This window comes from Methylocaldum sp., assembly GCF_035627495.1.
Lineage (GTDB): Bacteria > Pseudomonadota > Gammaproteobacteria > Methylococcales > Methylococcaceae > Methylocaldum.
In genome coordinates this window covers 1-115,343 of sequence record NZ_DASPLO010000210.1, presented here as the reverse complement: position 1 = coordinate 115,343, position 115,343 = coordinate 1, and the positions used below count along the sequence as shown (strand labels likewise).

General features: G+C 54.9%; 106 protein-coding genes (1 of these 106 running past the window's edge). 35 read left to right on the top strand and 71 right to left on the bottom strand.

Annotated elements, in window-relative coordinates; genetic code table 11:
• From VEB01_RS20855 to lnt, 9 genes are all read left to right on the top strand, one after another.
• A protein-coding gene (locus VEB01_RS20855; protein WP_324878875.1) for an FAD-linked oxidase C-terminal domain-containing protein crosses the window boundary here: on the top strand, positions 1-1,461 show its 3' portion. The gene continues 36 nt to the left of window position 1, outside the view; the window shows 1,461 of its 1,497 coding nt (coding positions 37-1,497); its start codon lies beyond the left edge, outside the window; it ends in the stop codon at positions 1,459-1,461.
• A complete protein-coding gene (gene glcE, locus VEB01_RS20850; protein ID WP_324878873.1) occupies positions 1,461-2,522 on the top strand; it encodes a glycolate oxidase subunit GlcE in 1,062 nt (353 codons plus the stop codon). The genes VEB01_RS20855 and glcE overlap by 1 nt, the downstream gene beginning before the upstream one ends.
• Entirely contained in the window at positions 2,522-3,721 is a 1,200-nt protein-coding gene (gene glcF, locus VEB01_RS20845; RefSeq protein WP_324878871.1) for a glycolate oxidase subunit GlcF, read from the top strand. Before glcE ends, glcF begins: the two co-directional genes overlap by 1 nt.
• Before the next feature lie 147 nt (positions 3,722-3,868).
• Positions 3,869-4,408 carry a hypothetical protein gene (locus VEB01_RS20840; protein ID WP_324878869.1) on the top strand — a complete coding sequence of 180 codons (540 nt, stop codon included), beginning with the start codon at positions 3,869-3,871 and terminating at the stop codon, positions 4,406-4,408.
• Positions 4,409-4,563: 155 nt separating this feature from the next.
• Positions 4,564-5,937: a tRNA (N6-isopentenyl adenosine(37)-C2)-methylthiotransferase MiaB gene (gene miaB, locus VEB01_RS20835; RefSeq protein ID WP_324878867.1), complete on the top strand. Its 1,374-nt coding sequence runs from the start codon at positions 4,564-4,566 to the stop codon at positions 5,935-5,937.
• Between the two features lies 1 nt (position 5,938).
• Positions 5,939-6,934 (top strand): PhoH family protein, encoded by a 996-nt coding sequence (locus tag VEB01_RS20830; protein ID WP_324878866.1) that lies wholly within the window; start codon positions 5,939-5,941, stop codon positions 6,932-6,934.
• Complete coding sequence (ybeY, locus tag VEB01_RS20825) at positions 6,921-7,376, top strand: rRNA maturation RNase YbeY (RefSeq protein WP_324878864.1); 456 nt, start codon at positions 6,921-6,923, stop codon at positions 7,374-7,376. Before VEB01_RS20830 ends, ybeY begins: the two co-directional genes overlap by 14 nt.
• Positions 7,373-8,239, top strand: coding sequence for an HlyC/CorC family transporter (locus tag VEB01_RS20820; protein ID WP_324878862.1), 867 nt, complete (start codon positions 7,373-7,375; stop codon positions 8,237-8,239). The genes ybeY and VEB01_RS20820 overlap by 4 nt, the downstream gene beginning before the upstream one ends.
• A 13-nt stretch (positions 8,240-8,252) precedes the next feature.
• A complete protein-coding gene (gene lnt, locus VEB01_RS20815; RefSeq protein ID WP_324878860.1) occupies positions 8,253-9,734 on the top strand; it encodes an apolipoprotein N-acyltransferase in 1,482 nt (493 codons plus the stop codon).
• A gap of 187 nt (positions 9,735-9,921) precedes the next feature.
• Here the strand turns inward: lnt and VEB01_RS20810 are convergent, their stop codons facing one another.
• The 3 genes from VEB01_RS20810 to VEB01_RS20800 are packed head-to-tail and all read right to left on the bottom strand — an operon-like array spanning position 9,922 to position 16,098.
• Positions 9,922-13,833, bottom strand: coding sequence for an EAL domain-containing protein (locus VEB01_RS20810; RefSeq protein WP_324878858.1), 3,912 nt, complete (start codon positions 13,831-13,833; stop codon positions 9,922-9,924).
• Positions 13,811-14,644: a response regulator gene (locus VEB01_RS20805; RefSeq protein WP_324878856.1), complete on the bottom strand. Its 834-nt coding sequence runs from the start codon at positions 14,642-14,644 to the stop codon at positions 13,811-13,813. Before VEB01_RS20805 ends, VEB01_RS20810 begins: the two co-directional genes overlap by 23 nt.
• Positions 14,644-16,098 carry a PAS domain-containing sensor histidine kinase gene (locus tag VEB01_RS20800; RefSeq protein WP_324878854.1) on the bottom strand — a complete coding sequence of 485 codons (1,455 nt, stop codon included), beginning with the start codon at positions 16,096-16,098 and terminating at the stop codon, positions 14,644-14,646. Before VEB01_RS20800 ends, VEB01_RS20805 begins: the two co-directional genes overlap by 1 nt.
• A gap of 266 nt (positions 16,099-16,364) precedes the next feature.
• Here VEB01_RS20800 and VEB01_RS20795 point away from each other — a divergent pair, with 266 nt between their 5' ends.
• The gene (locus tag VEB01_RS20795) at positions 16,365-16,916 is read left to right on the top strand and encodes a DOMON-like domain-containing protein (protein WP_324878853.1); all 552 of its coding nucleotides are present in this window, start codon (positions 16,365-16,367) and stop codon (positions 16,914-16,916) included.
• 22 nt (positions 16,917-16,938) lie between these two features.
• Positions 16,939-18,144, top strand: coding sequence for an exo-beta-N-acetylmuramidase NamZ family protein (locus VEB01_RS20790; RefSeq protein WP_324878852.1), 1,206 nt, complete (start codon positions 16,939-16,941; stop codon positions 18,142-18,144).
• Between the two features lie 24 nt (positions 18,145-18,168).
• Here the strand turns inward: VEB01_RS20790 and fae are convergent, their stop codons facing one another.
• From fae to VEB01_RS20770, 4 genes are all read right to left on the bottom strand, one after another.
• On the bottom strand, positions 18,169-18,705 hold the full coding sequence (gene fae, locus VEB01_RS20785) for a formaldehyde-activating enzyme (RefSeq protein WP_324878850.1): 537 nt from the start codon (positions 18,703-18,705) through the stop codon (positions 18,169-18,171).
• A gap of 394 nt (positions 18,706-19,099) precedes the next feature.
• On the bottom strand, positions 19,100-19,456 hold the full coding sequence (locus tag VEB01_RS20780) for a YdbL family probable chaperone protein (protein WP_324878849.1): 357 nt from the start codon (positions 19,454-19,456) through the stop codon (positions 19,100-19,102).
• Positions 19,457-19,474: 18 nt separating this feature from the next.
• A complete protein-coding gene (locus tag VEB01_RS20775) occupies positions 19,475-19,675 on the bottom strand; it encodes a YnbE family lipoprotein (RefSeq protein WP_324878847.1) in 201 nt (66 codons plus the stop codon).
• 84 nt (positions 19,676-19,759) lie between these two features.
• Positions 19,760-22,285, bottom strand: coding sequence for an intermembrane phospholipid transport YdbH family protein (locus VEB01_RS20770; RefSeq protein WP_324878845.1), 2,526 nt, complete (start codon positions 22,283-22,285; stop codon positions 19,760-19,762).
• Positions 22,286-22,336: 51 nt separating this feature from the next.
• On the opposite strand from VEB01_RS20770, the gene VEB01_RS20765 reads away from it, so the two are divergent.
• Genes VEB01_RS20765 through arfB form a run of 3 tightly spaced genes read left to right on the top strand, consistent with a single transcriptional unit; the run spans position 22,337 to position 23,407 of the window.
• Entirely contained in the window at positions 22,337-22,711 is a 375-nt protein-coding gene (locus tag VEB01_RS20765) for a YajD family HNH nuclease (RefSeq protein WP_324878844.1), read from the top strand.
• Between the two features lie 40 nt (positions 22,712-22,751).
• Positions 22,752-22,958, top strand: a complete 207-nt coding sequence (locus VEB01_RS20760; RefSeq protein ID WP_324878842.1) for a SlyX family protein — start codon at positions 22,752-22,754, stop codon at positions 22,956-22,958.
• Positions 22,959-22,993: 35 nt separating this feature from the next.
• Positions 22,994-23,407 carry an alternative ribosome rescue aminoacyl-tRNA hydrolase ArfB gene (gene arfB / locus VEB01_RS20755; RefSeq protein ID WP_324878840.1) on the top strand — a complete coding sequence of 138 codons (414 nt, stop codon included), beginning with the start codon at positions 22,994-22,996 and terminating at the stop codon, positions 23,405-23,407.
• 27 nt (positions 23,408-23,434) lie between these two features.
• Here the strand turns inward: arfB and VEB01_RS20750 are convergent, their stop codons facing one another.
• Entirely contained in the window at positions 23,435-24,097 is a 663-nt protein-coding gene (locus VEB01_RS20750; RefSeq protein WP_324878838.1) for a YceH family protein, read from the bottom strand.
• Between the two features lie 119 nt (positions 24,098-24,216).
• Here VEB01_RS20750 and VEB01_RS20745 point away from each other — a divergent pair, with 119 nt between their 5' ends.
• Positions 24,217-25,212: a serine/threonine protein kinase gene (locus VEB01_RS20745; protein WP_324878837.1), complete on the top strand. Its 996-nt coding sequence runs from the start codon at positions 24,217-24,219 to the stop codon at positions 25,210-25,212.
• Positions 25,213-25,399: 187 nt separating this feature from the next.
• On the opposite strand, the gene VEB01_RS20740 is transcribed toward VEB01_RS20745, so the two are convergent.
• The 4 genes from VEB01_RS20740 to VEB01_RS20725 all read right to left on the bottom strand — a co-directional run bounded on the left by VEB01_RS20740 (position 25,400) and on the right by VEB01_RS20725 (position 29,219).
• Positions 25,400-25,720, bottom strand: coding sequence for an RNA recognition motif domain-containing protein (locus VEB01_RS20740; RefSeq protein WP_324878835.1), 321 nt, complete (start codon positions 25,718-25,720; stop codon positions 25,400-25,402).
• Between the two features lie 185 nt (positions 25,721-25,905).
• Complete coding sequence (locus tag VEB01_RS20735; RefSeq protein WP_324878833.1) at positions 25,906-26,175, bottom strand: RNA recognition motif domain-containing protein; 270 nt, start codon at positions 26,173-26,175, stop codon at positions 25,906-25,908.
• A gap of 44 nt (positions 26,176-26,219) precedes the next feature.
• Positions 26,220-27,461, bottom strand: coding sequence for a DEAD/DEAH box helicase (locus VEB01_RS20730; protein ID WP_324878832.1), 1,242 nt, complete (start codon positions 27,459-27,461; stop codon positions 26,220-26,222).
• Between the two features lie 456 nt (positions 27,462-27,917).
• On the bottom strand, positions 27,918-29,219 hold the full coding sequence (locus VEB01_RS20725) for a lytic transglycosylase domain-containing protein (RefSeq protein ID WP_324878830.1): 1,302 nt from the start codon (positions 29,217-29,219) through the stop codon (positions 27,918-27,920).
• A gap of 533 nt (positions 29,220-29,752) precedes the next feature.
• Between VEB01_RS20725 and VEB01_RS20720 the strand changes: the two genes are divergently transcribed.
• From VEB01_RS20720 to VEB01_RS20710, 3 genes are all read left to right on the top strand, one after another.
• Entirely contained in the window at positions 29,753-30,247 is a 495-nt protein-coding gene (locus VEB01_RS20720; RefSeq protein ID WP_324878829.1) for a kinetochore Spc7 family protein, read from the top strand.
• Positions 30,231-30,407 carry a hypothetical protein gene (locus VEB01_RS20715; RefSeq protein WP_324878827.1) on the top strand — a complete coding sequence of 59 codons (177 nt, stop codon included), beginning with the start codon at positions 30,231-30,233 and terminating at the stop codon, positions 30,405-30,407. Before VEB01_RS20720 ends, VEB01_RS20715 begins: the two co-directional genes overlap by 17 nt.
• 512 nt (positions 30,408-30,919) lie before the next feature.
• Positions 30,920-31,651, top strand: coding sequence for a S1 family peptidase (locus VEB01_RS20710; RefSeq protein ID WP_324878826.1), 732 nt, complete (start codon positions 30,920-30,922; stop codon positions 31,649-31,651).
• Between the two features lie 238 nt (positions 31,652-31,889).
• Here VEB01_RS20710 and VEB01_RS20705 read toward each other — a convergent pair whose 3' ends face one another.
• The 3 genes from VEB01_RS20705 to VEB01_RS20695 all read right to left on the bottom strand — a co-directional run bounded on the left by VEB01_RS20705 (position 31,890) and on the right by VEB01_RS20695 (position 35,235).
• On the bottom strand, positions 31,890-32,336 hold the full coding sequence (locus VEB01_RS20705) for a hypothetical protein (protein WP_324878824.1): 447 nt from the start codon (positions 32,334-32,336) through the stop codon (positions 31,890-31,892).
• A gap of 313 nt (positions 32,337-32,649) precedes the next feature.
• Complete coding sequence (gene ychF / locus VEB01_RS20700) at positions 32,650-33,741, bottom strand: redox-regulated ATPase YchF (protein ID WP_324878822.1); 1,092 nt, start codon at positions 33,739-33,741, stop codon at positions 32,650-32,652.
• Between the two features lie 27 nt (positions 33,742-33,768).
• The gene (locus tag VEB01_RS20695) at positions 33,769-35,235 is read right to left on the bottom strand and encodes a mannose-1-phosphate guanylyltransferase/mannose-6-phosphate isomerase (protein WP_324878820.1); all 1,467 of its coding nucleotides are present in this window, start codon (positions 35,233-35,235) and stop codon (positions 33,769-33,771) included.
• A 363-nt stretch (positions 35,236-35,598) separates the two neighbouring features.
• On the opposite strand from VEB01_RS20695, the gene VEB01_RS20690 reads away from it, so the two are divergent.
• A complete protein-coding gene (locus VEB01_RS20690) occupies positions 35,599-38,337 on the top strand; it encodes a bifunctional diguanylate cyclase/phosphodiesterase (RefSeq protein ID WP_324878818.1) in 2,739 nt (912 codons plus the stop codon).
• A gap of 1 nt (position 38,338) precedes the next feature.
• On the opposite strand, the gene waaA is transcribed toward VEB01_RS20690, so the two are convergent.
• From waaA to VEB01_RS20615, 15 genes are all read right to left on the bottom strand, one after another.
• Complete coding sequence (gene waaA, locus VEB01_RS20685; protein WP_324878816.1) at positions 38,339-39,637, bottom strand: lipid IV(A) 3-deoxy-D-manno-octulosonic acid transferase; 1,299 nt, start codon at positions 39,635-39,637, stop codon at positions 38,339-38,341.
• A 32-nt stretch (positions 39,638-39,669) separates the two neighbouring features.
• Positions 39,670-40,116 (bottom strand): 50S ribosomal protein L9, encoded by a 447-nt coding sequence (gene rplI / locus VEB01_RS20680; protein ID WP_324878815.1) that lies wholly within the window; start codon positions 40,114-40,116, stop codon positions 39,670-39,672.
• Positions 40,117-40,173: 57 nt separating this feature from the next.
• Positions 40,174-41,079: a YybS family protein gene (locus VEB01_RS20675; RefSeq protein ID WP_324878813.1), complete on the bottom strand. Its 906-nt coding sequence runs from the start codon at positions 41,077-41,079 to the stop codon at positions 40,174-40,176.
• A 34-nt stretch (positions 41,080-41,113) separates the two neighbouring features.
• Positions 41,114-41,341: a 30S ribosomal protein S18 gene (gene rpsR, locus VEB01_RS20670; RefSeq protein WP_324878811.1), complete on the bottom strand. Its 228-nt coding sequence runs from the start codon at positions 41,339-41,341 to the stop codon at positions 41,114-41,116.
• A 71-nt stretch (positions 41,342-41,412) separates the two neighbouring features.
• Positions 41,413-41,823, bottom strand: a complete 411-nt coding sequence (gene rpsF / locus VEB01_RS20665; protein ID WP_324878809.1) for a 30S ribosomal protein S6 — start codon at positions 41,821-41,823, stop codon at positions 41,413-41,415.
• A 263-nt stretch (positions 41,824-42,086) separates the two neighbouring features.
• On the bottom strand, positions 42,087-43,391 hold the full coding sequence (locus tag VEB01_RS20660) for a flagellar hook-length control protein FliK (RefSeq protein WP_324878807.1): 1,305 nt from the start codon (positions 43,389-43,391) through the stop codon (positions 42,087-42,089).
• A gap of 205 nt (positions 43,392-43,596) precedes the next feature.
• Positions 43,597-44,058, bottom strand: coding sequence for a flagellar export protein FliJ (fliJ, locus tag VEB01_RS20655; protein ID WP_324878805.1), 462 nt, complete (start codon positions 44,056-44,058; stop codon positions 43,597-43,599).
• Positions 44,059-44,107: 49 nt separating this feature from the next.
• Positions 44,108-45,469: a flagellar protein export ATPase FliI gene (gene fliI / locus VEB01_RS20650; RefSeq protein ID WP_324878803.1), complete on the bottom strand. Its 1,362-nt coding sequence runs from the start codon at positions 45,467-45,469 to the stop codon at positions 44,108-44,110.
• Positions 45,466-46,173: a flagellar assembly protein FliH gene (locus VEB01_RS20645; RefSeq protein ID WP_324878801.1), complete on the bottom strand. Its 708-nt coding sequence runs from the start codon at positions 46,171-46,173 to the stop codon at positions 45,466-45,468. Before VEB01_RS20645 ends, fliI begins: the two co-directional genes overlap by 4 nt.
• Positions 46,160-47,167: a flagellar motor switch protein FliG gene (fliG, locus tag VEB01_RS20640; protein ID WP_324878799.1), complete on the bottom strand. Its 1,008-nt coding sequence runs from the start codon at positions 47,165-47,167 to the stop codon at positions 46,160-46,162. The genes VEB01_RS20645 and fliG overlap by 14 nt, the downstream gene beginning before the upstream one ends.
• On the bottom strand, positions 47,160-48,866 hold the full coding sequence (fliF, locus tag VEB01_RS20635; protein ID WP_324878797.1) for a flagellar basal-body MS-ring/collar protein FliF: 1,707 nt from the start codon (positions 48,864-48,866) through the stop codon (positions 47,160-47,162). Before fliF ends, fliG begins: the two co-directional genes overlap by 8 nt.
• A gap of 25 nt (positions 48,867-48,891) precedes the next feature.
• Positions 48,892-49,203, bottom strand: a complete 312-nt coding sequence (gene fliE / locus VEB01_RS20630; protein WP_324878795.1) for a flagellar hook-basal body complex protein FliE — start codon at positions 49,201-49,203, stop codon at positions 48,892-48,894.
• A gap of 54 nt (positions 49,204-49,257) precedes the next feature.
• On the bottom strand, positions 49,258-50,601 hold the full coding sequence (locus VEB01_RS20625; protein ID WP_324878793.1) for a sigma-54-dependent transcriptional regulator: 1,344 nt from the start codon (positions 50,599-50,601) through the stop codon (positions 49,258-49,260).
• Positions 50,585-51,844, bottom strand: coding sequence for a sensor histidine kinase (locus VEB01_RS20620; protein ID WP_324878791.1), 1,260 nt, complete (start codon positions 51,842-51,844; stop codon positions 50,585-50,587). Before VEB01_RS20620 ends, VEB01_RS20625 begins: the two co-directional genes overlap by 17 nt.
• A 67-nt stretch (positions 51,845-51,911) precedes the next feature.
• A complete protein-coding gene (locus VEB01_RS20615) occupies positions 51,912-53,318 on the bottom strand; it encodes a sigma-54 interaction domain-containing protein (RefSeq protein WP_324878789.1) in 1,407 nt (468 codons plus the stop codon).
• Between the two features lie 316 nt (positions 53,319-53,634).
• Here VEB01_RS20615 and VEB01_RS20610 point away from each other — a divergent pair, with 316 nt between their 5' ends.
• Positions 53,635-54,258, top strand: a complete 624-nt coding sequence (locus tag VEB01_RS20610; protein WP_324878787.1) for an FHA domain-containing protein — start codon at positions 53,635-53,637, stop codon at positions 54,256-54,258.
• 19 nt (positions 54,259-54,277) lie between these two features.
• Entirely contained in the window at positions 54,278-54,658 is a 381-nt protein-coding gene (locus tag VEB01_RS20605) for a PilZ domain-containing protein (protein ID WP_324878785.1), read from the top strand.
• 4 nt (positions 54,659-54,662) lie between these two features.
• On the opposite strand, the gene radA is transcribed toward VEB01_RS20605, so the two are convergent.
• The 3 genes from radA to VEB01_RS20590 are packed head-to-tail and all read right to left on the bottom strand — an operon-like array spanning position 54,663 to position 58,064.
• A complete protein-coding gene (radA, locus tag VEB01_RS20600) occupies positions 54,663-56,042 on the bottom strand; it encodes a DNA repair protein RadA (RefSeq protein WP_324878784.1) in 1,380 nt (459 codons plus the stop codon).
• The gene (locus VEB01_RS20595) at positions 56,033-56,773 is read right to left on the bottom strand and encodes a class I SAM-dependent methyltransferase (protein ID WP_324878782.1); all 741 of its coding nucleotides are present in this window, start codon (positions 56,771-56,773) and stop codon (positions 56,033-56,035) included. Before VEB01_RS20595 ends, radA begins: the two co-directional genes overlap by 10 nt.
• Positions 56,774-56,819: 46 nt before the next feature.
• The gene (locus VEB01_RS20590) at positions 56,820-58,064 is read right to left on the bottom strand and encodes a PQQ-dependent sugar dehydrogenase (RefSeq protein ID WP_324878780.1); all 1,245 of its coding nucleotides are present in this window, start codon (positions 58,062-58,064) and stop codon (positions 56,820-56,822) included.
• A 138-nt stretch (positions 58,065-58,202) separates the two neighbouring features.
• Here VEB01_RS20590 and htpX point away from each other — a divergent pair, with 138 nt between their 5' ends.
• The 3 genes from htpX (at position 58,203) to VEB01_RS20575 (ending at position 61,019) form a co-directional block, all read left to right on the top strand.
• Positions 58,203-59,093 (top strand): protease HtpX, encoded by an 891-nt coding sequence (gene htpX / locus VEB01_RS20585; protein WP_324878778.1) that lies wholly within the window; start codon positions 58,203-58,205, stop codon positions 59,091-59,093.
• Positions 59,094-59,168: 75 nt separating this feature from the next.
• Complete coding sequence (gene ygfZ / locus VEB01_RS20580; protein ID WP_324878776.1) at positions 59,169-60,158, top strand: CAF17-like 4Fe-4S cluster assembly/insertion protein YgfZ; 990 nt, start codon at positions 59,169-59,171, stop codon at positions 60,156-60,158.
• A gap of 21 nt (positions 60,159-60,179) precedes the next feature.
• Positions 60,180-61,019, top strand: coding sequence for an HDOD domain-containing protein (locus tag VEB01_RS20575; RefSeq protein ID WP_324878774.1), 840 nt, complete (start codon positions 60,180-60,182; stop codon positions 61,017-61,019).
• A gap of 183 nt (positions 61,020-61,202) precedes the next feature.
• On the opposite strand, the gene VEB01_RS20570 is transcribed toward VEB01_RS20575, so the two are convergent.
• The 3 genes from VEB01_RS20570 to apaG form a co-directional block, all read right to left on the bottom strand.
• Positions 61,203-62,204 carry an AI-2E family transporter gene (locus VEB01_RS20570; protein ID WP_324878929.1) on the bottom strand — a complete coding sequence of 334 codons (1,002 nt, stop codon included), beginning with the start codon at positions 62,202-62,204 and terminating at the stop codon, positions 61,203-61,205.
• Positions 62,205-62,344: 140 nt separating this feature from the next.
• The gene (locus tag VEB01_RS20565) at positions 62,345-63,187 is read right to left on the bottom strand and encodes a symmetrical bis(5'-nucleosyl)-tetraphosphatase (protein WP_324878772.1); all 843 of its coding nucleotides are present in this window, start codon (positions 63,185-63,187) and stop codon (positions 62,345-62,347) included.
• A 3-nt stretch (positions 63,188-63,190) separates the two neighbouring features.
• On the bottom strand, positions 63,191-63,568 hold the full coding sequence (gene apaG / locus VEB01_RS20560) for a Co2+/Mg2+ efflux protein ApaG (protein WP_324878770.1): 378 nt from the start codon (positions 63,566-63,568) through the stop codon (positions 63,191-63,193).
• 174 nt (positions 63,569-63,742) lie between these two features.
• Between apaG and VEB01_RS20555 the strand changes: the two genes are divergently transcribed.
• The 5 genes from VEB01_RS20555 to VEB01_RS20535 all read left to right on the top strand — a co-directional run bounded on the left by VEB01_RS20555 (position 63,743) and on the right by VEB01_RS20535 (position 68,372).
• Positions 63,743-64,255 carry an ankyrin repeat domain-containing protein gene (locus VEB01_RS20555; protein WP_324878768.1) on the top strand — a complete coding sequence of 171 codons (513 nt, stop codon included), beginning with the start codon at positions 63,743-63,745 and terminating at the stop codon, positions 64,253-64,255.
• Between the two features lie 28 nt (positions 64,256-64,283).
• Positions 64,284-65,651 carry a UDP-N-acetylmuramate:L-alanyl-gamma-D-glutamyl-meso-diaminopimelate ligase gene (gene mpl / locus VEB01_RS20550; RefSeq protein ID WP_324878766.1) on the top strand — a complete coding sequence of 456 codons (1,368 nt, stop codon included), beginning with the start codon at positions 64,284-64,286 and terminating at the stop codon, positions 65,649-65,651.
• Positions 65,652-65,707: 56 nt separating this feature from the next.
• A complete protein-coding gene (locus VEB01_RS20545; protein WP_324878764.1) occupies positions 65,708-66,010 on the top strand; it encodes a nucleotidyltransferase domain-containing protein in 303 nt (100 codons plus the stop codon).
• The gene (locus tag VEB01_RS20540; RefSeq protein ID WP_324878762.1) at positions 66,004-66,480 is read left to right on the top strand and encodes a hypothetical protein; all 477 of its coding nucleotides are present in this window, start codon (positions 66,004-66,006) and stop codon (positions 66,478-66,480) included. Before VEB01_RS20545 ends, VEB01_RS20540 begins: the two co-directional genes overlap by 7 nt.
• A 98-nt stretch (positions 66,481-66,578) precedes the next feature.
• Complete coding sequence (locus tag VEB01_RS20535; protein WP_324878760.1) at positions 66,579-68,372, top strand: glycosyltransferase; 1,794 nt, start codon at positions 66,579-66,581, stop codon at positions 68,370-68,372.
• A gap of 35 nt (positions 68,373-68,407) precedes the next feature.
• On the opposite strand, the gene VEB01_RS20530 is transcribed toward VEB01_RS20535, so the two are convergent.
• From VEB01_RS20530 to VEB01_RS20445, 18 genes are all read right to left on the bottom strand, one after another.
• On the bottom strand, positions 68,408-69,484 hold the full coding sequence (locus VEB01_RS20530) for a glycosyltransferase family 2 protein (protein ID WP_324878758.1): 1,077 nt from the start codon (positions 69,482-69,484) through the stop codon (positions 68,408-68,410).
• Complete coding sequence (locus VEB01_RS20525) at positions 69,454-70,560, bottom strand: glycosyltransferase (RefSeq protein ID WP_324878756.1); 1,107 nt, start codon at positions 70,558-70,560, stop codon at positions 69,454-69,456. The genes VEB01_RS20530 and VEB01_RS20525 overlap by 31 nt, the downstream gene beginning before the upstream one ends.
• 40 nt (positions 70,561-70,600) lie before the next feature.
• Positions 70,601-71,581 (bottom strand): GDP-L-fucose synthase family protein, encoded by a 981-nt coding sequence (locus VEB01_RS20520; RefSeq protein ID WP_324878754.1) that lies wholly within the window; start codon positions 71,579-71,581, stop codon positions 70,601-70,603.
• Positions 71,582-71,584: 3 nt separating this feature from the next.
• On the bottom strand, positions 71,585-72,694 hold the full coding sequence (gene gmd, locus VEB01_RS20515; protein WP_324878753.1) for a GDP-mannose 4,6-dehydratase: 1,110 nt from the start codon (positions 72,692-72,694) through the stop codon (positions 71,585-71,587).
• Positions 72,695-72,906: 212 nt separating this feature from the next.
• Positions 72,907-74,910, bottom strand: a complete 2,004-nt coding sequence (locus tag VEB01_RS20510) for a hypothetical protein (RefSeq protein WP_324878752.1) — start codon at positions 74,908-74,910, stop codon at positions 72,907-72,909.
• Positions 74,907-75,680 (bottom strand): class I SAM-dependent methyltransferase, encoded by a 774-nt coding sequence (locus VEB01_RS20505; protein WP_324878750.1) that lies wholly within the window; start codon positions 75,678-75,680, stop codon positions 74,907-74,909. The genes VEB01_RS20510 and VEB01_RS20505 overlap by 4 nt, the downstream gene beginning before the upstream one ends.
• Positions 75,673-76,050: a DMT family transporter gene (locus tag VEB01_RS20500; RefSeq protein ID WP_324878749.1), complete on the bottom strand. Its 378-nt coding sequence runs from the start codon at positions 76,048-76,050 to the stop codon at positions 75,673-75,675. Before VEB01_RS20500 ends, VEB01_RS20505 begins: the two co-directional genes overlap by 8 nt.
• Positions 75,998-76,951 carry a glycosyltransferase family 2 protein gene (locus tag VEB01_RS20495; protein WP_324878747.1) on the bottom strand — a complete coding sequence of 318 codons (954 nt, stop codon included), beginning with the start codon at positions 76,949-76,951 and terminating at the stop codon, positions 75,998-76,000. The genes VEB01_RS20500 and VEB01_RS20495 overlap by 53 nt, the downstream gene beginning before the upstream one ends.
• Positions 76,952-77,055: 104 nt before the next feature.
• Positions 77,056-78,069 (bottom strand): GDP-mannose 4,6-dehydratase, encoded by a 1,014-nt coding sequence (locus VEB01_RS20490; RefSeq protein ID WP_324878745.1) that lies wholly within the window; start codon positions 78,067-78,069, stop codon positions 77,056-77,058.
• A 220-nt stretch (positions 78,070-78,289) separates the two neighbouring features.
• On the bottom strand, positions 78,290-80,695 hold the full coding sequence (locus VEB01_RS20485) for a glycosyltransferase (protein WP_324878743.1): 2,406 nt from the start codon (positions 80,693-80,695) through the stop codon (positions 78,290-78,292).
• Positions 80,696-80,719: 24 nt separating this feature from the next.
• Entirely contained in the window at positions 80,720-81,592 is an 873-nt protein-coding gene (locus tag VEB01_RS20480) for a glycosyltransferase family 2 protein (RefSeq protein WP_324878741.1), read from the bottom strand.
• A gap of 143 nt (positions 81,593-81,735) precedes the next feature.
• A complete protein-coding gene (locus tag VEB01_RS20475) occupies positions 81,736-82,782 on the bottom strand; it encodes a class I SAM-dependent methyltransferase (RefSeq protein WP_324878739.1) in 1,047 nt (348 codons plus the stop codon).
• The gene (locus tag VEB01_RS20470) at positions 82,779-83,615 is read right to left on the bottom strand and encodes a class I SAM-dependent methyltransferase (protein ID WP_324878737.1); all 837 of its coding nucleotides are present in this window, start codon (positions 83,613-83,615) and stop codon (positions 82,779-82,781) included. Before VEB01_RS20470 ends, VEB01_RS20475 begins: the two co-directional genes overlap by 4 nt.
• A 10-nt stretch (positions 83,616-83,625) precedes the next feature.
• Entirely contained in the window at positions 83,626-84,354 is a 729-nt protein-coding gene (locus VEB01_RS20465; RefSeq protein ID WP_324878736.1) for a sulfotransferase domain-containing protein, read from the bottom strand.
• Positions 84,355-84,381: 27 nt separating this feature from the next.
• Positions 84,382-85,842: an ABC transporter ATP-binding protein gene (locus VEB01_RS20460; protein ID WP_324878734.1), complete on the bottom strand. Its 1,461-nt coding sequence runs from the start codon at positions 85,840-85,842 to the stop codon at positions 84,382-84,384.
• Positions 85,832-86,656 carry an ABC transporter permease gene (locus VEB01_RS20455; RefSeq protein WP_324878732.1) on the bottom strand — a complete coding sequence of 275 codons (825 nt, stop codon included), beginning with the start codon at positions 86,654-86,656 and terminating at the stop codon, positions 85,832-85,834. Before VEB01_RS20455 ends, VEB01_RS20460 begins: the two co-directional genes overlap by 11 nt.
• Before the next feature lie 676 nt (positions 86,657-87,332).
• Entirely contained in the window at positions 87,333-87,656 is a 324-nt protein-coding gene (locus VEB01_RS20450) for an antitoxin (protein WP_324878730.1), read from the bottom strand.
• A gap of 1 nt (position 87,657) precedes the next feature.
• Positions 87,658-87,852, bottom strand: a complete 195-nt coding sequence (locus tag VEB01_RS20445) for a hypothetical protein (RefSeq protein ID WP_324878728.1) — start codon at positions 87,850-87,852, stop codon at positions 87,658-87,660.
• A 249-nt stretch (positions 87,853-88,101) separates the two neighbouring features.
• On the opposite strand from VEB01_RS20445, the gene VEB01_RS20440 reads away from it, so the two are divergent.
• Positions 88,102-92,166 carry a hypothetical protein gene (locus tag VEB01_RS20440; RefSeq protein WP_324878726.1) on the top strand — a complete coding sequence of 1,355 codons (4,065 nt, stop codon included), beginning with the start codon at positions 88,102-88,104 and terminating at the stop codon, positions 92,164-92,166.
• Between the two features lie 125 nt (positions 92,167-92,291).
• Here VEB01_RS20440 and VEB01_RS20435 read toward each other — a convergent pair whose 3' ends face one another.
• Positions 92,292-94,049 (bottom strand): tetratricopeptide repeat protein, encoded by a 1,758-nt coding sequence (locus VEB01_RS20435; protein WP_324878724.1) that lies wholly within the window; start codon positions 94,047-94,049, stop codon positions 92,292-92,294.
• A gap of 151 nt (positions 94,050-94,200) precedes the next feature.
• On the opposite strand from VEB01_RS20435, the gene VEB01_RS20430 reads away from it, so the two are divergent.
• Positions 94,201-95,565, top strand: a complete 1,365-nt coding sequence (locus tag VEB01_RS20430) for an NAD-dependent succinate-semialdehyde dehydrogenase (RefSeq protein WP_324878722.1) — start codon at positions 94,201-94,203, stop codon at positions 95,563-95,565.
• Between the two features lie 471 nt (positions 95,566-96,036).
• Here the strand turns inward: VEB01_RS20430 and phaR are convergent, their stop codons facing one another.
• From phaR to VEB01_RS20410, 4 genes are all read right to left on the bottom strand, one after another.
• The gene (gene phaR / locus VEB01_RS20425; protein ID WP_324878721.1) at positions 96,037-96,585 is read right to left on the bottom strand and encodes a polyhydroxyalkanoate synthesis repressor PhaR; all 549 of its coding nucleotides are present in this window, start codon (positions 96,583-96,585) and stop codon (positions 96,037-96,039) included.
• Between the two features lie 20 nt (positions 96,586-96,605).
• Positions 96,606-97,352: an acetoacetyl-CoA reductase gene (gene phbB / locus VEB01_RS20420; RefSeq protein ID WP_324878719.1), complete on the bottom strand. Its 747-nt coding sequence runs from the start codon at positions 97,350-97,352 to the stop codon at positions 96,606-96,608.
• Between the two features lie 196 nt (positions 97,353-97,548).
• On the bottom strand, positions 97,549-98,727 hold the full coding sequence (locus VEB01_RS20415) for an acetyl-CoA C-acetyltransferase (protein WP_324878717.1): 1,179 nt from the start codon (positions 98,725-98,727) through the stop codon (positions 97,549-97,551).
• Between the two features lie 120 nt (positions 98,728-98,847).
• Positions 98,848-99,417, bottom strand: a complete 570-nt coding sequence (locus VEB01_RS20410) for a phasin family protein (RefSeq protein ID WP_324878715.1) — start codon at positions 99,415-99,417, stop codon at positions 98,848-98,850.
• 407 nt (positions 99,418-99,824) lie between these two features.
• Here VEB01_RS20410 and phaE point away from each other — a divergent pair, with 407 nt between their 5' ends.
• Together phaE and VEB01_RS20400 are read left to right on the top strand one after the other, a co-directional pair.
• Positions 99,825-101,102, top strand: coding sequence for a class III poly(R)-hydroxyalkanoic acid synthase subunit PhaE (gene phaE, locus VEB01_RS20405; RefSeq protein WP_324878713.1), 1,278 nt, complete (start codon positions 99,825-99,827; stop codon positions 101,100-101,102).
• A gap of 23 nt (positions 101,103-101,125) precedes the next feature.
• Complete coding sequence (locus VEB01_RS20400) at positions 101,126-102,181, top strand: class III poly(R)-hydroxyalkanoic acid synthase subunit PhaC (protein ID WP_324878711.1); 1,056 nt, start codon at positions 101,126-101,128, stop codon at positions 102,179-102,181.
• Between the two features lie 313 nt (positions 102,182-102,494).
• Here VEB01_RS20400 and VEB01_RS20395 read toward each other — a convergent pair whose 3' ends face one another.
• Together VEB01_RS20395 and VEB01_RS20390 are read right to left on the bottom strand one after the other, a co-directional pair.
• The gene (locus VEB01_RS20395; protein WP_324878709.1) at positions 102,495-103,709 is read right to left on the bottom strand and encodes a phospholipase D-like domain-containing protein; all 1,215 of its coding nucleotides are present in this window, start codon (positions 103,707-103,709) and stop codon (positions 102,495-102,497) included.
• Between the two features lie 15 nt (positions 103,710-103,724).
• The gene (locus VEB01_RS20390; protein ID WP_324878707.1) at positions 103,725-105,803 is read right to left on the bottom strand and encodes a thioredoxin domain-containing protein; all 2,079 of its coding nucleotides are present in this window, start codon (positions 105,801-105,803) and stop codon (positions 103,725-103,727) included.
• A gap of 146 nt (positions 105,804-105,949) precedes the next feature.
• Here VEB01_RS20390 and VEB01_RS20385 point away from each other — a divergent pair, with 146 nt between their 5' ends.
• Entirely contained in the window at positions 105,950-106,975 is a 1,026-nt protein-coding gene (locus tag VEB01_RS20385; RefSeq protein ID WP_324878705.1) for an alpha/beta hydrolase, read from the top strand.
• A 70-nt stretch (positions 106,976-107,045) separates the two neighbouring features.
• Here the strand turns inward: VEB01_RS20385 and VEB01_RS20380 are convergent, their stop codons facing one another.
• The 3 genes from VEB01_RS20380 to VEB01_RS20370 are packed head-to-tail and all read right to left on the bottom strand — an operon-like array spanning position 107,046 to position 110,244.
• The gene (locus VEB01_RS20380) at positions 107,046-108,173 is read right to left on the bottom strand and encodes a sodium ion-translocating decarboxylase subunit beta (protein WP_324878703.1); all 1,128 of its coding nucleotides are present in this window, start codon (positions 108,171-108,173) and stop codon (positions 107,046-107,048) included.
• Positions 108,174-108,181: 8 nt separating this feature from the next.
• Positions 108,182-109,960, bottom strand: coding sequence for a sodium-extruding oxaloacetate decarboxylase subunit alpha (gene oadA, locus VEB01_RS20375; RefSeq protein ID WP_324878701.1), 1,779 nt, complete (start codon positions 109,958-109,960; stop codon positions 108,182-108,184).
• Between the two features lie 35 nt (positions 109,961-109,995).
• Complete coding sequence (locus VEB01_RS20370) at positions 109,996-110,244, bottom strand: OadG family protein (protein ID WP_324878699.1); 249 nt, start codon at positions 110,242-110,244, stop codon at positions 109,996-109,998.
• A 748-nt stretch (positions 110,245-110,992) separates the two neighbouring features.
• On the opposite strand from VEB01_RS20370, the gene VEB01_RS20365 reads away from it, so the two are divergent.
• Entirely contained in the window at positions 110,993-111,271 is a 279-nt protein-coding gene (locus VEB01_RS20365) for a DUF5666 domain-containing protein (protein ID WP_324878697.1), read from the top strand.
• A gap of 146 nt (positions 111,272-111,417) precedes the next feature.
• On the opposite strand, the gene VEB01_RS20360 is transcribed toward VEB01_RS20365, so the two are convergent.
• From VEB01_RS20360 to VEB01_RS20330, 7 genes are all read right to left on the bottom strand, one after another.
• Entirely contained in the window at positions 111,418-111,816 is a 399-nt protein-coding gene (locus tag VEB01_RS20360; RefSeq protein WP_324878927.1) for an SRPBCC family protein, read from the bottom strand.
• Between the two features lie 6 nt (positions 111,817-111,822).
• Positions 111,823-111,951 (bottom strand): hypothetical protein, encoded by a 129-nt coding sequence (locus VEB01_RS20355; RefSeq protein WP_324878694.1) that lies wholly within the window; start codon positions 111,949-111,951, stop codon positions 111,823-111,825.
• Between the two features lie 142 nt (positions 111,952-112,093).
• Entirely contained in the window at positions 112,094-113,080 is a 987-nt protein-coding gene (locus VEB01_RS20350) for a vWA domain-containing protein (protein WP_324878692.1), read from the bottom strand.
• Positions 113,041-113,607 (bottom strand): MxaK protein, encoded by a 567-nt coding sequence (locus VEB01_RS20345; RefSeq protein ID WP_324878690.1) that lies wholly within the window; start codon positions 113,605-113,607, stop codon positions 113,041-113,043. Before VEB01_RS20345 ends, VEB01_RS20350 begins: the two co-directional genes overlap by 40 nt.
• Entirely contained in the window at positions 113,592-114,584 is a 993-nt protein-coding gene (locus VEB01_RS20340; RefSeq protein WP_324878688.1) for a vWA domain-containing protein, read from the bottom strand. The genes VEB01_RS20345 and VEB01_RS20340 overlap by 16 nt, the downstream gene beginning before the upstream one ends.
• Positions 114,581-115,180: a hypothetical protein gene (locus VEB01_RS20335; RefSeq protein ID WP_324878686.1), complete on the bottom strand. Its 600-nt coding sequence runs from the start codon at positions 115,178-115,180 to the stop codon at positions 114,581-114,583. The genes VEB01_RS20340 and VEB01_RS20335 overlap by 4 nt, the downstream gene beginning before the upstream one ends.
• A gap of 36 nt (positions 115,181-115,216) precedes the next feature.
• The coding region (locus VEB01_RS20330; RefSeq protein WP_414675399.1) for a transposase at positions 115,217-115,343 on the bottom strand (127 nt) is incomplete at its 5' end.

The window sequence follows — 115,343 nt, the reverse complement described above, 5'->3', positions numbered from 1 at the left end:
CATCACGTCGAGCGTGACAGTTTCCTCCGCCTCTTGAGCGAACACATCAAGCCCGACGGGCTGCTGTTCGATACGGAAGATCTTCGTCCCTATGAATGCGACGGGCTTTCCGCCTACCGGGAACTACCTTGGGTCGTAGTCTTGCCCGAAACGGTGGAACAGGTGCAAGCCGTGCTCCGATTATGTCGGGAATACGGTGTTCCGGTCGTAGCGCGGGGTGCGGGCACGGGACTTTCCGGCGGGGCCTTGCCGATCGCCAACGGCGTCTTGCTGAGTCTCGCCAAGTTCAACCGGATCATCGAGATCGACCGTGCGAACCGAATCGCCCGCGTCCAGCCGGGCGTTCGGAATCTCGCCATATCGGAGGCCGCGGCGCCTTACGGGCTTTACTACGCCCCCGATCCGTCCTCGCAGATCGCCTGTACCATCGGCGGCAACGTGGCGGAGAACTCCGGCGGCGTCCACTGTCTCAAATACGGATTGACCGTGCACAACGTCCTTCGGGTCCAACTCGTTACCATGGACGGCGAGCTCGTCACGCTGGGCGGTTCGGGGCTCGACGGTCCCGGCTATGATCTGTTGGCCCTGATCACGGGCTCCGAGGGTTTGCTGGGCGTGATCGTCGAAATTACCGTAAAGCTACTGCCGATTCCTCCTTGCGCGCAGGTGCTTTTGGCTTCGTTCGACGGTGTCGAGGGCGCGGGCGAGGCGGTGGCTACCATCATCGGTGCCGGTTTGCTTCCGGCGGGTCTCGAAATGATGGACAACGCAACCATTCGGGCGGTGGAGGATTTCGTGCATGCGGGATATCCGACCGACGCCGCGGCGATCGTGCTCTGCGAATTCGACGGTATCGCCGAGCAGGTCGAAAGCGATCTTCTCAGAGCGCGGGAAATTTTCCTGGCAAAGGGCGCGGCCGAGGTACGGCAATCAAACAGCGAAACGGAACGCAAAAGATTCTGGGCGGGTAGAAAGGCGGCCTTCCCGGCGGTAGGGCGCATCTCCCCCGATTATTACTGCATGGACGGCACCATTCCACGTAAGCGCCTGGCTGAGGTATTGGGTCGAATTTCCGAGCTTTCTGAGGAATATGGATTGGCCGTGGGCAACGTGTTTCATGCCGGCGACGGCAATCTCCATCCGCTAATTTTGTATGACGCGAACAATCCCGGAGAGCTGGAGCGGGTCGAACAACTCGGCGGCAAAATTCTGGAGATTTGCGTGGAAGCTGGAGGGAGCATTACCGGCGAACACGGCGTCGGGATAGAGAAAATCAATCAGATGTGCCTGCAGTTCAAGGCTCCCGAACTGGCGCAGTTCCATGCGGTCAAAGCGGCTTTCGATCCCGCGGGGCTGTTGAATCCGGGAAAAGCCATTCCGACGCTGCATCGGTGCGCCGAATTCGGGGCGATGCACGTTCACCGGGGACAAATAGCCCATCCCGATTTGGAACGTTTCTGATGGACGCCGATCTCAGCGAGAGCCTTCGTCAAGCCGTGCTGAATGCGGCGGACTCGGGAACGCCGCTCAGGATCGCCGGCAGCGGGAGCAAGGCTTTTTACGGCGGGAAATCCTCGGGCGTTTTGCTGGAAACGGCCGGACATGCCGGAATCCTGCGTTTCGAGCCCACCGAGTTGGTGCTTACCGCTCGGTGCGGTACGCCTTTGTCCGACATCGAGGCTGTCTTGGCCGAATACGGCCAGATGCTGCCCTTCGAGCCGCCTTATTTCGGTGCGGGTGCGACTTTGGGAGGAACTCTGGCCTGCGGATTTTCGGGCCCTCGGAGGCCATTTGCGGGTTCGGCGCGAGATTGCATGCTCGGTTGCAGGATTTTGAACGACAACGGCGAGATCCTTTCATTTGGCGGCGAAGTCATGAAAAACGTCGCCGGCTTTGACGTTTCTCGGCTCATGGTAGGTGCCATGGGTACTTTGGGCGTAATCCTGGAAGCATCGCTCAAAGTGTCGCCCAAACCCGAGCGCGAATTGACTGTCTGTTTTGAACAGAGCATTCAAGCAGCCTTAAGCACGATGAATCGTTGGTGTTCCGAGCCTTGGCCGCTCTCCGGGCTGGCGTGCGACGGTCGCCGAATCTATGCGCGTTTGTCGGGTTCGGAGCGGGCCATCGAAGCCGTATACCGAAAATTCGGCGGCGACGCGTCGCCTGATGGAGATGCTTTCTGGCGGGATTTGCGCGAGCAGCGCCACGAATTCTTCTGTTCCGGCGGCAATCTCTGGCGGATATCGCTGGCGCCGGCCACACCGGTCCTGGATTTGCCGGGTGTCTGGTTCTACGACTGGGGCGGCGCATTGCGTTGGCTAAAGACCGATGCTCCTTCGGAAACCGTATTTCGGGCGGCGCAGTCGGCCGGCGGGCATGCCGCCCTGTTTCGAGGTCAAGGCGGCGACGGACCGGTATTTCAGCCCTTGCCGAGCGGTTTGAAATCTTTGCATGCGAATCTGAAGCGGGCATTCGATCCGAAGGGGTTGTTCAACCCCGGACGGCTTTACGAGGACCTGTGATGCAAACCAATCTCGCCGATTTCATCAAAGATACGCCCGAAGGCCGGGAGGCGGACTCCATTCTCAGAAGTTGCGTGCATTGCGGGTTTTGCACCGCCACCTGTCCGACCTATCAGCTTCTGGGAGACGAGCTGGACGGCCCTCGCGGCCGCATTTATCTCCTGAAACAGATGCTGGAGGGACAGGAGGTTACGGCCAAGACTCAATTGCACCTCGATCGTTGCCTGACTTGCCGAGCTTGCGAAACCACCTGTCCGTCCGGGGTGCGATACGGCAGGCTGGCCGATATCGGACGGGGAATTTTGGAGAAGCGGGTCCGGCGTTCTTGGCTGCAGCGGGTTCAGCGATTAGCGCTGCGCAAGCTGATGGCTTATCCGCAGCGCTTCTGGCTGCTCCTGGGACTCGCCAGGCTGGTGCGGCCGATGCTGCCGGCGACGTTGCGCGGCAAGATACCGCCGAAGTCTCCTGCTCCGAGCTGGCCGCCCGAAAGACATGCGCGCAGGATGCTGATCTTGGACGGATGCGTGCAACCCTCGATGGCGCCGTCGATCAATGCCGCCGCCGCGAATGTTCTGGACAAGCTCGGTATCAGCGTCATACGGGCGGAGCAGAGCGGCTGCTGCGGAGCTTTGAGCTACCATCTCGCGGCTCATGACGAAGGCGCGGCGTTCATGCGGCGCAACATCGACGCTTGGTGGCCCCATATCGAGCGGGGAGCGGAAGCGGTTGTTAGTACTGCCAGCGGTTGCGGGGTTATGGTCAAGGAATACGGCGATGTGTTGAAACACGACCCGGCCTACGCGGCGAAGGCCAACCGCATTTCGGCGCTGGCCAAGGATATCGGCGAAATTCTTGCGGAAGAGGACTTGTCCCGGTTGCAAAAACCGATCGCCCGGAGGATTGCATTTCATTCGCCCTGCACCCTCCAGAACGGCCAAAAATTAAACGGACTGGTTGAAAGACTATTGTCCAGTCTGGGATTTGAGCTGACTCCCGTTGCGCAGCCTCATCTCTGCTGTGGTTCGGCCGGAACGTACTCATTGCTGCAGTCGGAGCTTTCCCAAAAACTTCTGGTCAACAAAATACAGGCTCTTGAAAAAGGCGGGCCGGAATGCATCGCGACCGCCAATATCGGCTGTTGGGCTCATTTGCAGTCGAAAGCCGATGTGCCGGTGCGCCATTGGGTCGAGCTTCTTTAGGGCTGAGCCGGGTTTGAATCGATGGCTGTCCGGAAGCCTTTCTCTTGACAATGAAGATGGTCCGGTGCTACATCGATCCCAAAATTTGGAAATTAATTGTTTCCTTAATGTGACTTGTTGTGTTGGTCAGCGATCAGGAGGTCAGTCATGAAACGTATGTACTATCTCACCGGCAATCTCGACAGCACCGAGCGGATTTCGAACGATATTCACCAGGCAGGAATTACCGACTGGCACTTTCACGTCATCAGCAAGGACGAGGCGGGTCTTTATCGGCGACATATTCACGCTGCGAACCTCATTCAAAAACACGACATTATCCGATCCGGTGAGCGCGGGGCACTGATGGGGTTCATAATTGCATTGCTAGTCACGGGTTACGTGATGGCTACGGAGCCCTTCGGGGCGAATGCCAGCGGCTTGATCTATGTGGCGATCTTCGGCTTTATCACGCTTTTCGGAGCCTGGGTCGGCGGGTTGAGCGGCTTAGCGACGGAAAATCACGCAATAGCCCAGTATCACAACGAGATCGACGCCGGAAAATACTTGATCATGATCGACGTGCGCTCCGACCAGGAGGAGAGCGTCCGGACACTGATGGCTGCAAAACATCCGGAGGCGCAGTTGATGAGTGTCGGTTCCACTTTCGTCAATCCGTTCCAGCCTGTCAAAACGACACCCGCTTAAGGTCATTGCCGTGCCCCTCACTTGGCCCTCAGCCCTTGCCGTTGCGCAGGGGCTTTTCATTTTTTCGAAAAATATGAGGTCTAAGCTGAACGAAACGACGGGATTGGTAGCCAAATTTGGTAGAATTTAGCTACCAATCCGTTTTCCTGCTCAGAATGGCCCAGAAACTTTTCATTGAAACCATCGGTTGCCAAATGAACGAGTACGATTCCGCCAAGATGCGCGACGTACTCCATGCCTCCCATGGATTCGAACTCACCAGCGACCCCGAAGAAGCCGATGTCTTGTTGCTGAACACTTGTTCAGTCCGGGAAAAGGCTCAAGAAAAGGTTTTTTCCGAGTTGGGGCGCTGGCGTCCGCTCAAGGATAAAAGACCGGGAGTCGTTATCGGCGTCGGCGGCTGCGTTGCCAGCCAGGAAGGGGCAGCCCTGCAGCGGCGTGCGCCCTACGTGGACATGGTTTTCGGTCCGCAGACCCTGCATCGTTTGCCGGAGCTGCTGAACAAGGTGAGAAGGGATAAAACACCCGCCGTCGACGTATCGTTTCCGGAAATCGAAAAATTCGACGCGCTTCCCGAACCGCGCGCCGAAGGGCCTAAAGCTTTCGTTTCGGTGATGGAAGGTTGCAGTAAATATTGCACATTTTGTGTCGTACCTTATACCCGTGGAGAGGAAATCAGCCGTCCGCTGGATGATGTCATCGCGGAAATTGTCGCCTTGACCGATCAAGGCGTACGCGAGGTCGTGTTGCTCGGGCAAAACGTCAATGCCTACCGGGGCGCAATGTTAGGCGGTGAAGTTGCCGATTTTGCGTTGCTGTTGAATTACGTGTCGGCGATCGACGGCGTCGAGCGCATTCGGTTCACCACTTCGCATCCGGTGGAATTCACGGACAGCCTCATTGAAGCCTATGCAGAAATTCCAAAACTGGTGGACCATCTGCACCTTCCCGTACAGAGCGGCAGCAACCGTATTTTGAGCTTGATGAAACGCGGCCACACCCGCGAAGAGTACGTTGACAAGATGGAACGACTTCGGGAGGTCAGGCCCAACCTCAGTTTGTCATCGGATTTTATCGTTGGGTTTCCCGGTGAAACCGAGCAGGACTTCGAAGAAACCATGGATATGATAGAAACCTTGGGTTTCGATCACTCCTATAGCTTTATTTACAGTCCCCGCCCCGGTACGCCGGCCGCCGAAATGGAAGACGATGTGCCCATGGCGGTAAAAAGGGAGCGCTTGGCCCGGCTGCAGACAAAAATCAATGAAACGGCGGCGGAAATCTCCCGAAACATGGTCAATTCAGTGCAACGACTATTGGTCGAGGGTATTTCGAAGAAGGATTATGCCCAACTGAGCGGACGGACCGAGAACAACCGGGTAGTCAATTTTTCGGGGCCACCCGAACTCATCGGGCAGTTTCTGAATGTCTTGATCGTCGAAGCGCTGCCCAACTCGCTGCGGGGCAGATGGATAAGTACCTCGGCTCCCGATTTTTCAATTCCCGAGACCAACGGTCTCATCGCATAACTTGCTTAATCATCTGAACTCCCTGCACCTTACCTTAGAACCCGCCGACAACGAGCGGTTAGCCAGCCTATGTGGCCAATTCGATGAACATCTGCGCCAGATCGAAAGACGATTGGGCGTAGAGATTGCCAACCGCGGCAATCAATTCGAAATCATAGGCTCCGGCCAACCGGTCCAGGCGGCGTACAAAGTTCTTCAGAGCTTGTTCGACGCGACCTCGCACGAGGTGATGACACCCGAGCGCGTTCATTTGTCGTTACAAGATGCCAATATCGCCGCCATGTTGGAACACACTGTCGATGAAGTCGAACCGGTTGCGATCCGGACCAAACGCGGCGCGGTAAAGCCGAAGGGCGCCAATCAACAGCGTTATCTCAAGAACATCCAGAGCCACGATATCAATTTCGGCGTTGGTCCCGCCGGTACCGGCAAGACTTATCTGGCTGTGGCTTGCGCCGTTGCCGCCTTGGAACGGGACGAGGTCAGGCGCCTGATTCTCGCGCGTCCGGCGGTCGAGGCAGGCGAGAAACTGGGTTTCTTGCCGGGCGACATGGCGCAAAAGGTTGATCCCTATTTGCGGCCTCTATACGACGCCTTGTACGAAATGCTGGGCTTCGAACGGGTGGCCAAGCTTATTGAGCGCAACGTCATTGAGGTGGCTCCGCTCGCATTTATGCGCGGACGCACCTTGAACGAATCGTTCATCATCCTGGATGAGGCACAGAACACAACCGTCGAGCAGATCAAGATGTTTCTGACCCGGGTGGGTTTCGGCTCCAAGGCTGTTGTCACCGGCGACATTACCCAGATCGACCTGCCGCGCAACAAGGAATCCGGACTCAGGCACGTGCTGGAAGTGTTGCGCGACGTCGAAGGCATCAGCTTCACCTTCTTCACGTCCCAAGATGTCGTGAGGCATCCCCTGGTGCAACGGATCGTTGCCGCTTACGAGGCTTACGAGCGAGCGCAGGCAGTGGATCACCATGATCCACGTTGAGATTCAGCACGCCATGGAACGGCAATGGGTGCCTGAGGACGAAAAATTTCTGCGGTGGGCGAGCGCTGCGGTGAAACGGGACGAGGCCGAGGTAGTCATACGGATTGTGGACGAGACGGAAAGCGCCGAGTTGAACGAGCATTACCGGCAGAAGACCGGATCGACAAACATCCTCAGTTTTCCCTTTGAAGTGCCGCAAGGCATTCCCAACAATTTGCTGGGCGATCTTGTGATCTGCGCCGCGGTGGTAGAGCGCGAGGCGCGCGAGCAAGGCAAAAATCCCGAAGCGCACTGGGCCCACATGGTGGTGCACGGCATGCTGCACCTTCAAGGTTTCGATCACATCGTGGAGAGCGATGCCGCTGTTATGGAGGCGGAAGAAATCGCTATTCTCGGTGAACTAGGATTTCCCAATCCCTACGAGGAGATCATGCCGTCATGAGCGAGGAGCAAACGGGCGAGCATCGAAGTTGGCTCGAACGACTAGGCCTTTTCTTCACCGGCGAACCCGAGGATCGCGAGGATTTGCTGGAACTGTTGCGCGCTGCGCAGAAGCGGAATCTGATCGAGCTGGAAGCGCTTTCGATGATCGAGGGCGTCATGCAGGTCTCGGAGCTCAAGGTTCGGGACATCATGATTCCCCGGGCCCAAATGGTCGTGGTTTCCCAAGACGCGGAACTGGAAACGGTATTTCCGCTGGTGGTCGAATCCGCGCACTCGCGTTATCCGGTCATCGGAGAAGATCGTACCGAGGTGGTCGGTATTCTCCTGGTGAAGGACCTCCTGATTCACAGCCTCAAAGACAAGACGAGGCAGGTGCGCGAAATCATGCGTCCCGCCCAATTCGTTCCGGAGAGCAAACGACTCAACGTGCTGCTCAAGGAGTTTCGCGCAACCCGCAGTCACATGGCTATCGTCGTGGACGAATACGGCGGCGCGGCCGGATTGGTGACGATCGAAGACGTTCTGGAGCAGATCGTCGGGGAAATCGAGGACGAGCATGATTTCGGTGACGAAGAATACATCTTTAGGAAAAATGATCGCGAATACACCTTGAAAGCGCTGACGCCCATCGACGAGTTCAACGATTACTTTTATGTCGACTTCAACGACGACGAATTCGATACCATCGGCGGCTTGATCGTTCACCATCTGGGACATGTGCCAAAACGGGGCGAGAAAGTGGAGATCGATCATTTCCGCTTCATCGTACTGCGTGCCGATAGTCGTCGCGTACACCTACTCAAATTAGTCCTTCTGCCGCAGCCCGAAAGCCAATCCGGGGCCAGCGCTCGCGTGGATTGACAAGATCCGGACCGTGATTTACGACATTCTGGCTTTGCTCGGCGGTCTGTTGTTGCCGCTGGCGTTTGCCCCTTTCAACTATCCCGTCCTTGCCGTCGCCGCCTTACTTCTCTTGTTCGCCGGCTGGTTGAACGTCTTGCCGCGCCGGGCATTTCTGCGCGGTTACCTGTTCGGCCTGGGGCAATATGGCCTCGGCGTTTCCTGGGTTTACGTCAGCATGCACGATTACGGCGGTGCAAGCCTCTTTGAGGCGGCGGCGTTGACCTTCGTATTTACGGCCTTCTTGGCGCTTTATCCGGCATTGGCGGGGTGGCTTTCAGTTCGCTTTTTCGGCGGGGGCCGGATATATAAATTACTGGTCGTTTTCCCGGCGGTTTGGATTTTGGTGGAATGGTTTCGGGGCTGGTTCCTGACCGGGTTTCCGTGGCTGCAAATCGGCTATAGCCAAACCGATACACCCTTGGCTGCCTACGGGCCCATTCTCGGCGTCTACGGCATCGGCTGGAGTCTGGCCTTTGTGGCCGGGGGAATTCTGGCCGCGTTCCATTCGGCTCGTAAACCGCGGATGATCGTCGCCGTTGCGATCATTTCGGTTCTCGGCCTGGGCGGCGTATTGAGCGGGGTTTCTTGGACGCAGCCGGCCGGCGAGCCGTTCAAGGTGACGTTGCTTCAGGGAAATGTCCCCCAAAACATGAAATGGCAGCCGGAATTCCAGCGGGCGACGCTGCAAATGTATACCGAGATGACTCGGCAATCGTGGGATTCGCGGCTGATCGTCTGGCCGGAGACCGCGATACCGGCGTTTTATCATCAGGTCAAGGATACGTTTCTTGCCGATCTGGAGGCGGAAGCGAAGGCTAGCGGTACCGACCTATTGATCGGGGTACCGTTTTACGATCAAGTCCAGGACCGCTATTTCAATGCGGTCGTCGCGCTGGGGAAATCGCCGGGGGTTTATTTCAAGCGGCATCTGGTGCCCTTTGGGGAATATCTGCCGTTGCGCCCCGTACTGGGTTTCGTGCTGGACATCCTGGAAATTCCGCTGTCGGATTTCGCCAGCGGGAACGGCGGCCAAACGCCGCTGGTGGCGGCGGGCCATCCTTTGGTGGCCTCGATCTGCTATGAAGACATCTTCGGTCAAGAGTCTCTGGCCGGTTTACCCCAGGCCGCTTATCTGGTGAACGTCACGAACGATGCCTGGTTCGGCGATTCCATCGCACCCCATCAGCACGTGCAGATGGCCAAGATGAGGGCTCTCGAAACCGGACGCTATATGCTGCGCGCCACCAATACCGGCGTGACGGCCATCATCTCGCCGAAGGGTGAGATCACCGTTGCGGCGCCTTTGTTCCAGCGCGCTCAGGCTACCGGGACGATCACGCCCATTGCGGGCAGTACGCCTTACGCTCTGTGGGGAGATTGGCCCGTCGTAATCGCTCTTGGATTGGGCTTGAGCCTCGCGGCTTGGCATCGTTCGCGCAGGGTACGAGAGTAGATCGGGAATCCCTTCCAATCGCAAACGGTCATCCTGGGAGCGCCAGGACGACCCTTCCAATCGCAAACGTCGCTTTAGCCAAAACGCCGGAAACGCGAAGCCTGTCCTGAGCCCAGCCGAAGGGCTTATTCCGGCCTACTACAGTTGTAGCCTGTCGAAAGAGCGGTGTAGCCGTTCCCGGCGAAAATCAAGCCGCTATCGACGGCAATGGCAGCCTGCGGTTCTCGCGCAGCAGACGGCCGAATTGCTCGGCCGTGACCGGGCGGCTCGAATAATAACCCTGCATGTCGTCGCACCGATGGCGGCAAAGGAAAGTCAACTGTTCCAAGGTTTCCACGCCCTCCGCGACTACTTTGAGACCGAGGGTGTGGCCTAGCGAGATGACGGTTTGCACGATGACGGCATCATTAGTGTCCGTCGCGATGTCCCGGACAAACGACTGATCGATCTTCAGCCGGTCGAACGGGAACCGTTTCAGATAACTCAAGCTGGAATAGCCCGTTCCGAAATCGTCGACGGAGAGCCGCACACCCAGTTCTTTCAATTCCGCCAAAATCGGGATGAAGCGTTCGGGATCCTGCATGACCATGGTTTCGGTCAATTCCAACTCCAGATAACGGCCTTCCAATCCGGTCTCGCTCAGGGTTTTGGTGACCAATTCCACCAGATTCCCCCCTCTCAATTGCCGAGTGGACAGATTGACGGCTACGCCGAACGAGGGCAGTCCGGCTTCCTGCCAGGCTTTGCTTTGTGAGCACGCGGCTTTCAGTACCCAACTGCCGATCGCGTGAATCAAGCCGGTCTCCTCGGCCAGCGGAATGAAGCGGGCGGGCAAGACCAATCCCAAATCCGGATGCCGCCAGCGGATCAGGGCTTCGGCGCCGATAATCCGACCGCCCTTGAGCTCCACCTTGGGCTGATAAAACAGCTCGAATTGGCGCTGTTCCAAAGCCCGCCGCAGAGCGCTTTCCATTTTGATGCGTTCGAGCGCGCGGTGACTCATTTCGCGAGCGTAAAGCCGGAAACCGCTGCCCCCTTCCTCCTTGGTGCGGTACATGGCCGTATCCGCATGCTTGAGCAGCGTCTCCATGTCTTCACCGTCGGCGGGATAAACGCTCGCTCCGATGCTGCCGCTCACAAACAGTTCCCGCCCCTCGATCACGAAAGGCTTGGCGAAGGCCCGGAGAATCTTGATGGCCACAAACTCGATGTCTTCCATTTTGTCGAGATCGGAGAGCAGGATAAGAAACTCATCACCGCCTTGCCGGGCTACCGTGTCGCCCTTACGGACCGACAATTGAAGCCGTTCGGCGACGGCTTGCAGCAAGGCGTCGCCCAACGCGTGACCGAAGCTGTCGTTGATATCTTTGAATCGGTCCAGATCGAGAAAGAGCAAAGCCAGAGGCCGCTCGGTGCGCTTTGCGTGGGCTAGCGACTGGGATAGGCGGTCGGCGAGCAGAGTGCGGTTGGGGAGATGGGTCAGCGCATCATGGGTCGCCAGATACTCGATGCTGGCCTCGTATTGCTTCCGCTCGGTGATGTCGCTGGCCACGCCGTCGAGCCGCAGGGGGTTTCCGGCCTTGTCGTAAATGACCTTGACCCGGTCTTCCAGCCAGCGGATTTCGCCATCCGGGCGCTGAATACGGTATTCCGTGGTCAATGCGCCCTTTTCCAAAAGCTCTCCCATGGTGTTGCGCATCCGTTCCCGGTCTTCCGGATGGACGCTTTGCAGCCATAGATCCTTGTTTTTTATCAAATCGGCTACCGGTCGCCCCCAAACTTTCTCCGCCGCAGCGTTGACATAAAGCGTTTCGCCGGTCGATGGCGAGAGGGACCAGACAATATTGTCTATCGAGCCGAGGATGCTGCTCAGTTTTTCTTCGGAAACCCGCAGTTCCTCCTCGGTGCGTTTACGCTCCACGAACAGACCAATTTGGCTGCCGATGGCGGTGAACATGTTCATCAAGTCTTCTTTGGGCTTGCGGATTTCGCGACTGAAAAACCCGACGGCGCCGAGCACCCGGCCTTCGAACCGAATCGGAAAACCGAACGCAGCGCGCAACCCGGCGTTGCTGGCGAGAGGGGCTCGCAGAAAGTTGGGATCTCGGGAGAGATCGGCAATCCAGACGGACTGCTGGGACATCCAGATGCGTCCCGGCAGTCCCACGCCTGGCGCAAACGTCATCGGCCGGGTGGCTGCCTCGAACTCCTCGGTCTCGGTACCCTCCCTGCACCAGAGACCCGCGCAGCGCAGCACTTGCGCCGCACGGTCCACTACCCAGAGCTCTCCCACATCCACATCCCAGTTCAGGGTTTCGCAAATGACTTGCAGGATTTTCGGGCTCGCGTCCGACAGGGTGGCGGACTCCGCCAAGAGGCGGGCCACCTCGTATTGCGTCGTCAAGCGCCGTTCCGCCCGATCGCGAGCCGCTTGGATCCGGCGGTTCTCGACGCCATAGGCGATGTCGTCCGCCAATTCTTCCATCAGGGCCAGTTCATCGTGTCCGAACGCGGCAGGCGCGTTATCGTAAATGCTTAAGGCCCCGAAAACATGCGTGCCGGTTTTGAGGGGCAGGGCGATCACCGAACGGTACCCTCGTGAAAGAACTTGCTCCCGCCAACCGGCCCATTCATCAACGATTGCGAGGTCCGGTACGACGACGGTTCTCCCGCTGCGAACTGCCCTGCCCACCGGCGTGCTGCAGTTGTCCGTGTCCATTTTGGTGAGCCTCCATTCCTTGAGGCAACCGACTTCGCAACCGGCATGGGCGACCGGGGCCAGGGTATGGTGTTCGTCGTCTCGGACCACGCCGATCCAAGCCATCGGGTAATTGCCCGTCTTGACCATGATTTGGCACATTTGATCGAACAGTTCGTGTTCCTCGGCGGCATGAATCAGGGCATGGTTGCATTCGGCCATCACGGCGCGCGCGCGCAGGGTTTTGCGCAACGACTCCTGAGCCTGCTTACGTTCGGTGATTTCCAGTTGCAGGGCCACCGCCCGCCGCTGCAGTTCATCGTAAAATCCCAGGTTTTCATAGGCGGTCGCCACTTGGGCTGTTACCGTAGCGGCGATATCCTCGTCGATCTCGTCGAATCCCACCGCCCCCAGCTTATTGGCAAGATACACCCATCCATAGACACGGCTCGAGGATGCGATCGGCAGGCCGAGGAAGGAATAGATCGGCGGGTGCGTGGCCGGCAACCCTAAGGATTCCGGGTCGCCGTTCAATCCGGAAATGCGCTGGGGATGGCGTTCCGCAAGCAGCCGGGCCAGGATTCCGGTCGAAAGCGAAGGCAAGTCCGGCAGAGCAATGGTCTGCTCTTCCATGCCCCGGGTGTAAATCTGGCACAGGTGTTTCCCATCGCCGTTCAGCAAGCCGACGACGGCGTATTGGGCGGCGCAAACGTCGTGGGCCGCGCGACAAAAGGTTTCGAGCAAGCGTTTCGGATCGCGGACCGAGGCAAGTTCTAGCCCCAGTTCGATGAGCGTAGCGAGCCTAAGGCTGATTTCCTGCAGATGATTCAGGGACAGCGAGAGTCGCGTAGTGATGTCGCGCAATTGATCGCGTTCTTCCATCATTGCCGGTCCGGATTCGATGATCCGGGCTATCAACTGGCGTACCGTTTCGATATCGGAGAAGTAGCCGGTGAGTTGGCCGGCGAGATTGCCGAGCGGCTCAGTCCCCAATTGGGCAGCGGTGTCCGGCAGACGGCCGGGCGCGGTGGCGGGCAGCCCGAGCACACCTTGCACGACGCCGAGAATCTCTTCGGGCGAGGAGGGCTTAGCCAACACGGCGGATACGCCGCAAGACTCCGCCAAGGCGCGCGCTTCCGGCGCGCGGTAGGTGGCGGTATAAAAGATGACGCGAGTCTTGGCGAGCGCCGGGTCCGCACGGAGCTGGTTTACCAGCTCGTAACCGTCGATAGCCGGCATCAGGATATCGGTGATCACCAGATCAGGATGCTCGGCCCGAATGATTTCCAGGGCCTCCGCGCCGTCCGAAGCCTCAAGCAGACGGTGATCGCCGTAGCCGAGGAGCGTCACCAGAAATTCGCGGTTGAGCGGGCGGTCGTCAACGATCAGAATCTTCGCCATGTCGGGCTCCGTTCAGACAGCGCTCTATTTCTCTCAGCAACGCCTGCGGTTCGATAGGACTTAGGATAAACCCGGCGGCGCCCTGCCTCAATGCGAGATCCCGCTCCGTGGTGCCCTGCACTGAGGCACTGATGAAAACAAGGGGAGTGGCGCGTAACCGGACGTCGGCTCTGACGGCTTCAAGGAAGCTCCAGCCGTCCATGTCGGGCATATCCAGATCGGACAAAATCAAGTCGAAGCGTATCCGCGTGATGTGCGTGAGCGCTTGCTTTACGCTCTCGGCCAATGTCACGCCGTAACCAAAAGGTTCGACGATGCTGCGGATGAGTTCCCGGTTGTCCGAGGAATCGTCCACGACCAGGATGGCGCCTCGCCTTGCCTCTGGGGTGGCCACGGGCTCCGGGGCCGTCAAGGCCGGTTCGTGTTTACGGATGGAACGCAGATCGTCCCGCAAAAAGCTTTCCACGTGCTCGACAAAAGATTCGGGGACGATGGGTTTGGAGATATAGCCGTCGAATCCGGCGGCGAGGAGGTTCTCTCGGTCGCCCGCCATGGCGAGGGCGGTGACTGCCACCACGGGAGTCTGCCCGAGGCCTGCACGGCGCCTGAGTTCCCGAATCACGCCATAGCCGTCCAGCTTGGGCAGATGGATGTCGCAAATGACGAGGTCCGGGAGTTCCCGAAGCGCGATCTCCACTCCCGCTTCGCCATCATGGGCGGTAAGCGGTATATGCCCGTAAGCTTCGAGCAGATAGACCATCAGGTCCATGTTGTCGGGATTATCTTCGATAACCAGTATGCGCGCCGGCATCAGCCAGTCCTCTTTGCCGGCATGGTAAAGGTGAAGGTGCTGCCGGTGCCGTATTCGCTACGGACTCCGATATGCCCGCCGATCAAGGCGGCCAGCTTTTGGCAGAGGTACAAGCCCAATCCGGTACCTTCGAAGCGCCGGGTCGAGGTGGCGTCCACCTGGGTAAACGCCTGGAACAGCTTGGCCTGGTCTTCCGGTTTAATGCCGATGCCGGTGTCGCATACGCTAACATCAATCATGGCATCGCCGTTTTCCCGTCGCCGGCTCAATTCGATCGACACCTCGCCCTGCGGCGTGAATTTGACTGCGTTGTTCGCAAGGTTGATGAGGATTTGGATGAAAGCCCGACGGTCGGTTTCTACGACAATATCTTCCGGTGGAAGCTTGAGCTCGAACCTGAGTCCTTTTTGTTCCGCCATCGGGCGCAGTGTTTCGGCGACCTCCCGGATCGCTTCTTGGCACACAATGGGTTCCGGATTGGCTTTGACTTTGCCCGATTCGATCTTGGCGAGATCGAGCAGGTCATTGATCAGCGATAGCAGATGCTTGGCGCTGGTCTGAATGATCTTTAGCTGCTTTTCCTGCGCTGCGGTGAGCGGACCCGGCAGCTTCATCAACAAAGTGCCGGTGAAACCGATGATGGCATTGAGCGGCGTGCGCAGTTCATGGGACATGCCGGCCAGAAAGTGGTCCTTGGCGAGATTGGCTTTCTCCAGTTCGAGATTCTTCTCGCGCAGGATCTGCTCAGACCGTTTGCGGTCGGTGATATCGCGGATCGAGGCGATCACGAGGACGCCGTCTTCCGTTTCGAGCGGGCTGAGGCTGATTTCGACCGGGAATTCGGAGCCGTCCTTGTGCAAGCCGTAAAGTTCGAGTCCCGAACCCATCGGCCGCGGCCGGGGAGCATCGAAATAGTGGGTGCGGTGCCCAATGTGCTTGCCCCGGAAGCGCTCGGGCACCAAGATGTCGACGCTACGGCCCAGAATGTCACCGCGGCCGTAGCCAAACAGTTTCTCGGTCTGCGAGTTGACGAGGACGATCCGGCCGTCCCGGTCGACGATGACCATTGCGTCGGGTGCCGATTCCAGCAGCCCGCGGAATTTCGTTTGGGCACGTTCTCGCTCGCCCGCGTCCTGGGCCGTCGCGACGATGCCCTGGAGCAGGCCTGGATCATCATTAAACGTGCTGGCATCGAAGGAGAGAAATATCCGGCGCCCGTCTTTGGCCTTGGCTGTAAGTTCGTAGTCGATGACTTTGCCTTCGCGCAGAACGCGCCTGAGCATGCCGTGGTCGGCCAGTTCGGGATCGATGAAATAACTCTTGAACGGGGTGCCGATGAGTTCCTCGCGCGAGTAACCCATCAGGGCCTCCATCGGTCTGTTGACATCGGTGATGATGCCCGACGGATTGATCATCATCATTGGACTGTTATCGGAGTCGATCAGCGAAGACATGGTTTAAGCGGGTCGTTTGTGCCGTCAGTCGGATCTTCTCCGCCCCCAAAAGCGACAAATTAGACGCTGAAATAAGCCTCCATTCCGACCGTTTTGGTGCGACATTGTTTCGTAGACCATTTGTCATCTGAAAAAATCCTGTTGCCGTCTCCGGAATGCACACCCGGAGACGACGTCACGTCCGGTTTGCCGGGCCAGATTCGTCTTGGCCTGCAAATCGGCGCCGTTTGTGCGGGCGTCGGGTTAGTACCGGTTATAATGGGCCCATGCAAGCCATTCCGCTGAATTGCCATCCGTCCATCCCTTGCGAGCTCATCCGCCGTTTCACGGTGCGGACGCAGAGAACGTCCGATGGAATGCTCGCGCTCGATTACGCGATCGAGGGAGACATCGCCGGTTTGCGGATTCCGAGCCCTTGCCCAGCGCGCCGCGCCGACGGACTTTGGCAGCATACCTGTTTCGAAGCTTTTCTGATGCACGGCGAAGGATATTACGAGTTCAATTTCGCGCCGTCGACGGAGTGGGCGATCTACCGCTTTTCAGCTTATCGAGAGGGGATGTCGGTCGTTCCGCAAACCCGCCCCCCGAAAATTGCGCTGACCCTCGATGCCCATCGGCTCGAATTGAATACGCTCATCCGTCTGAACGATCTACCGATCGAGCTTGAGGGCGCAAACCTGAGGCTGGGTGTGTCCGCCGTTATCGAAGAGGAGGGCGGCAGACTCTCATATTGGGCGCTCATGCACCCGCCGGGCAAGCCCGATTTCCACCACCCCGACAATTTCGTGCTTGAGCTCGATTCCACCGACAACGCCTGAGATTCGCCACAAGGAGACATTGATGAAGTTTGGCATTGACCGGCTGCTCGACAACCCCGACCTTCGTAAGCCGCTCGCGGGCCGGCGCGTGGCCTTGCTCGCCCATCCGGCCTCGGTGACCGGGGACCTCGTTCATTCGCTCGATGCGCTGGCCACGCTCGACGACATCGACGTCGTGGCCGCTTTCGGACCTCAGCACGGACTGCGCGGCGACAAGCAGGACAACATGATCGAGTCGCCGGATTTCACCGATCCGGTGCACGGCATTCCGGTCTTCAGCCTGTACGGCGAGGTGCGTCGCCCGACCGCCGCCATGATGGACAGCTTCGACGTACTGCTGGTCGATCTGCAGGATCTGGGCTGCCGAATTTACACCTTCATCACGACCTTGCGATACGTGTTGGAGGAAGCGGCCGAGAAGGGCAAGACGGTCTGGATTCTCGACCGGCCGAATCCCGCGGGCCGCCCGATCGAGGGGCTGCGATTACGCCCCAGTTGGGAAAGTTTCGTGGGCGCCGGAACACTCCCCATGCGGCATGGGCTCACGCTGGGCGAGTTGGCTCACTGGTTCGTGGAAACCCTGCGTCTCGACGTGGATTATCGCATCGTGAAGATGGAGGGTTGGGAGCCGGCGAAAGCACCGGGCTACGGCTGGCCTCTGGGCGAGCGTACCTGGATCAATCCCAGCCCTAACGCTCCCAACTTATGGATGGCGCGCTGCTACGCCGGCACGGTCATGCTGGAAGGGACGACCTTGTCCGAGGGCCGCGGCACCACCCGTCCCCTGGAGCTCTTCGGCGCGCCTGATCTCGATGCGAACCGGCTCGTCGCCGAGATGCAGGCGCTGGCACCGGGCTGGTTGCGGGGCTGTCGGCTGCGCGCCTGCTGGTTCGAGCCCACTTTCCACAAGCACACGGGGAAGTTGTGCGAAGGCGTGCAGATTCATATCGAGGATGCCGCCTACGATCACGGCGCCTTCCGGCCCTGGCGGCTGCAAGCCCTGGCTTTCAAGGCGATCCGCAAGCTCCGGCCGGACTACGATCTCTGGCGCGACTTTCCTTATGAGTACGAACGCGATCGCCTCGCCATCGACCTCATCAATGGCAGCGAACTGCTGCGCCAGTGGGTGGATGATGCCGCTGCCGCTCCGTCCGATCTCGACGCGCTGACGCTGCCGGACGAGCGGTCTTGGCAGGAGGAGCGGGAGGCGGTGCTGCTGTATCGGTGATCGGCTGCCGTTTCCCCCTTGCGCTTAGGCTTCCGGATCGTACATATCGTGCTTGATCGTATGGCGGTTGGCGATCAGTTCCTCAATGGAGGGCTCATCGTTAAGCGCGCGCTTGATGGCCAATTTGGTCGCCTCGTAATTCGTGCGGTACAGGTCCTTTTCGTCCAGGTTGGGATCGTTGGCGCACTCGGGATCGATCCAGATCAGGCTGATGATGCAAAGGTGATTGGCCTGATCGCGAGGAATGATGCCCTCGATTACGCAGTCCAGCACTGCATCCGCCGTGGCCGACTGAACCACGCCGCCGAATAGGTTGACGTAGGCGCTGCTTTTCATGGTGACTTTCGGCACCATCAAAGTGGCGGGGCGCACTTGCTGATTGCAGGCGCGGATCGCGAACATGCGGGTGTGTCCCGCCGATTGCCCCATCATGTTGGCGAAGGCTTGCCCAACCGGGCCGTTCATGTCGCCGATGAGAATTTCCGGCATGGCATCGGTGTATTGCCCTTCGGCGGCGAGTACCGTGGCCTCGCCGGTTTTGAAGATGATCTTGTCCGACATGGTGTATCTCCTTATTTGTGGAAAAAAACGGTGGTACTAAAGCGTTTTCAGCTCTAATGTACGGTCTGCGTAGCATGAGGCGTTACGTAGAAAAGGAAGCCGCTGTTGGCGGCGCCTTAGTTTGGAGCGGGTATCGCCCCGCAGGCGAGTTACTTTTCTTTGTTTGCCCAAAGAAAAGCAACCAAAAGAAAAGGCACCCGGATGGCGCGCTGATCCTGCGCGTCACCGCCTGGAGCCGCGCCCCTCTGGGCTGATCCGGCTCTAGGCGGCGATGCTCGGGCGTGCCATACGGGAGAATACAGAAAACCCATAAAACGGATTCAAAAATGCGCTACGCGACCGATAGGCCATAAACTGATATAGAAATCAGAGCGTTAGCCATCATGCCGGGTCGCTATTTCTTAATCCAGCGTCCCGAAGGCGATCTGACGTACTGACCTGGCGGCGTCTTCTCGATAGCCGTTTTCCCGGCCAAGGTTTCCACCACGTGTAAACTGGTGCCGTTAGTCTTGGCGACCTGCTCGTATTTCTGGCGGCGCTTGGTGTTGATATCCGCGATGAGCGCCCTGACATCTGCGGACGCGTCAGGTACTACCGCATCGAGATAACCGTTAGGCTGTTCGCCCACCAAGCCCTGCCTCTTCGCGTCGTCAAGACCGATCGCCCAACTCGCCGGCGCCCAGCCCGCCACGCCAAGCACCAATGCCAACAAGGGCGCAATCAACCCGCGCAAGGGGATATATTTGGACATGACAAATCCTCGTTCGAATCAAAACAACCCGCTCTCTTTCGAGAGTACGTCTTCCAAGTCTTTTTCGACTTTGACTCGGACTTCGTGGTCGATCTTGACGTTGAGATTGATGGTGATGGGTTCCTGCGGTGCGGCCAGCTCGACGCGAGGGGTACAAGCCGCGAACAGCGTCATCACAGCGAGAGAAGAAACCTTTGCGAAAAAAATGCCTCGCATCATTGTTGTTTTCTGTATCGAGGTCGAAAAGAGCGGCTGAGGATAGCATCGAGTTTTCCTGATATCCACCCGCCGCAGCGATGCGGTCTAATGTTTTTTCCGGTAATGCTCTTGGATCTGGCGATTCATGCGATCGGTCAATTCGTCGGCGACTCTCAAGCTGCGCAGGAGCATCAAAATGTTTTCGCGGAGATTCAGATTAAGATGTATGGGTCGTCCGGACTGCCAATCCGGGTTATGGCCCCTCAATTCGACCCGCAGGGTCATATCGCCCTTGGGGGTGCTATCGGCATTAACCTTCAGCGTTTTGTATTGCAGGTTGCTTAGGGCTTGATATACGAACTCCAGGCTTAGATTGCCTTTGGCCATCGCCCTGACTTCTTCCGTGGGTCGATAGCGAATCCAACCTCCGGGCGGACGCGCATGAAGCTCGCCTCCGCGGAGTGCGACATGAGTCTTGGTTATTTCCAACGGCAACCGTCCGTCGAGGAGGCCGGAACCTTCCACGCCTTGCTGTCTTTCGAGTGCGATGATCTGACTCAGCGACAAACCTTGCAGCACAAGGACAACCGGATGACTCGGATGGGCGGTATCCCATAAAAAGGGGCTGCTATGGACCGTGCCGCCGAGGAGATTGGCGCCAAACTGTCGCACGTCGATTATCGGACCGCCGCTTTGGGGATGATGCGTTACGGCGGCTTCCGCGTTCAGTTCGGTGATCGGAATACCCAAATCGAGTTGCGCGACCTTCAGCCGAACGGGATCGATAGTCCGTAAACCGCCTTGATCCGACAAAGCGAGGTGGGCGTCGAGCTGATCGAAGCGGATGGTTTTGAAGCGGCCGGCGAGACCCTCGACGTTTACGGTGACCTCGTTTTCAAGCCGCAGCGCTTCGGGGGCGCCGTGCGATGCCGACCGGCTCCAAGAGCTGCCGCCGACTGCATTGATCCTGCCCGCATGCAGGTCGACAGGATAAGGCCAGGATTCCAGCAATTGACTCAGCTTGAAACCGGATTCGCCGAAAACGACCGGAGCTAGTTCGAACTGTGCTGCCCCCTTGCCGCTAGCAAACTCGTGCCGAGCCTGCCCGTTCAAGACCAATTTGCCTTGGGAAACCGTCATCGTGCTCTCCACATCGAGCCGCTTCGAATCCCCCTGGAATTTGATCAGCACGTCGCCGGTGGGTAAGGGCTTACCCTGAATCTTCGGCTTGAGATTCGCAACGCGCAGCTCGCCTTTGCCTTGCCATTCGGTATCTCCTCCGCTGAGCTCATCGATCTCGAAGGTGATCGCATCAGTCTGAATCGCGCCATCGGGCGAATCTAGGGATATTGGCTTAGTCGAGAGCGCGAAAGGCTCCCATGCCCATCGGCCGGGTTTCAGGTCGTAGCGGAGCTTCGCGGCATCGGCGAGTTCGATATGGATCACGGACGATGAAAATCCCTTCCAGTCAACAGGGGCGAGATGTACGGGAAGCCCGGCGGTAAGGCTAAGCATCATTCTCTCCGGCGCCAGTTCAACTTGGCCGGCCAGCCCTTTCGGGAAAGTCATCGCGACCTGTGGCTCCGCCTGAGTATTTGCTCGAACGCTGAGTCGAGCCACCAAGGTCGACTCGTTTCCAAGCTGCCAACGGATTTGATTTCCTTCGAGCCGGGCGGTAGCGTCGATGCGGGCCTCGGCACTTCGGAATGCATCGCCCAACTGCTCGGCCTTGATCTTGAGGCTGTGATCACTGCTGATCTTCACGCCTTCCCATGTACCGTTTGCGGCCGGAACGGTGCCTTGCCAGCGGCTTTCCAGGCTTCCGTGCAGCAGCGGTGGTTTCTCGCCAGACCCGAACCAAGGACGCAGTAACAGCTCGATGCCGTCCAAGCTGGCCTGAGCCAAGCCGTCAACGTTCAAGTGGCGGTCCTTAATCTCGCCTGCATGGGTGGCGATATGAAGAATTGGCGGCGCGGGAGTTCCCGATGCCCGGACATCCAGACTGAATTCACCGTTCACGGCGGCACGCGCCGAGAATGTGAAGAGTTGCCCTTCCGTCGGGCGAATTTCTCCGGTCAATATTCCCTGGCCATCCCGGATGTGACCCGCCGCGTGTAGCGTGTATTGCCCACCGTTTGGAATCCGGAGATGCAGATTCAAATCGTCGAGAGACAGTTCGTCGGTCGGCAATCGGGATAGCCATTGTCCTGGCGCGAAAGCGCTCAAAGCTATAGGCCTAAAGTTTTCAACGGCGTCACTCTGAGCCGGCATTTCGTTCTCGATGAAGCCGCTCTCGATCACCGTCTTCGGAATCTGAATACTGGCGAAATGCCCTGACAGCAGTTCCAAAGGCCGATAGCAAATAGTCACATCCTTTGCCCCGGCGGTGAAAATTCGGTTTCCGGAGCGGCGGCTCAGTTGAATGGCGTCGAGGCGAAGTTCATTCCATGATGGACGCCCGGAACTCACATCGACTTGAGTAAACCCGGCCAGGGTAAGCCGATATTGAAGATATTCCGCGATGATTAGAGGGAGCGCCAAATAAATCGCGATGAGCGTCACGACACCGGTCAGCAGCAAGAACAGACGTCGATTTTGCCGCACGGAGCGGGTTTCTTTTGTAGCGAACATGGCGCATATTTTTAGATCAAACTTGGCTATGAACCATCGTGAGGAAGAACCATGCCCGTCTCGAAAACCGGATCCGATAATAAGAAGCTCGATCAAGTCGTTGCCGAGGCCCGGCGTAACCGGGAAGAGCGGGAACGCGGCTATCGGGAGCAGGCGTTAAAGCTATACCCCTGGGTTTGCGGGCGCTGCGCCCGTGAATTTTCGTTGGAAAATCTCAGCGAGCTCACGGTCCACCATAGAGATCACAATCACGACAATAATCCGCCGGACGGCAGCAATTGGGAACTGCTTTGTCTTTATTGCCACGATAACGAGCATTCTCGCTACCTGAATGCAGGGCAATCGAGCGGAGGAGGGCGTCAGGATGCGAATACCACCTTCAAGCCATTCGCCGACCTCGGCGCCCTATTGAAAAAGCAAGAATGATAAGGCCTAATCCGTTTTTTTCCATCGTGAAAGTCGGAGCATGATCGAAAAACGCCTGGTTGATTTGGAAACCAAACTCGCCTATCAGGAAGACACGATTCAGGCATTGAATAACGTGGTCTGCGAACAGCAAAGACAGATCGATCAATTGGAGGCGACTTGCAGGCTTCTCGTTGATCGTATCAAGCAATTGTCGTTCGCTGCCGACGCAGTCAAAGTCGTGGATGAGAAGCCGCCCCATTATTGAATGGCATGTAATAGGTATAGGGCTCGCGTGACTCCGTGTTAAGAATCTCAAATCAGGTGTACCTCCCTCTCTCTGAAGTGGAGATGAACGCCGTGCGCGCCCAGGGAGCGGGCGGGCAGAACGTTAACAAGGTTTCCACTGCCATTCATTTGCGCTTCGATATCAAGGCGTCGTCCTTACCCGAGGTCTATAAGGAAAAACTGCTAACGCTGAATGATCAGCGCATTTCGGGCGAGGGTTTTGTAATCATCAAGGCCCAGCAGTTTAGGAGCCAGGAACAGAATCGGGAGGATGCGCTGGAGCGATTGGCCTCGTTGATAAAAAGCGCAGCGATCACGCGCAAGACGCGAAAATCGACCCGGCCGACTAAAGGTTCTCAGAAAAGGCGGTTGGATAGCAAAAGCAAACACGGGCAACTCAAAGCCTTGAGAAGCAAGCCCGTTGATTAGAGAGATAGTAGGATAGGGAACGCCCACCTACGACTGGGGCGCAAGTTCGTCCAATTTCACCTGGAGCCGATTCACTTCGGCAGCCAATTCACCGACCAGGCGTTCCAAACGGTCGAGCCGTTCACGGTCGGAAACCGAAAGCTCAATCTCCCTCTCTTTATTCCCGTCGATTGCCGGCGGCTGGCTGTCAAAAAACAGATGCATAAACCGCGATTCGCGTTTTCCCGGCTCACGGGACAGTCTCACGGCAAGCGGCTCTTCCCGGTCCATTAGCTTGGTTAGTGCGGTCTCAACCTCCTGCACGTCGGCGAACTTGCACAGGCGTTCGGCGCGGGTGCGCAGCTCCCCCGGCGTTTGCGGCCCGCGAAGCAGCAGCTCGCACATAATGGCTAGTTCTTGCTGTGAAAGCTTCAAATCGCCAAATTCGGAATTGCAGAACCGGTGCTGGTACTTGGTGACCCGGCTGCCGAATCCGCTGCTGGCACTGACGAGATATTTTTTCACGAGTCCGTCGACCGTATGTTGCACAGTGGCTTCATCGAGGTCGAACACCGGATCGCGATTGCTTTTCTGGTTGCAGGCATTGGTCAGCGCGTTGAGCGAGAGGGGATATTGCTCGGGAGTGGTGATTTCCTTCTCGATTAGGCAACCGATGACGCGGGCTTCGTGAGGCGTAAGCTTTATTTTCATGAGGGCTTGTTACATTGAGCTCGAAATGGAGAACAGTGATATTTTAGAAGTAACCAAAAATCTCGTTTCGCATCGCATTTTTAAGAAAGACGACTGCCGCAACCTGTAGAATGGAGTCCATGAACACTCTCATAGACGCCCATCCATTTTCGTCCCTGACACCCGATTGCGTGATGAATGCGCTGGACAGCGCGGGATTCCACGGCGACGGCAGTCTGCTGGCGCTCCACAGCTACGAGAACCGCGTTTACCGGATCGGCATGGAAGACGGACCTCCCGTCGTGGCGAAATTCTACCGGCCCGAACGGTGGAGCAATGGCGCCATTCTCGAAGAACACGCCTTTGTGCGGGAGCTTGCGGAATCCGAATTGCCGGTCGTGCCCGCACTGCCGGGCGCAGGGGGCTCTACGCTGCATGAGTTCGGCGGCTTTCGCTTCGCCGTGTTTCCGACGCAAGGCGGCCATGCTCCGGAATTCAATGATCACGCCACACTAGAGCGAATGGGGCGACTTATCGGCCGTATTCATGCGGTCGGCGCACTCAAGCCGTATCGTGAACGTCCCGCCCTGGACATTGCGAGCTTCGGCGAAGAGCCGCGGGATTATTTACTGTCGCACGAGCTGATTCCGACGGACATCATAGAGGCTTATCGGGGTGCGGTGACGCAAGCCCTCGACGCTGTGAAGCGCTGTTTCGAACGCGCCGGTCCGGTGCGTGCTCTGCGTTTGCACGGGGATTGCTACCCCGGAAACATGCTGTGGACGGACGACGGTCCCCACTTCGTCGATTTCGACGACAGTCGCATGGGTCCCGCGATCCAGGATTTGTGGATGCTGCTGTCGGGGGATCGCTTAGAGATGACGCAGCAATTGAGCCATCTGCTCGCCGGTTATCAAAGCTTTTTCGAATTCGACACCCGCGAGCTACATTTGATCGAGGCGCTGCGCACCTTGCGATTGATTCATTATGCTGCGTGGATCGCCAGACGCTGGGACGACCCCGCTTTTCCAATCGCCTTTCCCTGGTTCAATACGCCACGTTATTGGCACGACCGCATCCTTGAGCTTCGCGAACAGATTGCATTGATGGACGAACCGCCGCTTTGGCCGGCGTAAACTCGATCGGCCAAACAGAAAAACAGGTAACAATGCCGCGGTGTCGTCGGCGCTTTCCGGAAATAATGACTTAAGCTGCAAGTTATCCCGGCCTATCCTACCACTAGGAACGATGCGCGATTGCGAGGCCGGGAAGATTCCACTTATCCAGCGCCGAGGCAGGGCTTTGGCGCCGGTTTAGCGAATATTAATACCGGGACCCACCACCGAACCCGCCACTACGTTTACCGCCGCCACCGAAGCCGCCGCCGGTTCTCTCTTCGCGGGGACGGGCCTCGTTCACGGTCAGGCTCCGTCCACCGACTTCCTTGCCGTGAAGGGCGCTAATCGCAGTTCGAGCCTGTTGATCCGTACCCATTTCTACGAAGCCGAAACCTTTGGAGCGGCCGGTGTCGCGATCCATGATCACATTCGCGGACTGTACCGTCCCATGCGGGGCGAACAGTTGCTCCAGTTCGCTGTTGTCAATGTTGTAGCTCAAGTTGCCGACATATAATTTCGTACTCATCAAAAATTCCTCGATAGGGATACAAAAAACAAAAAACTTAATAAATGCAGATCGAACCCATGTTCACGGGCCCGACGAACCTATTAATAAACACCTTTTTTGAAAAGGATTCTGTAGGTAAATGGCCTTATGAAATGCGTAACGTTCTGCACTCAGCATCGGTTTCGCTCCATAAGTCCTTGGTTTTAACGCCGCCGACCACCCTTGTCTCGTCCGCGGGGACGTTCCTCGTTGACCCGCAGACTGTTGCCCCGCAGAGAATATCCGTTCAACGCGCTGATGGCGGCCCGCGCCTCGTGGCCCTCCATCTCGACGAAGCCGAAGCCGCGGCAGCGGCCGGAAAAAATGTCGCGCGCCAAATCGATCGAACGTACCCGGCCGTGTTCCGCGAAAAGTTCGGTGAACTCGCGTTCGGTGGTATCGGCTGGCAGATTTCCGGCATAGATTCTCAGCATGGATGGTCTCCTGTGGGCGCAGCCGAGATAGGCGGCGCGATGGTTCAAATGATCCGGCGGCGCGGGGTGGTTGATCCACGCCTCGGGGTTGATTGCCACACCAGCCGAGCCTTCTGTGAGCTAGGATTTCCGACCGTTTGCGGCATATAGCCTTCGGGTGAGGGAAGAGCTGGAAGTTTTCGGCCAAGTAATCGCTCGATGTCGCGGAGCTGGGGCGCTTCCTCCCGAGAGACCAGTGACACCGCCTCGCCGGTCGAGCCGGCACGCCCGGTGCGGCCGATGCGATGCACGTAATCCGCAGGGACATTGGGCAATTCGAAATTTACGACATGTGGCAGTTCCTGGATGTCTATGCCCCGAGCGGCAATGTCGGTGGCGACCAGCACCTGTACCCGATCCTGTTTAAAAGCGGCGAGTGCGTGGGTTCGCTCTGCTTGGCTCTTGTTGCCGTGGATTACGGCGACTTGAAAACCGTCCCGGTCGAGCTGTTCTGCCAGGCGATTGGCGCCATGTTTGGTACGGGTAAACACCAGAGTTTGACCCCAAGGTTCACTGCGCAGCAGGCGCGCGAGCAAAGCTTGCTTACTTTGCTGGGAAACGTGATAGACACTTTGACTTACGCTTTCGGCCGGCGCATTGCGCGGCGCGACTTCGATGTCCATCGGATTATTCAGGAAGCCGGTCGCGAGACCATAGATCTCCTTCGAGAAGGTAGCCGAAAACATTAGGCTTTGCCGCGCTTTGGGCAACAATCCGAGAATGCGTCTAAGGTCAGGAATGAAGCCCATGTCGAGCATTCGGTCGGCTTCGTCCAGCACTAGAAATCCGATTTTGGCCAGATTCACTCGGCGCTTTCCGACAAGGTCGAGGAGTCGTCCGGGGGTTGCGATCAGAATGTCGACGCCTTGCCGCAGCGCGACGATTTGAGGTTGCATGCCGACACCGCCGAAAACGGTTGCCGCTCGCATTGGCGTGTGCCGCCCATAGGCGCGAACATTCTCGCCAACTTGTACCGCGAGTTCTCGTGTCGGAACAAGCACCAGTGCCCGCGGGGGGCGTCCCGGCTCCAATCGATCATGATTCTCGGTGCCGTCCAGCAAGTGCTGCAGCAAAGGAAGGGTAAAAGCGGCAGTCTTGCCGGTTCCGGTCTGGGCTGCGGCCAACAAATCACGGCCGTCTAGTACGGCGGGGATGGCCTGCGATTGGATAGGTGTAGGGGACGCGTAGCCTAGGTCAGCAACAGCGCGCAGGAGGGCCTTGGATAGGCCGAGAGAACTAAAAGCCATGTAATATTCCTGGCTCTTGCCTGCCGCAACGAGCACGGCACCGGTTGAGCGTGAGCATGGGGTTGCTGTGACCACAGGGCGGACCCGAAGGACATACCGCGTGCGGTTTGCAGGAGGAGGCGGGGACTAGCAGGTGCCGTAAAGCATTGACTGAAAGGGGAATTCCGTATCCTCGTGGCGAAGACCGGTCTTCGTCGCGACAAACTGCATGCAGATTACCGTAATTTTTCGAGATAAGCTAGTCGGATTTTACGGAAGGCGCTTTCATCAGGTATCTGACCGGCGATACGTGAGTCAGGAAATCAAAGTCACTCAATGTGCTACAGAGACTGCGATCCGACAGCCCGAGCAAGATTAAGATCGCGTGTTTTATGATGCCTTATAGGAATTTGGCGGCCGTCGCCCAGTTCCATCCGTTAGCCCATTCACTGGCAAACCCATGCGGATTCACCCCGATCACCGCGCGAAGGTCCGGGTTTTTACCAGCTTGTAATTGGAGTTCTTGGATCTTGATGAAGAATAGATCGGTGTGCCGGTGCTGGGGGTTTTCCGGTTACCGGGGTAATTTACTTTAACGTTAGGCGAAGCCTTCCCATCTTCACGCTCCCGCGCTACCAGGCGATTTTGCTGCGATCGATAAGCGATCTGTCGGAGCGTGCCAGAAGGTAGCCAGACCGCCGTACCGGCGGGTAGGGCCGCTCTTTCCGATTTCGCCGGTTCAGTCCACGCCGCGTTCAGGGCGATAAGCTGAGATTTATCGGTGTCGTATTGACGAGATAATGTCGAAACGAGGGCGTTCTGCGTCAGGATGACACGATCCCAATCGAGAGGCTTTTCATATCGAAGACCCTCCGGGAAGAAACGCTCGGGCTGGCGGGCGACTTCCCGGGCTGCCAGAAATTCGGCGTAAAAATTCCGAGAGGCGAAACCGAATTGCGGATGGTCGTAGTCGTAGACGATCCGCATGAAGTCGTTGCCAAAATATTGCTTTGCCCGCAGCATCCCCGAAACGCCATGATTGTAAGAGGTGACCGCCAGGGGCCAACTGCCCAGTTTGCTGTAGGCATGACTTAGATAACGGGCGGCTCCGTGGGCCGAGGCGATCGGGTCCAGTCGCTCGTCGATTATCATGTTCACGCTCATGAATCGCTCCGCGGCCGCGCGCGTAAACTGCCATATTCCCACCGCGCCGGCCGATGAGCGCGCCTGCGTCTGGAATGACGATTCCACATGCGGCAAGTACGCCAAATCCTCGGGAAGACCCGCTTGGCGAAAGATGTCTCTGAAACGGTGGTCGTAACGACCGCTTATTTCCAAACCCCTCTTGAAGCGCTCCCGAAGGCCGCGTTGTCCGCGAAGCCTGTCACTCGCACCCTGAAGTGCCGTTTTAAGATTGCCGCGCGGACTAATCTTCGAGACCAGTCTTTGGTCGTTAGGAGCCAAAGGCATTCCTGCCGCAACTTTCTGCTCCAGGTCGCGCAACCGGGATTGCCAATACGCCGTCCGCTCGCGCACCAGTTCCTTTTGGCTTGGGGTATAGCCCTCGGTGATATCGCCGGGGAGCTGAATCACCTCATAGATAACATCCAGAAACCGATTGTCGTGAAGGGCCACTTGAGATCGGCTCCAAACGCCATAGACATTGCGCCAGAAGGCGACCTGTGTCTCGATGGCCGTGGGTTTCGGGAAGACACCCGGAGTAATCGAGGCGGCGGATGTTGTGCGAGGCGTTGACGACGTCTCGATAGATGGCGTCACGGTAGGGACGGACTCCGCTTTGCGCGGGGCCGGCGTCTCACTGTTCTTATGAGAGCTCCCTTGGTAAATTCGCTGTCCTTTGTGATTAGGGGGATGACTGGAACATCCGCCGGCTACCAGGAGAACGGGCAGAACCATCAGAAAACTTTGAATCAGTCTGTTAGCCATCGATGAGCCCCCCAAGCTGGCTCAATATCTGTTTTTTTGCTGACGCGTTTGCCGTGAATTCAAAAGACCTTTGGCCGGAGTTCGAAATACGGATACGCGGATAAGATCATTGTAGCTTGAGTCACTGAACTTTGAGGTATTCGAGTCACTGTGTGTCTCGAAAGAGCCGGAGAGAGGGCATTCTGGCGATGGTGTTCAAATTGGCGAAAAGTGCCGAGTGCCGCTGCGATCCAGCCAAGATCTTGGGTCATCAGCCGAATATCGGCCCGACAAATAATCGTAACGCGTTACGAAAAAGGCTTGCCTTATTTATCGTAACACGTTACGATAAATTACAGCCTCAATTAGCGTAACGGGTTACGACAATGAAAGATCAAGCCGACAGCCAAACCGTCGAACTCTTCCCGGTCCAACGTCGTCGGGGTCGTCCTGTTACGGGCCAAGCCAAAAGCGCGGCGGAGCGTATGAAAGCGTATCGGCAGCGGAAGAAGGCGGGGCAGGTGGGTCTGCCTTCTGTTTCGGATCTGGTTCCGGAGTTGCGTTCGCAAGGTAAAAACGTAACGCGAGCTAGCGTTACGATTAATGCTGTGGATCCTAATAGCCTGGACCAATTAGAGATCCTGTTGCGAACGGTAATGGACGAGAACAAGACCCTCGGTAATATGGTTGCGCAGCTGCGGGAGCAGTTGGCCCAGGTTCAACATGAGCGCAATGAAGCATTGAGTCTTGAATCTATGCGGGTTAATTACATTGAGGAGCTGGAAAAGGAATTAAACGAGGTCAAGAGCCAAGTCTTAAAGGCCAGAATAGAAAAGCGTAACGTTATGAAAAAGAGGAAACCGGATGACCGGCAACGTTGAAAACCTAATCTTGGAGCATCTGCGCGGCTTGCGCGCCGGCCAGGATCGCATCGAAACGAAGCTCAGCGAGTTGAACGCACGGATGACCCGGTTGGAAAGCTCCGTGGTTAAGTCACGCTCCGACAATCTGAGCACCCAAGAAGATGTCTACCGTCATTAAGCGAACCTGGATCGCCTCATCGAGCGCATCGAACGGATCAAGCGCCGTCGCTGGATCTCCGTGACTGATCGCTCCCTGGCTCCGGAATCCCCCCCCGATCGCCGGCCCGTAATCGGCTGACTGACAGCGAAGTGCCATCACCGGGAGCCCAGGCTGTTCGGCTCATGACAGCGGGGGGAGTTCCGCCGAATGAGTCTTCAAACCCCTGAACGGACCCTCTTACTCAAGACCGCTTTTGGCTGACTTCTCGGTCACGCTGCCGCGTGAATTTGTCCGCCTTCCTGGAATTCCCGAGTGTTTTAGTCAAGTGCCCGTGCTTGTAACACGGGCACTTTGTCCCATGGGTGGGACTTTTCAGGTTTTGGATGCGGGGGCCGGTGGGTCACGTCGGGGGTGATAACCGGGGGATTTCTTCCTTAGATGGTTAGTTTGACCAGGCTTAAGAGTGGGGATATTGTTCGGTGCCGGATTCGACTTCTGCTTTTGAGTTGATTTTACATTAGGGCTCATTGATGCCTACTCTCGAACTTAGCGACTCCCGCGAATACATCATTCCGCTATTCCTCGTCGATTCGGTTGGGGAGGAGGTGTTAATGGATTCTCGATCATTCCTGGGAACTGCCTTCTTTGTAAGCAAGCGGGGTGACGCCCTCACGGCTAATCACGTTTTGCCAAAGCCACAAGATCTGCCTTCTGGAAAACGTGTGGTAGCAGTAGTGTTTGATGGTGGAAAGCAGAGGGTTTGCCCTGTTATTTATTACGCGTCGTTTCCTGTGTGCGACTTGGCACTGGTGCGAATTGCCTTTCAGCCAACTAAGTTTCTCGAAGTGAGTGACGAGCCGGTTTTTGCAGGTACGGATGTATTTCTGGTTGGGGTACCTAGTCACGAAGTTTCGCGGGGCGGCAAAGAGATGCGTGTTCTTAAAGGTCACGTGACTTTTGTAGGCTCTCACTTAGAGCTTAATTTCGCGATACCGGCGGGGATGAGTGGTAGCCCTGTATTTGTCGGAGATAAAGTTGTCGCATTTGCAAACGGGTCTGTCAGAAGTGAGGAAGTCGAAGATTACATTGAAGAAATAGAGCTTTTGTCTAATAACAAAGAGCAGATTCAAATCACCAAAGTAACGCGCCTGACTCATTATGGGTTGGCTTATCCGCTGTGCAAATTGCGCGATCAGGTATCACCTATATTCGGCGGAATGACTTTGATGGAGCTAATTGAAAGAAGGAACGGTGAGCCCTAGACATTCGGTTCAGCGGACCGACCGGTTTGCTGTGGGTGTAGAGTCCGGGTCAGTAGTAATAACCCGGACTTAGTGCAATGGGTTGCACTTTTCGGCGTTTTGGCCGCTTGCGGCGTCCTTTCTCAGGCGCACGTTTTTGCGTGTGCTGGCTAACATCAGCCGGACGTTGCAAGGTGGGGTTTCGTAGGGGCTCGCCCCCACGAAACGGGTGCCGTTTGGCCCAGCGGCCTCAGGGCGTTCAGCCCTGGCGAGCGCGCTGGTTTGAAGCGAAGCGTAGAACCAGAGGGAAAAACCAGTGCCGTTTGTGTCCCAATGCGCGCAAGGCAAGACAGCGGCCTTCATTGAGCCAGTTCAGCCATTGTCTCCGGCGGGTCCAGCGGTTCAAATCGACGGCTCTGCGCCGTTCCAGTTCGCTTTCCAGATACGGAAACGCCCGGATCATTCCGGGCGTGATAAAGGCCCGTCCTGGGCCGATGATGCGATCCTCGACAATTGAAAAGCCTTCCCAGTCCTTACCGATCCAGCCTAAGTCCTGCGCCAGCAACCGGAACAGCTTGACGACGTGCACCGGAGCGCCCAGGCGCTCCCAGTTCTTCACGGTCCGAACCGAAACCCCCAGGAAAGCCGCTGTTTTCTTTGGACATTGGAATCCGGCCTTAGCCCGTAGACAATAAAACTCGTTCATGCTGTCCCCACATTGTTCTTGTTGAAAGGACGGATGAACGTAGCCAGCGGCACAGCCGCTGTAAGTGACGGATTACCGATATGCAACTGCGCATAATGTATATTATGTTAAATCGTAACTGTAGATCGAAAGCTCTGTTGCGCCGGCTTTGGTCGTGACACTCTTCACATATCATCAAAGGCCTCGATTAGATAACGAGTTCGGTTCCAATCGATGTGGAGACGAAAGCGGCCCACATTCCGAGAACCGCTTTCGAATTGATCGGCAGTGCTGTCGCGCTTGAATGATTTAAGGACAGTTATTAAGCCCGAGGTCAGACGTTAAAGCGGAAATGAACCACATCACCATCATGCATAACGTATTCTTTTCCCTCGAGACGCCATTTTCCGGCATCTTTGGCGCCTTGCTCGCCTCGATGCGCGATAAAATCATCGTACGCGATAACCTCGGCGCGAATGAAACCACGTTCGAAATCCGTATGAATAACACCCGCAGCTTGAGGAGCAGTCGCTCCGATCGGGATGGTCCAGGCCCGCACTTCCTTAACTCCAGCCGTAAAATAAGTGGCTAGGTTTAGCAGTTGATAACCGGCTCTAATGACACGATTCAGGCCCGGTTCCTTTAACCCCATTTCCATTAAAAAGTCTTCCTTTTCCTCATCTTCCAGTTGTGCAATTTCAGCTTCGAAGGCTGCACAAACCGGCACGACTACTGCACGTTCCCTTTCTGCCAAGGCAAGCACCTGGTCTAAGAAAGGATTATTGCTGAATCCATCCTCACGTACGTTAGCGATGTACATGGTTGGCTTCATGGTCAGAAGATGCAAATCCCTGACGAGCGCTTTGGTTTCGCCATCCATCGGTAGGGATCGTGCCGGTTGCCCGGAATTGAGATGCTCAAGCAATTGTTCAATCAATTGCTTCTTTGCTAAATCGTCCTTGCTTCCGGACTTTGCCGATTTCGCTACACGCTGCAAAGCCTTATCGGCCGTAGCCAGATCAGCCAACGTGAGTTCGGTATTGATTATTTCAATGTCCGATATCGGATCGATCTTTCCCGCTACGTGCACGACGTCTTCGTCTTCAAAGCAGCGGACGACATGGGCAATTGCATCGGTTTCACGGATATGCGCGAGAAACTGATTTCCCAGCCCCTCCCCTTTCGAAGCACCGGCTACTAGGCCCGCAATGTCGACAAATTCGATCGTCGTCGGTACGACACGTTCCGGCTTAACAATCTCCGCCAGTGCCTGTAAACGGGTATCCGGTACGGGAACTACTCCGACATTCGGATCAATGGTGCAGAAAGGGTAATTTTCGGCCGCAATGGCCGCTTTAGTCAGTGCATTAAACAAGGTGGATTTGCCAACGTTGGGCAAACCCACGATTCCGCAGTGAAGCGTCATACGTAAATAATCTTAAAGGTGTGTAGGTTATTGGGATTCGAGGCGATGATATCGGTCTTCGAACCGAACAATATCGTCCTCGCCGAGATAACTTCCTGATTGTACTTCAATAATTTCCAAAGGGATCGTGCCCGGGTTTTCAAGACGATGCTTGATACCAAGCGGGATATAGGTGGATTCGTTTTCTGTGAGAAGAAAGGTATCTTCGCCGCGAGTTACCCGCGCCGTACCTTTGACGACGATCCAATGCTCGGCACGATGGTGATGCATCTGCAGCGAGAGTGTCGCACCCGGCTTAATCGTGAGGCGCTTGACCTGGTAACGTGAGCCGTTATCGATCGACTCATAATCCCCCCATGGGCGATGAACTTTCGCATGAAACATGTGCTCCGATCGGGCGGCTTTCTTGAGGTGCTCGGTAATCGCTTTGACGTCCTGAGCTTTATCCTTGTGAGCCACTAGAACGGCATCCGTGGTTTCGATCACCACCACGTCTTGCATGCCAACGGCGGCTAGAAAGCGGCTTTGCGAGTACAGCAACGAATTCCTGGTGTCCTTGAGAAACACATCGCCGATCGTGACGTTGCCGTGATCATCCCGCGGCTTAACTTCGCTTAGCGCCGGCCATGAACCCAAATCGGACCAACCCACGTCTAGCGACAACACGGTAGCCCGGGGTCCCCCATCCGTCTCCGCGGTCAGATTTTCCATAACCGCGTAATCGATCGAATCGCTGGGGCATTGCGCAAACGCTTCCCTGTCGACGCGTATGAAATCACCGTCGTTCTTGCTGGCCGACAGCGCCGCTTTGCAGGCATCGAGGATGGCAGGCCGGTATCGGCCAATTTGTTCCAGCCAAGTTCCGGCTCTTATGACGAAGATCCCACTGTTCCAGAAATAATGGCCGGAGGCCAAATAATGGGCGGCCGTTTCCACATCGGGTTTTTCCGTGAAGCCATCGAGAACGAATACTCCATCGCCAGTTTCCGGTCCACGTCGAATGTAACCGAAGCCCGTTTCCGGCTTCTGGGCCACTATGCCAAAGGTCACTATGTCGCCTTTCGCGGCCAATTCCACCGCTTTCGACATTCGCGTCTGAAATTCAGATATATTCTCAACGTGATGATCCGACGGCAAAATCACTAAGACGGGATCATGCTTATCTTCTACGGCGCGCAAAGCCGCAAGGGTTACTGCCGGTGCGGTATTTTTCCCGATCGGTTCCAGGAGAATAGCGCTCCCGTCCAGGCCCATTTGTCTAAGCTGCTCCGCTACGAGAAAACGATGCATTTCGTTGCAGACTACCAACGGCGACAGCAACTCTAAAGGGCTGCTCTGCACGTCCGTGCTGACGATTCTATACACTGTTTCTTGAAAGAGACTCTTATCTCCGGTAAGCGAGAGAAATTGTTTCGGGTAAGCCTCCCGCGAGAAGGGCCATAATCGCGTACCGGCCCCTCCGGACAACACCACTGCCTGAACAGATATTTTCATGAGTTTTCCCTACAAGGAGTCGCCTAAGAGGTGTGAGAGTATAGCCGAGGCAGCTTAGTCCTAGCCATCCCGGCTGCTCGTGTAGCGTGCACTTGCTATTTGCCGTAGGGCGCAGTAGCCAACGGTTATCGGCACATGGGTTATACTCAAGCGGGTTCTCAGAACAAATAAGCCCACCTCCTAATTCAGTTCAAAATCTTGGCACTCAGAAGAATTTTCAGCGGATCGAAAATCGGTTTTACGGCTAAGCCGAAATCGCATCGAACCCCTCTGTCATCCGGGGTGAATCGAATCACCTCGGAAACTCGATCACCCTTCCTCAGCCTTTTTTGGAAAGGTTTTCTCTTTCTTAGCATTATGATCGTGGGAATTGGCAGTTCCTTTGCCGTTTTGAATTACTTCTATCTGGAGTACCAGTTTCAGGAGCAGCGCCAGCTCGATAGAAAATTGCTAAGCCGGCAAGTGCAAGACTTGCTAGACCGCTCAACATCGCGCTTACAGCAAATTGGCTCTTTGCTAGCATCGGTCGGCGGTTTTGCTTCAGCCTTGACCGGAGAGAATCCGGCAGGCCTGCAACAAGCCGCAAACGTTTTCGATGATTTTCAGTACGACTTGGACATAGAACGTCTTGAGTTGTTTAAGCCGGACGCACAGCGATTCTGGCACTGGGGCGCTGCCCCGCCGTCTCAACTCCTGCGACCGGAAGAGCAGACTACGATTTTGCAGGTATTCAAGGAGGAAAAGCCCTTATCGTTGTTGTCATGCGAACAGCAATGCACTCTCAGCACGTACCAGCCTGTTTTATCCCGGGGACGGTTGGTTGGCGTGGTCAGCCTCACGCAATCCATCGCGCAGCTCGTTGTCGAACATCGCTCATTGACAGGTTCGGACCTGGGGATCTTGATCGAGAACAGCGCCGAAAAGGATGCATACTCCGTCCCCAAATGGTCGATGCGGATCGCCGCCCTCACTCATTTGGAGCTCTTGTCGCCATTTTTACAGCATCTATCGAAGCATTCTCCTACCGCAGTCATGGCTAGTGAAGACATCCATGCTTGGAAAGGCCGGTATTATGCGATCGACGTAATGCCGCTGAAAAATCTACTTCAGGCGGAAGGACTGGTATTGATGATAACCGACGTGACCGCTCAGGTGAGTCACATTCGGAGAGCTACCCGTGACGGCATTTTGTTAAGTGGCCTAAGCCTCTTGGTCGCCGAACTGCTGTTGCTTCTGCTAATGCGTCTGCCGCTTCGCCAACTTCGCCGGTTGGCCGACACTCTACCGATGCTGGCCCAAGGCGCTTATATGGAAGCTCGACAGCGGCTTGCCCATCGGTCGTCCGGGCTTAACGACGAAATCACTATTCTTAGTGCAACCGCCGTGACGTTGTCGCGCCAGCTCGAGGAGCAAGCACAGGCTATAACGCATAAAACCACTGAGCTCGCCGCCGAGCGCGATTTCGTTCAAGGACTCTTGGACACTGCTCAGGTCATTATTCTGACTCAAACAAATCAAGGACGAATCCTCACGGCTAATGAATTTGTCATACAGATTACCGGTTATAGCCAAAACGATCTTAGCGGCAAGGATTTTCTTTCCATAATTTTGGAAAGCAAAGCTGACGACGATCTGGAGCAAGTGTTGCTTGGGCTGTGGAAAGGGCAACGCAAACGCCTGCAACACGAGGCGGAATTATTATGTAAGGACGGGACCCGCCGTTTCGTGGTTTGGGTACATACCCGTCTTCATGAAAATAACGCGGAAGGTATAGCGATTCTGTCCGTTGGGCTCGATGTCACGGAGAGAGTCGAAGCGGAAAACCGCATGATTTGGCTTGCGAACCACGATCCTTTGACCGGGTTATATAATCGCCATCGCTTTCAGCAGGAATTGGAGCGGCAATTTGGGGAAGTGGATAGAAACAGCGCGCGAGCCGCCATACTGCTGTTTGATCTGGATCACTTTAAGGACATCAATGACACCAGCGGTCATCTTGCCGGCGATGCGCTACTCCGCAAAATAGCGCAGGAATTGAAAAACCGTGTGCGCAAAACCGATGTCGCCGCGAGGTTGGGCGGCGACGAATTCGCCATTCTAATGCCGAATCAAACCGCTGAAGGTGCAATGGCATTCGCCAATCTGCTTAATCAGCGGCTCACCGAGCAGCCTCTTAAAATTCATCAAAAAATCTTCCGTGTTTCGGCGAGTATCGGTATTGCCATGATTCCCGAGCACGGAACCGTTATGGATGAAGTGATGGCGAATGCCGATCTTGCCATGTACCAGGCGAAAGATCGCGGTCGTGGTCGGGTCCATTTATTTTCTTATGACGACCAGTCCAAACAACGTATCAGCGAACGCACGTTGTGGAAACAGGCCATTCAGGAGGCACTCGCAGCGCGCCGGCTTGTGTTTCATTATCAGCCCATTGCCGTCATCGACGGGCGCAAAATCCGTTTTTTCGAGTCTTTGATCCGTCTAAAACGCCCAGACGGTTCACTGGCTCCGCCGGGAGAGTTTCTCGAATTCGCTCAATTAACGGGTCTTATTCATGAAATCGACCGCTATGCCGTTGAAGAAAATATACGTTTACTAACGGAATTCGCTGAGCGGGCGCCGGCAGGAGCTATTCACGTGAATCTTTCCGGCTCCGCCTTGACCAACCGGGACTGGACTACCCCTCTAAAAGCCGCCTTAAAGAGCAATTCAATTAAACCGGAGCAATTGATCTTCGAGATCACTGAAACTGCAGCGATTGCCGATTTTGGAACTGCAAAGGAAATCATGGAAGAGCTGGCGGTTCTAGGCTTTCGTTTCGCTATCGACGATTTCGGCGCAGGTTTCGCATCGTTCTCCTATTTAAGACACCTGCCCGTGAAGTTCGTCAAGATCGACAAAAGTTATGTAACTAACTTAATTAATAATCCCCAAGATAGAGCTTTCGTCTCGGCTATCACAACTCTTTCCCATGGAAATGATATCGAGGTAGTCGCCGAGGGCGTTGAAGACGAGGCTACTCTTATTGCTCTCGGTGAATTAGGAGTGGATATGGCGCAGGGCTATTTTATTGGCCGCCCGGCGCCGTTAGAAGGCGGTTGAATCAGCTATCGCCCGTGCGCAATGAGCTGAGCAGTTCAACTGCCCGCTGCACCGCACCCTGATTCGATGAGACGAAACGTTTCCCGTTCCTGCCTATCTCGCTACGAAGCGATTCGTTACTTAGCAGCCGCCCCGCCCAGAGAGCTAACTCCTCGGTATTCTTCACTTCGATTCCGCCGCCGCTCTCTTTGAGCTTGCAGCCAATCTCAGCAAAGTTAAAGATGTGCGGCCCGAACAAGACTGGCAGCCCGGCAACTGCCGGTTCCAGCATATTGTGACCTCCAATCGGCACCAGGCTGCCACCGACAAAAGCAACGTCCGAAGCGGCATAAAAACACCGCAATTCACCCAGGGTATCGAGCAAGAAGACATCGACTGATTCTTCAGCTGGTTTATTTTCGCTTCTGAGCCGAGTCGTCAAGCCCATTTTCTTGCATTCTGCGATGACATCACCGATGCGATGGGGATGCCGTGGCGCCAGTAGCAACAGCAGCTCCGGGAACTGTCTTTGAAGCGCGCTGAAAGCAGTTAGAATCTGGCTCTCTTCACCGGGATGGGTACTACCCGCAATGAAAATCGGACGTCTGCCGAAAAGTGCGCTACGCAAAGCGCCGGCGCGCTCTAGCGCTTCGACCGGTAGTTCTATGTCGAATTTGATATTGCCGGCTACGACAACGGAGTTCGGATTGGCGCCTATCGCTATGTACCGTCTCGCATCTTCTGACGTCTGAGCGGCAATCAATCGGACGCAAGAAAGGCTGCCCTGAGTCAAGGAGCGAAGCCTGAGATAGCCCCGTGCCGATCTCTCCGAGAGACGGCCATTTACTATGGCGAGTGGTATGCCTCGTTCTCCACAGGCGTGGTAGAGGTTTGGCCAGATTTCCGTCTCCAACACTATTGCAAGTACCGGATTGTAATGTCTGATAAACCGGTCTACGCAATCGGGTAGGTCGTAAGGCAAATAAACATGCCGTGCTGTGTCACCCAGAACTTCCTTGATTCGTGCGGAACCAGTGGGCGTCGTTGCCGTGACGAGTATCGTCTGCGTGGGAAAACGGTTTTTGATGGCACGAATAAGAGGAAACGCTGCTTCCGCCTCCCCTACAGAAACCGCGTGAAACCAAATCACGCCGGGTTCCGACTCCGAATCATATATGGCGAGTCTCTCCAGCCAGCGTTGCGAGTAACCCGGTAGTTTGCGTCCTCGCCAAAAGAGACGCCCTAGAATGATTGGCGTGAGGAAATAGAAGAGAGCTGAGTAGATTAGCCTCACTGGGCTGGCGGGGGCGCCGGTCCACATGGCTTTGCGTGCATGTGGACTCGGCTTAGCCTTTATTCCGGGACAATAGAGAGAGACACATTGGCCACGATATCGCCGTGCAATTGTACAACGATCTCGTAATCGCCAGCTTGACGGATCGGACCCGACGGTAAGCGAACCTCGTGTTTTTGAACGCTAACGCCGGCGGCAGTCACGGCTTCGGCGATGTCTTTGGTACCGACAGACCCATATAACCGCCCTTCTTCGCCCGCCTTCTGAACAATCTTTACGGCAAGTTTACCGATGGCCTCGGCCCGAGCCTGAGCCGAAGCCAAATCTTGCGCAGCTTTCTTCTCAAGTTCGGCACGTCTCTTTTCAAATTCGGCCAATTTTTCAGCGGTAGCCGCGGCCGCTTTACCTTGAGGAATCAAATAATTCCGGCCATAACCGGATCTAACGGTGACTTTGTCGCCGAGATTCCCGAGACCCGCAACCTTTTCTAAAAGAATAATTTCCATCGTCGAATGCCTCGATAGTTTTAGCGTTCTTCTAATAATTACAACATACAATCCAGCTCAACTTGGCGATAGCCGCTCTCGCCAATCAAACCAGATGTCACTTAACCCGACTAACGCAATCGGCACGATCACATAAGGAACGAATAACAGCGTTACATAAATTCCGACCAGCCAGAGCTTCCGCCCCTTGTTCTGGAAAACCAATGCATGAAGCACCGAAAAGCCAACCAACAGGAATAACGCGAAAAGCGGAAAACTCAGATTCCAAGCGACTTCCGCCAAATCCTTGCTCGCAGCTACAGCGACTATCAGCACCAGCATCCCGAAATAGGGAAATGCCGCATGAATACGAATTCCCAAAAATTCAGGACGGAACCCGCCGGGATTAAATAGAGCGGCTTGCCACCAGCGTGCAATCAATAAGCTCAGTATCAGGCTAATCACCAAGCTAGCCGAAACAACCCCGGTCATATAACGCGCGACCACCGATAAGCTGTTCCAGAGCTGATCTGCCTTGAAATCCGAAGGAGCGCGATCTACCAGCGGCCCGACAACCCGCTCTAAGCCCTCGATCCAAATGGAAGAAGGGTCGGAGTAAAGTAAGTAGGCCCCGGCCACCATGAGAATGCCCATGACTGAGGCAAACCCCAGGGCGGTTGACAGCCGACCTGATTCGCGGAGGACCACCGCTGTGAGCCACATGGGAAGCCAGAGAAGAAGTCCGTAGCCGACCGCGTTAGTCATGCTGCCGACGAGGAACCCGCCTAAGACACCAACCGTCACAACGGATCCCGCTACTACCACTCCACCTTCGTAGGCACCTTTTCGCAGTGTTGAGAGTCCTACGGATGCCGAAGCTAGCAGACTAAGAAACGGAATGAGCCACGACATGAGAGTTAAAATGCAGACCGCGAATACGGCCTGCGTTCGTCCTCTCATGATGAAAACGGCCAACGCGCGCATAATCAGCCCGCGCCCCTGCTGGCGCTCAGGCTACTTATTTGTGGGCGTCGGTATACGGCAACAGCGCCAAAAAACGAGCCCGCTTGATCGCAGTGGCAAGCTGTCTTTGGTATTTTCCCTTCGTGCCGGTAATACGACTCGGAACGATTTTGCCCGTCTCAGAGATATATTCCCTGAGCATATCGAGATCCTTGTAATCGACCTCTTTAATGCCCTCGGCGGTAAATCTGCAATATTTCTTGCGCTTAAATTGGCGAACCATAAAAGACCTATTTCTTAACTAAGATTGTCGTGTGCGAATTGGAACCATAGGGATGAAGCCGGCTTTCCGCTTCAGGTTTCCGATGGAGCTTCCGCTTCGTCGCCACCTTCTTCATCCGCACTCCCAGAAGATTCTTCGGCGCGTTCTACTTCCGGTTCGGATTGGCCGGATTTCGCCATGAGAGAGGGCTCGGTTATCGCTTCTTGGCGACGAATCGTCATGCTGCGCAATACGGCGTCATTAAACCGGAACCCGCTTTCCAGTTCGTCAAGGATCTGCTGGTCGCATTCGATGTTCATCAACACGTAGTGTGCTTTATGAACTTTGTTGATGGGATAGGCCAATTGTCGGCGGCCCCAATCCTCCAGGCGATGGATTTTCCCAGTGCCGGATTCGATTATGGCGCGGTAACGATCCACCATGGCCGGAACTTGCGCACTTTGGTCCGGGTGGACCATAAAAACGATTTCATAATGTCGCATATTTGCTCCTTATGGATTAAACAGCCTTCCGCACATTGCGGTAAAGCAAGGAGAGGCAGCCTCATGAGCCACCAACCAGAACGGGGATTTTAATGCGTTACCAGTTACGTTACAAGTTAACGAGTTCCTGTAAATTCAATATAAAACTGAGCGATAGCCGTGAATCTGCTCTAAAAATGCTGCGAGCCGATGGGAATTAGGCCAGGATATCTCCGATATTGCAGTATCGTGCTGTAGTACGGCGACACAAGACATCACCCGACTCATGCATACAAATTGAGTAATCCGTTAGCCGTCATGGGTCGTCCCGATTCCGTCAGCGCGCTTTCGTTTTTCTCCGAAACCTGTTCCGAAAAAGGCTGGCTCCGATCGCCAAAACGCGACTGCTGCTGATGGAAATCGAACGACGAGCCCCTTTCATCCGACAGGCCGGAGGGGACCGTCACATTGATGTCGGCTAGGGTAATCTGTTGAGCGCCAAGCATTTCTCGCAGCTTGGGAGTCGCTGCCTCAATGGCCTCCCGAACTGAAGCGTGATGGGTCGAGAAATGGATTGTCGCCTGGTCCTGATCCATTTGGATGCGGATTTCCAAAGGACCCAAGTGTGCAGGATTGAGCTTGATTTCGGCCGTCTGCAGGGTTTTATCGGCCATCCATATGATACGCTCCCCCAGTCCGTCCTGCCATCCGGGTTGATTCAAAGGCTTATCGAGCGCCGGCACCGAATCGCTGGCAACAACCGTAGAAATCTGCGATATGGCAGGCATCGCCCCCATGGAAAAATCCGCATCTATCGGGGGCTGGCTTCCCTCAGCGGCTGCGCCATTCAATGCCGATGATTTTTTGTCGAACTGAGGAACAAGTCCTTCGACCGCACCGCTTTTGATCGATTCGTTGTCATCCGTCTCCGCAGCAAGCAATTGCGATAGCAATATGTCCGAATCTTCCGCGCCTGACGCTACTGCCCCGGATGAGCTGCCTTCTGCCGGTAGCGAACTGCTCCCTTCCCTTTTAGACAGAGATGCAATCTGCTCTCTGTGCGTCACACCGGCGCTGCCGTGCGTATCCAGCACATCACTGGATAAATGGCTTGCCAGAAGCTCTTGGCTCGAGACGGTGAAATCGTCCCCCTCGGAAATTTCATCGCCCAACATCTCCATCCTCTTCTCTAGCTCTACGGGGGGAGTAAACGCCGATGTGTTTTCTGCGGATGTTTGCGAGATCAACGCTTCCCCGTCACCCAGATCCGGAGACTCGGACTGTTCCGATGCTAGCGGAACTAAATAGGCGGCAAGCGTCGCCAGCAACGGCTCTGTCGAAAGCTTTTCGGACCTCGAATCGTCTTCTCGGGACGCTGTCTCGGGCAACTGATTGCCGTCTCCCGGCAACCCGCTGCCGCCAATTGCTGGATCTCCTGAATCTCCAAGGACCTGCTGAGCTGAAAAACGTTCGAGATTGGATAGATACTGAAGAAGCTCCTGAAGCGGATCCGTGCGTGACTCGTCTTTTTCCGCCGGGGCGGCTATGGCCCCCTCTCCGACAGTATAGGTCGGAGCGTCGCCCTTCATCGCTTCAAACTGCCTCACCAGCGCTGCGAGAAAAGCGGCTGGATTCGCTTCGCTCGGTGCTGCGCTACGGGCGAGCTGCGCTAATTCGAGAATGGAAGCCGGCATGGCCGGTACGGCTGTGATTGAGTTATTGATGCTCATGGCGTGAATTCCGAAATCGCATGACCATTCTTAGCAAATGGAGCGCCAAAAAGGCAAAGGGTACTCATACGAATACGGTCAGGATACTGTTACCGCCGCTGGAGCGACGGCCCGATCTTTCATCCTGCTCCGCTTGCTGCTTCTTTTCCTCCATGCGCTTTTCTTCCGTAAGCGTATTCTCAAAAACTTTTTTGATGCCCAGACTGTGATTGCGCGCCGCTTCCCATTCCGCTTGGCGACTTTGAAGCTCTGCCTGCGCCGTCGTAACAGCCTTTTCCTGATCGGCAATAGCGGTATTGATCTTCGCCAGAAACGCCCGGTATTCGACCAATTGACGCGTCCCGAGGCCTTCATTTCCGGATCTCTGAAACTGCGATGAATAGTTATCTCTAAAAGTCTTGAGACTGTCGAGATTCCGCTGCGTAGACTCCAACTTTCGCCGGCTGTCTCCTAGCACTTGAGCGGTTTGCTTTTCGCGGGATTCGGCGAGCTCTAAAACCGGATTCAAGCGCTTTGATCGTTTCATACATTAGTCCTATTGGCTTATTTTGCGATGTGAGACATGCCAAACGTTGTTACGACGATGCGCCTGCTAATTTTTCCAAATCGTTAAGGCTTCGCTCAAACCCGACCGCCTCGTGCAGATCCTGTTGCAGAAAATGCATAATACCGGGATTCATAGCGATGGCTTCATCGATGCGCGGATCCGATCCTTTATGATAGGCTCCGATGCTGATTAGATCGCGATTTTGCTGATAAATGGAGTATAGGCGCTTGAGACGTCTGGCAAGCAGCATATGCTGTTCATCGGCAATATCCGTCATTACGCGGCTGACCGATGCCTCGATATCGATTGCAGGGTAATGCCCCGAGTCCGCCAAGCCCCGGGAAAGCACGATATGGCCGTCCAGTATTCCGCGCGCCGCATCAGCGATGGGATCGTTGGCATCATCCCCTTCGGCAAGCACGGTATAGAAGGCCGTGATTGATCCCTCCCCCTCGTCCCCGTTTCCCGCCCGCTCCACAAGCTGCGGCAGCTTCGCGAACACCGAGGGCGGATAGCCTTTGGTCGCCGGCGGCTCGTCGATCGCCAAAGCGATTTCGCGTTGCGCCTGCGCGAAGCGGGTCAGCGAGTCCATCAAGAGCAAAACGTTGAGACCGCGGCTCCGGAAAAATTCCGCAATGCTCGTGGCCAACAAAGCACCGTGCATACGCATCAAAGGCGGGTAGTCCGCCGGCGTTGCCACCACCACGGCCTTGGCGCGCCCTTCTTCCCCCAGAATTTTCTGCACAAATTCGTTGACCTCGCGGCCCCGCTCGCCGATGAGACCCACCACCACCACATCGGCGTTCGTATACTTGGTCATCATGCCGAGCAGATTGCTCTTGCCCACGCCCGTACCCGCGAACAATCCCAGACGCTGTCCTCGACCGACCGTCAGCAACGCATTGATGGCGCGAACCCCGACATCCAGCGGTTCGCGGATCGGCTTTCGCGCCAATGGGTTGATCGCACTGCCGGTCAGCGGCATCGAGCAATCGGTCTGTAGAGGCCCCTTCCCGTCCAAAGGCTTGCCGGACCCGTCCAACACGCGCCCCAGCAAACCGAATCCGACTCGAGCCGTGGATGTTTTCGTCAGCGGTATGACCCGGCAATCCGGCTCCAAACCTTGAATGTCGCCCGTCGGCATCAAATAGATCCGTTCTCCGGCAAAGCCGACCACTTCGGCCTCCACGCCTTTTCCGTGGGCTGTTTTGACGATGCAGCGGGCTCCGACAGCCGCTCGGCAGCCGACGGCCTCCAGCGTGAGACCGACCATCCGGCTCAGCTTGCCTTCCACCATCAACTCCGGGGGCTCCGCCAGGCGTGCTCGATAACCCGCCAATTTTGTAGCCCAAGCTTCGTTGAACTTCGGTGCCGGACCAAGATCGATCATGGCCGATCCTCGTCGCGCTCGCCGCCGAGTAATCGCGCGATTACCGATGCAAGGCGTTTTTCGACTGTAGCATCGATATACGACGTATCCGTTGTTACCCGACAGCCGCCCCGAGTCAACAGCGGATCTTCGACGATCCTCCAGCGCGGACCCAGTTCGTCCAGCGCGAGGGCGGAACGAATCAGCTCCGCATCGTCGGGATGAATGTGGAGCCCGATCTTTCGCGCGCCGGACGGCAAAATTGCAATGGCCTGACGAACCACGGCGATGATCTCTCCCGGCTCGGTTTTGAGCTCTCGCCGAATGAGTTGCTTCGCAATGGCAATCGCCAAAGCGACCAATTCCTGCTCAACCTGACCCTCCACTTGGGCAAGCGGTTCGTCCAAGCAGCCGATTAACTCCTGAAAGCGCTGCGCCAAGGAAGCCGCGTTTACGCGCCCCTCGTCATATCCCTGGCGGTAGCCTTCTTCGCGACCATCCTGATATCCTCGTTCCGAGCCCTCTTTATATCCGGCAGCACGCGCTTCTTCATATGCCTGCTTCTGCATCACTTCGATTTCTTCGGCCGTGGGCATCGTGGGATATTCCACTTCGTCCTCGACCACGACGACCGGCGATTCCTCCTCCGGCTCGCCCATGACCGGCAACTTCCACGGTGCAAGCGAAGCAAGCTCTTCGGCGGTAAAACCTTTAAATGAGCTCATCGCCGCCGCCTAGGGACAGTTCGCCGGCCTCCGCCATGCGCCGGGCGATGGCAAGAATGTCTTTCTGCGCAGCTTCCACATCGCTTAAACGGGCCGGGGGAGCTGCCTCTAAATCGTCGCGCAACATTTCCGCCGCCCGGCGCGACATATTGCTGAAAATCTTTTCCTTCAGCGCGTCGTCGGCGCCGCGCAGGGCCAGCAATAACGAATCCGTGGACACCTCGCGAAGCAAAGTCTGGATTCCACGATCATCGATGTCCACCAGATCGTCGAACACAAACATCTTGTCCTGGATCTTTTGACTGAGATCGGGGTTGACTTCGCTGATCTGCTCCATGATGGAGGCTTCGACGGTGCTGTCTATAAAGTTAAGAATATTGGCCGCGGTTTCGATACCGCCGAGCGTCGATGATTTGACATTGGTATTGCCACTGAGCTGCTTCTCCATAATGTCGTCAAGCTCTCGAAGTGCTGCAGGCTGCACACCCGTGAGCGTGGCGACACGCATGATAAGGTCCGGCCGCGCCCGCTCCGGGAGATAGCCAAGGGTTTCGGCGGCTTGGTCGCTATCCAGCAGCGACAAGATGATGGCGACGATTTGAGGGTGTTCGAGCCGGATCAGATCGGCGATGGCACGAGGGTCCATCCACTTGAGCTGCTCCAAGCCTTTGCTGTTGCGGCCCAGCAAAATACGGTCACAGACGCTGCTGGCCTTATCGGCTCCCAAGGCTTGGGTAAGCAGATTGCGGATATATTCTTCCGAATTTACGCCCAGCGCGGTTTGGTTCCGGATATCATCCACGAATATCCCGAGGACGTTCTCCACCATATCCATGGTGATGTTCCGAAGCTCCGCCATGGCGCCGCCGACTTGCTGGACTTCCTTCGGAGACATGTGCTTCAGCACTTCCGCCGCCCTATCCTGCCCTACCGTCAGGAAGAACAACGCGGCCCTCTGCGGCCCGTCCAGTTTCGTCGGATCAAATTCAGCCATTCACATTCATCCAGTTCTTTATGACTTGCGCTACGCGTTTGGGATCTTGATCGACGGCTCGCTGTGCAAACTCCACACGCTTTTCGTGGTTTTCAGGTGCTTCAAGCATCAGCATTTCGTCGTCGTCTGTTTTAAGCGCCACGCGAGAATCGCCCGACTCGGCGAGAACGCCTTCCTTGACTTGGCCCGATTCCGTACCGTTCTCGTCGACTTTCACCGATTCGCCGCGCCCGACAAGACCTTTTACCGCCGGCCGAAGCACGCCGAAGACCAGCAGAAGTACAACTAGAGCGGCCCCGGCCTGCTTAACAGCCGGCCAAAACCAGTTTTGTTCCCAGACAGGCGCAACGGGCAGACTTTCCGCTTCCATTCGGAAAGCCGCGTTGGTTACGGTGACCCGGTCTCCGCGGGCGGCATCGTAGCCCACGGCTTCCTTCACCAGGTTGGTGAAACGAGTCAGGTCCTCTTCGCTATAGGGCTGAAGAGTCACGCCGTTATCGGCCTGCGGGATATGCTGATAGTCCACCACGACTGCCGCGGTAACGCGCCGGACGACGCCGGCTCCGAGGCGGGAATGGCTGATGGTTTTGTCCAGCTCGTAATTGCGCGTGGCGCTCTTGCTCGTGTTGAGGGGAGGCTCCGAGGGTTTTTGCCCGGTTTGGCCGGCTGGCGCGGCACCGGTCGTTTCAGGCGCGACACCGGAAGGCGGCGGCTGATTGGACAACGCCCCCGGCACGCCCTGTACGGTCGACCCCTTGTTTTGCTCCTCGCTGGTTTGTTCGCTGCGCAAGGCGGGCAGGTCCGGGTTGTACAGCTCCTGAGTACGCTCTGTGACGGTGAAATCGATATCCGCGGTCACCTGGGTGCGCAGCCCTTCCCTTCCCACCACCGGACTCAAGATGTTCTCGATGCGCTCGATGAGATGCTCCTCGACTTGTTTCTTGTAATCGAATTGCTTGGCGTTGAGATACATGTCATTGCCGTTGTCCTCGGCATTGAGCAGATGGCCCCGCTGGTCGACTACGGTGACTTGCCCGGGTTCCAGTTGAGGCACGCTGGATGCGACCAGATGGACGACAGCCTCCACCTGCCCCGGCTCCAAGCCGCGGCCCGAGTGCAATTCGACCATAACCGAAGCACTGGCTTTCTTAGGTTGCCGCACGAACACCGATTCCTTGGGCAAGGCAAGATGAACGCGAGCCGATTTGACATTGCGAATGGTCGTGATCGAGCGGGCAATTTCGCCCTCCAACGCGCGCTGGTACCGTGCGCCCTCCACCATTTGGCTAGCTCCGAAACCGGACTGCTGGTCCATGAGTTCAAAGCCGGTACCGCTTTCCTTGGGCAAACCCATCCCCGCAAGTTTTAGTCGTACGGCATGCACCTGATCGGCTGGAACCAGAATGGCGCCGGTAGTCGGTTGGATCTGATGTTCCACATTGAGTTTTTGCAGCGCTTCGACGATTTCGCCGCCCGCCTTTTCCTCTAAATTGGAAAACAAGGCTGCATACTCGGTTTTCTGTGCCCATAACAGCACAGCAACGGCGGTTGCCAAGGTGAGCGCGAGAGCAGCTAGCAAGCCGATCTGCCGGCCCCGCGGCATTTGCATCCAGCCCCGCAGCATCGGCGGCAATTTTTCGCCCTGAACAACCGACGCTTGCCCGCCCGGCACCAGATTTTTGCTTTCGCTGAGTTCCATTGCTGCTTACCGCGTCAGTTCCGGGTCACATGGGCATGTTCATGACGTCCTTGTAAGCCTCTACCAGCTTGTTCCTAACCTGGACCATGGCTTGGAACGACAGGCTGGCTTTCTGCAGTGAGATCATCACTTCCGAGAGACTGGCGTCGGTTTCCCCGGATTCGAATGCTTCCGCCAATTTGTTGGCTTGTTGTTGAGTGTCGTTGACCTTATCGATCGAGTCCTTGAGCAAAGTGCCAAAATCGACTGTGTTATCGGTTGGCAATGCGGTGCTGCGGGCCTGATCCCGCATAACGCGCATCTGCGTCAGAATCTTGTTGATATCGAGCTCGCTCATGGTTATGCCAGTTTTTTTGTCGTTACGCCGAGAGAAGCATGATCTACGCCAACGTCAGACGGCGGCCAGGCACCCGGCTTCCCGCAGTTTGGCAAGCTTGTAGCGGAGCGTCCGTTCGCTGATCCCAAGCCGTTCCGCCGTTGATTTACGGCTACCGTTTTGCTCCCTCAGGGTGTCGAGAATGATCTTTTCCTCCAGGGTCCGCAGTCCGTCCACCAGCGTCTCGGCGGTCTCCGAGTCCGGCGCTGCCGGAATCCCGTCACCGCCGTCGATATCGTCCTCGAACGCCAGATCTTCCGTCGTAATGCGTTTACCCGACTGGAGTATCAGCGCTCTCTGAATTAGGTTATCCAATTCCCGCACATTTCCCGGCCACGCGTAGGACAGCAATCGATCGGCGGCGTCCTCGGCCAATTCCGGTAACGATTTGCCGCTTCGCCAATGACGCCGGACAAGAGCTTCCGCCAGAGGAAGAATGTCCCCTCTCCGCTCCCGCAACGGCGGGATGGTCAAAGGAAACACGCTCAATCGATAATAGAGGTCTTCCCTAAAGAGACCGCGGCTAACCCATTCCTTCAGATTACGGTTGGTTGTCGCGAGTACGCGAATGTCCAGAGCGAGCACTTTGCGCCCGCCCAGACGCTCGACCTCGCGTTCCTGGAGAACCCTGAGCAATTTTGCCTGCAAGGCCAGATTCATCTCGGATATTTCGTCAAGAAGCACGGTGCCGCCTTGCGCTATTTCCAGCTTTCCGGGAACCGTTTGCGCCGCTCCGGTATAAGCGCCTTTCTCGTAACCGAAAAGCTCCGCCTCGAGCATGTTTTCGGGAATCGCGGCACAGTTGATGGCGACGAAGGGACCGTTGTACCGAAGAGAACTCTGGTGGATGTAACGGGCGAAAACTTCCTTGCCGGTACCGCTTTCGCCCTGAATCAACACCGTGGCATCGGATTTCGCGATCCGGGCCGCCAAGCCGAAGAGCTTTTTCATGGCCGGGTCTTCGACCACCCGCCCGTCGATTTTCACCGGCTCCGGCAGGATTCGCCGGGATACTTGCTCGACCAGGGCTTCCGCCGCAAACGGTTTGACCAGATAGTCACAAGCCCCGGCTTGCATCGCCTGAACTGCATTTTCGATCGTGCCGTAGGCCGTCATGAGAAGTACCGGCACGTCCGGATATTCCGATTTGATGCGTTCGAGCAGACTCAGCCCATGCAATTTGGGCATCTGCACGTCGCTGACCACCAGCCGCACCGGCGATTCCGCCAATTTAGCGAGTGCCTCCCGCCCGTCCCCTGCGGATATCGTCCGATAGCCGGCGAGCTCCAAGGTGTCCGTCAACGCTTCCGACAAGGAAGGATCATCCTCGACGATCAAAATGTCAGTTTGCTGCATCATGTTCTCCCGTGTAGGCGGGCCGGCTGGAAAGATCCGCCGGCAAAGGCGTGCCGCCTTGCTTCAAAGGCAATTGAATACGAAAGGTTGATCCACGATCCGGTGAAGATTCACACCAAATTCGGCCGAGATGCGCTTTGACCACGTACTCGGCGATAGCCAACCCAAGCCCGGTACCGTTGGTTCGGGTGGTGAAAAACGGTTCGAAAATTCGCGCTCTGATTTCCTCGGAAATGCCCGGACCGTCATCCGACACGCTGATTTCCAACCAATGCGGCTCGGGTTGACTCGCGACAACCGCCACGCTGCCTTTTTCGGCGATGGCGTCCACCGCGTTGTTAACCAAGTTGATTAATACACCTAGTAGCGCGTCGCCGTTGCCGTGCAGACAGTCGTCGGCAAATCGATTGATTGTCCTAAAACGTATGGATTTACCCTGCATTGACGGCTCACAGTTTTCTGTGAGCTTGGTGAAGAGCTCGCTGATCGAAAACTGCGCCTTGGCGAATGTGCCCATCCGAGCGAAGGTCAGCATGTCGTTGACCTGACGCTCCAAATAATGGAGCCGCTCCGTCAGCTTCGTCCCGAATTTGGAACGTTGAGAACCATCGAGATCGGACTTTGAAAGATGGGAGGCATAAAGCAGCGCCGCGGCGAGAGGGGTGCGCACTTGATGGGCAAGGCTTGCCACCATTTCCCCCAATGCTGAAAGTCGCCTTTGATGATCCGCCCACTCCTGGAGAGAGCGCATTTCCGTGACATCCGTCAGAAGCACGATCTGACCCGGCTCATCGCCCAGCGGGCTGAGGGTCAGGCTTATGGTCTTTCCGTCGGAAAGGCGCCGTTGATGGGGATTTTCCACTATCGGCAAGGCATCCAAGACTCCGCGCCAAAAGCGGCCTACCAACGGCTCGCCGAGAAACAAGCCGGCCACAGGATTGTGTTCTATGATCAGACCGCAGTCGTCAATCACGACCACCCCGCCCGGCAGAGTCTTCAAGAGCAACTGTAGGCGATTGGCCAGAATCTCCTTTTCGGCCAAAGTTTTCAGCCGCTCGCTTCGGGCAGCGGCGAGTTCTTCGTTAAGGCGGGCAACTTGGGCTTCGAGGTCGAGATAGGACTGGGTTAGATTCTCGGAAAGCGCGTTGAATACCTGGAAGGCATCCTGCAAGCGCTTAGCATCGTCGAATACTTGATTACCCAAGGGCGTGCCGAATCCGGTAAAGTTGAACCTGGTCGGCAGCAAGCAATCAAAGTGCCACTTTATAACCCTATAAATACAATGACTTAGCCAGCCATTATTCGGGTGGATGTCAAATAATCGTCGTTTCTTCCCCACGCAGGCCGTATTTTCGCAACTTCTCCACTAAAGTCGTGCGCCGCATTCTGAGAAGATTAGCCGCATGAGCCACAACGCCATTACATTCATCCAAAGCCTGCTTGATCAATTCGCATTCCAGATTATTGAGGTGTTCGCGCAGGTCCAAGCCTTTCTCGGGCAAGCGTGCAAGCGCAAGTCCCTCGCTTAGGACTGTGTTTCCAACATCCGGCTCGTGTCTTAGCACGGCATCTTCCGGCTTGACGTACTGTTGGAATTTTTCCGGCAAGTCCGCCGCGTCGACGACATTGTTCGGATACAAAATGGCCAGACGCTCGATCAGATTGGCCAATTCGCGCACATTGCCGGGCCAGTGATATCGCTGCAGGACCCGAAAAGCTGCCGGAGTAAGCCGCATATCCCCCCGCTTCTCGGCCTTAAGACGGGCGGTAAGATCCTCGACCAAGGCCGGGATATCTTCCAGCCTATCGCGTAGAGAGGGCACTTCGATCGGAAAGACGTTGAGACGGTAGTAAAGATCCTCCCGAAATCGATTCCGGCTGATTTCCTCTTCCAGATTGCGGTGAGTCGCCGCGATAATTCGGACGTCACACTGAATGGTCTTATTGCTGCCGACTCTCTCGAAACTGCGTTCTTGCAGGACTCTTAAAAGCTTGACCTGCATCGATAACGGCATGTCGCCGATTTCGTCCAGAAACAGCGTACCGCCCTCGGCCAATTCAAAGCGACCCTGACGGGAACTCAGCGCTCCGGTGAACGCTCCTTTTTCGTGACCGAAAAGTTCGCTTTCCAAAAGTTCCCCGGGTATGGCGCCGCAATTTACCGGTACGAAAGGTTTGCTTCGGCGGGCCGAGTAATAATGTAAATTGCGGGCGATGACCTCTTTGCCGGTGCCCGATTCACCGAGAATCAGAACCGTTGCGTCAGAGGGGGCGACCTGTTGGATGAGTTTGCGCGTGCGTTGGACAGTTGCACTGGCACCCGTCAAACTCCGGAACAGTTCCGGCGGACGGAAGTTCACGGTCTCCGGCGTTCCCCGGCTGATCTTCTCGAAACAGGCGTTCAGGGTGGCGTAATTGGTCGGCCAAGCCAACACTGCCGTGGCTCTGGCTTCGAGGCCGGTCAATAAGGGCCTGGCCGGACTTTTGTCCATCACCAATATGAGCGGCGTCTGCCGATACAGCTCCACGAGCCGCAAAACCACCGTTTCGATGTGCTCGTCCACCCCAACGAAGATTACGTCGAATTCCGGTTCCGCCTCGTCCCTGAGGGTATCCAGGGTACGCGCGATAATTTCACAATCGAGAAATGCCAGAACAGCTCTTAATTCCGTACATAAGACGCTATCGCTTTGAACTATTAAAATTCGGCGTAAGGCCATCTACTTTTGCTCTCCATCGGATTGGCATGTGCGTCGGCCGGTGCGGATGTTATGGTGGATCTGCAACAACAAACGGTTTGAAAGTTTAGCCGTCAAAATACCGTCGTCAACCGGGCTATTTTGTAGCGACAAGATAATCTAATGCTAAAAAGCGCTAATACGGGAAGCAGGAAACGGTTATACGAGCTATTTTATGCTTAGGTATAAGCTAACGAGTCGCCAATCCGCGACATAAACATCAGTGTGACGGAAACGAGACAGCGGAATAGCGTGTATACTTTTGGCAACAACACATTTTACAGTTGCGGGCTTTTTAATGGCCAAATTGACGCTCACGTTTAAAGGCAAACCACTCCAGGCCATCACGCTTAGGCCGGGCGAGATCGGTATCGGCCGCGATCCGTCTAACACTTTGCATATCGATAGTTTGGCGGTTGCGCCCCGGCACGCGGTTATCGAATCCACTTCCGAAAGAACGATCATCCGCGAGATCGACAGGGACTTTCCTCTATTCGTCAATGACAAAAAAGTTGCCGAGCATGTGCTCAGCCATCGCGACCGCATTGCCATCGGCAAACATGTGATTTTCTTCACCAAGGATGAAGTCTTTAGGCCCGGGGAGCAGGCGGATTACGAATCGGAACGGGAGGTCTCCGCAGAAGCGGATGCCAAATTTTTCAATGGCAGCTTGCAGGTGTTGAATGGACGGCAGATCGGGCTGGTAATTCCTTTGAAGAAGGCTCTGGTTCGCCTTGGAAAAGAAGGATCCGGCGTGGTAATCATTGCCAAGCGTAAAAACGGCTATTTTATTTCGCCTTTGGCTGACGGCACATCGCTGACGGTCAACGACGAGCCCGCAAAAGATCAAGCGGTGCTGTTGAACAACGGCGACATCGTCAAGGTCAATGATTCCTTAATGCAATTCTTTCAAGAAGAGTAAACGCATGGAGCGTCGCACAATGCCTAGCATCAAACCATCGGAAAAGCGCCATTTTCACCGCGTAGCCCATGATGCGGCAGCCACGCTGTCCCATAAAAACGAAAGCTTTCCGTGCAAGATCTTGGACCTTTCGCTCAAAGGCTGCCTGATCGAGCTCAACTCGGATCAGCTTATCGATTCCGAAGACATCTACGACCTCCGCGTTAATTTGAACGAGACGGTGCACATCTCGATGGGCGTGTCCCTCGCCCACCGCAGCGAAAGGAAGATTGGCTTTGTGTGCCGCCGAATCGATCTCGACAGTGTCAGTGCACTAAGAAGGCTGGTCGAACTGAATCTGGGGGACGCGGAATTGCTCGAACGCGATTTGCAGGCGTTAGCCTTGGGGGCGGGCGGCTAATACGTCACAACGCGGCCAAAGCGTCGCGCAAGCTTCTTACCGGCACAATTTCCAAATCTTTTATACCGCCTTTCAGGATATTCTTGGCAGGCGCCAAAGCGTGGGTAAACCCATGTTTCGCGGCCTCCTTGAGCCGCTCCTCGCCGTTCTGAACCGGCCTGACCTCGCCGTTGAGGCCCAGTTCGCCGAACACCACCCAGTCCTTCGGAATCGGGCGATCCCGGTAGCTGGACACGACAGCCAACGCCACCGCGAGATCCCCGGCGGTTTCGGTAAGACGCAAGCCGCCCACCAAATTAACGAACACGTCCTGGTTGAACAACGGAATTCCGCCGTGCCGATGGAGCACCGCCAACAGCATCGCCAGCCGATTTTGTTCCATGCCCACGGTGACCCGGCGCGGAGTCGGCGAATGGGATTCGTCGACCAGCGCCTGCACCTCGACCAGAAGAGGACGACTGCCTTCGCGCATCACCATCACGACACTGCCCGGAGCGTCTTCCTCGCCGCGCGATAAAAACAGCGCCGACGGATTGCGCACCTCCCGCAGCCCCATTTCCGTCATGGCGAACACGCCAAGTTCGTTGACCGCGCCAAAACGGTTCTTGAAGGCCCGGATGACCCGAAAACGGCTGCTCGAATCGCCCTCGAAATACAGCACGGTATCCACCATGTGCTCCAACACGCGCGGACCGGCCAGGGCCCCCTCCTTGGTGACATGGCCCACCAGAAAAACGGTCGTTGGTGTCTGCTTGGCGTATCGCACCAGTTGGGCGGCGCACTCTCTCACTTGGGCCACCGAACCCGGCGCCGACTGCAATATTTCGCTGAAAGTGGTTTGGATGGAATCAATGACCAGAACATCCGGCCGGCTCTCCGCCGTAACGGCCAAAATTCGCTCCAGTGAGGTTTCGGCGATGATTTGTACGCCCGCGCAAGGAAGTTGCAGCCGCTTGGCGCGAAGGCTCACCTGCCGGATCGATTCCTCGCCGGTGACATAGAGCACCCGCTGACGTTCGCTAAGCGTAGCCAGGGTCTGAAGCAACAGGGTCGATTTGCCGATACCGGGATCGCCGCCGATCAGGATCGCGGAACCGGTTACGAGTCCGCCGCCCAGGACTCGGTCGAATTCTTCGATCCCGGTCGGCGTTCTAAAAATTTCTTCGGCCTCGACCTCGGCAAGCGATACGGGAGATGCGTTTTCGGTAGCTCCGGCATAGCCCACAAACCGGGAGACTGACGGCGCCGCCCGATCCTCCACGCCTTCCACCAGCGAATTCCAGGCGTTGCAGGCCGGACACTGTCCCGACCATTTGGTTTGGGCATGACCGCATTCCGTACAGCGAAACACGATCTTCCGGTCTTTACCACGACTTACGGCCACGGTTTGCACCCGCTGACTACAGCATTTACATCGTGGCGAAAATGAACCGCCACGGAATCAAAGCCAATCTCACGCATGCCCTTCAAACTCGCATCAAGAGGCATCACGTGATCGGGAGACTCGTCACTGAATAGGTGGACAATCCACTGCTCCAGGAGATCCACGCGGTTCAAGGCGGTAAACGTGCGGAAGTATTGCCTTACCTCCTCCTGGATTGCCTGCAAGTGGGCCAAGGAATCATCCAGGGCATAACGGTCGCCGTTGACGAATATCCCCCCCGGCTTGAGAACACGAAGGATTTCTTCGAGTACCCGCAGGCGATAACCGTCGAGGAAATTGTGCAGGGTGTAGGCCGTAGCCACTACATCCAAGCTTGCGGGCGGCACCTCACGGAGATAGGACAAGGCGTCGTTCTCAATCAATCGCAGGCGACCGTGCTCCAATACGTCGGCCAAATTCCGCCGAGCTTGGCCCAACATGGTCGGTTCGCTGTCCACTGCGGTGATGATCGCATCGGACCGCGCATGAACGAGGTTTAAAGTCGTCACGCCGGTACCGCAGCCGAGTTCCAGCAGATTTAACGATTTCGTCGGAACTTTGGGCGTCCAACCGGCAACGAATTCGCCGACCCGCCGGCTCATATCGGCGGCTGCAGGGCAAATCCGCTTGAGCATTTCGTACTCTTCCCCGATAGGGCCGGAAAAAAGCTTTTCAGCAGTCACTTCATTCATGATTGATTGTACGAGTTATAAATTAGGTATCAGTTCAGGCAAGAGTTCACGGCTGATAAACGATGCGGTAAAGCGCTCCGGCTTTATCGTCCGATATCACCAGCGCTCCGTCGGGCATCTGCAAAATATCCACCGGGCGACCGAGCACCTTACCGTTCGGCCGTAACCAGCCTTCGGCAAAAATCTTTTCATTTATCGGTTTGCCCCCCTGGAATTCGACCATCACAACCCGGTAACCGTCCGGGGTGCTCCGGTTCCAAGAGCCATGCTGGGCGACGAAAAGCTGGCCCTGATATTCGGCGGGAAATTGCTTGCCAGTGTAAAAGCGCATGCCGAGCGCGGCAACGTGGGCCGGAAACGTCCATGCGGGCGGTTCGAATTCGGCGCAGGCTTTGCCCTTGCCGAAAGACGGATCGGCGATATCTTTGCCGTGACAATGCGGAAATCCGAAATGAAGACCCGGCTTCGGCGCATGATTCAGTTCGTCGGGCGGCATGTCGTCGCCCATCCAGTCGCGTCCGTTCTCGGTTAACCAAAGCTCTTTCGTTTCCGGATGCCAGTCGAAACCGACGGTATTGCGGATCCCGCGGGCATAAATCTCAAAATTAGAACCATCTTTGTCCAATCGGGTCAGCGTCGCGTAAATCTCTTTCTTGGGAAGGCAGACATTGCACGGAGCGCCCACCGGAACATACAGTTTGCCGTCCGGCCCTACGCGCAGATATTTCCAGCCGTGGTGCACATCATCCGGATAACGGTCGAAAATAATCTCCGGCTTGGGCGAGGTCGACACCTGCCGTCCGATGTCCTTGAACTTCAGGATACGGGAAACTTCGGCAACGTACAGATCGCCATCGACCACCGCCACGCCGTTCGGCATATTCAAGTTCGTGGCCAACACCTGAACCTGATCGGCTTTACCATTCCGGTCCTGATCGCGCACCGCATAGACTTTGCCCTCGTCCATGCTGCCCACATATACGGTACCATCGTCCCCCAAGGCCAGCGACCGGGCACCGGGCGTTTGGTCGGTGTAGACCGTGATGCGAAACCCCCGGGGCAACCTGATTTCGCTCAGCACGCTTTCGGCCCGGATGTCGCAACAGACTGTTAAACCGATCGTGAACGCGGCGAGTTTCAGAGATTGTGAGAAAACCGTCGCGAGCGCCCCGAGTTCGCGCCGAGAGGCGCAGGCGTACAAGGGCGTACGTTGAGCATCGCAGGCGCGAACTCGGGGCGCGCAGTAGGCTTTTTTACAATCTCTCAGCCAAGAATGTTTGAATGCTTCCATGACTTCTCCCTCGGGGAGCTCAACGGTTGATGAGAGGCTTGCGCGGAAAAGGTGTTTAAACCGCGAGACGACTTGATTTTTAACGCCACGCCTCCAAATATGGTAACACCCACGAATTTTCATAGGCGATCAACAACCATGCGCATATTTCTGTTTCTGCTTACCAATGCGGCGGTGCTGCTTCTGATCAGCATCGTCTTTCACGTTCTGGGACTCGGTCAGTTTCTCGGGCAGCGCGGCGTTCATCTGAACCTCGACAGCCTGCTCCTGATGTCCGCCATCATAGGCATGAGCGGTTCCTTTATTTCGCTGATGATGTCCAAATGGATGGCCAAGCAATCCATGGGCGTTCACGTAATCGGGCAACCCGCCAATCAGACCGAACATTGGCTGGTCGAGACCATCCGCCGCCATGCGCAACAGGCCGGCATCGGCATGCCTGAGGTGGGCGTTTTCGATTCCTCCGAGCCCAATGCGTTCGCTACCGGTATGAACAAGAACGCGGCTTTGGTGGCCGTGAGCACCGGTCTTCTGCATCACATGAATGCCGACGAGGTGGAAGCCGTTTTGGGGCACGAAATCAGCCACGTCGCCAATGGGGATATGGTGACCTTGGGACTCATCCAGGGGGTAGTGAATACCTTCGTGTACTTCTTCGCCTCCATTGCCGGCCATGTAATCGACCGGGTAGTGTTCCGTTCGGAAGACGACCGTGGCGGTTACGGGCCCGCCTATTATTTGACGCAGATGGTGGCACAGATATTCCTCTCCATCCTCGCGACGATGGTCGTCATGTGGTTCTCCCGCTGGCGCGAGTTTCGCGCAGACGCCGGCGGCGCACGTTTGGCCGGCCAGGGCAAGATGGTCGGGGCGCTGAGGGCATTGCAGCGCGCCCATGACCATAGAGATCTGCCCGGCGAATTCGCTGCTTTCGGGATCAACGGCGGCTTGGGTTACGGCTTCAAGAAACTATTCATGAGCCACCCCCCGCTGGAAGAACGCATCGCCGCTCTCCAGAGCCAGCGTTAACCTAGATGCCCTACCCGCCCGCCCGAGAAATCAATTCGGGCGGGCTTTTTTATTTCGACTGATGGGTTTACATCCATGAACAACGAGTGGTTGACGTTTCTGACCGAAGACGCTGCGATCCCCGATCTGCCGACAAAGGCCGAAAGGATGGCATTCTGCGGTTTGACCGATTTGGGGTTATTGCGCGTTTCCGGCGAGGATGCCGAGATCTTTTTACAAGGCCAAACCACTTGCGATATCGCCGGCCTTAAATCCGATGACTCCGGTCTCGGCGCCTTCTGTAATCCCAAAGGCCGTGTTATCGCGAGCTTCCGTATTCTCCGCCATGGCGAGAGCTATTACCTCTTTGTTCCAGCCGATTTGGTCGAGACGATACACAAGCGTCTTAGGATTTATGTGTTGCGTTCGAAAGTTTCCATAGAGAACCTGACCGCACAATGGGGATTTATCGGCTTCTTCGGAACCGGCTCCGATCTGTCGAAGGTTTTCGCCTTTCACCAAAGCGGCGATGTGCTGACGATCCATATCGGCCAAAATTCCGAGCGCCTTTTGATTGCTGCGGAGACGGAAACTGCCAAGCGCATCTGGCACGGTCTCCGGTCGTCACCGGAACTCATCCCGGTCAACTCCTGCGCCTGGCGCTTGAAGAATATCGAAGAAGGTCTCCCGAGCGAAACACAGGCCACCAGCGAAGAATTCCTCCCGCAGATGCTCAATCTCGACGCCTTGGGCGGCATCAGCTATCGCAAGGGTTGTTATACCGGGCAGGAGGTCGTGGCGCGAACGCACTTTCTCGGAAACCTTAAACGCCGCATGTTTCGCCTACGGACGATTGGCGAGCGTGAGCCCAATCCCGGCGACCCGATCTATCAATCCGGTGAATCCGATGGACAACGGGTCGGCCAAGTCGTCGCGGCGGCACCTGACTCGGAGCGTGTGTTCCAACTGCTGGCAGTTCTGCCCATCGACCGTGCCCATGATACCGATCTTCGGCTTTATCGGCCCGACGGTCCCGCCACCGAGTTTCTGACGTTGCCCTATACTTTCGACGTTCCACAACCGTAATCTGAATAGAGTTCTCTGAATATGGATCTAAAAAACGAGCAGGTCTTTCTCGACTACGTCAAAGCCGCGATCGAGAACGACAAATTGCAACTGCCCACTATCCCAGAGGTTGCGCTGAAGGTTCGCCAGGCGATCAACAGCGACAACGCATCCGATGCCGAGATAGCACGAGCGATTTCCACCGATCCGGCGCTTTCTGCGCGACTCTTGCAAATCGCTAATAGTCCGCTCTATAGAGCCAGGCAGAAAATCGACAGTCTTCAAATCGCCATCACTCGAATGGGGCATAACACTATTCGCAGTCTGGTAATGAATTTGGCTATGAAGCAAGTTTTCAAGCCCAGTTCCCTGTTGTTGGAGCATTACTTTCACGACATATGGCAGCACAGCCTAAACGTGGCGGCCGTATGCCGCGCCTTGGCGCTGCGCGCCCGCCCATTGGATTCCGACCAGGCCATGCTCGCCGGCCTCATCCATCAGATCGGCAAGCTGCCGATCCTCACTTTGGCGGAAAAGTTTCCCGAGCTGTTGGAAGATCATTCGGTGCTTGAAAGCCACCTCGACACCTTGCACCCGCAAATCGGCAAAACCATCATGGAAACGTGGGGACTCCCGGACAGCTTGAGCCGGGCCGCGTGGGAATACCGGAATTTTGAGAGAGATTCCGGCTCGTCGCCCGATTACGTGGATCTGGTCCAGGTCGCCTATCTGGAAAGCGTGATGGGCACGAAAGCGGCCCCCGAAGTAGATCTATCGAGAGTCCCCGCCTTCACTAAACTGGGGCTCGATCCCGAAATCGAAGTGCTGGAAATCGAGGGCGTAGCGGTTGAAGTCGAAGAGGCCCAGCAACTGTTTGCGTAAGCGTGAAGTCAGTCGTAGGCCGGAATAAGCCCTTCGGCTTCGCTCAGGACAGGCTCCGCGTTTCCGGCGCTTGCATGCCGGAAACGGCTACCGCCCCTTCGACCGGGCTCAGGACTGGCTTATCCCGGCCTACCTGGGCTTGCTGAAGGAACACGCGCCGATCCATAGCTCGGATTGATCGATTCAGGACTGATAGCGCGGTGCGGACTGCAACCATTCATGCCATACCGCCATGCCTACGGCTAGAATCACCGGCCCTACAAACAGACCTATGAAACCGAAGCTGGTCAATCCGCCCAACACTCCGAACATCACGACGACGAACGGGATGCGGGTGGTACGGCTAATGACGAGCGGTCGGATCAGGTTGTCGATCCAACTCACGACCAAGCTTCCCCAGAGGAATAACGAGACTCCGGCCCAATAGTCTCCGTTGAGCATTAGCCATAGGCTCGCGGAAACCCAAACCACAACCGTGCCAAACGGGATCAGCCCGAGAAATGCCGTGAATGCGGCGAGAAGAACCGGCGCCTGGATGCCCACCATCCAATAGCCTATTCCGGCCATGGCGCCCTGGGCGATGGCCGTCAGCACGATCCCATAGACCACGGCCTTGACGGTGACTTCCGCCGTGGAAAGGTATTGGTCGGCTCTTTCGCCCAGTGCAAGTAACAATCCCTGGCGAACCTCATGAATCAGCCGATGCCCGTCGCGGTAGACGAAAAACATCAAAAACACGGTAAAGAAGAGCTTTGCGCCTATGTAACCGATTCCTTCCAACATGCCCACGAGTCTTCCGGAGAGCCCGGTCAACCAAGGCAATAAGTATCGACGCATCAGGCCCTGCAAGTCGTCGAATTGATCGAACACGAATTGCAGTTCCGCGCCGAGAATGGGAATACGCACAACCCACGGAGGCAATGCCGGTTTCTGGTCGAGCCAAGTGGGCAAGCGCTGAAAAAACTCGACCATCTCGGCTTGAAGGATAATGGTCAGTCCGATAAACGGGATGACCAGAAGCGAGCCCAAGAGCAAGGTCATGGCCAAAGCACTGAAGCCGCTACGTCCCTCCAGCAACCGTGTCAGCCAAACGTGAAGGGGCCATGTCGCATAAACAAAGATGACGGCCCATCCTATCGGCTCCAGGAAATTGCTCATGACCCGAAAGGTCAAGAGCGCCAGAATAGTCAGGGAAAGGCCGAGCGTGATAAAGCGCAGAACTCTGTCGATAATTAATACCCCGATGCGATAAAGGCAATTGCTTTACGCGTTAAACCTGACCATTCGGCCGAACCGTGCGGACAGCGATGTTTCCCAAAACGCGATTAATCATTAAGAAGCCAATGAGGCTTGTGATAGCCGCCACCGCGGCAAGACAAGCTAATCCGTTGCTTCTCCCCGTCAAGTTGAAGCGCCGTCAACTCCCCTCCCCACAAGCAGCCGGTATCGATCCCATAAACTCCGTCGTCCGCATAAAATCCCAGCGTCGACCAATGGCCGAAAACAATTTCGACCCCGATACTTTTCCGTCCCGGCACCTTGAACCATGGCATCAGATGAGGCGGTTGCGTCCCCGGAGCACCTTTTTCCCTGAAATCAGTACGCCCCAGCCGGTCGCAGTACCGGATGCGCGTGAGACAGTTGGTGATAAAACGCAGGCGATCCCAACCCTGCAAATTCTCGGACCATTGGTCGGGCTGATCGCCGTACATCTGTCGAAACAGCTCAATGAAATTATCGCCTTGCAAACAGCTCTCCACTTCCTTGGCATAGCGTTCCGCATCCTCCGCCCTCCACTGAGGCGGCAAACCGGCGTGAATTAGGTAAAATGCTCCTTCCCGATACAACAACGGTCGACGGCGCAACCAGTCGATGAGAGCATCCCGGTCGGGAGCGCTGAGCACATCGTCGAACGTGTCCCTGCGCTTCGTTTTCGACACGCCGTGCGCCACCGCGAGAAGGTGCAGGTCGTGATTGCCGAGTACGGTGACAGCCGCATCGCCCAGGGATCGGATCAATCGCAAGGTCTCCAGCGATCGGGGGCCGCGGTTGACTAAATCGCCCGTGAACCAGAGCCGGTCTGCAACCGGATCGAAACGGATTTTTTCCAGAAGGCGCTGAAGCTCGGCGAAACAGCCCTGTACGTCGCCAATCGCGTATATTGCCATCGATCAATGCAAGGTGCGCGGAATGGCCAGGGTGAACGACGGTATCTCGGCATCGAAATGCCTCCCGTCATCGGCGATCATCAGATATTCGCCGCGCATGGTACCCACCGGCGTCTCGATCATGGCGGCGCTGGTGTAGCGGAAAGATTCGCCCGGGGAAAGATGAGGCTGTTCGCCCACTACCCCTTCGCCGCGGACTTCCTGTATCTTTCCGTGAGCATCGGTAATGATCCAGTGGCGCGACAATAATTTGGCGGGCACATCGCCCGCATTGCGGATGGTGATGGTATACGCGAAAACGTAGCGGTTTGTCTCGGGAGCGGACTGCGCTTCCAGATAGCTGGTGACGGCGGCGATATCGATACGGTACTTATTGCTCATGACTTGGACGATGGTTACAAACGAGTGATTTTTTCGGATAGTTTAAACGGAAGAGCGTTCTTCAAGTACCCTTGGCACCTGTTTGAGACTTTCACTGCAATGCCGCGGTCGCGGGTGTGCTGTAGGTTAATCGACCACTTCAGGGAAAGTCTTCGGGCCAAACCGAGCTTCGTTATGTCAAAGAAAGCCTTGCTAGCTCTTATACTCCTCGCCTCAGTAAGCACCTTGAGGGCGGAGGATCCGAATCAGGCCTTATTCGTCGCGGCCGCATCCGGACAGGTGGAACGTTTGGATTCGCTGCTCGCGCAGGGGGCGGACGCCAACAGCAAAAATGGCTCCGGCCGCACACCGCTGATGGGCGCGGCGTTCTCGGGCAATGTTCGGGTAATCAAAAAGCTTCTGACTTTCGGCGCCGATCCCAATGCAGTGGACAATCGAGGCGTAACCGCACTCATGGAGGCTGCGGCGCAAGGCTACGAGGAAGCCGTCAAAGCCTTAATTGCTGCGGGAGCGGACGTTGCCGTGAAGGACGGCTCGGGCCTTAGCTCGACAGATCGGGCAAAGCAAAGCGGGCATATTCGGATCGCAGCGCTATTGGAACAGGCCCTAACGGCTAAACCAGTCTCGGAAAGCACAGCAGACCGCGACGGGTCCGCGGCTAAAAAATCGGACACCGTCAAAAAATAACGGACCAGAAAACCACGAGGACAGGATCGTGCACATTCATATTTTGGGCATCTGCGGGACATTCATGGGCGGGTTGGCGATCATGGCCAAACAGATGGGCCATCATGTCACCGGTTCCGACCAAAACGTTTATCCACCCATGAGCACCCAGCTTGAAGAGCAAGGCATTGCGCTCATGAAGGGTTACAGCCCATCGAACCTGGACTCGGCGCCGGACTTGGTCGTCGTAGGTAATGCCATTTCCCGGGGCAATCCGGAGATAGAAGCGGTACTCAACCGGGGGATCGCCTACACCTCAGGTCCCCAGTGGCTTTACAATTATGTGCTGAAGAATGCCTGGGTCCTGGCCGTGGCCGGAACTCACGGCAAAACCACTACCTCGAGCATGCTGGCCTGGATTCTCGAATGCGAGGGACTCAAGCCCGGCTTTTTGATCGGAGGTATTCCGCTTAATTTCGGTTTGTCAGCGCGGCTGGGCGAAGGCCGATTCTTCGTGGTCGAAGCCGACGAATACGACACCGCTTTTTTCGACAAACGCTCCAAATTCGTCCATTACCGTCCGCGCACGACGATTCTCAATAATCTGGAATTCGACCACGCCGACATTTTCTCCGATCTGGCCGCCATCCAGCGGCAATTTCACCATTTGATACGCAGCATTCCGGGGAATGGTCTGATCATTGTTCCGGAATCGGATAAACCTCTCGCCGAGGTCCTGCAAATGGGCTGCTGGACCCCGGTCGAGAAAACGACTTTAGAAGACAGCGCCGGGGACGTAGTCTGGCGGGGTGACCTGTTAGCGCCCGACGGCACCCGCTTTCAGGTTTTCCACCAAGGAAAGCCCAGCGGTATCGTGGAATGGAATCTGACGGGCCGGCATAACGTGATGAACGCGCTTTCCGCGATCGCGGCTGCCCATCACGCGGGCGTAAATCCCGAACAAGCCGCGGCCGCGTTAAGCACGTTTAAAAACGTACGGCGCCGACTGGAAGTGCGGGCCTGCGTTAACGGTGTCACGCTTTACGATGATTTCGCCCATCATCCCACGGCCATCGCAACGACACTCGAAGGCTTGCGCGCCCGTGTCGATAACGCCCGAATCATTGCCGTGCTGGAGCCGCGATCCAACACCATGCGCATGGGGGTTCATGTAGACACTCTGGCTGATTCGTTAAAGGCGGCCGATCGGGCCATCATTTTCCAGCCCGACGATCTCGGTTGGGATGCGGAAAACGCAACCAAAGGAGCCAAACATATCAGCACATGCCATTCGCTGGATTCGCTAGTGGATCAATTAGCGCGGGACGCTCGCCCCGGTGATCACCTGGTTTTCATGAGCAACGGCAGCTTCGGGGGAATTCACAAGAAAGTCGAAGATGCTTTACGGCGGAGCTAATCACTTTATGCCCCCTCTCCTGCTGCGAGAGGGTTTGAAAGAGGAGAATTGCAACCATGCGCGTTTCCAACAGAGCGATAAAAGCCATAGTTGAGGCCGCCAAGTCCGTGGCAGGTAGCGATGCCTCGGTCTGGCTTTTTGGTTCTCGTGTGAATGAGAACGCCCGTGGCGGGGATATTGATCTGTTTGTTGAATCCCAACTCCAGTTGGAAAATCGGGTTGCCGCAGCATGTCAAATCGGAGCGAAAATCCAGATGACTCTAGGCGAGCAACGTGTCGATGTGATCGTAAAGGATAGGTCTACCAAGCCGCAGGCAATTCATGACATCGCGAAAAACCAGGGAATCAGGCTATGTTAACCACCGACAAATTGCTCAAAGTGCAAACCCTGGCCACAGTTGTCCAGAAAGAATCCCGTCATCTCGATTTGACCACCAGAAGGCTTTTCACGAGCAATGATTTCTCGTGGTTGAGCCGGCTTGAAGATGATCCCGATTTGTCGGAACGCGTTGACGCTTTCGTGGGACGTTTTGGCAGATTGCAGGATACGCTGGGCGATAAACTCATTCCGCAGGTCTTATTGTTGGAGGAAGAGGCATTAGGTACCGCGTTGGACAATCTAGGAAAAGCGGAACGCCTGGGCTGGCTACCCAGCTTGGCTCAGTGGTTGGAAGCCCGTGGGTTGAGAAATCGCATGGTACACGAATACGTTGAGGACCTCGCAGAGCTTCGAATGGCGCTGGCCCGGGGAAAGGAACTCGTGCCGCTGCTGATCGAAACCGCAGAAAACGTGCTGGGTTTGTTGCGCCGTCGGGGTTACATCTCTTGAGTCGCGATCACTGGAATTATTCCAATCGCCTTCCAGCGGCTTAAACTCCACCCATCCTTGAAAAGCATGGCTCCGGGAATATCCAGGAATTGGACGCAATGAAGCAGATTTCCGTAATCATCGTTAACTTTAATGCCGGCCGGTTTCTTTCCGACTGCGTGCGCTCGGTACTCGCTTCCACCGTACCGGTCGAAGTGATCGTCGCCGACAACCAGTCTACCGATATAAGCCTGGATATCCTGCGCCAGGACTTTCCCGGAGAAGACCGGTTGAAGATCATAGAGAACCAGGAAAACCTCGGCTTCGCCAAGGCCAACAATGTCGCCCTTCCTTTTGCACAAGGCGATTATGTCCTATTCCTGAACCCGGACTGCCTGATCTGTCCCGATACACTTGCCAAAATGCTGGCTATCATGGAGGAGCACCCGCAGGCCGGGATGGCGGGTTGCTTAATCCGCAACCCCGATGGCAGCGAACAGGCGGGATGCCGACGCGCCGTACCAACGCCTTGGCGGACGTTTGTCCGGCTCACTTATCTATACAAGCTCTCGAAGTACCATCCAAAGCTAAACAGTTTCATACAAACAGAGGTCCCGCTGCCGGCCGAACCCGTCGAGATCGAAGCAATCTCCGGTGCGTTCATGCTGGTTCGGCAGAGCGCCCTAGAAGCAGTCGGCCCCATGGACGAAGGCTATTTCATGCATTGTGAGGACTTGGACTGGTGCATGCGCTTTCGGCAGGCGGGATTCCAGATTCTCTTCGTGCCCGACATCGAAATCTTACACGTTGGCGGCGTTTGTAGTGCCTCACGACCTGCCTTAGTCGAATATTACAAACACAAAGGCATGGTGCGCTTTTACAGAAAGTTTTTCCGCCACCAATATCCGGCCTTTTTAATGTGGCTTGTAATGCTTGGGATTGGCATTCGATATTTAACAAAAGCGCTAGTTCTTATGATCAGCCAGAGAAAGAAAGTCGCCAGCACCGACTCGCCAAGCGTATATCCTCAATTGATTGAATCTCCAGGACATACTGCTCCGAAACGGCGGGTAATTGTCACCGGAGCAACCAGCCTCGTCGGTGATTTCTTGTTGCCCGCTTTAGCTCAAGCAGATTTCGAGGTTCATGCCATAAGCCGAAAACCTCAAACACCATTGTCCCGTCGATATATTATTTGGCATCGTCACGATATCAGCAATGACCGATTGGCTCAGACTTATGGAGCCGAAATATTGATCCATCTAGCCCCTTTATGGACGCTGCCGCCCATACTCGATGAACTCGCCGCTGGCGGTGTAAAACGCATTATTGCCTTTAGCTCGACCAGCCTTTTTACGAAAGAGAAATCGGGATACGAACAAGAGCGCCAAATGGTCACCAGGCTTAAAAAATCCGAGGAGGACCTACAAACTCTTTGCGCAAAACACAATATCGATTGGACGATTTTTCGTCCCACGATGGTTTACAGCTTGGGAAGAGACAAGAATGTCACGACTATCGCCCGCTTTATCAAGCGATTCCGATTCTTTCCTTTGGTTGGAACCGGGAATGGATTACGCCAGCCTGTTCATGCGGAAGATTTAGCATTAGCGTGCCTTGAGGCTATGGATAATCCAAGAACATTCAACAAGTCTTACAACTTAAGCGGTGGAGAAATCCTCACCTATCGAGATATGGTAAGTCGGATATCCATGCATCTTGGCGCTAAATGCAAGATTATCCATATACCCCTCCCAATCATGAGATTTGCTCTAGGCTGGTTATCCAATCTACCTGGTTATCGAAAAGTTACGCCGGAAGCCGCGAATCGTATAAATTTGGATATGTGTTTTGACCATTGTGAGGCGGCTTCCGATATTAACTTTACACCCCGCCATTTTCTGACGCATTGATTAGATCAATTAGTAGACTTACGACAAATACCAAATTATTTGTCAGATTTACCTACCTGCGATCTATTGATGAACTTGGTGATTTTGCTTCGTAAATTAAGTGATTTGATCGGCGCTGGAAATCCTTTCACCATCATTCTTCTGATATCTGCACTCTGAGCCTTACGTTTAGCTTGAATAGCTTTGCGCTTTTTTAGCATAGACGGAATGCCTTTTACAGCATCTATCTTTGCGTTTAATATCACCCTGCCTTGACCAAAAAAGGCAAACGAAAATATGCTGATGACATTTAAAATCAGATGCTGGGGAAGATAAACCCAGAACAAAGGGTATGGCATGTTTTTTATGTATGTCCATACGATGTTGCGATGGCCATGGTACACCGAAAAATTACTGTGCCGCCCTGTCGAAGCCGATCCTACATGTAGGACAACAGCATCTGGGACGTAAAGACAGCGATATCCGGCAAGGCGCATACGGAAGCCTAGATCCACATCTTCCACGTAGCAGAAATAATCTTCGTCAAAGCCGCCCACTTCTAAAAAGGTATCCCTACGATAAAGCGCTGCGGCTGCACAGGGTGAGAAAATCTCCACAGGCTCCATATAGGCATTACTAGCGTTAGACCCATGTCCCTGCCGCCACACTAGCCCACTCGTATGATATGTATCTCCGACGCCATCTAATAGCTTTGGATCGTTGGCGGCTAGTAAACGGCTTCCAAAAAAAGAGTAGTCCGAGTATTCCTTCGTTGCCTTTAGTAGATTGCTCAGCCAGTCTGATTCAGGAAATGCGTCCGGATTTAAGAGGGCTATCCAATCACAGTCCTTTACCAACTGGGCTGCAACATTATTTCCCGCGGCAAACCCTCGGTTTTCGCCTAAACAAATGATTTCAGCAGACTCCAACGCAGACTTAGCGCTAGCTAAGGTGTCGTCGAACTCGCCGTTATGTATAACTATTGTGCGGAATTCTCGGAATGTCTGCCTTCGAAGTGAAGATAAGCATTTGCTTAAGAAAGGACCGGAATTCCAACTAACGATGATGACAGCGATCTTAGGCATCGGATCGATCATCGATATTAAGCCAAATGCAAGGCCAACAATTGCCAAGAACTATTATCGGGTGTCAGTAACCGGATGTGTATCAGATTTCCCGCAATATCAAGATCACTACCGATATATACAAACTTTTCGTCACATTTGGATAGAGCTCTTGCTGGATATCCGTTTATGCATACATCCAGATTCGCGGTGCCTTTGCACTGAATAAATAGCTCATGTGGAACCGCATCTTTGTACCAAGGTAGAAAGATCTCGCATTCACCTTGCACTTGATCCGAATAAGAGTCGACGCCATAGAGCGCTCTTCGTTTCGACAACGAGCGCCGATGCAAAAGGCCTTTGATGAAACGGATAAGATTTATTCCATGAAATGCACTCTGTTCACTGAAAGACCGATGCTTTGATAAAAGATCCTGATAATAGAATCCAACCATGGATCGGATTGTATGCTTAAGATCGGTATTGTGCTTTAAGTGGTTAAATATCTCGATATATCTCGCCTTGGATCCACTGGCCGTCTTGGTTTCCTGATACATCCGTACAGCGGATAAAGGTTTTTTCAGATAATAAAATTTCGCACCAGTCTCGTAGAGGCGCGTCCACAAATCCCAATCCATGATGTAGTGCAAGTCGGGATTAACTGGCCCCGCCTTCTCTAAAGCTTTTCGGCGGACAAAACAGGATGGCTGCGAAATACAGCAGCTCCGTTTAATTAATGAGATATCGTCGCTAATTTCAGGAAAATATCTCGAAAATTGGCCGTTCTGATCCACGAATACGCAGTCACCATAAACCACGTCAATATCCGGCCGTTCAACGAATATTCTCTCAACCTCTTTTAAGGTATAGGGAAAGTAATAATCGTCCGCGCATAGCCATGCGACTATGTCGCCGCAGGTGTGATCCCAGCCTTCTTGAATAGCCGCGGACTGACCTTTGTCGGGACCGTGCCGGTGATAGCTCAAGATATCTCGATGATCGTCAAGCACGCCCTGAACGCTATCGTCCGGAGTCGCATCCATCACAGCTAGCTCGATAGAGCTAGCCTGTGCGCGAATGCTCGCCAGTGCCGTGGGAAGAAATTGGGCTTGCCCAAATATGGGCATGGCTATGCTGAATTGCACCAGTCGATCTTTGGACTTAAGTTGTATGCCAGGCGATCTATTACGACTCTTTACGTTCACCGGAGAAAGTCGCAAGGTAATCCTGATAAGCCATTGCAATGCCCTCCGGAAGCGATGTTTTTGCCCGCCAGCCGAGCTGGCTCAAGCGCGTAACATCGAGCAGCTTGCGTGGAGTGCCGTCGGGCTTGGTGGTATCCCAAACGATCTCGCCTTTATATCCGACAATTTCGCGGATTAGCTCAGCGAGCTCTCGAATCGAGAGGTCCTCACCGCAGCCAATATTGATCAGCGGCGGCTGATCGTTGGAGGTGCAAATACCCGAAAACTGATTTTCAGAGAGGGTCATGAGATGGAGTACGGCGTCCGCCAGGTCATCGCTATATAAGAATTCCCGTCTTGGCGTTCCCATACCCCACACTACGACGGCATCGGCATTAGCTTCTTTTGCTTCATGCATTTTACGGATCAACGCCGGCAGAACGTGAGATGTCTCAAGATCGTAGTTATCGCCCGGCCCATAGAGATTGGTAGGCATAACCGCCAAATAGCGTGTCCCATATTCGCGGTTATAGGCCCAACACATCTCGATGCCGGCAATCTTGGCCAAGGCATAAGGCCGATTGGTGAACTCCAAGGGACCTGAAAGCAGATAATCCTCGTTTATCGGTTGAGGACAGTGGCGCGGATAAATGCAGGAAGAGCCCAGGAATAATAGCCGCTTAACCCCAACCCGCATCGCCTCATGAATCACATTGGTTTGGATAGCCAAGTTTTCATGGATGAACTGCGCCGGGTAAGTAGAGTTGGCTAGGATACCTCCCACCTTGGCGGCACACAGAAACACGTATTCGGGGCGTTCCGTTTCGAAGAACGCCTTGACCGCCGGCTGATTCGTCAAATCCAGCCCGCTGTGACCTCGAGTGACAATATCGCTGTAGCCGCGCGCATGCAATCGGCGGTGAATGGCCGATCCCACCAGACCGGTGTGACCGGCTACGTATATCTTGTCCTGTTTATCCATTGCTTACTCGTGATAATCGTAGGTGCGATAACCTTCACGGCGGCATAGCTCGTCCTTCTCGGCCTGTTTCAGATCCTCACGCACCATTTCGGTAACCAATTCCTTAAAGGTTGTCTTCGGATGCCATTCCAGCTGCCTTTTTGCCTTGGCAGGATCGCCGAGTAGGGTTTCCACCTCGCTGGGCCGGAAGTAACGGGGATCGACGGCCACGACGATACGGTTTTCCCGTGAAGGTTCGTTCAGGCCCGACGTTGCAATTCCCACCTCATCGACCCCATGCCCTTGCCATTCAATCCCAATTCCTACCTCGCCGAACGCTACTTGGACAAATTCGCGAACCGAATGCTGCTCTCCGGTGGCAATCACGTAATCCTCAGGTTTGTCCTGCTGTAGCATGAGCCACTGAGCTTCCACGTAATCACGCGCATGGCCCCAATCCCGCTTGGAGTCCAGGTTACCCAGATAAAGCTTGTCCTGAAGGCCAAGCTTGATGCGCGCAACGGCACGGGTGATCTTCCGAGTAACGAAGGTTTCACCGCGGATCGGCGATTCATGATTGAACAGGATGCCGTTACAAGCATACAGGCCATAGGCCTCACGATAGTTTACGGTGATCCAGTAGGCATAAAGCTTGGCCGCAGCATAAGGCGACCTTGGATAAAAGGGTGTCGTTTCCTTCTGGGGAATTTCTTGGACGAGGCCATACAGCTCGGAGGTGGACGCCTGATAGAACCGGGTTTTCTTTTCCAATCCCAGAATGCGGATGGCTTCCAGAATCCGCAAGGCCCCCAACGCATCCGAGTTGGCCGTGTATTCCGGTTCCTCGAAAGACACGGCCACGTGACTCTGCGCCGCGAGATTGTAAATCTCGTCCGGCTGAATTTGCTGAATAATTCGAATCAGGCTGGTTGAATCCGTCAAGTCCCCATAATGCAGAATAAATTTACGGTTCTCGACATGAGGGTCTTGATATAGATGGTCTATACGATCGGTATTAAAAAGGGATGCGCGCCGTTTGATACCATGGACGACATAGCCTTTGCTCAACAACAACTCAGCAAGATAGGCACCGTCCTGCCCCGTAACTCCGGTTATGAGTGCTTGTTTAGTCACTTCTGATCCTCGAATAAGCAATTTTTTGGATGTAACGATTATTTATGTTCTGCACTAACACGCGTTCTAATGCCAAAGTGACGTAGCGAGATTTCCAGATTATTCACGGTCAGATATTCTCGTAATATCTGCTTATCTATATATATTTATCGCCACGCCTCTATGACAAATGAATCGTGGGACGAATATTCCTAACCCAACCAGCTACTAGGTTATTCTACATGGACTTCGGTATATTCTACCTGCATGTCTTTATTCCGTGGCCAAAACCATGCAACCCCTTCTTGAACAGGGGACAAAACAAGCCGATACTTCCCTTTTTGTTTTGGGGCTTTGATATTCACTACTAGCGATATCTCCTCTCCGGAAAATAACGCTTCAGGAAGTGCGGTCCGGTTACCCTCCAGCATAATACGCTGTCCTTGCTCATCGAACCATAAATACGCCATATGAACAAGCTGACCCGAATCAAGCCGCCCGTTTGCAGGCCATGGTTGACTACTGGTATTTTTGAGCGCTATAGGCACATTAATCAGCTCGCCGCTGTGCCACTTTTGTGGCACCTTGTCAAACCTAACTTCATATTGAAAATCATAGAGCGTTTCAATCGGTATTTGACGGGGCTCTCGATATTTTTCATATACTTTATATCCGACACGTGGAATGGCTTGATTAAGATTTTCCTTGCAATCATTCCAACTCGTGCCCAAGCAAATTTCCATTATATGAACTAATGTCATTCTCGGAATAAAGCTTTCGCTGGTTGATTCGAAGAGGCGACGGTAAATAGAGCCAACCTCTAATTCCGGACTCGGGGAGTCGAAAGGTGTCGTCAGCACCCAATCTCCTACCCTCGCTATATGAGGGTTCTCGTCATGTAACGCAGAAAAAGCTAATGTTCTATGCTGATTGAAAATGGTCAAATTATCAGGGGGTACTGACGCGTGAAGATCATAAACGGTAGGTCCTAATTTATGCAGATCAAGAAATTGAATTAAACTCCAAAAAATCTCAATACCTCGTCCCGCACTAATATGGTCTAATATAATCGAAATACGCCTACCAGGCCTAGACACTGACTCCATCTTCAACTTCTCATCCAAGAAATTGATTAAATCTGTATAGTTAATTGGTATTGCTTTATTTTTTTCGTAATCCGATAACGCAATGGGCAACTGATTGATAGTTAGTACACACAGCGCCACTATAAGTGGCATGCGCCACAATCTAGGAATGGTTACTTTTTGGTGTCCAACATAGGATGCTATTGCAGGGATTCCGAAGGCATAAGCCGGCAGAAGATAGTAGGTATTATAAATGCGAAGAGCGAGAAATACTGTTGCATATGCCAGTGCGCCACACAACAAAGAATCAGATAATGTCCAACTGGATCGCCTCATCGAAATATAGCATATACGAACCGCTGTTATCGGCGCAAGTATAAGCCAGATAAAAGGATCATTATCTATAAACTCACCTAGGATCTGTTTGAAGGTTTGTGTATGAAAAGTGTAATAACCAACTATTTTTTTCGTAAAAATAAAAAGATAATACCAGATACCATAAGCTAAGGTGGCCACTATAACTGCGACTAGTAACAAACTTAGAACGTGGCTTCGCCCCATCCTCAGTTGTCGAAATAACTCTGGTATCGCAAAGAACAGAATAAGAATAAATCCAGGTTCTTTATAGAAAAAAGAGATCACTGCAATTACAAATGCCCCAAGCAGCAGAAATCGATTGCGATCATCCAACTCAGCTTTTTGGTAACAGATGATAAACGCTAATAGCAAAATAACTTGATTAAATTCACCAACATGTAGCCTCGTCGATGCATTGGCAAACCCTACACTAAGAAGCAATAGCGCCAACATTAGAAGCGAAACGGGACGTGATACTCCAGACGATGTCAATATGTGTAACAGTAGATAACCAACGACCAGAGTTTTGACTGCGTTCCATGCATAGAATATCTTAGCGCTCGGAGAGAACACATTAGACAGCACAACATAATCTTGTGCCGTCAGTGGAACATACCTCCCTACCTCCGGCATGACATAAAAGCCGAATGGCTTTCCTTGAAGCAAAGTGGACGCAAATCGATGGTCATCCAAAGGACCAAATCCACCATTTGCACCAACCCAAAATGCCACGCCATAAATCAAAAAATACGTCATGATCCAAAAAATGAACCAGCGCAAGATGTTTGAACTCATTTATTTTTTTGAAGCAGCGTAAGGGTAGCGAACGATAGTTTGCGTGCAAGGCTAGTTCTATAAAAGTATTTTTCTAGCCCAAACAAGAATCGAACAGTACTCTCGCCGCCCAGATTTAGAATGGGAAAGGCGTCCGGATTGTAGTACATGATATAGGCGAGTAATCCTGGATATATTTGGTCTACTATGTGTAGTCCAGAAGCAGCATAAAGTCGGTTTAACTCATCCAAATTGTAGGCTCGCTCGGTTTCATCATCAAAAATCTTGTTGGATTTATAGATGCGCTCACGAACGAAGCGAAACAGAGAGTTGTTCTGGGTGGGTTCAAAATTAATAAAGTATCCGCCTGATTTGAGAGCGCTAGTGATTCGATCAAGCACATCTTTAGTGTGCGCATAGACATGATGCAGTCCACCAATAAGGATAATGACGTCATACTGCTCTGAAGCCTCGAAGCATGTCACATCTCCCACGAAAATGTTCGTGTCGGGATAACGTAGTTTTGCTTCGTCAACCAATGGTCTGCTGAAATCGAAACCCGTATATCGAATGGGCTCTCCGAAGTGCGTTTCAAGAATAGCTTTTCCCTCAGAATATCCACACATCGGCTCAAGAACTTTATTGCCGTTACAAAGAAGGTTACGCTTATCTTCAAAGAAGCTCTTCCACAATAGATACTTGAATCTTAAATGATTGCGATTTTGTCGAGCGAAAAAATACTGTTCCGATACGCCTTCGAAGTGCTCTCTCTGTCTCTCTATATCATTCATTCTTTCCAACCATATCTGAAATAGCCAGCGTTACTATACCCGCCAAAATAAGCACGACCCCCATTATCTTTGCAGAATCAAACTGCTCCCGTAATACGTAAACCCCTACTATCTGGGTGCCGAAGATTAACGAACCGGCTGCAAGAGGAAATGCGACTGATAATGGATAGAGCTTAAGGATAATGAGCCATAGTCCAAATCCACTAGCATATGCCAAAAAGCCGACTATGTAACCGATGCTCAATCCAAAGGCTGTTGCTTTCAATTTATACAAGCCAAACAGACTAAGCGCTACGTAAAGAATAAGAAAAAGCGGCTTAATTAACGAGATCATCTTCGATAATGAACCGAGGACGGCGTTTAGTTTCAAGATAAATTCTCCCTATATATTCGCCAATAATTCCGAATGAAAACAGCTGAATTCCACCCAGCAAATATATTGGAAGCACTACTGATGCCCATCCTGGAATCGCATCTGCAAAAAGAAATTTGCGTGCTACTACATATATAGACATTATCAACGAAATAAGAGTGAAGATACCTCCTAACGCAGCAATGACTCGCAACGGTACTACGCTAAAAGAAGTAATTCCGTTGAAGGCAAACGAAAGCATTTTCCGGAACGTATATTTCGAGATGCCGGCGGTACGATTTCTTACGTCAAAATTAACCGTAGATGTATTAAACCCTAATTGGTGTATTAAGCCACGCAAAAAAAGGTTTCCTTCCTCAAATTGTGCAAGAGCATCAAGTGCTCTCTTCGACAATAGCCGATAATCGGCATGATTTCGAACAATCGTCACCCCCATTAACGACATTAAGCCATAAAATAATTCGGCAGTTCCTCGCTTAATTAGCCCGTCTGTTTCGCGATCTCGACGTACACCCAAAACTATATCAAACCCCTTTGAATACTCTTCCAAAAACCTTGGAATAGCAGTTTCATCCTGTTGGAGATCGGCATCAATAGATATCGCGCAATCACATTGATCTTTTACACGAAGCAATCCGGCAAGTAACGCGTTTTGATGTCCGAAGTTTTTTGAGAGCTTAAGTCCGTGGATTGTATTATCCGTCTCTGAATACGTCTTTATAAGTTCCCAAGTGCGATCACTACTACCATCATCCACAAGGCAGATAAAACTTCCTTGCCGCACGATATTCGAATTTATTAGAGTTTTAAGGAGCTCCGTGAGGCGATGAATTGTTTCTTGAATAATCTCCTGCTCGTTGTAACAGGGGACTACAATGGCAAGAATAGGTGACGCCATAGAATAGTAAACGATATGTTAATGTTGAGAATATATGCTTAATCGAGACTAAACTTAGAAATTAGATTTCTCGATGCACTATTTTCGCGTCTTGGCAGGACTTTCTAACTAGAAAGAATTTCGAGGTGGTGATTAACCATCATTGAAATCATTTCTTTAAAGCGAGTTTTTGGTGTCCAATCTAGGAGAGTTCTAGCCTTAGATGCGTCAGCCACCGTGGGTCCAGTTTCCGTCGGGCGCACGAAACGCGGATCGACAATCACATAATTTTCCCACTCTAAACCTACGCAATCGAAAGCTGCCTGGCACAACTCCCTGATCGTGCGGATTTTGCCCGTTCCGATGACGAAATCATCAGGCTTATCCAGTTGCAGCATGAGCCACATAGCTTCAGCGTAATCGCCCGCATAGCCCCAATCCCTCTTTGCATCCAGATTCCCGAGAGAGAGCTTGCCATTTTTGACAATAGGCTCACCTTCTTCGTTGTATGCGGGCGAGTTCATGATTCCCAGCTTGATACAGGCAGCCCCGTAAGTAACTTTCTGAGTAATGAAATGCATGCCTCGTCTTGGGCTTTCATGATTGAACAGAATGCCGCAAGCGATGAATAGACCGTAACTCTTGCGGTAAATATGGGCGATATTGTGAGCGTAGACCTTCGCCGCCGCATAAGGGTTGACAGGATTGAAGGGCGTGCTCTCCGTCTGCGGAGTTTCGACTACCTCGCCGAACATTTCCGATGAAGAGGCCTGATAAATCCGGCAGTCCGGTTTCATCATACGCACCGCGTCGAATAGCCTATGGGCACCGAGGGCAGTCGCCTCTCCTGTCTCTAAAGACAAATTCCACGATTCACCCGGATGCGACTGCGAAGCGAGATTGTAAACCTCATCCGGCTTATACCTTTGTATGGCCGAAGCCAGGGAAACACTATCAATGAGATCACCATAGGCAATCTCTATTTTTCCTGCGAGGTGAGAGATGGTATTAGGTTTAACAAATGAGCTCTTGCGCCCGAACCCAACTACTTTGTAGTCTCGTTCAAGTAGAAACTCCGCCAGATAAGAACCATCTTGTCCTGTGATCCCTGTAATGAATGCTGTTTTTGAGTTACTCACGGCCTGCCCAATTTAGCTTGTCAAAACTTCCGCGAAAAGAGCCTTAGCCCCCTTTTCTTCGGGTGAGAACGATGAAACGAACGAGCTTCTCATTTTGCATCCCTTCATCCGAACCTTCCCCCAAGGGAAGAAGGATCAAAACGTGAAAATCCTTTAAATTTAAATATTGTTGTAATTAGTAGGTCTATTTACATGCCGAATTAGCATCTTTTATAAGACCTCAGACTACCTGCCTTTCCGAAAAAAGATTAGTGTCCAGAAGCTGAAAAGAAAGCTTCCGATCTGCGCCGTCTACTACGTAGTTTGAAAATATAAAGGTTAAGTCTTGGCCGTTAATAAGTTTTGAGTCGAATGCCACTCTATGAAGCTGCTCTTTCTCTAAAGAGAATGTTCCGATTAGTACCTCTCCGGCTTTTACATCCAAAGTTACGTCCACCGGAGCTTTCCCTTCAATGTAACGCTCCTGCTGTGTAATTGTGGCCTCTACCGGGATTCTAAAAACAGGAGCCAGCCAGTTATCATGCCAGAACCCAAAAACTTTGGCGCCCGTACTGGGGATCTTATCCAGAAGATCCGCCATCTTCGTGGAGGACTTCCTGTTAATCCAATTCATTAAGAAGCGTTTCCCCTTGGAATAGAGGATTCTTGCGATAAGTCTAGAATTGTAATTCTTGCGATTAAGCCATTTGTGATGAAGATAGGGCATAACCTTATAAGCAACCGGAACACGCCGCATCAGTGATGACCCTATACCGGATCGCTCGTAACATAAATAATGCCAATAGCCTTGAACATAATTCATATGCACGTATCCACCGTGTTTCCGACAGACTCGAAATATTTCGTTGTATATTTCGCCTCTGCGAGACATTGTTTTAGTCTCAGGGTAGAGCCTAGACGCGGCAAGATTATCACTTATATATCTTATCGCTCCTCCTGAACGACCAAACCTAAGCCAATACTCGTAATCCATAACGCAGTTAAGCGTCTCGTCAAACAGCCCGACGCTATCAATTACACGCCGGCGCCAGAAGGTTGCGGGCTGGCAAATCATGCAGTCTTGCATAAGGCGTCCAAACGAGTAATCGGCGGTGTTATATCGGCCTATGACATGGTCATTTTCATCTATATAGTCTGCATCGCCATATACCAGGTCGCAGTCCGGGTTCCGTCGAAAAAAATCCACGACCTTTTGTATGGCAGAAGGCGCCAGTATATCGTCCGAATTCAAATAACAAACTATGTCGCCTTTTGCCAAACGAAGCCCTTTGTTTATAGCGCTCGTTTGACCAGTATCCTTTTCCGAAATCCAAAATAGCTTCCCCTCATATGATTTCAGAATCGCCACAGATTCATCAGTGCTCGCACCATCGATAACCAAGTATTCGATATTTGGGTAAGTTTGATCTAGAACGCTTTCTATGGTGCGCGCGAGATATTTGCCCTGGTTGTACGATGGCGTAACGATCGATACCAACGGAAATGCCGAAGGAGAATCGAAAACGGGAGAATCTACCGAGCTTTTCCGATTCTTCGATACAACTCTGATAAAAGCTTCAAATAAATTCAGCGCGGCCTTTTCCCACGTAAAATCATTCAAGCGTTCTTTACCTTTACTGATGAGATCCTGTCGCAATTGCGGATCCTCAGTAATTCTGAGCATTAAATCGCTTATTGCCTCAATGTCCGTAGGGTCGCAGCTTAGAATGGCGTCCGCCCCAACTTCCGGTAGGCTGGTCGTATTGCTGCATATCACCGGAGTACCCGCATCGAAAGCTTCCAACAGTGGTATTCCAAACCCCTCATACAACGAAAAGAACACCAGCGCGGTCGAGCGTTCTAAAAGGGCGCGGAGCAGTTGAGGTCTTATGAAACCTAGATGTTGTATGGGAAGCCCTTCGTAATCCTCGCTAATCGCCTGCCAGCCGGAAGGATGTCCAGTGAACAAAAAGCGTACATCCTTCCTCCCGGATTTCCGAAGATATAGATCAAAGGCTTTAAGCACCCGAGGATGGTTCTTATGCTTCCAAAGATTGGCCGGATAGATGAAGTATTGTCGGTCGGGAATCAACTGACGTTCCGCGTCCGTGAGATCCCAGGCAGCATCAACCCTATGCTGTTTTTGTAGTGCGGGCTTAACTACAAATATGTCCTGAATATTATCGCCGTAAAAATCGCAAATGGTTTGCTTTGCAAAATCGGAGATTGTTGCAATTGCTCCCGCACCGTAAACGGCACGAGGAAAGCATTCTCTACGGCTTCTCAATATATTGGGATCGAAAAATTCCGGATATCTCTCATGCTGAATGTCCGGAATAAGGAAAACCTGCTTCTCTAACGGAAAAACAAAAGTATCTTCCGCAGGATAGCTCCGAAACAGTACCTGAATCTTTTCCTCATCCAGAATTCTGTCGACAGCCTCCCAGTAATTAGCCGCGGGTACAGTTATAAACTTTACATTATTTCTATTTGGCTCTAATAAGCCACGATTGAAAATCGTACAAAAAACAAAAAATTCCTCTTCGGGGTGCATGGAAAAAAGCTGATCCAGAACGCCCTTAAGAAGCTGAGTTATTCCTCCAGCCTCACCCAAAGTGATATTTCTTAACTCGATTCCAATTTTCATTATTAAACTCCACTCTGCCTCGAATTAAATTGTATCCTCTGGAAAACCGTCTTGTGTCGCGCCATAGCGCTTTAAGAGTTGACTCGTCGATCCCCAAAAGCTCTCGATATGATGTCTGAAGTCCTGAGGAAAAATGTCCTCGTGTTCTCTTGAGAACTGATGAAGCGTATCGAGAAAATAGCAAAGGACACCCGGCGTAAAGGCCATACCGCTGTGTTTTTGCGCAATTTGTCTTAACTCCTCAATTCTCTCAAACCCTCCAGTAGCAGTCTTGGTATTAGAATATTCCCGTGACGCAGCGAGCAGCCTATTAATCGCAACTGGTGGCGCTTCATGTGCTAAACGAATCCATAGATCAGTATCCATACCGTAATGAAGGGCGGGATCAAGAAGTCCCGCCTTCAGCAAATATGTGTGATTGATGAATACGGCAGGCTGAAGTATATAGTTAAGTCCGAAAACGAGTGCATCCAGGTTGAATTGGACTCGTCCCACTGGAAAAAAACTGCCTTTAGTCACTCGTTCTTCGGTGACTCGTAACCCGTTTCCAAAATAAAAGGCGGCATCAGGCCTTTCCTTATAGGTCTCGGAGACTAAATCAAATGCTCCGGGCAAATAGTAGTCATCTGCATTCAGCCAAGCCACTATATCTCCGTTGGCCCGTTTAAAACCTTTGTTGATGGCATCGCTTTGACCTTCATCAGACTCACTTATCCAGTAACTTAAGTGCTGTTGGTATTTCCGTATTACCTCAACGCTCTTATCTGTAGATCCACCGTCAAATATAAAATATTCGAGATTGCTGTAATTCTGATCAAGGACCGAATCGATGCACTGCTCCAAAAACAGCCCTTGGTTATACGAAGGAGTAATAATAGTTATTTTTGGCAGCGTCATGACCGGGTTTGTTTTGAATATTTTATTACTGGTTTAAAGTTATTTTTAGCCAGCGTGTTAAGGCAAATAATCGAATCCGGTGGCTTGATTATCCAAGTCACTTTTTGATAGTTGGCGATGCTCCTTCAACCGGAGGTCAAGTGCTATTTGCTTAACTGCGAATTATGCAGTAAGCGCGTCAATTCGTTGATCTGATCCAGCCTCGCCGCTCGATCGGATTCTGATATCGCCAACAAGCGTGTGAGTTCGTTAATCTGATCCAGCCTCGCCGCCCGATCCGCTTCTGATTCCTGCAAACGTCGATTTAATTGCGTGGCTCGGTCATCCGCATCGAGCAGTGCTTGAACGATTCTGCTTGCGGGCGTGGAGCTCAAAAGCTCATCAATTTTATCTTGAGTATTTACGTTCAGTGGTTGCCGGCTCACGACCAGAAACATGTCGTAATGGGCGAAAATCGCGGGCTCGAATTCTAAATATTCGGCTCCCAAACGAACGAAGAAGTCACGAATGGAATTATGGCTGAACAAGTAAAGATGCTCGTCGTCCTTTAATTGCTCGAGAAAAGGGTCATCACGTACAACCATTTCATCGTAAGCCTTTTGCTCTTGATAACGAGGCGTTTGAATGACCAATATACCGTCAGGCTTGAGCAAACCCAGGCAGTGGCGAATGGTACCCACCGGATCGGGAAGATGCTCCAGGACATCCATCAGCGCAATGACATCCAGCGACGCCGGCTCTATCTGTTGCTCCTCCACTGGACCACACAGTACCGGAACTTTGAATGTTCGACGGGAAAAATCCACCACCCATGGACTGAGTTCCAAACCCGTCGAATCGAAACCCACTTGCCGGAGCAAAGCGACGAATGCTCCATGAGCACATCCCAATTCCAGTGTTCTGCCCGATGGCAGCTTGTATTTCAGAACAGTGCGCAGCCAGTGTAGGCAGCGCTCGGAAAGGTCTGTTCGCGTACGAGTAATAATATTTCCGTACCCATAATTGTGTTCCTGATGTGAAAACCAATATTCACGACCATATAAACCACTATCATCATCAGGTACACGTAAAGCGGCAGGTCTAGGCATCTTAGCGAAGACTAGCGTTTCACAAGCTGGACATCTCAGATATACGGGCGAAAAAAAATTGAGATTTGTATTCCCACACCAGCAATGTAAGGAGTAATTCATTCAGGTCTCCTCGCACAGTAAACAGCCCCGCTGCCCAAGGACCAATTTCGCTCCATCTCTAAAACTCCGGTAAGTACTTTTCTGAAGGCTTGCGGAAAGGATGGCAACCCCGTCAAGTAAGGAAATAAGGTATCACCCAGCTCGCTGTTTGCTTTTCGAACATGCCATAAATGATCAATAAACAAGAACAGACGACTGATTACTTCCGGAACGATAGGTATATACTCAACGACTTGAAAACCAACCTGCTCCAAGCGCTCCACCCACACGGCGGGCGGCAAAGCATTGACCAGATGGTGATAGGCCTTGTATTCGTTTAACAACGATTCAGCCCATCTCGGGTCCCCCATCTCATGAATAAGAGTTGGGAGTGCAGACCACTCGATGAGCTTATCGGTTACAACGCTCAACAGAAGCTGTCCGCCAGGACGTAGGCAACAAAAAATGCCGTTCAGCACTTCTGACAAATGATCCATATGCTCCAATGAGCAATTGGCAAAAGCCGATGCAAAGCTGCCCGCCGGCAAGGTCAGCTGATGGGCTGGCATTACGTGCACTTCGCTATAGACACCCGATCGTCTTGCTGAATCGGCGACGCCGGGATCAATATCCACCCCAACAACCTCTTTTAACGTGGGCCAGATAAGCCGGAAATATTGCCCATCCCCGCAACCGACATCCAACACTGGCTCCGCAAGTTGATAACGTTGATAAGCGGCATACTCCCATGCGCGCCACATTGACATGGGGGGGCAGTAGGGGTAGAGCTGGCTTACGGCGTCGTAACCCTCAAGTACTGCCTCAATCTGTAGTAGAGTCTGTTTTACAGTCATTTTAGCTTGGCTACCAATCTAAGCTTTTTTCGTAACCGAGACGAATAAGAGTATCGCCGGCAATATCTTTAAAAGCTTCAATATGCCTATGATCGAAATGATTTCGCCAATCGCCACTTGTTGCTTTGCGCACAAATGTATTGTGCTTAAATGTCCGGTCTAAAGAACGCTTAAATTCCTCCTTCGAATTCGCTTCCACGGCTCTTAAAATCTGCTTCTCTGGAATACCCGCATCCAAATCGATGTCCTTGATTATCCTGTGTAATGTAGTGACAGGCTCTTTCAAAAAAGACTCGTAGAAATAAAAAGTAGAACCTGCATTTAGCCACGCCTGCACATAATCTCGCCATTCGACTGCTGTTTTAGCCACATACTCTTCAAAAACCACAACAAACTCATCGTATATTCCGTTTTCAACACAGAACTCTTTTTCATAGAAGTATTTGGATACAACTACGTCCCGGCCATCACGGACTAAATGAAAAAAATACGCTGGAAAATTAATTAATGATGAACCTGGCAACTCATGACTCTTAATTACGCAGGTTTCAGGGAAATTCAGATTGGGTGCCGATTCGTACCATGGATGCTTAGAAATATCGAAAAGGTCAAATCCCGTTTTTACGTAAATATCTCTTTTTGGCAGATGAAGGGCATCACCCAACATACTGACCACCCATGAACCGCCTGATTTCGGATATTCGGAGAGGATAATCCTCTTACATGGATAATTTTCCATATTATTTATTTAGTAACTGAGGAGACTTCAAATCGATCCGTCCGTTTCTTCCACCATTGGGGCTTCCCACCTCACATCACTCGAATTCGCCTCTGTCGTTAAGACATGGCATTTACCAGGAAGATCAGCCATACCATGGTGTAGAAGCTGCACAGGCGCTCCGTTTTTGCGAGGAAAAACAGTAAAAATCTCCATATTAGGGAGATGGCACAACCTAAGTATCTTTGTTGTTAAATCTTGATGAGAATATTCTGAGCGTAAGCTGTAATTCACGTCGTCAATCGTGGCCAGCCCGACTGTGAAGGTATACTCACCACATCCAATCGCAAGATCGATGTCCTGCCGAAATCTGAGGCGAGACAGCTTTTTAACCCACTTAGGAACGTCTGAGCCATACTCCAATGTACTTTTGCCGTGAACAATTATCCCTTTGTCATTAGCAATTACTATACCGCCAATAGGCACTTCGATATCTCGAAGCAATTCAAATTCATAAAAAAAGCTTGCGGTCTCGCCTTGCTGGAATACTTTGCAGGGCCTGCCGTTTTTGTCACACAAGGCAATCCCGGTACATCTCGCCCAACCGTTGGAGACCTGTGATATCGCGGATATATCGAGAAATGCGTCCGGCTCGGGCCAGAAAAAACCTTCCTTAATTGTGCCGAAATCTGATTCGCAAGAGGCTACTGGAGCCGGCGTTACAGCTTTTTCGGGAGAAAAACGATTCTGCTGCTCGACCAAATAGTAGCGTTTTACCGCTTCGGAAGCGCTGCCCTGGAAAATCTCCTGGCCATGATCTAAAAGGATCGCGCGCTGACAGAACTGCTCGACGTCGAGCATTGCATGCGTTACCAGTAAAATCGATGTTCCGTTGCTACGAAGCGTCTCCAATCGCTGGTAGCATTTTTGCCGGAAGAAGATGTCACCAACCGCCAGCGCCTCATCTACGATGAACACATCCGGCTCAACGCAGGCCTGCACCGCGAATGCCAGTCGGACGAACATACCGCTGGAATAGGTCTTTACCGGCTGCTCGATGAACTCGCCGATGTCCGCAAAAGCGACAATATCTTCGAATCGTTCGTCGATTTCCTCTTTGCTCAACCCGAGCACCGCCCCGTTCATGTATACGTTTTCCCGGCCGGTAAATTCCGGGTTGAAACCGGCGCCAAGCTCGAGCAGGGCCGCCACGCGTCCGTTGACTTCCACGCTTCCGGTCGTGGGCGTAAGCGTGCCGCAGATCATTTGCAGCAAAGTGGATTTGCCCGAGCCGTTGCGGCCGATGATACCGACCGTTTCTCCCTTGCGGACTTCGAAGGACAGATCCTTCAGCGCCCAAAATTCCCGAAAATAAGGTTTGGGCGAGCGCCCGACGAGCCTTTGCAGGCGAGGAACGATGGATTGCTTCAGCCGGTCCTGCGGGCGATCGTAAATCTGATAGCACTTGCTGAGATTATTAGCTCGAATGGCGATCTCGTCAGAGGACATCGGCAAATCCCCTCCGCGTCTTCTGAAACCAGAAATAACCTACCCATGCCACCAATAGACTTGCCGCCGAATAACATCCAAGCCCGTACAGATCGGGAGTTTTCCCCCAGATCAGCACGTTTCTCATCTGTTCAATGATGAAAGTCAAAGGATTAAGGTGCAGCCAATGCTGGTATTCCTGCGGCAGCACCGAGATTGGATAAAAGACGGGGGCAAGAAACATCATGATCGTGGTAACGAGTCCCGTAGTCTGCCCAACGTCTCTCAAATAAACGCCGGTGGCGGCGAGAAACCACGCCGCACCCATCGTGACCAATACGAGGGGGAGCAAAACGAGCGGCAGGAAAACCACGGTCCAGTTGAGATAGAAATTCAGCGTCGCGAAAAACGTCAGGAGCACAATGACACTGATTGCAGTATGAAACAGAGCCGATCCCATCGTCACCCAAGGCAGAATCTCCAGAGGAAATACTACTTTTTTAACGTAATTGACATTGCTTAGGATGAGCCCGGGGGCACGGTTAACACACTCTGCGAATAAGGCGTGCACGATCATGCCGGCAAAGAGGATGATGGCGAACTCAGTCTTGCTTTCTTCACCGCCCGCACCCCAACGTGCCTTGAATACCACGCTGAAGACGAACGTATAGACCGTCAGCATCAGAACCGGATTAAAGAAGGACCAGGCGAGCCCCATGATAGAGCCCCGATAGCGACCAACCACGTCGCGCTTGGTCATTTGCCAGATTAGCTGACGATTGCTCCAGAAACTTTTGGCAATAGCTGCGGGCGAAGTTTTAATCTCTCGGGTCATTTATATTTTTCTGCGCCGAGAATAGGTAGGATGGAAGACGAGCCGCGGTGCCATCTCTTCTCGTGTTTGGGCGTTTTCAGTGGTGACCGAACTGGTCTGACAAGGCAGTCAACACGTTCTCTACTGGTAAGCACAGCAACAAGGCATTCCATGCGGGAATTAGGCGAAGGGCGGATTATAGCTGCTGCCGTATAAGCGTCAACAGCGCTTCCGACAGCTCAGCAGATATGGCAAGAGGCAAACAACTGGCATAACTGAGCAATGCCGCTACGATGAAGGGAGCTGGATTCCGCCAATCCTCGGCGGAAGACCAGTGGAGTAGATATCGTCTACATGGTAAGTAAATCATTGCGACTTTACGCTGCGTAGGACTGACAAGATTACCTCAGGCCAAAGTAAAGAATATTTCGTTGGCACCTTTCTCTATATGTGACGTTACATACATTCCTTAAGCTCACCGTTTCTTTTCGGGCAGGAGACACCTTCATGCGTTGCTGGACCGCGACGCGGGCATCATTTCCTTGACGGTCAACGGGCAATCCGTCCCCTTCCCTGCATTTACTGCTCGTAAAGAAAAGAAAGCTATCTCTCGAACACCCTCACCCCTCATCCCGCGAGAAGAAGTAAAACCGATAACCTCGTTCATAAAATATCGTTGGATTCAAACAGCCCAAAGCTAACCGGCTGCCCGCTTGCGGGCGGTCCGGATTGAACGAGGCGTTGGACTCGGTGGCGTCTCGATAAGACGTCCTGTGACGTACTTGTGAAGTACGCTAGCCATCAGTGTCTGATAGGGGATCCCCTCTTCCGCAGCCTTTGCTTGGATGTCTTCGAGGTCACGGGATGAAATACGTATATTGACAGGTTTGTCCTTGGCAAGCGAAGTGGAGGCTATTGATGCATAGCGCGCGATTTCCTCCTTGAGACTGGGCACGGATCGCCACTCATCTCTTTCAAAAGAAGCCAGAATTTCTTCTTCAAGTTTGCTTTCTTTATCCATTTCAACTGTCCTCTACCAGATATTTGCGGGTAGCTTTCCGACTTGGAGTGATCGTTTTTAGAAAGATCTCGCTGTCGGTCTCTACGAACGGCACCAGATAAGCGTAGCCACGGATGCGAACCACGAACTTGCGTTGGTTCGGGTACTGCTCTGTGTTCGGATGATCGAGCACATCGAGAAGGCCGCCATGTGACATGGCCGATAGCACCTATTCATACGACACGCCCCGCTCTCTCTTGACCCGGACATTTTTGTCGGTACGCCAGTTCACCGGTTTCATGTCGCACATGATGCGTCTGTGTGCTTAATGACATCAAACTTTACGTTTTCGTCCTCTAACGCACTTCGGCCTCTTTCCCCGATAGACGTATTTCAAGCGTTACACTACTTTTACAAATCTGATAACGGCAAACCTCTGCCTTACCTTTTTAGATGGAGAACCCTCATGTTTCGTCGGCCGATGCTGTTGGTCTTTCCTCTCCTGCTTTTTACGGCCGTCGCCCTTGCCGATCCACTACCGTCAGACTCGGTTCCCGACCCGCTCAAACCCTGGACCGACTGGGTCCTGCATGGGCACGAAAATCGGTCTTGTCCGTCCGTACACACTAACCCCGAAGACCGGCGCTGCATTTGGCCGACGCGTCTCGAACTGGTGTTGGATGATCGTGCCGGTCGTTTCGCTTTGGATGCTCACGTTTATGCGGAGAGTTGGCTGCCGCTTCCCGGCGATGTCGAACACTGGCCACAGCAGGTCGAGGTCGACGGGAAGCCGGCCGTCATCGCAACCGTCGAGAACATCCCCGGAATCCGCCTCGCTCCGGGTGACCATAGCGTTAAGGGCAGGTTTATTTGGGACCGCCTACCGGCAAATCTCGCGGTGCCCAATGATACCGGCATCATTTCCCTGACAGTCAAAGGTCAATCCGTCCCCTTCCCGGCCTTCAACGAACAAGGACAGTTGTGGGTCTACCGTCAGGCGTCGGAAGATGCGGCGCCTTCGGAAAGAACTGATACGGTCGACGTTCAGGTTTACCGCCGGGTCATCGACGAAACGCCGCTTCGCGTCATAACGCAAATGGATTTAGATGTATCCGGCAGACAGCGGGAAATTCTTCTCGATGGGGCTTTGCCGCCCGAGTCGATCCCTTTGCAGATCACTTCGTCCCTGCCGGCCCGTTTGGAACCCGATGGAAAACTACGTCTGCAGCTTCGTCCGGGGCACTGGACCGTACAACTCGCCGCCCGGTTTCCGGTGCCGGTCGAATCGCTCCAACTGCCTCCGAGCACCGCGCCCTGGCCCTCGGAGGAAATCTGGGTTTTTGATGCCCGGCCTCAATTTCGTGTCGTCGAGATAGAGGGCGTTGCCGCCATCGATCCGCGCCAAACGAATCTTCCCGAAGAATGGAAAGCGTTTCCCGCCTACAGGATGGAGTCCGGCACCGCGATGAATCTGAAGCTCATCCGGCGCGGCGACCCGGAACCGGAACCCGACAGCCTCACCCTGCACCGGCGCATTTGGCTGGATTTCGACGGCGGCGGCTACACGGTAAACGACGATATCGGCGGCCGCATGACTCGGGACTGGCGACTGAACGTACGGCCGGGTGTCGATCTCGGCCGCGTTGCCATCGACGGAGAACCGCAGTCCATTACGCGCGAGGACGAAACCGGAGCCATCGGCGTCGAGGTCAGGCGCGGGGCGGTCAGTCTTTCCGCCGACAGCCGAATCAAAGACACTCGAACCCTTTCTGCGGTCGGCTGGGACAAGGATTTCCGAAGCGTGAACGCCGAGCTTAATCTTCCTCCAGGATGGCGTCTGTTCGCCGCGACCGGGGTAGACCATGCGCCGGGCACCTGGATCGCGAGATGGACGCTGCTCGATCTCTTCGTGGTGCTGATTACGGCCATGGCCGTGGCGCGATTATGGTCCTGGCCGTATGCTGTCTTTACGCTGCTCGCCTTGGCACTGCTCTGGCACGAACCGGGCGCTCCGCGTTACGTCTGGCTCAACATTCTGGCGGCGGCCGCCTTACTGACGGTTTTGCCGGAGGGACGAATCACATCGGCCGTTCGCATCTACCGGAATCTTGCCGTGCTGGCCCTCATCCTTATCGCCATTCCGTTCATGGTCGATCAGGCCCGCTTCGCTCTTTACCCCCAGTTGGAACAACCCTGGGTTGCCATGCCATCGGAGGCTCCCGCCGAATTTCGGAAACAGGAAGAAGCGCCTGTCGAAGCACCTCAAACCATGGAGTCGTACACGCCCCGACCGAAGCTCTATGAACGGGGTGCGCCCCCGGCTGTCCCCTCTTCGGCGGACATGGAGGGCCGAGCCTTCAAGGAGACCGACCCCAACGCGATAACCCAAACCGGCCCAGGCTTGCCGGAATGGCATTGGAAATCGATTCCGCTGACTTGGAATGGCCCCGTCCTCCGCAACCAGGAAATTGGCCTGGTGCTGCTCTCCCCGACGGTCAATTTGCTGCTGAATTTTCTACGTATCGCGCTTTTGATTGGCTTGGCCGTGTTTTTCTTGGGCGGACGGCCGCAGTTTCGTCCCTTTTCGCCTCGTTCGGCCCTGCCGCTATTGTTGCTTCCGCTGCTTCTGTTCATACCGGATGCCAAGGCCGATTTTCCGAATGCGGCTCTCCTCGAAGAACTCAAGTCGCGCCTGCTCGCGCCTCCCGATTGTTTGCCGCAATGCGCCGAGGTCCCGTTGCTCAAGATCGATGCCAGGCGCTCGGAGTTGCGGCAAACCTTGGAAATTCATGCCCAGGAGCTGATCGCCCTACCCTTGCCGGTGAACACCGCGCAATGGACGCCGTCCAAAGTCGAGGTCGATAACACGCCGGCGGAGGGCCTGTTCCGCAGCCAGGACGGCGGACTCTGGCTGGCTCTGAAACCGGGCCGTCATGTCGTGACGCTTTCCGGAATCTTGCTTGCGCGGGATCAGATACAGATCCCTTTACCGCTCAAGCCCCGGCGAGTTGAAGCATCGGGTGAAGGCTGGCGAATCGAAGGCATCCGCGAGAACGGCATTCCCGATGTCCAGTTGCAGCTCGTACGGGTATCAAATGGCGATCGGCCGTCCGCCGAGCTGCCGGTGCTGGAGTCCCGGCCCCTGCCGCCGTTTCTGGAGGTCGAGCGCACGCTGAGAATCGGTTTGGACTGGCGCGTCGTTACGGTGGTGCGCCGGGCCTCGCCTTCTGATCGCCCCGTCGTCGTCAGCGTTCCTCTTATCGAGGGAGAATCGGTCGTCACGCCGGGGCTGCAAGTCGAGGATGGAAAGGTGGTGCTCAACCTGTTGCCGGGGCAGCATGCAACGAGTTGGGAATCGGTCCTCTCCAAGGGCGCAACGGTCAATCTCAAGGCGCCTGAGACCACCGGCTGGATCGAGATTTGGCGAGCGGACATCAGCCCGATCTGGCATATGAAACCCGAGGGACTCGTGGTCATCCACCACCAGGACGCGGAAGGCAATTGGCTGCCGGAATGGCGCCCCTGGCCCGGAGAATCCGTTACGCTTCGCTTGACCCGGCCTCAGGGCGTACCCGGCAATACCCTGACCATAGACCGCAGCCGGCTCGAACTGAATCCGGGAATTCACGCGACGGATGCCGCCTTGATGCTGACGCTGCGCAGCTCACAGGGCGGGCAACATGCGGTAAAACTCCCGGAGCATGCCGAACTGCAATCGGTCAGCATGGATGGGGCCGCGCAGCCGGTGCGGCAGCAAGGCCGCCTGGTTTCGCTGCCGATTCATCCGGGTGAACAGACAGCAACCCTGGTGTGGCGCGACGGGTCCGGGATACGCAGCCGCCTCATCGCCCCCGAAATCGACCTCGGCATCCCCAGCGTAAATAGCGCGACCACTTTTTCGCTGGGCCAGGACCGGTGGGTACTGCTGGTGGGTGGCCCCCGCTTCGGCCCGGCTGTCTTGTTCTGGGGAGTTCTCATCGTGATCGCCCTGCTTTCGGTCGCATTGGGAAAGCTGCCCTGGACACCGATTAAGTTTTGGCAATGGCTTCTGTTATTGATCGGCCTCAGCCAGATTCCGGTCATCGGAGGGATCGTCGTGGCCGGTTGGTTGCTGGCCTTGGGATGGCGGGCGAACATGGGGCAAAAGCTGGACGACTCGCAATTCAATCTGCTCCAAGCTGGGCTCGCCGTGCTGACCTTGGTCGCCCTCTCCTTTTTGCTGGAGGCGGTCCGCCACGGATTGCTGGGATTGCCGGACATGCAAATCGCCGGTAACGGCTCCAATGCGTACAGCTTGAACTGGTATCAGGACCGCAGCGGCCCAACACTTCCCCGGCCTTGGATCGTTTCGGCGCCCCTCTGGGTGTACCGCGTGCTGATGCTGGCCTGGGCTTTATGGCTGGCCTACTCGCTCCTGGATTGGCTGCGCTGGGGATGGAATTGCTACGCCTCGGACGGCTTGTGGCGGCCGAGAAAAAAGAAGGAAAAATCCGAGGCGGCGAAGCCTGTCGAACCAGTACCGCCCGCTTGATGCAGCCACTGCCTATTCTCTACCCCATCCCAACCTTCCCCCTGCAAGGGGGAAGGAGGAAAGTGCTATTTGCCGGAAACGCTGACGCTTATTCCGGCCTACAACTGCATAAGGAGCAACGATGATTACAGTTGGTCAATGCCAGGTCCATTCTTATCACCCAGCCAAGTTCTATCGAGACGGTTTTGAACGGCCCCGAGTTGCTTGGTGTCTCCCCGTCTCTTGTAAATCTCTTGAAGGCCGTAAAGCGCCCAGCCATTCTGAGGGGTACGTTCCAGGGTGCTACGGAAAGACTGCTCCGCAAGATCCAAATCGCCGGCCATCAACTGCACGCCGCCGAGCGACTGGCGCACTGGGTAATACCAGAATGGAGGTTCCATATACGGAAGCTTGTCCTCCACGGCGATGGCGGCTTCAAACTCGGCCGCCGCGGTCCGCAGATCGCCTAGCTTTTGGGCAACGCGCCCCCTGATGACATGATCGGCAACCTTCAAGACTTCGCCCGCCGGAATACCGGCTGCCTTGAGATCAGCAAAGTTACTTTCCCGTCCAATCCGGGAAATCGCATCGGCTTCCCGTAGCGCGGCGTCGGTGTCGCCCTTAGCGGTGTTGGCTATGCCTCTGGCGTAATGCCATGCCGCCTTCACATAGGGCAATTCATCTCCGGGGGCTTGAAGACTCAGGATCGTATTCGGGTCGCTGAACTGGGCGTAAGCGAAATATGGCGCGGCCTTGATCGGCTGCACCAAAGGCATGGTTTTCGCCGCCGTATCCGAAACCAGCGGAGACAGCTTTTCCGCGGCTTCGATGGCTGTTCGGCCATCACCCGCCATTTGCGCGGAACTCATCAGGAAATGGACGTTGTGCAAGTAATACGCATCGGAATAAATGCCGGGTTTACGGCCCACCTTGGCGAAGTAGCGCTCATCCACCTCCACCGCCTTGCGATTGGCCTCGATCGAGTCCTTGTAGCGTCCGACCCGGTGATAAATATGCGCCGGCATATGGACGATGTGTCCCGCCCCCGGCATGAGCTTTGCCAGTCTCTCGGCGTATGGTTCCGCCCGTTTCGGAGAACCCGAGGCCTCAACCATGTGGATGTAGTAGTGGATCGCGCCCGGATGATTCGGATTTCGGCGCAGCACACGCTCCAGGACGGCAACGATTTCCGCCGTACGGCCTTTGGGTTTCGCGCCGCCGGATTCCCAGTAATCCCAAGGGGAAAGATCCATGAGCGACTCCGCATACAGCACGGCAATATCATCGTCCTTCGGGTACTTCGCCGCGACTTTGCCCATGGCTTCCGCATACGCCCGGTCGAGACCGGCGCGATCGGCTCCGGTCTCCGCCGAATAACGAGCGGCCAAGGCATCGATCAAAGCCTGCTCGCGACGGGTCGCCTTGGCAGCAACGGACTGCGCCTTTCGAACGGCTTCCAGGGCGGGAGCATTTGCACCCGGATCCATCGGCGCATTGATGTTCGGCCCCAAAACCAGCGCTTCGCCCCAATAGCAGAGAGCACACTCGGGATCCAATCGCTGCGCCTTTCTAAATGCCCGACGGGCCTCGGCATGATTGAAAGCATACGTAAGCCGCAATCCTTGATCGAAATACTTTTGGGCCAGGGGGCTCGATGTCGTGATGCGGTAGCTCAAGGTGCCGAGCCCGTCCAAAAGCGGCGGGTTGTCATCTGAAACCGCCTGCGCCGCGTGATCGAACGGATGGGCCTCGGCCCGCTCTGGGCCGACCGGCTGCTCGGTTGCTTCGGAAGCCGGGGGCGAACTCGACGCGTGGTCGGCGCTCGGCCGCGACGACCAAACGGAACCGATGGTTAACGCACATGCCAAAACGGTTGTTACAAAATGCGAATGACCAAATCTCATAGCCGCTCCTTCCTCAATATCCCAAATTTCAACGAAAACCTTACTGCAAAGTTTGCAAAACGATAACACTCGCGTTTCCGGCGGGTCCAACATCCAATAAAAGCTTGGAATCTCCATACAATTTTTCGGACCGCTATTTACGAGGAGACGAATGGACCTCATAAGCATCAACCCAACTACCGGCGAGACCCAGAAGCGTTATGCCTCATGGACCGATATCGAACTCGAACAGGCACAGCAGCTGACCGCGGACGCTTCGACTGCCTGGCAATCGACCCGGATCGACGAGCGCCGCGAACTTCTGGAGAACGTTGCCGGCGCGCTGCGCAGCCGTTTGGACTTTTATGCCTCAAAAATCACCCAGGAAATGGGAAAGCCGATTCGAGAAGCGCGCGCGGAAATCGAAAAATGCACTTTGGCCTGCGAGTTTTTCGCTCAAAACGCCGAGCGCTTTTTGCGGGACGAACCGGTCGAAACCGATGCGAGCCGCAGTTATGTGACCTTTCAGCCCATCGGAACCGTTATGGGAGTCATGCCTTGGAATTTTCCTTTTTGGCAGGTGTTCCGATTCGCCGTACCGGTGCTGATGGCGGGTAACTGCGCCTTGTTCAAGCATGCCTCGAACGTACCCCAGTGTGCTGAAACGATCGAGGAGGTTTTCCTGCAATCGGGAGTTCCGTCCGGGGTGTTTCAATGGCTCCGAATATCCCATGCCCAAAGCGAAAGACTCATCGAAGATGCGCGTGTTCACGCGGTCAGCTTGACGGGGGGTGAACAGGCGGGGCGGCGGATCGCGGCGCTGGCCGGAAAAAGCCTCAAGAAAACGGTTCTGGAACTTGGGGGTTCCGACCCCTTCGTTGTCCTGGCCGATGCCGATCTAGAGCAGGCCGCGACCGTAGCGGTAACCGCGCGATTTCGAAACTGCGGCCAAAGCTGCATCGCCGCCAAGCGGTTCATACTGATCGACTCCATTGCGGACGAATTCCTGACGCTGTTCAAGCGGAAAGTCGAGACGCTCGCAATCGGCGATCCTTCCCGGGAAGAGACCGAGATCGGCCCGATGGCGAAGAGCGATCTCCGGGACAAAATCCATCGCATGGTTACTGAATCCGTTCGGCAGGGGGCGGTCCCTCTCACAGGTTGCCACTCGATGGAAAGAGCCGGCTTTTTTTACCAGCCGTCGATCCTGGACCGAGTACAATCCGGCATGCCGGCTTACGAGGAGGAATTATTCGGACCGATTGCCGTCATCGTCCACGCACGAGGCGAACAGGAGGCGCTGCAGAAGGCCAACCAGCATCGCTACGGCCTCGGCGCTTCGGTTTGGACGCGCGATCTGCCTAAAGGCGAAGACTTTGCCCGGCGATTGCAATGCGGCGCCGCTTTCGTCAACGGCATGGTAAAAAGCGATCCGCGGATGCCTTTCGGCGGCGTGAAGAATTCGGGATACGGTCGAGAACTGGGCATTTACGGGCTGCGGGAGTTCACGAATATCAAGAGTGTCTGGATTGCCTGATTCCGGTGGAAATGCCGGATCCATCGGCCGGAAGCCGAGTGGCACGCGCAGCGCCCGAAGGGTACGGCACAGGGCAATGCCGTTCGGTTAAGCCGTCATGCCGGCGGGGAATGCCGGAATGACAGGCCTTAGGACTTGGCCGCCAATAACATCCCGTTCTACTTGAAAACGATGGTAGGGTGGGTTAGGCGCGCACTGCCACGAACCATTCCGCAGCCGCGGGACTCTATGCGCGCCGTAACCCACCGGTTCCGCGGCTTTGCCCGGTGGGTTACGGCGCGCGGAAACACCACAAGAAATTTGCTGGTTCCGTGCGATGCGCGCCTAACCCACCCTACACCGGACACACGAATCGGAACGTTGTTTTCGGCCATATCCTTAACTTAACGGCATTGCGGCACAGGGAGGTGCCGCATGAATCGCTGCCGCGCTTCGACTGGGTTCAGGACAGGCTTATTCCGGCCCACATACTCACGCAGAATCGCCTTTAATCCCTTCTCCTTCTGGGAGAGGGTGAGGGTGCTTTGTTTCTTTGCCTTCTTCATCGCTCGACGCGCTAGTTCCGTCGCGTCCGTATGCCGAAAAAAAGCCCTCCTGCATCGTCTGCCAAAGCTTCAGGTTTTGCCGGGTCAGTTCCGTGAACACCGACAAGGGGGCATTTTTGATCAGGCTTGCCATCTGCGCCTGCACAAGCTTTTGCTGCTTCAGAAAAACGTCCATGCTTTCCTTGAGATAGGCCGTCATAAAGCCCTGCATGGCATTACCGTAGGTTCGGATGATTTGTTCCAGAATTTCGGTGGTGAAGATCGGCTGGCCTTTTTCTTCCTCTTCCAGGATCAATTGCAAAAGGATGGCCCGGGTGATGTCCTCGTCGGTCTTGGCATCCACCACCCGGACCTTAATAGCGTCTTTCACAAGCCCCCGGATGTCCTCAAACGTGACGTATTTACTGATAGCCGTATCATAAAGACGCCGATTGGGATATTTCTTGATAATGCGTTCGTTATTTTCGTTGCTCATAGATCAGGTTTGAGTGCGGCTTATCCCATATGTTGACCACCATTGATCGAAATATCCGCTCCAGTGATAAATCCAGCCTCATCGGCCGCTAAAAAGGCTATCAGTCGCGCAACTTCCGATGGCCGGCCGAAACGTCCGACCGGAATCTCAGCCAGGATTTTGGCGCGGTGATCTTCCGGAACGTTCATGATCATCGGCGATTCGATATAACCCGGCGATACCGTATTTACGGTAATCCCTTTTCTGGCGACTTCACGCGCGACGGACATCGTGAAACCGTGGACCCCGGCCTTGCTGGCCGCGTAATTGGCTTGGCCGAATTGGCCCTTTTGGCCGTTCACCGAGGAAACGTTGATAATGCGGCCGAAGCCACGGTCCAGCATTCCCTCGATGATACAACGCGTGGTATTGAATACGCCGTCGAGATTGGTGCGGAGCACCGCTTGCCACTGCTCGGGCGCCATTTTGCGCAAGGTCGCATCGCTCGTGATGCCGGCGGCGTTGACAAGAACATCCACTTGGCCGACCTTGTTCGCGATATCGCCAAATACGGCAGCAACGTGCCCGAAATCCGTGACATCGCATTCCATGGCCTGCATCTCATAGCCTTCGCTCCTACGTGCCGCCTCCCATGCGTCCGTAATACAGTCTAGCGCCCGTGGACGGCAAAGGGCAACGACGCGGTAAGGCATCGCCGCCAGACCTCTACAGATTTCAGTGCCGATAGTTCCGGTTCCTCCGGTTACGACGGCCACTCGCCCGTTCATCAGAAAACCCTCCGTGTCTGTGTGGTGGTATACAGCGAGTGCCGGAAACGCTGACGCTTATTCCGGCCTACACGCTACTTATATAGCCAGTTCGTCTGATTTAAGACCGTTGACTGTAGTAGGCCGGGATAAGCCTGTCCTGAGCCCCGTCGAAGGGGCGATAGCCGTTCCCGGCAAATGGCGCTCCAGCATCCGCCTAGCGCTCTACGGCGATGGCGATACCCTGGCCCCCGCCGATACAAAGCGTGGCGACGCCTTTATGTACGTTGCGCCGACGCATTTCGTGCAATAGCGTAACCAAAACCCGAGCGCCGGAGGCACCGATCGGGTGCCCGAGCGCGATGGCGCCGCCGTTTACGTTGACCTTGTCCGTACTCCACCCCAACTCGCGATTGACCGCGATAGCTTGGGCGGCAAAAGCCTCGTTCGCCTCGATCAAATCCAAATCACCGATAGTCCATCCGGCCCGGTTAAGACAGCGATGGGTCGCAGCGATGGGGCCGGTTCCCATGATGGCCGGCTCGACGCCCGCGCTGCCGAAAGCCGCGATACGGGCCAAAGGTTTCAAACCGTATTTCTCGGCCATACGAGCGGACATCACCAGCACCGCTGCCGCGCCGTCGTTGATACCCGAGGAATTGCCGGGAGTCACTGTGCCGTTCGATCGAAACGCGGGTTTCAGTTTCGCCAGGGATTCCGCCGTGGTACCCGCTCTCGGATACTCGTCCGTATCGAACACGATGGCCGGCCCCTTGGGCTGCGGAATTTCGATAGGCACGATCTCGTCCCGGAACTTCCCGGCTTTCTGAGCGGCTTCCGTTTTTTGCTGCGAGGCTGCCGCGAACGTGTCCTGTTCCTCGCGGGAGATTCCGTACTGATCGACGATATTCTCCGCGGTGCAGCCCATATGGCAGTCGTGGAAAGCATCCCATAGCCCGTCGACGATCATGCTGTCGACGAGCGGCCAGTCGCCCATGCGATTGCCGTTACGGGAGTTCGGCAATACATGCGGGGCCAGGCTCATATTTTCCTGCCCGCCCGCGATAACGATCTCCGCATCTCCGCACCGGATCGCCTGAGCCGCCAGTTGCACCGCCTTGAGGCCGCTTCCGCAGACCTTATTGACCGTGGTGGCCGGCACCTCGACCGGAAGATTGGCTTTGATTGCCGCTTGGCGGGCCGGATTTTGCCCCGTGCCGCCAGTCAATACCTGCCCGATGATGACTTCGTCGATCTGCCGAGATTCCAAGCCTGTCTTCGCGAGCAGATCCAGAATGACTTTGGCCCCCAAGTGAGCGGCCGGAATATTGGCCAGCGCGCCGCCGAATTTGCCTATCGCCGTGCGTACGGCGCCTACGATTACGACCTCTTGCATCGATTGACCTCTTGTTGATACTGAATCTACATAAATACGACAAGGCCGGCGCCCCAAGATGTCGGCAACCGGCCTGTCGTCTTACGACCAATGAAAAATCCGTTTAAGCCACGTCGTGATTCACCCTTTCTGTGGCTCCTTCTGGGGCTCCCGATGAGGCTGCTGTGCTCCAGCTTTCGCCGCTCCGGCGGCCCGTGCCGTGCTTTCGGCCGCTGCTCTGGCGGTGGTGTCGGCCGCCCGTGCCGCCCTCTCGGCGGTTTCTCTCGCCGTCTGATTGGCCCATTCGTTCATCGCGTCCTGGGTTTCCCTGGCGACCGTCAGATAATCCCCGGCGTGATCCACAATTTTTCGACCGAATTCAGATACAAATTTTTTCTCTTCGTCCTTCCATTTTTCGGGATCTCTGGCTTCGCAGCTCAATTCAGCCTGGCGCGTACCCAGCTCCAAATAGTCCTGCGCCATGGCCAGATTGCATTTGGCGACTCTCTCGGCCGCCTGTAGCGCAATCTCGTTCCAGCGCATCAGCGGATCGATCGCCGCACGGTTCATTTCGAACCATTGCTCGTACATTTGCCGATTACCGGCCATCCTTTCGGCAGCTTGAAGGGCAATTTCGTTCCAACGCATAAACGGATCCATTGCCGCACGGTTCATTTCAAACCATTGATCGCAGATTTGACGTGTGTTCATCACAACCTCCTTCCGATGAAAAATCTTCAAGGCTCTAAAGACATCCAACCAATTTTGTCTTGGTGCAATGCACCATACCGAAGCACTTTGACTCGAGCAATAAGCCCAACTACCTAGATTCAACAACCCCAATAACGTGTATTAAATAATGAGCGGAGACTCAGGAACCATAGCTGGGGAGAAATAACCCGAACCGTACGGAGACAATGACTTTCGATCATTTTATTATCGCCAAACGGCTGCCTTAACACTCTTTCTCCGTATCGAAAACGGCACATCTCGATAACGGCTTTGCCGAGGTGAAACACGCGGTTTACTTCAAGTTGACAATGTTGCGCCGCATCATCTGTCTGGTTATAGTACAGATAAAGCATCGTTTTGTAACAAGCCCGATCCGGGAGACTCGAATGACCGACAAATCATCCTCCGCCGTCAATGCGTGGGCCCAACTCTGGCTCGACACGCAGCGCAAGTACTGGGAATCATGGTCTGATCTTTCCCGCAAGATGCGCGGAGAAGCTAGAGAGGCCGCCGAGGCGCCAGCTCAAGAAAACCCGGAAGCTCCCGCCAATCCGCGCGACTGGTCCGAATCCTGGATCGCTGCGCAACAGAAGAACTGGGATAGCTGGTTCGACCTTTCCCGGCAAACGCTCGAATCGAAAACGGAAGCCGCGGACGAAAAAGCGCCCGTCGAACCGTCGTCACACCTGCTCGATCTTTGGACCAGATTCTGGATGCCGCTGATTCCGGGACAGTCCCGAGAGGCGGTCAGTAAATTATTGGACGTGAACAAAGCCTATTTCCGGATGGGCGAGGGATTGTGGAGGATTCTTTCCGCGAGCCACGGGGCCGCTCAAGGCGCAGAGAGCCAATGGGACGCACTCAGCCGCGGCATCAGGCAAATGCACGAGCAGTTCGGCGAGCAGCTTCGATCCGGTAAGGACCCTTGGTCCGGATTCGCCACCTTCTGGGGCATGCCGCTGGACAACTGGCGGCGCGTCTGCTCGGCGTTCTCCATTATGCCGGGCGACATGGAGAAGGCCGTGCGGGGATTCGGCTCGCCCTACGGCCCGGAAACCCTACACCAGGGCATGGTTGGCGTATTGTCGATGCCGACTCTGGGCTATACCCGCGAATGGCAGGAAGAGCTGCAACGCTGGGGACTGCTCTGGCTCGATCATTCCCAAGCCCTTCAGGAGTACGTTCTGTCTCTTTCCGGGGTGACGGCGAAGGCCATCGATTTGTTCGGCAACGAGCTTTACGAAAGAGCCCAAAAGGGAGAGCCACTCGAAAGCCTGCGCGCCTTCTACAACTTATGGATCGACTGCAGCGAACAGGCCTATACGGACATATCAACTTCAGATGAATTCACGAGGGCCCAATCCCAGCTGACAAATACGGTTTTTGCCGTAAAGCGCCAGGAGCAGAAGATGGTCGAGGAAGTTCTCAGCGCGTTCAACATGCCCACCCGCCGTGAGCTCGATACCAGCCATCGCCGGCTCCACCAGTTGCAGCGGCGTGTTTGGCAGCTGGAGCAGACGCTGGAAGAGTCGAGCGCACTGGAGCTTCGGGCAGAAGTCTTCGCCTTGCGCCGCGATTTGGAAGCCCTGCGCGGCCAAGTGGCAGTCGAAAAGCCTGAAGCCACCGTCCAGCCGCGAAAAACGAAGCTTAAAACGCCCGGTTAACTTATTCAGGAGACGGCGATCGTATGCTACGCCCGGATCAGATTGCTCAAGAACTTTTCGAGTTTAACCGCCGAGTCGCCAATGGCATGGTGACGCTCAGCAAAATCGGCGGGGTCGAGGTGGAAGCGAGTCCGAAGGACCCTGTTTACCACGAAGACAAACTCGTTCTTTACCGTTATCGCCCACAACGAGAAAAAACCTCCACGGTCCCGCTGTTGATCGTCTATGCATTAGTGAACCGTCCTTATATGACGGATCTTCAGGCGGACCGGTCCATCGTCCGCGGATTGCTCGACCAAGGGGTCGACGTCTACCTGGTCGACTGGGGTTACCCCGATGGAGCCGACCGGTTCCTCGATCTCGAAGATTACGTCAACCGCTATATTCGCCGGTGCGTCGAGTTCGTCTGCAAACAGCACGACCTGCCGAGCATCAACGTGCTCGGGATCTGCCAAGGCGGCACCCTGAGCCTTTGCTATTCGGCCCTGCACCCCGAACGGGTGCGCAATTTGATCACCATGGTCACCCCGGTCGACTTTCACACCCCGGACAACACCCTCAGCCTGTGGTATCGCGATCTCGATGTGGATCTCATGGTCGATACCTTGGGCAATATTCCCGGCGAGCTGCTCAACTGGAGCTTCCTGTCCTTAAAGCCGTTCCGTCTGACAGGTCAGAAATACATCGACATGGCCGACATCCTGGAGGACGAGGACAAGCTCAAGAACTTTCTTCGAATGGAAAAATGGATTTTCGACAGTCCCGATCAACCGGGAGAACTGTTTCGGCAGTTCACCAAACAGTTTTATCAGGAAAACCGCCTGGTTAAAGGAACCGTGGAAATCGGCGGGCGGACTGTCGACCTCAAGAACATCAAAATGCCGGTGCTGAATGTCTATGCCACCGAAGACCATCTCGTGCCGCCGTCGGCTTCCATTCCCCTGGAGAAGTACGTCGGAACGAACGATTACTCCACGATCGTTTTCAGGGGCGGCCACATCGGCATCTATGTCAGCAGCCGCTCGCAGAAGGATATACCGCCTGCGATCGCCGAGTGGCTCAAGGCGCGTTCTCAGTGATAAATCGTAGGATGCGGTGACAAAGGAACGGTTGCGATTGGAAGGGGCCGACTGAAGGCCCGTTTGCCATTGGAAGGGCGGCTCTGGCGCTCCCAGAGACGCCGTTTGCCATTGGAAGGGGCTGACTAAAGCAACTGTTTGCGATTGGAACCGCATCGTTCGCGATTGATGCCTGTCCTGAGCCGAGTCGAAGGGCGGTTCGAGTACTCACCGCATCCTACCGATGTCCATGCCGGAAACGGCTACGCCCCTTCGACGGAGCTCAGGATAGGCTTATCCCGGCCTACCCGGGCTTTGCAAAACACCCCACACCTCAAATCCAATACTTCGCGAATAAGATCAAGTGCGCCAGAAATCGTTGCCATAGCGGCCGGTTAGGGTAAGCCGCGCGCAATATTTCCTGCGAGTGATTCAGATCCCTTAGAAACTCCGACACCAAAGCCATTTTTGTGTCCGTCTGGCTTACCACGTAATCGACTTCCAGATCGTGCCGCAGGCTCCGTGAATTCATGTTGCTCGAGCCTACCGTCATCCAATCGTCAATGATGATGGTTTTGGCATGCAGCACGCCGGGCTGGTACTCGTAAATTTTCACGCCGTGGTCTAGCAAGCTCCCGTAGAACGTTGCCGAAGTCCATGGCATGAAAAACACGTCCGATACCAACGGCAGAATGATACGGACATCGACTCCTTGTTTCGCGGCTCGGTTGAGCGCATGCAGGAGACGTTCGTCCGGGACGAAATACCCGTTGGTGATCCAGATTCGCCGTTTGCTTCGGCCGATTCGTCGCAGGAGATCCCTCACGAGGGCACGGCGGTGGCGCCGTGTGTCGTTCAGCCGGAACGACGATCGCGGCGGCGACGCCCTGCGTCTCATGGGGCGCCACCGCCAGGGATTCCAAGCCCGCTGAAACGCCCGCTCGATACGCTGGGTATCGACGTTTTCGATGCGAACCGCCGTGTCCCGCCATTCTTCTCCGCCATGTGCGACAGGCAGATGTAGCGCGCAAATATTGAAACTGCCGATCCAGGCAATTCTCCGGTCGATCGAGCACACCTTCCGGTGATTGCGGTTGTTGAGCCGGGTCAATAATCGCGTAAACCGCGGCGGCATTGCTCGGCCTCCGGCCATGTGCCTCCAATGCCGGAAAAACCACGGAATCGGATGAAATATCCTGAAAGGAAATCCGGCCTCTTCGAGCGCCGCAAGCAGACTGCCTCCGGCAAGCGGCAGCCCAACGCCGTCCAGCAGCAATCGCACCCTGACACCCCGCCGGTGAGCATGCCCCAAGGCTGCGATGAAGGCGCGTCCAACCGTGTCCAATTCAAAAATATAGGTCTCGAGTTCGACCTGCCGGGTGGCTGAATTGATATCCCGTAAGAGATCGATAAAGAACTCGTCCCCGCGAACGTAAAGCCGCTCCTTCACCGGCAATGCCGTCGTTTCGGGCCGGGAAACTAGCTGAGATGTCGCTTTTCGTTCGGCAACCGAAGAAAACGCGCGGGAATCGATCCTAATCTCTTTCACTCGGCGCAAGCTTGCTTATGACGATTTCTCGATAGACGTTTGCAGAAAGGCCTTGAACTCAGACAGAGAGTGGATGGGCGCCAGGCACGTCATGCCCGAGCACACATAGGCGACCTCCCCTGCCTCCGTCTTGCGCTCGGCCAAAACTCCGGGCAAGGTTTGTTCATCTGCGGGTATGGCGAATGACAAGCGATGAGCGCCCGTAGCCGGCGAACCATGAATTGCATCGATCCAGGCCCGAAGAGCTTCCGGCTTGCCCCGCAATACCACGAATTCCGGCGGGTAGAGCCATTCCAACATGGCATTCAGCAAGGCGCCATGGGCATGCGGATATTGGCGTACGGACGGAACGGCGGCCTTCAACGTCCGTTCCGCGGCCTCGGTGTAGCGGTACTCGCCCACCAAATGCCCCAGCCGCAGCAAGACCAGCGCCGCGATACCGTTACCCGAAGGCATCGACTCGTCCATAAGTGTCTTCGGCCGTTGAATCAGCGCTTCGTGATCGTCGGACGTGAAGAAGAATCCTCCTTGCTCATGGTCTTCGAACCGGGCAAGAAGCTGGTCCGCCAACTTCAAAAGCCAATCGAGGCGGTCCGTTCGCCATTGGCATTGCAAGAGCTCCAAACCGGCATCGAGCAGAAACGCGTAATCGTCCAAATAGGCATTGAGATGGGCTTTGCCGTCCTTGTAGGTGGCCAGCAGCCGATTTTCCCCGACACAAACCTCGCGGCGCAGAAACTCAAAGGCCCGGTCTGCTGCTTCGATAAAATCGTTCCGCTCCAGCAGCCGGCCTGCGACAGCCAATCCCTTGATCATTAGCCCATTCCAGGCCGTCAGCACCTTGTCGTCGCGCCCCGGCCTTATGCGCTTTTCCCTCGCTTTAAGCAGCGTAGCGCGGGCGGATGCCAGCCGCCGCTCGGCTTCTGCGGGATCGATGCCCAAACGCGTGGCAACCTCTTGCAGCGGTGCGTCTACGTGCAGATGCCAATGTCCCTCGAAATTGGGTGTCCGATTCAAGCCGTAATGGAGCTCCACCACGGCATATTCCTCGGTCGAGAGAAGATCTTTTACTTCGCTCCTGTCCCAAACGTAATATTTGCCCTCCTCGCCCTCGGAATCCGCATCCAGACTCGAATAGAAACCGCCTTCCGGCGACTGCATTTCGCGCAAGGCCCATTCCGCCGTCTCCTCGGCGATCTTCCGGAACAACGGATTTCGGGTAACCCGCCAAGCTTCGGCGTACAACGACAGAAAAACGCCATTGTCGTAAAGCATTTTCTCGAAATGGGGGATTTCCCAAGCGGCATCCACCGAGTAGCGGCAAAAGCCTCCGCCGATTTGATCGTAAATCCCGCCCTCCGCCATCTTGGTGAGGGTCGTCGTCACCATCCGAAGGCCGGATGCATGCTCATCAGGGCTTTGGCTCCATAAACGCAGCAGAAATTCGAGATTGGACGTTTGCGGGAACTTCGGCGCATCGCCGAATCCGCCGTTGACGCTGTCGAAGTCAGCCTCCAACTCGCGCCTCGCCTTAGTCAGGATACTTACATCCGGAGCTTCCCGGCCGCCCTGTTGTCTAATCGATTGTAGGATGTCGGCAAAAGACTTGTTGTGATCCTCCAGATCTTGCTTCTGTTGGCGATAGTATCCGGCAACTTGCCGCAGCAACGAGCTGAATGCCGGTAACTGGTGACGGGCGGTATTCGGGAAGTAGGTGCCGCCAAAGAACGGCAATTGATTGTGTGGATGGAGAAACATGGTCAGCGGCCAACCGCCGGGACGGCGGGCAAGAATTTGATGAGCCAGTTGATAGATTTTGTCCAAATCCGGTCGTTCTTCGCGATCCACCTTGATGTTGACGAACAGCTCGTTCATCACTGCTGCGGTTGCCTCGTCCTCGAACGATTCGTGGGCCATGACGTGGCACCAGTGACAGGCCGAGTATCCGATGGACAGCAAGATCGGTTTGTCTTCCCTTCGGGCTTTTTCGAGCGCATCGTCGCCCCAGGGGTACCAGTCAACCGGATTGTCGGCATGCTGCAGCAAATAGGGACTGGTTTCGGAGATCAGACGGTTTTTATGAATGGAGTTCATCAAACTGCACCTTCTCTGGGGCCGGGGTTCGGCGGGTTGGATCTTTTCAATCAATGACGTTCATCGCCGGTTCGGTTTCCGGGCCTACGGATGCCTGTCACCTTGGCATATTGTTATTTTGACACTTTATCGACGGAAGAATTATTGTGGCTACCACACTATTTCCCTCCTACGGAAAACCGCCCTTATTCGTTTCCCATCCGGCGAAACGGTCGCCGCGCGCTGCCCCGTTATCCACGCCGTTCGACTTCGTCGGCAACCTGCGGACCGCCGAGGGCGCGACCATCCGCTACGGTGTCGCCCGGCCCGCCGACGCAGTCAAACGGGGCTCCGTTTTACTGCTCCAAGGTCGCGCCGAGTGTCTGGAGAAATATCGGGAAGTCGTTGAAGGCCTTACCGCGAGAGGTCTTTACGTTTATTCCTTCGACTGGCACGGTCAAGGTCTATCCGAACGCTTTTTAAAAGGCCGAAAAAAAGTCGACGTCAAATCCTTCGACGATTATCTGGAAGACATCGCTTTATTTATCCGAGAAGTGTGGTGTTTTCCGGAAGCGCACCGATACATCATTGCCCATTCCACCGGCGGCCATGTCGCTTTGCGCTTTATGGCGGAGCGGCGCTTGAAGGTCGATGGGGCTCTGCTTTGTGCGCCCATGATCGATCTTAAAACCCAGGGATGGCCGCGCTGGTTCGCGCCCATAATGGTAGGCGCCGTTGCCGGTATGGGACTCGCGGAGTGCCAGATACCCGGGGAACGGCATCATCTGCCGTCGGTGCGTCAATTCGAAGGCAATTGTCTGACCGGCGATCCCAAGCGATTCCGGATTCTGCCGGAGCTCGTCAAGACCAATCCGGAGCTGGAACGCCGCGGCGCCACATATCGCTGGGTGCGGTCGGCGTTCGTTTCGATCGCAAAGCTGAATGCGCCGGGAATCGCCGAGTCTATTGCCGCGCCGGTGACGATTCTGATCGGAGACGATGACCGGATCGTCGATGCCGAAGCGGCGCAGTGCTTCGCCGGAAGACTGCCGAACGGCCGGTTGCTGCTACTCGAAGGGGCGCGTCACGAAATAATGATGGAAAGGGACGCTATTTTGAGCCGGTTCTGGGAAGCTGTAGACGACATGATGACGGCGGGCCGGGCGGAACTGAAAACCGCAGCCGGACTATGACGGCCCGCCTCCGAGATCAAAGCGGGGCATGATCGTGAATGATCTCCCCGCAAGCGGGCAATAATTCCAGCTACTGGACCAGCGCCAGAAGAACGCCGGCCGCCACCGCCGAACCGATTACCCCGGCCACGTTCGGCCCCATGGCGTGCATGAGCAGGAAGTTGTAAGGGTTGCTCTCTTGCCCGACCTTGTTGGCTACGCGAGCGGACATCGGCACCGCGGAAACCCCGGCCGCGCCGATCAGCGGATTGACCTTGTTCTCGCTGAACCTGTTCATCACCTTCGCCATGAGCACACCGGACGCCGTGCCGAAGCTGAAGGCAATGGCCCCTAGCGCCAAAATACCCAGTGTCTCCGGCCGCAAAAACTGGGCAGCGCTGAGTTTGGACCCGACCGACAAGCCTAGAAAGATCGTTACGACATTGATCAGCTCGTTCTGCGCCGTCTTGCTCAAGCGCTCGACGACCCCGCATTCGCGCATCAGATTGCCCAGGCAGAACATGCCGATCAAAGGAGCCGCCGACGGCAACAACATCGCGGTGAGCATCAACAAGATCACCGGGAAAATGATCTTTTCCTTGCGGCTGACGATGCGAAGCTGCGCCATCTCGATCAACCGTTCCTCCGGCGTCGTCAACGCGCGCATGATCGGCGGCTGAATCAGCGGCACCAAAGCCATGTAGGAATAAGCCGCCACCGCGATGGCGCCCAACAATTCCGGTGCAAGCTTCGAGGCGACGTAAATCGCCGTAGGCCCGTCCGCCCCGCCGATGATGGCGATGGCTGCGGCGTCCTTGAACGTGAAATTGAGACCCGGAACCAGGTTCAGCGCCAGTGCTCCGAACAGAGTGCCGAAGATGCCGAATTGCGCGGCGGCTCCCAGAAGCAAGGTCTTGGGGTTCGCCAGCATGGGACCGAAGTCGGTCATTGCCCCTACGCCCATAAAGATGAGCAGAGGGAAAATACCCGTTTTAATCCCGTAGTAAAGATAAGACAGTAGCCCCCCTTCCTCGGCGATGCCGGCCACCGGAATATTGCTCAACACCGCTCCGAAGCCGATGGGAAGCAAGAGCAAAGGTTCGAAGCCTTTGCGAATGGCCAAAAAAAGCAAGAGAAAGCCGACGCCCATCATGAGCACCTGACCAATCTGGAAATTGGACAGGCCGGTGCTCTGCCACAACTCGATAAAACCGCCCATCGGCTACCTCACCCCAGTGTCAGCAACACGTCGTTGGCCGCGACGGTGTCTCCGACCTTGACGGCAATGCTGGCTACCGTGCCCCCGAAGCGAGCCCGAACCTCGGTTTCCATCTTCATGGCTTCCATCACCACCACGACCTCGCTCTCCCCCACGGCCTGCCCTTCCTTGACGTTGATCCGCAGAATATGTCCGGCCATGGGCGATTTTACGGTCTCGCCCCCACTCGACGAAAACGTCGGCTGCGGCGCCGCGTTCGAAGCGGGTAGCACCGAGGTGATGGCACCGCCCGGAGCGACCTCGACGTGATAAGCCCTGCCGTTGACCGTAACCGTGTAAGCTTTGGCGCCGTCGGCGGACGTCGTGGCCTGAGTAACTTCCGCTTTTGGAACCTCGTCCGCTCCCGGTGCCGGCTCGAAGGCCGAAGGATTGCCGCGATTTTGAAGGAAGCGCCAGCCGATCTGGGGAAAGAGCGCATAAGTCAGCACGTCTTCCACTTCGTTTTTCGCCAGCTTGACCTTGGCTTCGGCGGCCATTTTCTTGAGTTCCGCCGTCAGCTTGTCCATTTCGGGCTCCAGAAGATCCGCCGGTCGGCAGGTGATCGGCTCGGAACCTTCGAGCACCCGCTGTTGCAACTCCTTGTTGACCGGAGCGGCGGTCGCCCCGTATTCGCCTCTGAGGATGCCGGCGGTTTCCTTGGCGATCGTCTTGTAGCGTTCGCCCGATAATACGTTGATGACGGCCTGGGTGCCGACGATCTGCGAGGTGGGCGTGACCAGGGGAATAAAGCCCAAATCCTCCCGGACCCGCGGAATCTCGCCCAACACTTCGTCGAACCGGTCTAAAGCTCCCTGCTCTTTCAACTGGCTTTCCATGTTGGTCAACATGCCACCGGGGACTTGCGCCACGAGGATACGGCTGTCGACGCCTTTCAGGCTGCCTTCGAATTTGGCGTACTTCTTCCTGACTTCACGGAAATAGGCGGCGATCTCTTCCAGAAGAAAGAGGTCCAGGCCGGTGTCCCGCTTATGTCCTTGGTAGGCCGCCACGACGGCTTCGGTGGGGCTGTGGCCGTAGGTCATGCTCATGGACGAGATCGCGGTGTCCACGTTGTCGACGCCGGCTTCGACGGCCTTGAGAATGGTCGCGGTACTGAGCCCGGTCGTCGCATGGCATTGCATGTGAATCGGGACCTTGACGGCTTTCTTCAGGCGCTTGATCAGTTCCTCGGCCACATAGGGTTTCAAGAGGCCCGCCATGTCCTTGATGCAGATGGAATGCGCCCCCATGTCCTCCAGCCGCTTCGCCAAATCGACCCACATGGGGATGGTATGCACCGGGCTCACGGTATAGGAAATCGTGCCTTGGGCATGCTTGCCAACATTGATCGTCGCTTTGATGGCTCTTTCGAAATTGCGCAGATCGTTCAACGCATCGAAGATGCGGAACACGTCAACGCCATTCTCCGCCGAGCGCTCGACGAACCGATCCACCACGTCGTCGGCATAATGGCGATAGCCGAGGAGATTCTGCCCGCGCAGCAGCATTTGCAGACGGGTGCGAGGCAGCGCCTTTTTAAGCGCGCGCAGGCGCTCCCACGGGTCTTCGCCCAAATAGCGGATGCAGGCGTCGAAGGTCGCTCCACCCCAGCTTTCGAGCGACCAGAAACCGACCTGATCCAGCTTGTCGCAAATCGGCAGCATATCCTCGAGCCGCAAACGAGTAGCCAACAAGGACTGATGCGCGTCGCGCAAGACGACATCGGTTATGCCTAAGGGGTTAGCCATGGAACAAACTCCTAAATTCTTCTTTGTAGTGTGTTTTATTGATTCTGGTACCGATGAATGGCCGCCGTTATGGCGGCTACGATCTCGGTTTGATCCGACTCGACGCCCGGAGTCTGGGCGGAAGTGCCTGGAGCGTGTTCCGGTTCAGGTGTGTAGTGGTTAAGCAGCTTCGATGTAACGCCGATTACCCAAACCAGCAATGCTAAGAAGAGATACACGATCGTCATGCCGATCAGCATCAGTTTGATACCGGAAAGCAGCAATTCGGCTATTGAATATTCCATGTCTGGCAAAAGCTGTGAACAAACAGACGAATGATAATGTGCAAACCGGCGAAAGTCGAACGGGATTGTCACGCGATTGCAGCAAATCCTTAGCTCCGGAGCCATTGGCTGCACCGGAATATTCGGCCTTGCGAGAGAGGTGAATTCGGGTTTGGCCAAGCTGCTGTATCAGCAGGGACGGCCATGGAAAAGCCGGCATCTGGCGCGAGAAACATTAGAGCGTCTATCGTCTTTGTATAGCGGGGTAGATTTCCGAAAGTCCCACGAAGATGCTGCTGACCGCTGTTCTAGGCTCTCTGTTCGCCGGGAACGGCTAGCGCCTTATCCTGGCCTACAAATATAGGTCGGCAATCCTTTGCCGACCAATGTGTCGGGAAGGGTCGCGATCGGTGCGGTTCGTGCCTCACCGCACCCTACGTGGGCTGACGGATCCGTCACCGGCCCGTCAGTAGGCTGAGGTGGCGCCGCCAAGCCTAAAGGCATAGCGATGCCAAGCAGGCAAATGGCGAGAGCGGACAGCACACTGCGGCGAAGGAACACCTCGGGTCAGCCTCATGTCCAATGTCGTATTGGCCGCAGGATATCACAGGCTTTTCAATGCCAAGCGACGGAAAAACTTCCCGATCGGAGCGATACCTTGGAACATTCCTCTGCTTGTCAACCCTGATGATCGGCTTGATGTACGTGAACGAATTTTGAATACGCGATGATTGTCCAAAAAAGTTGATGTCATTCGAAGGAGCGAACGATGAAGCGAGTACTAACCCTGATTTTTCTGTCGAGCGCCGTCCTCTGGGTACCGGCAAACGCTCAAGCAGGCGAAGAGTTCTACGGCGTCATCGAAAAACGTCCGGAAGGCAAGGCCGGCACCTGGATGATAGGCGGTCGCGAGGTCGCGGTGACCGAAAAGACCAAATTGGAGGAGGATGACGGTCCTCTGGCGGTTGGGGCCTGCGTGGAGGTCGAATACGAGGGAAATGCGGTCGAGGAGATTGAAAGCGAAGAGCCGAGCAAGTGCAAGAAATAGCCTAGTCCGAATATTTCATCGGCAAGAGATCGGCGCAGCCTTGGAACCCGCCTAAAATCAGGAGGGGCGGAACGACAGGGCAATTGGCGGGAGACGCGAAAGCGCTCCCCGGCGGCATTTCCGGCGAGCGCTTTCGCTGGGGGGAACTATTGGGAGGCTTCTACGATCTGCTTGAGATTCTGCAAACCGGTCTTGAAAAAGGCCTGCATCGCGTTGACAGCGGCCTCGTCGTTCAGGTCGTCGGGCGGGAAGTTGCCGGTATCTCCTCGGTAGAGCCGGCTTTTCCATTCCGCCTTGGTACCCTGCCCCGCCGGCGTCAGCTTCAGCACAGCCGAATAAGAACTTGCCGGCAGCGCCTTGACGTTAGGTTGGCCGAGCCTGTAGTCGTACTCATAGGTTTTTTCGTCGTAGAAGTCGAGTTCTTCCACCAATTGCTCGCCGTTCGGAAAGATCAGCGTGCGTTTATCGCCGGGCTTGTTGCCGCCTTGGGCTTCGCTTTTCGCGATTGCCGGATTCCATTGAGCAACGGCGCCGAAATCCTTGATCTTCTCCTAGACTTTTTCGATGGGCCGGTCGATTTCCACCGTTTCGATCACTTTCTGGGGTGTGGGGCCGTGGGCCGACACGCCGGCGGAAAAGGCCAAACCGAGCGTCAACAAGGCAGGAACGATCATTTTCATGGAATACACAACTCCTCGGGGTTGATAAAAAAATAGTGGAGCGGGCCTTTCGACATAGCTCAAGACTGGCTTTAACCTGCGATATGCGCCGGACGTTTGAAATCGCGGCCTAAGTTCCGCTCCCACACATGGGCGCAATCCATCAGCGAAGCCTGAACGGCAAAACGCCATAAAGCACGATCAGCGCTACCAACGCGAAACCGCCGGGCAGCCAGCGAATGTCTGCGGCAACAGCCTCGAAGCGCGCCAGCTCCGACTTTTTCATGGCTGCGCTCAATTCCTCGGTTTTCTCCAGACGCCAGTAGAAAAGCCCGGTTTCGTCAGCCAATTGGCGAAGATAGTCTTCCCTCAATGCGGAAAGATGCTCGGTCCCGATCACCCGTTCGCTGCCGAACGGCGCGTTGCGCTCGTGATAGCCTTCGATCTCGGATGGCGACTTGGGCGGCAGTCCGAACGAGGATCGGTGAGGCACCTCGTCCTCCGAATAAAAACCGATGGCTTCGCCGCGCTCGTCGAATTTCGGGATAGGCACCGGAGTCAGCCCGCCCGCGCCGATAATCAATCCTTTGAGCTTGCCCTTGAAAGCGCCGAATTCGCGCTTGTAGCGGCGATTGATAGGCGGCGCTTCCTGGCCGTCGGTAACGAAGATCAGGTTCGAACCGTGGTTTTGGAATTGACTCAAGGCATCGTAGAGTCCGTCGGCGATACGGCTGTCGGCGCCCCAGGCCATGCGCCAATCGATGCGTTCGATGGCCGTGTCGACGGCGTCGAACCCGCTGCATACTTCGATGGGCTCGAACAACAGGAAGGATCTTCGTTCGGTGAAGAGCCCCAGCCCCAGCCGCGAACCGCAGGGCAATTCCCGCAAGGCCGAACGCAAGGCGGATTTGACCGACTCCAAACGGCTCGTCGGCCGGCCTTCGACTCGGTAATCGGCGACGCTCATGCTTCGGGTGATGTCGACGACGACGATGTGATCGAACACCGCCTGCGATAGCTCGAGCGTGGGACGAAACAGCGCTGCCGCCACGCTCAGCAGGGCTAGCGCGAGGCAGATGAAGCGCGGGTCGCGTGCACGGATCGACGGCTTCAAGGCAAGCCCCGCGGAAAACCCGGCACGGTGGTCCACAGCGCCCCTTCTTCTTCCTCCTCTTTGTCCACCTCGCCGTCGCGGCGAATCCTGTCCATTTCCGGCAGAAGACGCATGGCGACTTCCAGGTTGTACTTGCTGTCCCAGTGGCTTGGGTCCAGGCGCAGCGCTTTCTTGTAGGCGTCCTTGGCGAGTTCCACCAGCGGCAGCGCCCGGTTGATCTCGTTTTTTTCTACATGCGTCAATGCGCGCCGCAGATGCAGATTGCCGAGATCGAACAAGGCCGTTACGCGCAATCGGGTATCGCCCTGCTCGACCAGATAGCCGTAGGCATCCAGCGCTTCTTCATGGCGATCCTTGGCGGCGAGATAAACCGCCCGCGCCAGCCTGACTTCCAGCGGCGCACGGGTCAATTCTTCCGGGGAGATATCCGTGCCGCTCAGCAACGTCCGAACCTGCTCGTCAGCAAGCTCGAGTTGCTGAAGTTCCCGCCACTGAAAATCGCCTGCGATGAGCGAGACGGCGAGGAGCGACAACGCAAGTTTAAGGCTCAGGCTTTTTTCCATGATTCCGCTTCCGAGAGTTTCACGCCGATCAACAGCAGGAGCGCAAGACATGCCGCGCCGTAGCAAAACGGCGTCAGATCCAGGCGCGGAATGCGAGCCTTATAATGGATAGGCAAGCTTTCGATTCGATCGATATCGGCGATGGCCTGGCGCAGCGCAACGGGATTTTCCGCCTCGTAAGCCTTGTACGGGATGTCGAGGCTATTGAAGAACAAATGCAGATAACGCTCGGGCCGAACGCTCGCATTATCGTCGCGGGGATCTTCCGGGATCTCGAAAATGCCGGGGCTTCCGAGGGTGCGGAGAAAAATCCAGTACAGGCGGATTTGATGCTCCTTGAACAGCTTGCGCAGTTTCCGCTCGCTGTCCGGATCGACGACCGCCGCGCCGTCGGAGACCAGAAGCACGATGCGCGACCCGGTGAGCGCCTGGCCGGTGAAGTACGACAGCGCCAGCAGCAAGCCTTTGCCGATGTGGGTTTGCGCCAGGGCCGGCAGCCGCAGAGCATGCACTGCCGCCAGCACCGCCTCGCGGTTGTCGGTCAAGGGCAGCACGAACAAGGGGCCGGTGCTATAGGCTGCCACGCCGGTCCGGTCGTTCTTCCGTTCGCGGATGAACTCGCTAAGCAAGCGCTCCGCGGCGACCGATTTGGCTTCTTCGGCTCCCGATGGCGCGCGCCCCGCGAAACTGTGGTCCATGCTCTGGCTGCGGTCGAGGAGCAACACGATATGAGCGCCCTTCCCGACCCGCTCGACCGTATATTCATTCCGATGCAGACCGGCGAGTCCCAACACCAGACCGGCTATGGCCACGACGCCCATCAGCTTGATCAGCCAGGTCCAGATTCGCGATTGGGCATCGGCGGGCAGCAAGGCATTCCACGGCGCGTCGAAGCCGGTCACCGGCGAGCGGGCCAGGGGCAGCATTGCCAAGCCCAGGAACGGCAGCATCCAGGCATAATCGATTCCGAGATTCATCGAATGTTCCGCTCGATGTCGTAACAGTCCCGGCAAAGACGGAAGAGCCTGGATATGGGAAATCCCGTTTCCTTGGGCTGCTCGCTGAAAAAGAATTCGTAGGAACTCGCGAAAAAGGCCTCGGTTTCCTCGCGCAAAGGCTTGTATGCCGGATGGTCGTTGAAGAATGCCTCGAGATGCTCCGAAAACAGCGGTTGTCCGAATACGCCATTGAAGGCGTGGTGGATGGCGGCATAGGCCGAGGAATAGTCCGGCTCGCCCGGCGCCCGGCTCAATGTCCGGACGGTGCGGCAGGCCGCTCTGAAATGGCGGCCTCTCTGCTGCCAAGGAAGATAGCCGTAGAGATAAGCCAGGTACAACCCGGCGCCTCCGCCCAGAGCGGTCGCCGAAACCAGCCTCCAAAGCGGACCGGTTCGCCCCGGAAGTTCAGGCGACGCATCGGGGCGCATCGGTTCCAGTCCTTCCCCCCGAAGAATCGAAAGCTCGCGGATCGGCGCCATGGTGAAGCGCCAGGCCGGCACCTCCAGTTCGAACACGCCATCAGCCTGGGTGAAGGCGAGCTTGAAGGCCGGTATCGCCAGATTCTTTACTTCCAAAGGCGCGTAAAAACTTTGATAGGCTAGGGCGTGTCCTCAATTGAGCCAGATAACGGCTGCAGTGAGAAAAATGGCGGCCAGAAAGTTGCAATCGGTTTTGTCATAGCGGGTAGCGATGGCGCGGAATTGCTTGAGTTTGCAGAAAAAATTCTCGATCAGGTGG

What these genes read in the sequence shown, in the direction of transcription:
- glcE (WP_324878873.1), top strand. Translation starts at nt 1,461, where the DNA reads ATGGACGCCGATCTCAGCGAGAGCCTTCGTCAAGCCGTGCTGAATGCG.
- glcF (WP_324878871.1), top strand. Translation starts at nt 2,522, where the DNA reads ATGCAAACCAATCTCGCCGATTTCATCAAAGATACGCCCGAAGGCCGG.
- VEB01_RS20840 (WP_324878869.1), top strand. Translation starts at nt 3,869, where the DNA reads ATGAAACGTATGTACTATCTCACCGGCAATCTCGACAGCACCGAGCGG.
- miaB (WP_324878867.1), top strand. Translation starts at nt 4,564, where the DNA reads ATGGCCCAGAAACTTTTCATTGAAACCATCGGTTGCCAAATGAACGAG.
- ybeY (WP_324878864.1), top strand. Translation starts at nt 6,921, where the DNA reads ATGATCCACGTTGAGATTCAGCACGCCATGGAACGGCAATGGGTGCCT.
- VEB01_RS20820 (WP_324878862.1), top strand. Translation starts at nt 7,373, where the DNA reads ATGAGCGAGGAGCAAACGGGCGAGCATCGAAGTTGGCTCGAACGACTA.
- VEB01_RS20810 (WP_324878858.1), bottom strand. Translation starts at nt 13,833, where the DNA reads ATGGCGAAGATTCTGATCGTTGACGACCGCCCGCTCAACCGCGAATTT.
- VEB01_RS20805 (WP_324878856.1), bottom strand. Translation starts at nt 14,644, where the DNA reads ATGCCGGCGCGCATACTGGTTATCGAAGATAATCCCGACAACATGGAC.
- VEB01_RS20800 (WP_324878854.1), bottom strand. Translation starts at nt 16,098, where the DNA reads ATGTCTTCGCTGATCGACTCCGATAACAGTCCAATGATGATGATCAAT.
- VEB01_RS20795 (WP_324878853.1), top strand. Translation starts at nt 16,365, where the DNA reads ATGCAAGCCATTCCGCTGAATTGCCATCCGTCCATCCCTTGCGAGCTC.
- VEB01_RS20790 (WP_324878852.1), top strand. Translation starts at nt 16,939, where the DNA reads ATGAAGTTTGGCATTGACCGGCTGCTCGACAACCCCGACCTTCGTAAG.
- fae (WP_324878850.1), bottom strand. Translation starts at nt 18,705, where the DNA reads ATGTCGGACAAGATCATCTTCAAAACCGGCGAGGCCACGGTACTCGCC.
- VEB01_RS20780 (WP_324878849.1), bottom strand. Translation starts at nt 19,456, where the DNA reads ATGTCCAAATATATCCCCTTGCGCGGGTTGATTGCGCCCTTGTTGGCA.
- VEB01_RS20775 (WP_324878847.1), bottom strand. Translation starts at nt 19,675, where the DNA reads ATGATGCGAGGCATTTTTTTCGCAAAGGTTTCTTCTCTCGCTGTGATG.
- VEB01_RS20770 (WP_324878845.1), bottom strand. Translation starts at nt 22,285, where the DNA reads ATGTTCGCTACAAAAGAAACCCGCTCCGTGCGGCAAAATCGACGTCTG.
- VEB01_RS20765 (WP_324878844.1), top strand. Translation starts at nt 22,337, where the DNA reads ATGCCCGTCTCGAAAACCGGATCCGATAATAAGAAGCTCGATCAAGTC.
- VEB01_RS20760 (WP_324878842.1), top strand. Translation starts at nt 22,752, where the DNA reads ATGATCGAAAAACGCCTGGTTGATTTGGAAACCAAACTCGCCTATCAG.
- VEB01_RS20750 (WP_324878838.1), bottom strand. Translation starts at nt 24,097, where the DNA reads ATGAAAATAAAGCTTACGCCTCACGAAGCCCGCGTCATCGGTTGCCTA.
- VEB01_RS20745 (WP_324878837.1), top strand. Translation starts at nt 24,217, where the DNA reads ATGAACACTCTCATAGACGCCCATCCATTTTCGTCCCTGACACCCGAT.
- VEB01_RS20740 (WP_324878835.1), bottom strand. Translation starts at nt 25,720, where the DNA reads ATGAGTACGAAATTATATGTCGGCAACTTGAGCTACAACATTGACAAC.
- VEB01_RS20735 (WP_324878833.1), bottom strand. Translation starts at nt 26,175, where the DNA reads ATGCTGAGAATCTATGCCGGAAATCTGCCAGCCGATACCACCGAACGC.
- VEB01_RS20730 (WP_324878832.1), bottom strand. Translation starts at nt 27,461, where the DNA reads ATGGCTTTTAGTTCTCTCGGCCTATCCAAGGCCCTCCTGCGCGCTGTT.
- VEB01_RS20720 (WP_324878829.1), top strand. Translation starts at nt 29,753, where the DNA reads ATGAAAGATCAAGCCGACAGCCAAACCGTCGAACTCTTCCCGGTCCAA.
- VEB01_RS20715 (WP_324878827.1), top strand. Translation starts at nt 30,231, where the DNA reads ATGACCGGCAACGTTGAAAACCTAATCTTGGAGCATCTGCGCGGCTTG.
- VEB01_RS20710 (WP_324878826.1), top strand. Translation starts at nt 30,920, where the DNA reads ATGCCTACTCTCGAACTTAGCGACTCCCGCGAATACATCATTCCGCTA.
- VEB01_RS20705 (WP_324878824.1), bottom strand. Translation starts at nt 32,336, where the DNA reads ATGAACGAGTTTTATTGTCTACGGGCTAAGGCCGGATTCCAATGTCCA.
- ychF (WP_324878822.1), bottom strand. Translation starts at nt 33,741, where the DNA reads ATGACGCTTCACTGCGGAATCGTGGGTTTGCCCAACGTTGGCAAATCC.
- VEB01_RS20695 (WP_324878820.1), bottom strand. Translation starts at nt 35,235, where the DNA reads ATGAAAATATCTGTTCAGGCAGTGGTGTTGTCCGGAGGGGCCGGTACG.
- waaA (WP_324878816.1), bottom strand. Translation starts at nt 39,637, where the DNA reads ATGTGGACCGGCGCCCCCGCCAGCCCAGTGAGGCTAATCTACTCAGCT.
- rplI (WP_324878815.1), bottom strand. Translation starts at nt 40,116, where the DNA reads ATGGAAATTATTCTTTTAGAAAAGGTTGCGGGTCTCGGGAATCTCGGC.
- VEB01_RS20675 (WP_324878813.1), bottom strand. Translation starts at nt 41,079, where the DNA reads ATGCGCGCGTTGGCCGTTTTCATCATGAGAGGACGAACGCAGGCCGTA.
- rpsR (WP_324878811.1), bottom strand. Translation starts at nt 41,341, where the DNA reads ATGGTTCGCCAATTTAAGCGCAAGAAATATTGCAGATTTACCGCCGAG.
- rpsF (WP_324878809.1), bottom strand. Translation starts at nt 41,823, where the DNA reads ATGCGACATTATGAAATCGTTTTTATGGTCCACCCGGACCAAAGTGCG.
- VEB01_RS20660 (WP_324878807.1), bottom strand. Translation starts at nt 43,391, where the DNA reads ATGAAGGGCGACGCTCCGACCTATACTGTCGGAGAGGGGGCCATAGCC.
- fliJ (WP_324878805.1), bottom strand. Translation starts at nt 44,058, where the DNA reads ATGAAACGATCAAAGCGCTTGAATCCGGTTTTAGAGCTCGCCGAATCC.
- fliI (WP_324878803.1), bottom strand. Translation starts at nt 45,469, where the DNA reads ATGATCGATCTTGGTCCGGCACCGAAGTTCAACGAAGCTTGGGCTACA.
- VEB01_RS20645 (WP_324878801.1), bottom strand. Translation starts at nt 46,173, where the DNA reads ATGAGCTCATTTAAAGGTTTTACCGCCGAAGAGCTTGCTTCGCTTGCA.
- fliG (WP_324878799.1), bottom strand. Translation starts at nt 47,167, where the DNA reads ATGGCTGAATTTGATCCGACGAAACTGGACGGGCCGCAGAGGGCCGCG.
- fliF (WP_324878797.1), bottom strand. Translation starts at nt 48,866, where the DNA reads ATGGAACTCAGCGAAAGCAAAAATCTGGTGCCGGGCGGGCAAGCGTCG.
- fliE (WP_324878795.1), bottom strand. Translation starts at nt 49,203, where the DNA reads ATGAGCGAGCTCGATATCAACAAGATTCTGACGCAGATGCGCGTTATG.
- VEB01_RS20625 (WP_324878793.1), bottom strand. Translation starts at nt 50,601, where the DNA reads ATGATGCAGCAAACTGACATTTTGATCGTCGAGGATGATCCTTCCTTG.
- VEB01_RS20615 (WP_324878789.1), bottom strand. Translation starts at nt 53,318, where the DNA reads ATGGCCTTACGCCGAATTTTAATAGTTCAAAGCGATAGCGTCTTATGT.
- VEB01_RS20610 (WP_324878787.1), top strand. Translation starts at nt 53,635, where the DNA reads ATGGCCAAATTGACGCTCACGTTTAAAGGCAAACCACTCCAGGCCATC.
- VEB01_RS20605 (WP_324878785.1), top strand. Translation starts at nt 54,278, where the DNA reads ATGCCTAGCATCAAACCATCGGAAAAGCGCCATTTTCACCGCGTAGCC.
- VEB01_RS20595 (WP_324878782.1), bottom strand. Translation starts at nt 56,773, where the DNA reads ATGAATGAAGTGACTGCTGAAAAGCTTTTTTCCGGCCCTATCGGGGAA.
- VEB01_RS20590 (WP_324878780.1), bottom strand. Translation starts at nt 58,064, where the DNA reads ATGGAAGCATTCAAACATTCTTGGCTGAGAGATTGTAAAAAAGCCTAC.
- htpX (WP_324878778.1), top strand. Translation starts at nt 58,203, where the DNA reads ATGCGCATATTTCTGTTTCTGCTTACCAATGCGGCGGTGCTGCTTCTG.
- ygfZ (WP_324878776.1), top strand. Translation starts at nt 59,169, where the DNA reads ATGAACAACGAGTGGTTGACGTTTCTGACCGAAGACGCTGCGATCCCC.
- VEB01_RS20575 (WP_324878774.1), top strand. Translation starts at nt 60,180, where the DNA reads ATGGATCTAAAAAACGAGCAGGTCTTTCTCGACTACGTCAAAGCCGCG.
- VEB01_RS20565 (WP_324878772.1), bottom strand. Translation starts at nt 63,187, where the DNA reads ATGGCAATATACGCGATTGGCGACGTACAGGGCTGTTTCGCCGAGCTT.
- apaG (WP_324878770.1), bottom strand. Translation starts at nt 63,568, where the DNA reads ATGAGCAATAAGTACCGTATCGATATCGCCGCCGTCACCAGCTATCTG.
- VEB01_RS20555 (WP_324878768.1), top strand. Translation starts at nt 63,743, where the DNA reads ATGTCAAAGAAAGCCTTGCTAGCTCTTATACTCCTCGCCTCAGTAAGC.
- VEB01_RS20545 (WP_324878764.1), top strand. Translation starts at nt 65,708, where the DNA reads ATGCGCGTTTCCAACAGAGCGATAAAAGCCATAGTTGAGGCCGCCAAG.
- VEB01_RS20540 (WP_324878762.1), top strand. Translation starts at nt 66,004, where the DNA reads ATGTTAACCACCGACAAATTGCTCAAAGTGCAAACCCTGGCCACAGTT.
- VEB01_RS20535 (WP_324878760.1), top strand. Translation starts at nt 66,579, where the DNA reads ATGAAGCAGATTTCCGTAATCATCGTTAACTTTAATGCCGGCCGGTTT.
- VEB01_RS20520 (WP_324878754.1), bottom strand. Translation starts at nt 71,581, where the DNA reads ATGGATAAACAGGACAAGATATACGTAGCCGGTCACACCGGTCTGGTG.
- VEB01_RS20510 (WP_324878752.1), bottom strand. Translation starts at nt 74,910, where the DNA reads ATGAGTTCAAACATCTTGCGCTGGTTCATTTTTTGGATCATGACGTAT.
- VEB01_RS20505 (WP_324878750.1), bottom strand. Translation starts at nt 75,680, where the DNA reads ATGAATGATATAGAGAGACAGAGAGAGCACTTCGAAGGCGTATCGGAA.
- VEB01_RS20495 (WP_324878747.1), bottom strand. Translation starts at nt 76,951, where the DNA reads ATGGCGTCACCTATTCTTGCCATTGTAGTCCCCTGTTACAACGAGCAG.
- VEB01_RS20485 (WP_324878743.1), bottom strand. Translation starts at nt 80,695, where the DNA reads ATGAAAATTGGAATCGAGTTAAGAAATATCACTTTGGGTGAGGCTGGA.
- VEB01_RS20480 (WP_324878741.1), bottom strand. Translation starts at nt 81,592, where the DNA reads ATGACGCTGCCAAAAATAACTATTATTACTCCTTCGTATAACCAAGGG.
- VEB01_RS20475 (WP_324878739.1), bottom strand. Translation starts at nt 82,782, where the DNA reads ATGAATTACTCCTTACATTGCTGGTGTGGGAATACAAATCTCAATTTT.
- VEB01_RS20470 (WP_324878737.1), bottom strand. Translation starts at nt 83,615, where the DNA reads ATGACTGTAAAACAGACTCTACTACAGATTGAGGCAGTACTTGAGGGT.
- VEB01_RS20465 (WP_324878736.1), bottom strand. Translation starts at nt 84,354, where the DNA reads ATGGAAAATTATCCATGTAAGAGGATTATCCTCTCCGAATATCCGAAA.
- VEB01_RS20460 (WP_324878734.1), bottom strand. Translation starts at nt 85,842, where the DNA reads ATGTCCTCTGACGAGATCGCCATTCGAGCTAATAATCTCAGCAAGTGC.
- VEB01_RS20455 (WP_324878732.1), bottom strand. Translation starts at nt 86,656, where the DNA reads ATGACCCGAGAGATTAAAACTTCGCCCGCAGCTATTGCCAAAAGTTTC.
- VEB01_RS20450 (WP_324878730.1), bottom strand. Translation starts at nt 87,656, where the DNA reads ATGGATAAAGAAAGCAAACTTGAAGAAGAAATTCTGGCTTCTTTTGAA.
- VEB01_RS20445 (WP_324878728.1), bottom strand. Translation starts at nt 87,852, where the DNA reads ATGTCACATGGCGGCCTTCTCGATGTGCTCGATCATCCGAACACAGAG.
- VEB01_RS20440 (WP_324878726.1), top strand. Translation starts at nt 88,102, where the DNA reads ATGTTTCGTCGGCCGATGCTGTTGGTCTTTCCTCTCCTGCTTTTTACG.
- VEB01_RS20435 (WP_324878724.1), bottom strand. Translation starts at nt 94,049, where the DNA reads ATGAGATTTGGTCATTCGCATTTTGTAACAACCGTTTTGGCATGTGCG.
- VEB01_RS20430 (WP_324878722.1), top strand. Translation starts at nt 94,201, where the DNA reads ATGGACCTCATAAGCATCAACCCAACTACCGGCGAGACCCAGAAGCGT.
- phaR (WP_324878721.1), bottom strand. Translation starts at nt 96,585, where the DNA reads ATGAGCAACGAAAATAACGAACGCATTATCAAGAAATATCCCAATCGG.
- phbB (WP_324878719.1), bottom strand. Translation starts at nt 97,352, where the DNA reads ATGAACGGGCGAGTGGCCGTCGTAACCGGAGGAACCGGAACTATCGGC.
- VEB01_RS20415 (WP_324878717.1), bottom strand. Translation starts at nt 98,727, where the DNA reads ATGCAAGAGGTCGTAATCGTAGGCGCCGTACGCACGGCGATAGGCAAA.
- VEB01_RS20410 (WP_324878715.1), bottom strand. Translation starts at nt 99,417, where the DNA reads ATGAACACACGTCAAATCTGCGATCAATGGTTTGAAATGAACCGTGCG.
- phaE (WP_324878713.1), top strand. Translation starts at nt 99,825, where the DNA reads ATGACCGACAAATCATCCTCCGCCGTCAATGCGTGGGCCCAACTCTGG.
- VEB01_RS20400 (WP_324878711.1), top strand. Translation starts at nt 101,126, where the DNA reads ATGCTACGCCCGGATCAGATTGCTCAAGAACTTTTCGAGTTTAACCGC.
- VEB01_RS20390 (WP_324878707.1), bottom strand. Translation starts at nt 105,803, where the DNA reads ATGAACTCCATTCATAAAAACCGTCTGATCTCCGAAACCAGTCCCTAT.
- VEB01_RS20380 (WP_324878703.1), bottom strand. Translation starts at nt 108,173, where the DNA reads ATGGGCGGTTTTATCGAGTTGTGGCAGAGCACCGGCCTGTCCAATTTC.
- oadA (WP_324878701.1), bottom strand. Translation starts at nt 109,960, where the DNA reads ATGGCTAACCCCTTAGGCATAACCGATGTCGTCTTGCGCGACGCGCAT.
- VEB01_RS20370 (WP_324878699.1), bottom strand. Translation starts at nt 110,244, where the DNA reads ATGGAATATTCAATAGCCGAATTGCTGCTTTCCGGTATCAAACTGATG.
- VEB01_RS20365 (WP_324878697.1), top strand. Translation starts at nt 110,993, where the DNA reads ATGAAGCGAGTACTAACCCTGATTTTTCTGTCGAGCGCCGTCCTCTGG.
- VEB01_RS20355 (WP_324878694.1), bottom strand. Translation starts at nt 111,951, where the DNA reads ATGAAAATGATCGTTCCTGCCTTGTTGACGCTCGGTTTGGCCTTTTCC.
- VEB01_RS20345 (WP_324878690.1), bottom strand. Translation starts at nt 113,607, where the DNA reads ATGGAAAAAAGCCTGAGCCTTAAACTTGCGTTGTCGCTCCTCGCCGTC.
- VEB01_RS20340 (WP_324878688.1), bottom strand. Translation starts at nt 114,584, where the DNA reads ATGAATCTCGGAATCGATTATGCCTGGATGCTGCCGTTCCTGGGCTTG.